This is a genomic window from Flavobacterium sp. 2755 (genome assembly GCF_031455715.1).
Lineage (GTDB): Bacteria > Bacteroidota > Bacteroidia > Flavobacteriales > Flavobacteriaceae > Flavobacterium.
Window position 1 is genome coordinate 519,044 of sequence record NZ_JAVDTG010000001.1, and the last position, 115,343, is coordinate 634,386.

A 115,343-nucleotide genomic window follows, 5' to 3' on the forward strand; every position below is an offset into this window, starting at 1 on the left:
TGTGATAATAAAAACAGATCCTAAAAGATATTTCCAAAAATGATTTTCAGGTTTAACTCCTTGCTCTAAAAACATATATTTAAAATTTTTGAAATGAGAATTCGATTTAAATAGGAAATCCTATTTTTGTTGTACTAAATAACGACTGTTTTTAACAGATCTTATTCTAGCAGACTTTAAATATAAGAAAATGATACAAATTTACCATAACCCGCGCTGTGGAAAATCGAGAAGCTGTTTGGCTTTTATTGAAGATACCAAACAAGAATATGAAATAATTCCTTATTTAACGGATACTCCCAGTTTTGAGGACCTAAAAAAACTTCTTAAAGAATTAAATATTCAGCCTAATGAATTGGTTAGAACCAAAGAAAAAATCTGGATCGAAAATTACAAAGGAAAAGATTTGAACGATGAGCAAACTATTCAGGCAATGGTAGATAATCCAATTTTAATAGAAAGACCAATTGTTGTAAAAGACGGAAAAGCTATTATTGGAAGGGATTTAGATAAAGTTGCTTCTTTTTTAGATTGATTATAAAATGATCAATTAACATTTTTTTGTGATCTTGCTTTTTAAACCAAAAGGTACATTTGCTGTCTAAGAAGAAAAGAAACCAAAAAAAAATGAAACAAATCAATTTTGTTGTAATGCTAGTGATGCTTTTTACAGGCTTTTACAACTATGCGCAACAAGGACCACCTGCAAGAAATAAGGTTAAAGTTACCGGAAAAGTTTTCGAAAAAGTAAGCAAGCAGCCGCTTGAATATGCTACTATTTCGATCATGGCCCCAAATGACACAAAAGTTATTGCCGGAGGAATTACCAACCCTAAAGGTGAATTTGAAGTAGCTGTAGCTCCGGGAACTTACGATATAAAAGTAGAATTCATTTCGTTTAAATCGACTGAAATTAAACAAAAAAATATTCAGGAAGATACCAATTTAGGGGTAGTAAATTTATCTGAAGATGCTGCACAATTAAACGAAGTTGTGGTTCGTGCCGAAAAATCATCAGTTGAAATTAAACTGGATAAAAAAGTTTACAATGTTGGTCAGGACATGATGGTAAAAGGCGGAACAGTAAGTGATGTTTTAGACAATGTACCATCTGTTTCTGTTGATACCGAAGGAAATGTAAGTTTAAGAGGAAGTGACAATATCCGAATTTTAATCGATGGAAGACCTTCAAACGCGATAAATGTTGCCGAAGCTTTGCGTCAGCTTCCGGCAGATGCCATTGATAAAGTAGAAGTTATTACCAATCCATCAGCACGTTATGACGCCGAAGGTGGATCAGGAATCATCAATATCATTCTAAAAAAAGGAAAAAATCAAGGTTTAAACGGAACTTTTATTGCTTCGACAGGACTTCCTGAAACGTACGGTTTAAGCGGAAATTTAAATTATAAAACAGAGAAATTAAACTATTTCACTACTCTTGGTTACAACCGCAGAACAAGCGAAGGTGCAGGTTTAACTAATACATCTTATTTAAATGCTGATGGAACTCCAAAAGGATATCTGGACGAAGATCGTGATACTAAAAGAACTTCTGACGGATTTAACGGAAGGGCTGGTATAGAATGGACCGTTGCTCCAAACACATTCTGGACAAATGCCATTAACTATCAAAAAAGTTCTGGTGACACAAGAGACTTCATCACCTACAGTAATTTTGATGCAGCACATGATTTTACAGGTAATTCATACCGATTAAATGATGGTGTTACCGGAAGTGAAAGCGTAGAATATACTTCAAACTTAATCAAAAACTTCAACGATAAAGGACATAAACTTACCGCCGATTTATCGATTTCAAGAAATACAGACGATAGTAATAGTTCCATTACAGCATCACCAAATTTCAATAATACATTGAACGATCAGGTTCAAAAACAAGTACAATTACAAGCAGATTACGTATTACCGTTAGGCAAAGGAAGCCAGTTTGAAGCCGGATATAAAGGAAGTTTTGGCGACTTGAACAACGAATATGTAATAACTGACATTGATGGTAACCCAGATCCAAAATTATCAAACACTTTAGAATACAAGGAAAACATAAACGCAATTTACACGCAATATGGTTTCAAAGCCAATAAGTTCTCTTATTTATTTGGATTGCGTTGGGAAGACACTAACATTCAGGTAAACCTATTAGACAGTAACGATTTCAACACTAAAAAATACAACAACCTGTTTCCAAGTGCTTTTATTAGTTACGAAATTTCAGATCAAAGCAACTTCACAGCAAGTTACAGTAAGCGTTTATCAAGACCTAGAGGACGTTTCATGAATCCTGCGACAAATTACTCTAGTAATGTTAATATTTTTAGAGGAAATCCGGACTTAGATCCATCTTTAACAGACAAATACGACATTGGATACATCAAACGCTGGGAAAAATTAACCTTTAATACTTCGGCATATTTCGAAAACACAAAAGACGTTTTCAGTTTTGTGAGAACTCCTACAGGTGACGTTGTAACTCCCGATGGTGATGTTGTAACTCCTACGCCGGATAATCCAGTTGATGGAATTCCGGTTATTTTAAGCCGTCCAATTAACTTAGGAAGAGAGCAAAAATTTGGTTTTGAGTTCACTCTTAATTATACACCATTCAAAGTATGGAGAATCAACAGTAACTTCAACTTTTACAATGTAAAAACTATTGGAGAAAATACTTATACAGATACAAAAGGAAATATAGTTGTACAAGATCTGGATAATCAAGCTAATACATGGTTTGCCAGAATCAACTCAAAATTAACTTTACCATACAAAATAGACTGGCAGTTAAGTGCTGTATACAATGGCGAACAAAAAACGGCTCAGGGTAAAAACTTAGGTCAGTTTGGTATGAATACAGCATTTAGTAAAGACATCTTAAAAGACAAAGCAACAATTGCATTCAATATTAGCGATATTTTCAACTCACGTATCATGAGATCCGACACCTATCTTCAAAATGATGTTACTCTTGAAAGTCAAAAATCGTACAGCGAAATGCAGTTCCGTAAACGTCAATTCAATTTATCATTTACGTATCGTTTCAACAAACCAAAAAGTGATAGAGACCGAAACGCACAGCCTAAAAATGATGGCGGCGGTGATGGCGGAGGAGACTTCCCTGGATAATATAAGTTAAATTCCAATACTAAAAAATCCCAAATTCCAATTGATTGACTCTCATTGGAATTTGGGATTTTATTTTTGAAATTTAATAAAAAAAAGGACTCGTTTTCACGGGTCCTTTTTTATGAAATCAATTAATATTTAACTGATTGTTCTTCTTGTCTTTTTTTAGCTCTCTTTTCTTTGAACATTTCCCAGCTAGCTCCCGTAACCCAATAAGATACGAAACCAACCAAGAAAAACATTAACCAAAACCCTATAGTTAGTATGGTTAAGAAAAGTAAAAAGCCTAAGTACTGTGAAAATTCAAACATGTTTTCCGGAATTTTTGAATGTTACCACAAATGTAGGCTATATATTTTTCCTCAGCAATAAAATCTAAATCAATTTTCGTGAAATAACATTTATCCGTATATTTATACTCATTTTAAATAAGCTTATTTTTTGATAAATTATTCAACTATCTAAATTAGAAGAACATGAGTATTTTCAGGAGCTTCAATTAGTTTTCAGTCACGGTTTTCAGTCACGGTTTTCAGTCTCAGTTAAAATCGTGTAACAAATAAATAAACAACAAACAATCCATATACAAAATGAAATACAGAATAGAAAAAGACACCATGGGCGAAGTTCAAGTCCCTGCCGATAAGTATTGGGGTGCACAAACAGAACGTTCCAGAAATAATTTCAAAATTGGAAACTCCGCTTCGATGCCACAGGAAATCATCGAAGGATTTGCTTATCTAAAAAAAGCGGCTGCTTATGCCAACTTCGACCTAGGAGTTTTACCAATAGAAAAAAGAGATGCAATCGCTGCCGTTTGTGACGAAATTCTGGAAGGAAAACTAGACGATCAATTTCCATTAGTGATTTGGCAGACAGGTTCAGGAACACAAAGTAACATGAACGTAAACGAAGTAATTGCCAACCGCGCGCAAGTTTTGAAAGGTTTTGAAATTGGCGAAGGCGAACAATTTATAAAAGCAAATGATGATGTAAATAAATCACAATCATCAAATGATACTTTCCCAACCGGAATGTACATCGCTGCTTACAAAATGGTGGTTGAAACCACAATTCCCGGAGTTGAAAAACTACACGCTACTTTGGTAAAAAAAGCAAATGAATTTAAAGATGTTGTAAAAATTGGCCGTACGCACTTAATGGACGCAACTCCTTTAACGCTTGGACAGGAAATTTCAGGGTATGCAGCGCAGCTAGCTTTTGGATTAAAAGCCCTTAAAAACACTTTAGCACATTTATCTGAAATCGCTTTAGGAGGAACCGCAGTTGGAACGGGATTGAATACTCCAAAAGGTTACGATGTAAAAGTAGCCGAATATATCGCTCAGTTTACCAAACATCCTTTTATTACTGCCGAAAACAAATTTGAAGCTTTGGCTGCACACGACGCTATTGTGGAAACGCACGGTGCTTTAAAACAATTGGCTGTTTCCTTAAACAAAATTGCGAATGACGTTAGAATGTTAGCTTCTGGCCCACGCTCAGGAATTGGAGAAATTCATATTCCGGAAAATGAACCAGGATCTTCTATTATGCCCGGAAAAGTAAATCCAACGCAATGCGAAGCCCTAACAATGGTTTGCGCTCAGGTTATCGGAAACGATATGGCAATCGCAGTTGGTGGAATGCAGGGAAATTATGAATTGAATGTTTTTAAACCGGTTATGGCTGCAAACTTTCTTCAATCGGCACGTTTACTTGGAGACGCTTGTGTTTCATTCGACGAACATTGCGCACAAGGAATTGAACCGAATCATAAACGTATTAAAGAATTAGTAGATAATTCTCTAATGCTTGTAACTGCTTTAAATACAAAAATTGGTTATTACAAAGCGGCAGAAATTGCTCAAACCGCTCACAAAAATGGAACGACGCTAAAAGAAGAAGCGGTTCGTTTAGGCTACGTTTCTCCCGAAGATTTTGATGCCTGGGTAAAACCCGAAGAAATGGTTTAGTTTAATGGTGAATTGTTAATGGTTAATTATAAATTATTTGACCATCATAATAAAAAAAGAGCTTTCTAAATTTAGAAAGCTCTTTTTAATTAATTAACAATTTATAATTAACAATTCACAATTATTTACCGTCTACATAATCTTGTAAATAGCTGAATCTTTCTGTAAGTTTTCCGTTTTCAGTGATTTTGGCGCGTTTTAAAATTCCGTCTTTGTCTCCATTGAAAAAAGCCGGAATTACATGTTCCATAAATTGTTCTCCAAATCCTTCGCTGGCATCTTTTGGGATTTCGCACGGAAGATTATCAACTGCCATAACCACAACTGCTGCCGGATGAAAAACATCTACTTCTTTATCTTCTAAAGGGAAATAACCATAAATAGGTTCTGCAATTGTCGAAGAACGAAGTGTACTTGCAATTGGCCCGTTTACATCGCATGAAATATCTGCCACCACTTTTAATTTGCAGTCACTTGCGTTTAACATTTCTCTGGTCAAAATCATTGGAGCATTACTTGCATAAAAATGACCTGCAAAATAGATATCAGAAACTTTCGTGAATTTTTCAAAATCTGAAGTATAAGCTTCCGGGTTTTCAACAAAATCATTAAAATCTAAAACCTGACCGTCAATACGTTTGTTATATTCTAAAACATCTAACTGAACATAAACTGCCTGCGCATATTTTTTAGTCAGATAATTATCTACCGTGATTTCTTTTATTTTAATAGCATCCAAAATTTCTTTAGCTCCGCTCCCAACCTTTCCAGTTCCAGTAATGACAAATTTTAAAGCCGGCATTGTAATGCGTTTTAAATGCATAATCAAGGCTTCTTTTCCGGAAAGAGTTTCTGCTTTTGGAAGTTTAAATAATTCAAATTTAATTCCGAAGGCACGGATTCCGTTATATACACCAACCATTCCGGCATATTTGCCAAAACCAATTAATCGACGATCCATCGAATCAACAATAGTTTCATGGTCGTATAAATCAATATTTTTTTCTAAAATCGCCTGAAGTAATTTCCTGTTATGCGGCTGTTTTTTTATCGTATGAGAAAAAAAGAAATATGCTTTGTTTGGAATTAAATTGTCAACAGGAACTTCTTTTACACCAAAAAGAACATCGCAATCCGAAACATCTTCTGTAACGGTTATTCCCATATTTTTATATTCTGCATCAGAAAAAACTCTAATATCTGAACTTTCTACTTCAACAGAAGCGTCATGATAAACTTGTTTTAGTTTTGTCAGCTCATTTGGAGAAAAAACAACTCTTCTGTCTGGTGGGTTTTTTCTTTCTTTTATGATTCCAAATTTCATTTAAATAAATTTAAAGCATTTAATAATATAACTTTTTACATCGTATTTGTTTCAAATATAACAAATATAGTTAAATTTTTGTTTCTAATTTACTATTTAGAATGTTTAAAAACCGTTAGTAGCTGAAAAACAAAGAAATAAAAAAAACAGTTCTTAAAATTATGTTAAAAAGACGTTTTTAAACCATCAAAAACTGAGAATACAACAAAATTGAATTCGATATATTTGTTTTTAAAGAACGATGCAAATGATTTTCCTTAAAAAAACAAAGATACCACAAATACTTTTCTCAGTATTAGTTTTAAGCTCTTGTGGTAATGACAATAAAACAAAAACAGCTACTACTCCTACAGTCGAAGATACATTACCTAAAATGAAGCCGTTAGGTCCTGAAAAGAAAATTTCTCAGGCCTATAAAAATTCGGTAATTGGCAGAATAAATCATTTTTATTATAAAAACTGGCCCAACAACAGCATGAACGGAAGCTTTTTAGTTGCCCGAAATGGTCAGATTATTTATGAAAAATACAATGGTTTTGCCAATAAAAATGAAGGAACTAAAATAACTGCCGAAACGCCTGTGCAAATTGCTTCTGTAAGCAAAGTATTAACGGCAACAGCCATTTTAAAATTGGTGAATGCAGGTAAAATAGATTTAGACCAAAAAGTAAATACAATTTTAAAAACGTTCCCATACGAAGACTGCACGATTAGAATGCTTTTAAGCCATCGCACCGGAATGCGTAATTATGCTTATTTTACAGATCACGATAAATCGGTTTGGGACAGACATAATCAATTGACAAATAAAGATATTTTAAATCTTTTAGCGACTAAAGATATTGGTTTAGAATCTAAAACCGGAACCCGTTTCAGCTATTGCAATACCAATTATGCAATGCTGGCACTTATCATTGAAAAAATTACCGGCTTGAAATATAAAGAAGCAATGTCTCAGATGATTTTCAAACCTTTAGGCATGACGCATACATATGTTTTTGATGATGACAAAGACAGAAAAACAATTGTTCCATCCTACAAAGGAAATGGTGTAGAAATTGGTTTTGATTATCTGGACAATGTTTACGGAGATAAAAATGTCTTTTCGACAGTAAGAGATCTTTTAAAATTTGACCGCGCCAGACAATCACCTGATTTCTTGAAACCTGAATTACTAAAACAAGTTTATACGGGTTACAGCAACGAGCGTAAAGGAACTAAAAATTACGGTCTAGGAATTAGAATGATTAATTGGGAAACGGGTCAAAACTATTATTTCCATAATGGCTGGTGGCATGGCAATACCTCATCTTACATTACTTTAATGAAAGAGAACGTTACCATAATTGCGTTGTCTAACAAAATGACAAGAAACACTTACGCTGTCCGCAAATTAGCTCCAATTTTTGGAGATTATCCTTTTAATTTTAAAGACGAAGAATAACAAAATTTTTCTGAAATTTTTAGTAGAAAGTAATTTCAAATACTCTAAATTTGCAGACTTAAATTTTGGGGTCGACTGGTTTTGACAGCAAGTCGAATTGAACAGTAAGCACGTCGAGCATTGAGACCTTGCTCGTAAATATAAGATCTCGAACTTTTACACGGCGAAAATAATTACGCTTTAGCTGCATAATCCGAATCATAGTAAGATTGCGCCACGTCTCTACAAGGTAGAGAAGCTGGATTCTCCTGGAAAGCCTTGGTTTGTGGCGTTCCGTCAAGGGGAACCGTAAAAATAAACCTAGAAATCCATGAGCTTCGGGTGGGTTTCGAAAATTAAGAAGATAAGTGTTCGGTGGCTGTTTCTGGCCTAGCTTAACATCGAAAATCTAATCAGGAAATAAGCGTGTAGAAAGCTCTTTAGTTGCTTGTTTGGACCCGGGTTCGATTCCCGGCGACTCCACTTAAGGAGACAACTAGTTAATAGTTGTCTCTTTTTTTATAGCCAAAAGTCCCCATTTATCTAGCTTTACAGCCAGATATTTTAGGTTCGATTTTTTCACGAGGAATCCTTAGTCTGTTTAAGATAAACAGTCTTGAAGCAATTTTATTAGAGATATAATCGGGGCTGAATAGTGGTTCGAAGTCCCGTTAAGGATTTAGTATTTTCTTCTCTTTGGGTTTATGGTAGTTTTTTGACACTAAATATAACAATTCCAATATAATTTTGGCTTCATCTTCGTTTATCTGAATGCCGCTCTTAGAAAGAATGGCAATTGCTTTTTCTACTGAAACATTCTTCTCAATAAAGTTCATCTTTTTTCAGTTTTTCGGTTATCTTTTTTTGATAGTATTTTTAAAAATGCTTGATTCAAATCTAAAGATAGATCTCCAGTTTTATAATCAACATTAGTCGGTGGAATAAGATTTACAAGATGTCTTTTATCTGAGACCTCAAATTCAGAAAATCTTTGAAAGATTGCGACTAACGCTTTCTCTTCTATTTGACTTTTCTTATCAATAGCTTTTAATTTAATTAAAATATCACGTACTTCCTTTTTAAGATTTTTCGTGTTGACTTGATTCTCTTTTTTTAATTCGTTGTAGTCATCGAGTTTTAATATTCCGGAAATAAATAATTTTCTGCCTTGAGAAAGTGTTAAACTCTCGTCAATTATTTTTCTCACTAATACTTTCTTCGCATATAAATAACTTGCTTTCTGTGTCTTTATATTCTGGTCTTCCAAAATATTTTTAAATAATTCAATTGTATTATTTGAGAGCATTAACTGTTGAAGCTTCTTTTGATAGCAATCATTAAGAAAAATTGCATTTATCCTTGTTCTGCAGCGATTGCGACAATGGTAGTATGGATATTTTTTTAATCTCCCCGCTGAAAAACTTCCGAGAAGTTTTCGATCACAAACTGGACAGATAATAAACCCCTTAAGAAAAAACATTGATTGCAAATCATAATTTTTAGAAGTGGTTTTTCTTTTTGGATTAATAACAGACTGGACCTGATTAAATAAAGCCTCAGATATCAATGGTTCATGTAATCCTTTTATCACTTGCTCTTCACCAGAGTCAAGCTTGACTGGTATAAGCCCGCAATAAACTGAATTATGCAAAATCCTGAAAAAGTGTGATCTTGAACATACCAATCCTTTATCTTTAGCTATTTTCATGATTTCAGATATTTTATGATCGTTTTTGGCAACCTGACAAAAAATCCATTTTATAATTTCGGCTTCAGGCTCTTTAGGAGCGATACCTTTTTTGCCGTCCATTGATGTCAAATTGATAAATCCTAAAGGTGCCTTACTAGGATATCTTCCCATCAGCTTTGCTCGACGAATACCGTTCGAAGTATTTTGCGCTCTCCTTGCATTTTCTGCTTCTGGAACAGCTAAATATACAGCCAGCATAACTGTGCTTTCCGGCACAGAGAAATCAATTGGCTGATCAATAGCTTTTGCAATTGTTTTATATTTCCGAAGTTTTCCAATCATTTCGTAAGCGTATTCAATATTACGGCTGAATCTATCCCATTTGATAAATAGAATATTTTTATCTTCTCCTGATGATTTCTTTTTAATTTCTGAAAATAATCGGTTCCATTCCGGTCTATTGAAATTCTTTGCAGAGTAATCTTCGCGATAAATTCCTTTGACTTCGATATCATAATGTTTACAATATTTTAATAGCCTGTCCTCCTGCTCTGGCAGGGAGTAACCTTTTCTCTTTTGCTCGTCCGTACTTACACGAACGTATAAATAGGCTGACTTCATATTACTTAATGTATTTGATTGATTTATTTACTACTGAATACTCTTAAGCACATGAAACACTTAATTGAAAAAATATTCCATGTGTTATCAAGTACAACGTAACAAAGAGTAAAAGATTTGAATATAATTGCCTTAAGTAAACATCAAATTCTTTCTTAACTTGTATCACTACTATTCTTCCAGAGTTCTTTAATAATTAACGACTTATCGTAATTCAAAATAAAAACTTCAACTTAGAGTAAACAGGTATTTTTACTCGATGTATAGTATAATTTAATCGATATTTTTGAAACAAGACTTTAAATTGTCATTATGGATTTCCGTAATGAAATAGTAAATTAAATACCAATATTTGATGCAATTATTACCAGTCTAATAAAATAATCTAAATTCAAAATGGCAAAAAGTAGAGGTTTCTCAATTTATCTATTAAAAGATACATTTACTCCAGAAAATGCGTTGAAAGATGGTCACAATCTACAGTTATTAGAGGAAGAGAATACAAATCTCCCTGATAATTCCATCATGTATTTATCTGATACTCCAGGAAGTCCTCCATGGTGGAAAAATTACTGGGGAATACATAAAAACTTATATCAAATGCAAAAAGGAAGTCTAATCTTTCTTCCTGTTGATAATAGTTGGATAGTACTGACATTTGGCATTACTTATCATCAACTAAAAGATAATAGTTATCATTATGATTTTGGATTAAAAACAACATTAAACGCACTGGATCCAGAAAAAATTAAATCTACTGATATATTACAACCCGAGAATGCAAAAAGGCAAAGAGTACAAAGTCCTACAGAATCGAGTCTAAACTTTTTTGATATTAGACATGATGAAAACATAATAAAAAAATTAACTGGTGCTGTAAAATCAGAATACATTGACTTATTTAGAAATGTTACTGGTGCAAGTAGCCTAAGAATTTCTTCAAATTTACCAGCAGATGAGATCACAAATTTATGTAGAGAGATAATTGAAATATATAACAAAACCGATTTTATTCAATCTTTTCCAGATATTCAAAATATAGTTCCAGTTAGAGATCCAGACAAAATCAGAGAACTTAACCAAAACTTATTATTAGCTTTTGAAAGTGCGCCGGTAGAGTTAGTACTATCAATTCCAGAAATCATGGATTATTCAACATCTTTTAAAATTAAATTCAATGGTGCAGGCAGAACAAATTTTGAATATTATGATGTATATATAGCCGACTATAGAGCATATTTGGAAGAAAGGAATATAACTCAAATTAATGATGTTAATGTCTTTTTTAATCATCACATGGCAATTATAGATGAAAATGGCAATCAAATAAAACAATTTAGTATATATAAATGTTTTTTATATGATTGTGAAATCAACGGCCTAACTTATCATTTAACTGAGGGAGAATGGTATTTAATTGATAAAGAATATATCACAAAATTAGAAAATGCACTTAATCCTCACTTTATAAATTCACACACATTCTTACATCCCTGCGATTCTCAAAGGGAAGATGAGTATAATGAATCCGTAAAAAGTACTAATGCAAATGTAATCTGTTTAGACAAAAAAAACATTTCGGTTAATGGACAAACCCAAATAGAACCATGCGATTTAATCACTATCCTTGAAAATAAAGTAAACCTAATTCACATAAAAATTTCAACACGTTCTGCAAGTCTCAGCCATTTGTTCAACCAAGGAGTAAATTCAATTGAATTGCTTAGAATGGAAGAAGAATCAAAAGAAAAATTAAAAACACTTGTTAACAATAACAGTTTTAATAATTTAATAGACAAAGGTGAATTCAGTGTGACTTATGGAATTATCACTAAGAAAGATGCCACAGGCAAATCAAGTAAGTTACCTATATTTTCAAGAATTAGTTTACTTAGAGCAGTAAATACATTAAGAATGTTAAACATTCCTTGTTCAATCTATTTTATTTATGACAATGTCGATCGCAAAAAAAATAATTTTTATTTATAATATTATATATTTTTCTTACATCGAATAATTTGAAATTATTTCACAAATGTTAGTTTCTATTTCAATCAAAATCAGGTGTAATTACTTGTCTTGTTGCTTAAAATAAAGACGATTTTTGCATTATTTAGGAAATACAAAAAAATAAGTTTTATTAGATTTCATCATAAATTAACAAAACGCATATTATAAATCAAACAGATAACCAATAATTAAGATTGTGAAATGTCTAAAGTTAATCCAAAAGAAGAAAATGAATATGCCAAAAACATCAAAGATGAAGTTGTTTATATTGGTGATGCAATAAGCGGAAGAAAAGGTTATTGGTGCTTAGGATGTAATGAAGAAATGGATGCCGTAAAGAAAAAAAACATCTATCATAAATCTTATTTTAGACACTCGGCCAAAGGAGTTGACAATGAAAGAAAATGTACTTTTAGCAACCAAGAATACAGACATAAACTTGCAATAGAAATACTTCAGTTTACAAAACGTATAAAAGTTCCTAATCTTTACTCCTATTCCCCTGACGGAAAGAAAGCTGTTCTTTTGGAAGAAGCACAATTTATTGAAGCTCATCACGTAAGAGCTGAACTGACCTTTTATGAAGATGATGAAGGCAAGATAGTTCACGGGAAAAATCCAGATATAGAAAATAAAAATCTTTTGATACGACCTGACTTAACTTTCTTTAATTCTAAGGATGAGCCTATCCTACTAGTTGAGATTGTAGTTTCTCATAAATTAGATGATGAAAAAAAGGTTAAACTGAAAAGACTAGGAATAGACACAATTCAAATTATTATTCCTAAAGATTCAGAAGAAAATATTGCTAAAAGCTTACTAACATCAATTAATACTAAATGGGTTTATAATTATGTCCAAGAACGCACTGACTACATTCAAGTTTCCAAAGGAGATAGAGAGGAATTATCATCAATTGATGAACTCCAAAGAAAGTTTTTTGGAGAATCTGTCGTCTGCAGAACAAACCAAATTAGCAATCTTATACGGTCAATTAAAAACAGTTTGGGAACTCAACTATACAGAAGAATTGAACAACAATTTGAATCTGAATTATCAAGAGTTAAGACAAACACAAAAAGAAATAGAGAAAGACTGGACGAGCTGGAAAGAGAATTTGAGAACGAAGTATATTCAAGCACTAGACACGAAGAAGACGAAGTTGAACAGGGATTCAGAGACCTTGAACAACAACAAATTGCATTTGAGGAAAACTACTCAGATTTGGAAAGAAGATATATTAAGCGCAGAGAAGAGATTACAGCAGAAGAAACAAACACTGAGCGGGAAATTAAGTTCAGATACCGAGTTGGAGAATCTGAAGAGGACATTAGAAAAGAATTTGGACTCGAAGAAACTAGAATTGACAACGAGCAAAGTAAAATTAGAAGAGAAGAAAGATACATTGAAGTCAATTTTCGAGAAGAATCAAGATTTGCGCTCTCTTTTGAAAGAGAAAACAGAAAGATTGAACGAGAATTTGAGGAACTTGAAAAAAGAGAACGAGAAGACTTTGAAAAACTTAGAAAAGGACTTCAATCAAAAGATGGAGAGTATAGAGAACTCAAAGCCGAAGTGGAGAATGGACTACGAAGCGAATTTGAAAGGGAATACGAACAAATTGTTGACAGAGTTAACCAAAGAGATATACAGTCAAACGACGAATTGTCCGAAAGAATTAAAAGCATACTTGAAATACGGGGATTACTTGACAATTACGAAAATGAAATATCTACCATCGGACAATATCAAAAATACCTTGAATTTGTTAAAACAGGAGCTTGGAAAGAATGGTAAATCCTTTGAATGGTTTTTAGAAAACTACAATTTAAACATCAAAGAATAGTTGTTGCGCTCTAAAAAGTGTTATTCTTTACGCTGTGCAATTATCTCTGGCTTTGTATTATTTAAAACAAGTATAATTGAAAAACAGAGACTTCATAAAGTCTCTGACTTTAAAAACTAGTCTTCTTAAAATATTGTAATGAATGTAAAGAAAGCGAGAGAATAAAAAGAACTAACCATCAAAATTCGAGAGACTTCTATCAGGTTAATAATTTCTAAGAAAAAAATGCAGGAAGTCAGAGATATTTAGATAGCTTTTCATGAGATCACTTCGTAAAACGTGGACATAATTCTCTTTACTGCCTTTATTGTTTCCTTATTATAAAAAACATAAGAAAAACTGATAGGAAAATCAATATTTGATTATAAAAAAAAATTGAAAATTAGAGGTTTAACTGATATTAACCCAGTTCAATTCTCAGCACACACTTTAGAAGATTTTAGACTGTAAATAAATTTAAAAAATAAAAAAATGAGACTACTAGCCATGTGGGTTGAAGATTTTCTGAAAATCAAAAATCAAAGCTTTAATTTTGGAGGACAATATACTTATTCTTTTGATTTTAATGAGGAGAGCAGAGAATTAACAATAAGCAACCAGCAAACGCCAGATTACTACAACCTATTGACAGGCTCCAATATAGTAAATATTTCAGGAATAATAGGTATTAACGGCTCTGGAAAAAGTTCATTGTTAAATTTAATAAACGTAATTTCTGCCGGTAAACCACTAATAAATAATGTCGTAGTTATAATCGAAAATGACGGCGTAATTGAAATTACCTGTTATGTAAGCACATTCCCATTATATGGAAAAAAAAACACAATAAAAATGGTGCTTCTTGAAGGTGGAAGTTTTACACACGGTATAGAAGTGAATACGTTCAAAAACAAAAATCCATTCAAGGAACTTGATCTGATTTTTTACTCAAATCTAACTTCTAATCGAAATGTAAATTACCTTGGGCTGGACAATCCTATGAACCGATCAGTTGATTATCAGCTAAGACAATCCCTTACTCCGGAAAAAGTTGTTGGTTATCTAGCTGATTACAATACTAAAAAAGAAGCCAATTCAGCCTATTTACTTCTGGAAGAAAGCTTTAATCTACAGTCTATTTATCAAAATGACCGAGAAGAAAGAATGATTAACTTTCTCTCGGACAACATAGAAAATAAATTTTCAATTATTGGTGATATTCGTTTTTCAGAGACAATATCAGTTTGGTTTAATGAAAATATTTTTTCACAGATTCAAAAAATGACTGAAGGAGAATCTTCATTATTTGAAACACTTGAGAAAATTTATAGCCATTGCTATAAATTATTAAACACAGAATCTAACACTAAAAATAAATTCAAATATACAATTATATATAAATATTTCTTTTTTGCCCTTTACAATGATTTCTTTAAACAGACAGGCATACTTGACTATGCGGTTCATTTAAAAAGTTACCTTAAATCACTTCCATTAGATCAAAATATTTTCAAATCACTTAGTGAGTATTTATCACGTTACAAAGCTTACAAGGAAGGAGTTGAATTAGATAAAATTAGTACTTTACTTAATAATTTAGATTCATTATTAGAAAATATTGAAATAGCAGAATCTGCTCAATTCTTTTCAAATGGTTATTTTGATTTATCAATAAATAAACATTTATGGGATTTTTTAAAAGAAATTCTTTCTATAACCGATTTTAATGCAGAGCCTTTAATGCAATACAACATAACGCCTTTCAGTTCAGGAGAAGAAGCAATTTTGTATCAGTTATCTGAATTTCACGAAGCTTTAAAAAATTCCACTAATGAATATGTAATTGTCAGCATTGATGAGGGAGAACTCTACTTACATCCTGAGTGGCAGCGAAAATATATTAATACACTTTATCAATTTTTCGAACACCACAGCAGGAGCTACAATAAGAAATTTCAAATCATTATTACATCCCACTCCCCATTTATTATCTCAGATATTCCCAAACAAAATTTAATATTCTTAAAAAAGGATAGTTTGGGCAACTGTAAAGTATCCCAATCAGAGGGTCATTTACCAACACTGGGCGGAAATATTTTCGAGCTGTTTAGCGACGGCTTTTTTCTGAAGGAGTTTATTAGTGAATATGCATTTGAAAAAATCAATCAAGCCATAAAATTTCTTAATGGGGAGCAATCCGAATTTAAAGAACTTGCTGAAGTTGAAAATTTTAACAAACTAGTTGGAGAAGCACTCATTCGTGATGAAATTCAGAAAATGATTGATTTCAGCAAAATGAAGAACTTTGATCAATATTTTGAGCAAATTAAACCTAAAGACTAAAATAAATTTTAAGAAAAATGATCAGTGTACACTATTCAAATTATAAATCATTTTCAGAAACCCACTGTGAATCAATTCTGGAATACTGCAATACAAGGGCTAGAGCCTACTCAAAGTCAAAAATAGATGCTAAAATTAAATTATATTTCGGACCACTCATAAAGGATTTTGAAGAATTACTCACTGCCCCCCCTCTTAAACTTGAAAAAATCAAATTATACTTCGACAGTCTTTCTGCTACAAAACGTGAAGATATTCAAAAAAATTTCAAACTTATCGGACTGTATAATCATTTTATTAAGCACGGTTTTGACAACGCTCAAAAACAAATCACATATGGCTCGGAATATCTGGCTGATAATCTTGACATTTTTTCATGCCCGTATTGTAATGAAAACTTCACATATTCATTTAGATATAAAGCAGGTGTAAATCCAGTACGAAGAACATTTGACTGGGATCATATTTATTCCAAAACTGATTATCCTTTCCTTTCAATTTCATTTTTTAATCTAACCCCTTGCTGTAAGGTCTGCAACTTTATTAAGTCAAGCCAGAATGTTAATTTTTTTAATCCTCACCTTAACGTTAATGTCAACGATTCATATTTCTTTCTGCTCAATCCGACCGGAGCAGGTTTTATTACAGACACAAGCCAACTGAACTTAAACCTGGTTTTGATTAAAGGTAAATATATACAAGAATTTAAAGATTCGATTACAACTATTGGTCTTCTTGACCGCTATCGATTACATAAAGAAGTTATTAAAGATATACTCAATAAGCAGAGAATGTATCCGCTGAGTTATCTCACAGCAGTCCAAAATCAGTTGTCTCCTGTTCTCACCCCCAAACATAGCCAGTTAAGAGCGGTTCTTTACGGAACAAATTTCAGCCATAACAGTTTCTACAAAAGACCTTTTTCAAAATTAACATTCGATATCCTAAACAATAGTAATTATTAATTTAAATTTTACAAATTCACTGGCTTTGAGAAAGCATCTTACAAATATTCATTTTGGAAGGCAGTATAATCCGTTTTACAATCTTTAATCCATTACAAATACTTAACAATATAACCTATTAATAAACAACAACTTAAACATATTTACACAACCCTTTTTTAATAAAAAAAATATAGGTGTTGCAAAGGCTCTTTCTCCGAAACTAATTCTAGTCAAAAATTAGATAGAAAAGAACTGTAGAGTTTATGACATGATTGTGGAAAATTTAAAAGGTAATCCACTATTATATAACCCATTGCTTACTACCAAAAATGTGTTTTAAAAAAAACTTACAACTATGCTGATTTTAAGGAGTCTTAATAATTATCGACGCAATTGTTCTTTAAATAAGATGTCAAAATCAATCAATCCTTCGGCACAAATTTTTTCTAAATTAAGAAAATAGCTTTCATATGAAGTACAATTAATATTTAATTCTCTAATATAATGAGGTAGAAAATTATCAAACATTTCAATGTCAAATTCTTTTGTTTCTTCATTTTTGTAATCAATATTTGCTGAGGCAAAAACTGGATTAAAATATTTTGCCGTCAAGTAGTGATATTTTTCAAGTTCATCTTGAGAAAGTTTAGAAAGCTGTTCTTTAAAAAATACCATAAAACCAACACTTACATAATCGTATAAAGGTTTTGTTGTCTTAGAAATGGCAATTAATTTTTTTCTGATCCATTCCGCTCTAAAGGTATTTTCAAATTCAGGCCAATTGACTAATTGAATATTACTGTTTTTAATTGCATCAAATGCCCCGCTTTGAAAGCCCATTTTTGAAATTATAAGTCCATAATTGGCTCCGTAATCAGCTATTATTGTACGAAAGGAGTGTACGACATTTTTTGGAACTTTTTTTTTCCAGAATTTACATTCACAGATTATTATGCTTCTAGATATATGGCTGTTCATTTCTGCATATACATCTACATTGATTTTTTCTCTTACAGTAATTATCTCTTTTTCTGTTTTACATGTATAACCGCATACTGTCAAAATCTCCGCAGATTTGTTTTGTAAGTCTTTCCATGTCTTAGGCTCATTTTCGTAAATAGTCATTTTAGGTTTTAAAATAGTAGTTTTTACAATGTAACAAATCTGAAATAATCAATACAAATTATTCTTCCCAAACGACACTTATTATAGTTCTTGCCTGTTTGTAAGGAATGCAGTATTCATAGAAATCGCTATCCTCTTCATCATCCTTCAGTTCGAACCATGTTGATTTATATATTGACTGGGCTTTATCTTTTCCTGAGTACAGGAACTCGTAATTACCATCAATGTATTCCTGAGCAACGGAATCTTCAGGCGGAGGCAATTTAGTTATTTCTTTGATCTTTAGCCAATAGCCATCTGATTTACTCCAATATCTAACCTGTCCATTATTAATAAAAACAACAAAGAGAGGATAAATATTTAGTGATAGTAATCTATAAATAATGGAGGTTAGACTGGTTTTAAATCTTACGGATAGTTCCTTTACCAAATCAGGTGAGAATTTTTTTCTAAATACTGCTTTCCTTATTACGGCTTCAGGCATTAAGAGTTCTGATGCAAAATCATTGGCTTCCCATTCTTGAATTCCTTTTTTCGCCTGGTTCTCAGCATCATTAAACCAATTCAGAGTGTTGGATGTTTCATTATGAACTTCCAAGTCTAATTTGTCATGAAGCAGATAATGTCCAATTTCATGAGCAGCTGTAAAACGCTTTCTTTCTTCAAATTCGATATCTGAGTTCACTTTAATCAATGTTTTAGAATTGCCTCTAATGATTTTACCGTCTGAGTTTGGTAATTTTTCTTCTATTAAAGTTGCTCCAAGACCGGCAGCAAAAATATCCATGGGAATATCAGTAATCTCATCGAAGCCAATTTCTTCCAGAAGAGCTTTAGCTCTATTGGAACCGCGTCTATTTCTGATCATTTTCCAATTGCTCCAGAAGTTCTAATAAATTCTGGTCTTTAATTATTTCTTTAATCTCATCAATTCCCAAACTGTCTAAATTTCTATATTGAACCTGAAACTGATTATTTGCAATTAAAGATTTTAAATAGCTAATAGGCTTATCAATATTTTTTGCAATTGCATTTTGCAGTAATGCAGAAGCTTTTTCCAATAAATCAGTATCTCTCTGTTTATTTATATGTGCTTTTAACAGAAATGAGTGCTTGCGAAAATTCTTCAGAGCATAAGTTTCGATCTCCTTTATGTCAAAACCTTCCTCTTTAAGGATTTCATCATAAGTACTAGAATCACCTTCAGTAATTTGGGAGATAATTGCCTTGTCTATCTTTTTGATGAAGTTATTTTTCATAATTCAACACTTTCAGTTTTTCTTTTATATACGGTAATTTGCGATCAAGCCGCTTTTTAATATTTGTCAGCTCTTCGTTACTTATCCCTAACAGTTCAGACAAATCATTTCTTTTCATGCCATTGATTATGTATGGTTCGAACAGTAGTAATTCATTATCTGTTGCTCCCATAGCGGATAATTCTTCATGGCATATCGATAATAATGATTGATAATCGGAATCGTCAAAAGACATCTCAATATCATTCTCTAAAATTTCAAATGTTTCGTTTGCTTTATCAAGCTCCGCATTTAATGTATTTGAAATAACACTATCTAAGGCACTTATTATCTGCATTCGGAAATCAGGAAATTTCTCTGGATACCAATTTCTGCCGCCTTCTTTAAAGAAAGCTTCAATAGTATCATTGATCATATCTTCAACCATAATGCCTCTAAATCCCTTGTCATGGTTGTACTTGATTCCAAAAACAGTTTTAAGTCTTACTATAGCGTGCTTGAAAAGAGCAGCATAAAATTCAGGAGTGTAAACCTCTTGAATTGCTTTGCATTTCTCATCAAATGATGCAACAATTCTATTATCTGACTTCATTTATATTGTAATGCTTAAAATTTTTTAAAAATTTCCATATCAATGGCAATTTATGAAATTTATGTAGCATTACAATGTATAAGAACGTTTTAACTAAAATATATATTATGAGTAAATCAGCAGATTATTTTATATCCGGTGTTTGGAAAGATTCGAATGATAATATCACACATGTAATGTTACATCCAGTAAATGATGGTGATAGATGGGATATGGGAGAAAAAACTTCGGAAACCCGTACAATAGAATTATTAAAAAAAGGAAACATTATTAAAACTGTAGTTTGGAATTATCCCGGTTGGACTATTGGATCAAGAGTCATATGCGTAAAAGGCATAGGAAAAGAATATTTAAGAAGTGAAGCAAATGCCACCCAAAAAGATAATTTAGATAATTTAATATCAATGAAAGCAATAAAATAAAAATATTATGGATAAGAGTTTACATTTAGATTCGGTAATTAAAACCCATCAAATTACCAAAGAAGAGCAGCTTTTAAAAAAGCATAAGGACAAAAATAAAGAAGTTAAGGAAGCCTTGGAGAAGAAATATGAAGAGAATATTTATTCCCCTTTTAATTCGGGTTCCTATGCAAAAAACACGGCAGTTAATATCAAGTTTGATTTTGATATGGTTTGTCCTTTCAAGAGAAATGCATTTGGTTCAAATGGCACATTAAAGCAGATGTACGAAGACGTCTTTGATTTTTTATATGATAAATATAAGGATGAAGCAAGTGTCAGAAAACAAAAAGTTTCCATTGGTATTGAGTTTTTTGCAGATGAAGACGGTGATGTTGTAAAGATTGATGTTGTTCCTGGACGTGAATTAAGCCAGGATAAATACAAAGAAGATGAAAATCTTAATCTGTATGTTTATTACAAATATGGAAATTTTGATCAGGGAAGTGAAAGGATTAAAACCAATGTGGAGGCTCAAATCAAAAATATTAAAGATAGAGCAACTAAAGAAAAAGATTCCATTAGGAAAATTATTCGTCTGTTAAAAGTTTGGAAAAATACCAAATATAATTATCCTACGAAGTCTTTCTTTTTAGAATTGATTACTATTAAAGCTTTTGATAATAAGGATGTATCTGGGAATTTGTGGAGTAAATTAGAAACGGTATTAGAATATATCCGTGACGAAGTTACTGGCGAAAGTTTTTCATTGAAGGATCCTGGAAACAGCTCTAATGATTTAATTGATACTCTGACTGTTTCTGAGAGACAGACTCTCTCTGATGATATGAAGAATATGCTTGAAAGAATTGAAGATAACGATGAAAATATCAAAACTTACTTTCCAGAAAATCCAAAATTTATTGAGGAAGAAGAAAGTGATAACAAATATGAAAACAAAGGAAACGGGTTTTATTCTACTCCTCCTAAAACTGAACGTTTTGGATGATTATGGAAAATAAGTTAAAGATAGTTCAGAGCATTATTAGCGGTCTCGACAAGGTTCTTATTGAAGAGCCTTTTGTTGTTGACCAGGATTTAAATGCTGTTGGAAAGGTCAAAGTTATTTACAATGAAATTGGAGATGCTTTGAACTTTGCTGTAAAAGTTCTTCCTGAATATCCTTTGAAAAGATTAGACGCAGAAGCGATTACTTTTTATAATGGAGAATTAGTAGAATATGGTCATGTTATGGGGGATGGTTCAATCTGCATCCACACCGCACATAGTTTTGATGTAAAAAAGAAACTCGAAATAGACTTTTCCTCACTGAAGAGATGGATTCAGCGGTATTTTGTGAATAAAGAGCATGATGACCATTATGAGCATGTAATTATGCAGCCCGTAAAATATAAAGATGAACATCACTCATTTATCTTTACTGATACAGAACATACATTCCAACATGGTGATTTTGGTTTTTTTGATTTTGCCCAAATTCATTCAGGATTATTTTACGATACAAAAATTAATAACCGTATAATCCTGAATTTTAAGGACAAGTACAGCAAAATAATAGCGCCTACAAAGTGGAGTTCGGCTTATACTAATTTACCTGGAGCTAATATTCAATTTGGGTTATATGTATTTATGGAAAAGCCTCCAGTAGTTCAAACGCGTTTCCTCATAAATAACTGGAAGGATCTGGAAGGTAAAGTTCCTGCAGATTTTTTTACATTTCTTTACGGATTGGAGCGAAATAACCAAAAGGCAGCTGGTGCGCCAATTCCATTAATTATAGGATATAAAATTTCTGAAACTGAAATACACTGGCAGGCAGCAATGCTGGAGTTTGGCAGATTCCCAATAGGGCATGAAAAAGTAAATCAGATGTGGGGAGGTTTTTTTATAGATCAGAAAATTGACTGGATGATGACCAGAAACAGCTCCTATGAATATTTTTTTGGAAGAGGGAAATTCACAGATGAAATAACAAATGCCAAAACATTGATAATTGGCACCGGAGCAATCGGCAGTATGGTCGCAACAACGCTGGTAAGGGGAGGATGCAAAAACATTCACCTAATTGATCATGACGTTAAAGAGCCTGAAAATGTATGCCGTTCGGAGTATGCTTTCTCCAATGGGATAACTAATAAAGTGAACGAACTGAACGAAATTCTCACTTCAATTTCTCCATTTGTAGAAGTACAGATTATGGATAATCAATTTTTTCATGTGCATACTAAGGTTTTTAACCGCCCACATCACTTAAAAGGTCTGGAGAAAGCCCTGGATAAATATGATTTAATTTTCGATTGTTCTACTGATAATGACCTAATGCATATACTAAGCCAGCTGAACCTTCGCCAATTGATAACGTTGTCAATTACAAATAATGCACAGGCATTAGTATGCGGTATTGAACCCAGCCACTATTCATGGGTAATGAATCAATATGAAAATGTTCTGCATAATGACATTGAGGATGTTTATAATCCAACGGGATGCTGGAGTCCAACATTTAAAGCTTCTTATAACGATATTGCGGTTTTAGTGCAGTATGCCTTAAAAAATATTAATGTAAAGAAGGGACAGGGAAAGGAGCTGAGGAATTTTGTTTTGCAAACTAAGGAAAACGACACGTTTTCAATAAAATTGGAAGAGTTTTGATGTATAGAATTAAAGAATTAGGTTTAACGCTGGATATTGATGACGATTTAATAAGCAATTTATTAGATATTGGGAAAAAACATTATCCAAATGAATTTGGAGGTTTTTTAATTGGTTATTATTCAGAAAGTCAAAATCATCTTAGAATAACAGATACAATTTTGCCAAATAAATATAAAGGCACTCCTTATATGTTTGAGAGAGAAACAATAGGCGTTGAGAGTAAATTGAAGCAATTCTATACTCAAAATCCAAAAAAATATTATGTCGGAGAGTGGCATACTCATCCAAATAATTTAGCAATTCCCAGTGCTGTAGATATAAAAGCTGTTAAGTCAATTGCGGATGATCCTGAAGTATCAATCAAAAATCCTGCATTGCTGATTATAGGTTACGCTAACAATAAAATAGAACTTGGTTTCTATGTTCACTTTAAAAATAAAATTTATAGATATGAATAATAAAATTAATATAGGAGATTTATTCAATGGGTTGCAAAAACAAATGGTTGCCCAGTTAAATACCAACAGAGAATTTATTTTACATCCAGGATCAAAAGGAGATTCATTAGAAAATGTTTGGATAGAGTGGCTTAGAAAATACCTCCCTAATAGATATTGTGTTGATAAAGCAATAGTAATTGACAGTACGGGAAGTTTAAGTCATCAATTAGATTTAGTTATTTATGATCAGCAGTACACTCCTTTTGTTTTTACCCAGAATGGAATTCATTATATTCCCGCAGAAGGAGTATACGCTGTTTTTGAAGTAAAGCCTGACTTACAGGGAAAAGTAGGGGATGATAATTTTTTTGAATATGCAGGTAAAAAAATTGAGAGTGTCAGAAGTTTAAAAAGAACATCTGTCAAAATTATTAATGCCGGAGTTGAAGTACCCGCTCGTCCATTAACAAAAATTGTTGGTGGAATACTGGCAAGCACAAATTCGTTTACTCATGCGAATAACAATACGATTGAAAATCATCTGAAAAATTTAGAAAAATTGCAAACAATTGAAATGGGCTGCGCCGTTGATTATGGCAGTTTTTATGTTAATTATACTGGCTCAGAAGATACAAGTAGTAAAGATTTTGATAAAAGGATAAATGATTACTATTTGACCAGAAAGTTTGAAAGTATTACATTTAGTGATAAAGAAAATTCATTAGTTACATTTTTCCTTCAGCTTACAAGGTACTTACAGCAATCAATTGGAACGGTTGCAGCGATCGACTTAAATACATATGCAAAAACTATCGGCTTCGAAGTAGATCAAAAAATTTAATAAAGTTAAACTACGGTTTCTTTCAAATTTGCCGCAAAAATTAAGGAAGTACTTTAACATTATGGGCAGATCCTTTAGTCATGTATAAAATTGAAAAATTAAATGTGTCTTTTTTGTTAAAGAATAGAATGTAAACATTGGCATGTGTCATTTACTGTTATAAAAATTATAATCTTACTTTAATGGTGCCCCGCTTAGAGAGCCATAAAACTTTTTAAAAAATGCTATATTTCAATACAGTCAAGGTGTGAGATGCTCCTGAAATTTTAATAACCTTTTAAAACAGATAATATCAAATTAACTATGTTTAGTATCCTACTAGTCCTAATCTTATCGCGTTGTTTTTTTGAGGACGAGTTTCTTCCAGACTCTAAAACTGACCAGAGTTTCTTTAAAACGTCAAGCTTTATTGGGACTACCCATTCGACAGGGCAATCCCAGCAAGAGATTTTCGGTCATTATCTATCCTATTTACGTTCTGGTTTGTCATAGATTACGAACCCAAATAACTTTCCAGTATTTCTGCCGCTTCTTGCAAAGCTTCTTGGGAGCTTACTGCCTGAAGACATTTAACCTGCTTTAGCCTGATGATAATGTAGCCATTTTTATCTGATATTTTCTGAAGGTATCCTGCTGAAATACCGTAATAACGTGCTGCTAATAGTTGGGCACCGCTTTGGGCACTGAGTTGTTCTTCGGTCGCTACCTGGGCAAGTACCTGATAGGAGGTAGCTAGTGCCGCCATGTCAGATTTATCAAGCTGTTCTTCTGGTTTGTCTTGAAGTTGAGCGATTACTTTTTTGGCCTCTGTGATCGCTATACGGAACTGCCCACTTTCTACATAAGTTAGTGCTAGTGATGAGCGGATTGCTGTGTTATTGGGTGACTTGATTAATAAGTATTCATAAAGGTCCTGACTAATTTTAGAGAGGATTTCTGGCTGGTCATTCTTGTAAAAGTTTACCAATGCGGTAGCCAGTTCATTGGGATGTTGGCGAAGTACGTTTCCCAGTTCTAGATGAGGCAAGATAGTGGCGAAAGATTGGGGTTTTTCCTTCCTTAGAAGTTTGATAAGATAATCTATCCGTCCTTTGGTCTCAATGTCTACAGTCAGTTTCAGCTGAGACCAGCCTAGATAAGGGTTTTTTCCTGCCTCATTAATGAATGCGGCTATTGCAAACTCTTTTTTTATTTCAAGTAGTTCTTCAGTTCCAGTGTTTAATTGGCTGTCGTCGAAAATAAATGTTCGCTGCAGTCCATTGCTACTTGTCAGCCTCGTTCCCGGAAGCGAAACTACTGTTGTAAATTTATCGGCACTCTGTTCATTGTCGTGCCGTTCTTTATATCTTTTACTGCCGATTCCCAGGAAACCACCTTTTTTCTTTTCTACTTCATAAGGCCTTAGGTTTACTGTTCCTGACAATTTGATTGTTACCACATCGCCAAGAGTTATACCAGGTTTAAAAGAACCCGTAAGCAATACGGGAGCTGGACTGGATGCCATATAATTTACGATACCCTCCTGTGTCTGGCAGAATGAGATTGTTGGTAGGGTGATGGCTAGTATAAGTAGCCTAATTGATGAGTACATCTTTAGTATGGTTAAGGTTAACTATCAGTTCAATTTTTCCTTTGGTTATTTTTTTTGTATCAATAGCCCTTTTCAGGCTCTCCATCATCGAGACATATTTCTCTTGGCTAAGATCCATGCGAAAATCCTGTTTTAGACCATTGTTATGTTCGATCTGTACGCGGTAGGAAGAAAGGGGATTTGTCTTGTCCCTAGGATCACGGTCGCGATACTGGTAGGATATTTGTAGAATGATGTTTTCAATATCTACTGCGGCTGGGTTTGGTTTTACCTTTATTTTCCACTTGCTGTTAAGGTCATAGCCTTCAAATGTCTTCGGTCTATAATTGGTTGGTTCCCATCGTTCGTGTAGACTTTTGGTAACTTCAGATATGATTATTGTCTGATCAGTTTTCAGTTCGAGCTTTATGGCGGTACTATTGCTTTTTCGCTCTTCTAAAACAACTATACTTCCGTCTTTTTTTACGGTTATTCCAGGATGGAATACCTCAAAATTTGGTACGGGAGAATTTACAAGCCCACTTTTGTTATTTATACCTGCGATGGCAACATCTATAACTTTCGGATCCATATCTGTTTTATCGTAATCTTTAACATTTTCCTGCATATAACTTTCCATGTCTAAATCAAACTCAAAATCCTTTGATTCGTTTTTGTCTTTTACTCGTTGCTGCCATAAAAGGAACTTATTCCAATTTGCAGTCAGTGGAGAGCTGTTTTTGTCTAATGTAAAACTATGGGAGAGGATTTCTAGGCTACCATATTTTATCTTTTCCTCAGTCTCTGGATCGGTTATTAAGGTGTACTGGGTATCCCAGTAACTCTCAATCTTATCCACGTCCTGTCTCATGCTGGAAATATCTGGTTGTCTGATCCATTTGTATAGGTTGATGGATTGGTCAAGTGCCAGACGGATGTTCGATTGATCTGCTTCTATGATATCTGCCAGTGTGTTTTTTTCTCCGTACCAAAATGTGCTTGCCCGGAACAGCCTGTTATAATAGTATCGAAGGCGTTCCGCGTAATAATAAAATATTGGAAGCTGATAGGCCAGTTTATTACGTTTTTCAATTTGTTTGTCGGCAATCATCTCGAATTGCATTTTGGAAAATTCTTCTTTTTGTCTTTTTGCCAGTTGAAGGTTTAGCTCTGCTATATCTTTTTCAAAGTAGGCAAGTTTTTGGTTGAAGCTGTTGGCTTTTAGTTTCTCCAGTTGCTCGAGGAGTTCTTGGTTGAGCACCTTCTGTTCATTATAGAGTTCTTTGAGCTGATCGATCAAGTCATAGCTATCTAGAATGTTACCGGCAATCTCTAATGCTTTGTTTGCTACTGTTCCGTATCCCGGGAAAGCCATATCGATAGCGCTCGCCGCCGCCGCCCTTGCAGCTGCCCCGCTGGCATCACTAGTATTTTCTGCACTGTAGAACTCTACAGGATCAAGCGGAGGTATATCTTTGTGGATTGTTTTATCTTCTTGGTAAGACTGGAATACATTGGCGCCGAGGTAAGCCTGGAATCCATCTTCTTTTATTGCGATTATCGTTGGCTTTGCCTTTCTACCTTCGAGATTTTTAAGGACACGATCATAAATGAGCTCCGGATTGGAAATATTCTTGGGACCAAGAAAGTTGTACCATTCTGCTGTGCCCAAGCTTTTAAAAATACCCTCTCTTAACGATTTCTCGCTCAAGAGGTTATTTAGGACCGTTAAATGATCAAAGCTTCGTGTCTGTAGACCGTTAAAAACAAAAACAAAAGTTTTATCACCTACCAGAATCGAATCTCTTCTGATACTGAAGAGCTCTACTGCTCCAGACCTGATACTCATAAATTTTTGCTCGGCATCTACTGTGATAGATGCCTGCTTGAGCTCTGCTATAAGAGCAGTATCATCACGGATATCGTGGAGCAGTTTGATATCTTCCTTGGCTTTTGGTGGAATAAAATTGAGGCAGATATCCGGCGTCTTTTTCAGGAGTGCATCCATTAGCTTTCTCCTGATTTCCATATCCTCTGAAACGGCAAGGCAGTTACTGATTGCTGTCATTAAAAACCGCTGGATCTTAAAGTCTTTGATCTCTGGCCAGAAATCCTTATTTAGCAGTACGTCTGCCAGAGATGAGGTAATGACCTTTAAGGAATCTTTTTCTATTTGCTCTATAATCGAGACAATAGGCTTCATCTTATCGTATTTCGTTTTCATGTTACTGATGTTAGCTTTGAATTCAGATGCGGCCTCAGATTTGAACAGAAGGCTTCCGCCCAGATCAAAAAATGATTCGTATTTTTTTCTTCTCAGATTCTCGCTGACCTGTGTATACAATCCGCTATACCTTCTTCCTTCGGGAAAATAGTCTGTGTTTGAAGCCCATTCCATGAACTGCGAGATGTTGTTCAAATTTGGTTTTTTTTCAAAATTTGCAAGTTGGATTAGTTTCTTGGCATCGTTTTCAAGGTTTTTGACCTGCGCTATATTGCCTTTCACCTTCTGATATTTATCCTGCAAATTTTTCCAGTCGCTTTGTGGAATGATTTCCAGATCAGCCATTGTATTACCAATAGAGAGCAAGTTGTCAGTAGAAAGGTCTCCTTTTACCGCATCTTGTACAGCCTTAATTGCCTGTTTGGACTTATTGTAATAGTCTATGGACACGTTTGTCAGATTTACAAGGTCGTTTTGGCTCCCCAAAAGAGAATTCCTCAGCTCGGGATTAGCGCTGATTAATGTAGTCCCTAGTACTTTTAGGTTGTTGCCAACACTATTACTGGGATCAATGGGAACCCCAGTTACAGATTGAGTAATCATTGAGGTTACTGCACTGGTTATTTTAGACTCATTGGCATCAAGTTCCTTATTTTTGCTCTTTACCTCATTTTCTATCTGTTTGTTCCGGAAGCTGATTGCTGACATCCTGCCGGTTATGGATTTTTCCTGATCCTGATAAAAATCTATTTTATAATTTTTCTCAAGTGCTTGTGTCGTGGCGATATCTGCCTCATAGGTCTTGGTAAGTTTTGAGATATTTTCCTTCATTTGCTGCTCATTCAGTCCGTATATCTTATCCAGAGATGTTTCTATACTGCTGTACGTCTTCTGAAAATTTTCAAATGTCTTTTTGAAGTCCCTAAGTTCATTGACAGGGAATAAAGGTTTGCTTGAAAAATCCTGCCCCCAGAAAGAGTATCCTTGTTGGATAAGCGACTGCCTGTACTGAATGTCCTTCTCTAAGAGTTTATAATAGGTTTCATATATTGGATTGATTTCTTGAAGATTTTCCAGAATGATTGTTTTCAATGGCTTCCCGTCGAACATTTCCCAGGCTTTTCCATAATTGATTTTAGCCTGCTCCAGGTTATTAGCGATAAAGTATTCATCCGCTAGTTTTTTATACGTATAAGCCAGTTCGTATTTGGCTATCTCTAAGTAATTGTCCGTAGTATAACTGGCCAGGCGTCGATAGTCAATTTCTTCTAGGATGCGATCATAGAATCTTAGGTCGTTGATGGAGATAGAAGAGCCTTTGGCAGCGCTCAAGTTTAAAAAAAGCTGTGGGATGCTTGGCAGGGCTTTAAGCAAAGTGGAAAAAGCATTTACATTCTTAAGTGCATCTTCTGAAAAGTTTGCATCTTTGAATGAAAACATCTTGATCTGGTAGTTTTTATCGACATAGCTCAATGGCAAGGAGAGCATATACCATCTACCGGTTTCTAAAGCTGCCAAGTTTGTTCTTTCTACCTTGGCAGAGTCAATTCGTTTTTCCATTATCAAGGACAGCTTTCCATTGGTTTCTGCTGTATGGATGGCGAGAGATTTATCTAATGAGAAATAACATTCTAGATTTCTGAATTTTTCATTTATTTCGGTCGAGTCTGGTTTGGTCTCATCAATCTTGAACCAGAACACGAGATTCCGTTTCTCCTGCTCTTCTGCAAAATCAAGCAGGTTGATAAATGATTGCGCTTCACTTCCGACTATCAGTCCCTTGTCACTGGGGTAGTTTAGATTTCCGCTTGAGAATATCGGTGGCTTTTTTTCATCCTGTGAAAAGACTATTCTTTTTAGCGTTACTGTGGGCGAGTTACTGTCGTCCATTGGAGAATAAAAAATCAATCCGTTTTCCAGTCTTCCGGTTTTGGCAATCTGTGCCATGAGCTGAGATGATAGCATTAAAAATGCGATCATAAGTTTTAAGTTCTTTATCATTGTCCTTTAAGTTTTTTGAAAAAACAATCATTTATTTTGCGATGTTAGGAACGCCAGAATGTGATTATGGGATTTTGACCTTTTCCAAAATTACCACTGTTGTCTTGCACTGCTGCTCGAAATATCCGATGGCAATCTTAAGATCGGGGCTTTCTGAAAGTGCCTTTAGTGATTTGAATAAGAGACTACAGTTGTTGTTAACGATGGCGCCGATCTGGCCCAGTGCAAATGCAGCAATTAAGATATTATACTCTTTTTCTGAGAGATATTGCTTGTCTTTCATGTCAACAAGATATCCTTTCATCATTTCAAGTCCAAGTTTTTTAAGGTTTGATACTGAAAGCGATCTGCATATTACAAAGACTGCTGGCTGTCCTGATACAGTTGTGATACAGAAGCTAGCGTTAAGGATGAGTCCTACTGCGTTTTCGGTCCCAAATTTTTTGACAGATCGCTGGCTTACATCTAAAAGGTTGTTTTTCTCGATGTGGAAGTAGTCAAACATTTTTGTGATTGTATTTCCTTGGATCGATGCTGCGGGATTTGTAACTTCTAGCACATAAGATTCTGTTGCAGGAGTTGCTGGTGGCAGGATACCTAAAAGATAACTTTTTGTAATGTTGTTCTTAAACTTAAAGTCCACCCGGCTAAAGCCCGGGGTTTGGCTGCTACCAAGATCAAGATTACCGGCACTTGCAGAATATGAGCTTTTTTTGATGTCGCTTTCTATCCCTAAAAGGTCACCAGTTACTAAGGCCTTAATGTTTTCGCCTGTTGAATATGCGCTTTTGTTGAAAGCCACGGTTTGACCAAAGGCAAATTGGCCCGATAGCACAAGAAGCGAGATGGAGAGGGAAATTTTCATGAGAGTCTGTTTAAATTAATCTAATGTTATTAATTAGTTTTTTTACACAACTTATGAGAAAATCTTTTTAATTTAATTCGTTTGAAATAAAAAAGATTTGTATTAAGCAATAAAATGTAAGGCTAATCAAAAGCCTGCATATGTTCTTATTAAGTTAACTTGCTTGAAAGCAATAAAGTAACGTTTTTAACAAAGACAAAAAAACAGTATAAACACCTGTTTTACAGATAAGTACAAAAAAAAATAACATTTAAGGAGATACACTAGTTGTGTAAGAGCTCGGAAATCAACCTCGCAAATTAAAAACACTTAACAGAGTTTAGAAAAGTTTCTAACCTATTAGGTGACCCTTGCTTAAATAATATATTGTAACAATTGTATTTAATAGGTAACATTTGAAAATTATTACTTTCTACCTTGTGTTCAACTGTCGAACACCTTGATCCGATCATTTGTGCATTTTTAAACAAAAAAAAAGTAAGTATTTTGAAAAAAAAGTAAAAACCGAAAAAGATAACTAAGACTTTTATAAAAGATCAAAATTACAAAAGCCTTTATTTAAAGGAATTCAAGGCTTTTTTTCAAGCTTATCTATGAACATTAATATAGGAATTAGGTGTTCGATTGTAATCCCATCAAGTCCACAAAAAAGCCTTTAAACTTTATTGTTTACAGGCTTTTTTAATCTTAAAACTTAATAAAACAAGTCATTTTCTAATCTTTGCTTTTCAAAAATTGATATAATACCAGAAACATTGGAGTAAATATAACTGGTACAATATCTGACAAAAAGGATCTTTTACGGGATATTTTTTTATCTTTGAAATTCAGGATTTTTAATACAAATGGCTTTATCTTTGGGTCTTTAGAAAAATTGATATTCGTTATGGAACAGAAAATACATCAGGGAAGAAACGTAAAACGTTTTAGAGAAATGCTTAACATAAAACAGGAAGCATTAGCTTATGATCTTGGAGAAGACTGGAACCAAAAGAAAATTTCTTTACTGGAACAAAAAGATGTAATTGAAGATAATCTGCTGAAACAAATCTCTGCTGTATTAAAAATTCCTGTTGAAGCTTTTCAGAATTTTGATGAAGAGCAGGCAATAAATATTATTTCTAATACATTTCATGACGGAGCAGTTGCGAACAATTCTGGATATATTAATTGTACTTTAAATCCGATTGATAAAATCGTGCAAATTCACGAAGAGAAAATTGTTTTATATGAGCGTATGTTGAAAGAGAAAGATGAAATGATGGCGAGGCTTGAAAAATTGATTAATAAATAATTATTTATAGAAGATATAATAAAACAAAAAAGAGACTTTTTAGTCTCTTTTTTTTAGCGGTGTTATAAATGTGAAATCAGGGGAGATTTGCAGAGGTTTTATAAGAATCCTTCGGAGAGCGAGGCATATTAACCAAAATATGTATCTTTAAGCAAATCAATATTTCAAATAATAATTTATTGATGATTGATAACTTAATTTCACAATGCAAGCAACATTACCATTTATGTAATAAGAAAATTACACTCAAGAATTAATAATTATTCGAACAGTTCTAATTTAAATAGTTCATCTTCGTCAAAATTTAAATCATATTCTTCTTCTACACCTTCAACTTCTGGTAAAGGTTGTTCTAATTTCAATTTTTCTTTTTCTATAATTTTTATTTCTTTATCATTAAAAAAATTATCGAACTCGGCTATAGAAATACTATAAAGTGAAAGATTTAAATTTGCCAATCTAACATCTCTAAAATGATGAAGATTGTTTTTTGAATCAATAATTTCAATTTCTCTCTTAACAGAATCATTTACCTTATTATTTATCAACTGCAAATTATTTGATAAAACATCTTCGAAAATTTTTTCATCTACCGCTTTTGAGAAGATCAAATTTTCAACGCTTTCAAAATGACTAATATTGGATATTAACTCATTAAGAACTTCTTTATAATCTAGTTTTAATTCTTTTTCGAACTCAAGATAAAATTCTAAATATTTTCGCTCGTCACGATAATTTAATCTTTTTAAGTTTATTAGTTTAAATTTTTCAAAAAGGAAATTACGAATTGTTTTATTAGTCCTAATATGTAAATAAAATTTAAGTCCATCGATTTTTTCAATATCATGTAAAGGCAATTCAAACTCTATGTTCGAAATTATTTTAGTTTGATTATGCAAATTATCAAAAACTGATAAAATTTTTAAATCGATTTTTTCTAAAACTTTTGCATCCGAATGTTGATTCTTTGCTAGATAACGAATGGTATATATCAGTTGTTTTAAATATATAGAATTTTCAATCAAAAAATCTACAATTACCTGATCATCACAAATAGAGGTTAGCATAAAATCTTTTATAGATGGATTAATAAAATCTATATAATGATTTTTTTCATCTGTAATTTGGATTTTTATAAAGCTATTTTCTAATTCTTTCAAATAATTCTGCATGTCAATAATACGACACGATAATCCCGTAGAATTTTTTTCAAGTGCTAATTTTATTGTTTTTTTAAAATCCTTTAGAGTAATTGGTCCTGATACTGACATCAACAAATATAAAAGCAATTTAGAACCTTCTGAAATTTGTGATGTAAAAGCTTTGTTCCAAATCCCTAATGGTTTGTCAAGGCTCTCAATAAATTCATCAACATATTTTTCAATTGGAACATCTGATAATTTAATAGTCAATTGCTCAATTATTCGAGGGCTATAATTTTTGTGATTTATAATAATAGAATATGATTTCGATTCAATTAGTTTTTGGATGTAAAGAAGCGATATTTTTGAATAGTATAGATGATTATATAAAATTAACGATTTTATTTTTTTACTATAGGAAGATAGATCCAGCGTATGTTTCGCTAAATCCAATTCAGGCGAATCTAGTTTTTCGTAGGCTTCTTTTGCTTGACTTAAAATATATTCTCTAGTAGTCATAATAAGTATTTTATTTTGACTATTTTTTATTCTATTTATAAATTGAATTAGGTCATTTGATCTACCTTCTATTACATCATACTTCAAAAAATTTTCACCTAAAAAATCATCATAATAAAACACCTGTTTATCCGTAGAGTCTTCCACAATAAATTGTTCTCCTTCTGTTACTTTACGAATTTCTAAAACTTCATACCCTTTTTGTAAATATTCCCATAAAAGTAATTTCGCTAAAGTACTTTTACCAATACCTGGTATTCCACTTATAATAATAAATTTATTTTTATTTAGAATTGCAATTGCTTTATTTAAACTTTCATTCCTTACATAAAATTTGTTATTACGTTTAATATCATCAATCAAAGATTTTGCACGTTCGTATAGTGGTTGATTAACTATTGAATTAAAAATGGTAGCGGAGTTTATCCATAATTTAAAATTCTTCCTGTGGATTTCAGAATGTTGATCTAATAAATCATTTAAACGAGTTTTCGTATAAATATAATTATCCTTTCCTTTCATCCATTTTTTGAACTTATCTTTTATATAATCAACTTTTGCAACGCTTAAATCATTTGAGCAAACAAAATAATACTCTTTTGGATTCAATTTTTTAACCTTTTCATACTCCTCATCAATCACGCTTGTAGATATAGATTTGACTCTTTTACATTGAACAATAACAGTTTTTTCTTCGTTTATAGAATATCTTAAATCTATACCTTCGTCTTTACCTTCGGCAAAAGAATTTAAATTTAGTTTTAAATCAACTGAAAGCAAATTCTTTACCAAATGTTCAAAGTCAATTGGTGAAAGAAGTGATTGAAAGTCGTAATTAGCCATTTAATTTTTTGTTTTTTTTACAATTGATAACAATTGTATATATAAAAACTAACCTTCGGTAATCTACTTAAATAAGGTATATATGTGAAGGCTTGTTTTGTTGATCCATTTCAAATATATTGCTTTTTTATTAATAATAGGAATAGGCACAGAAAGAATTTCCGAGCGATTGAGGTATATCACAAAATAATTATTAAATCAAGAAAAGTCTTAATATTCTTCACATAACTACTTATATTTCAAGTAAAACAAAAAAAATATTCATTAAATTTCTTAAACTGATTTTAGCTGTATTAGTAATATTTAATACTTTTGATTCAATTCTAAAAACTAAAGATATATGGCTAAAACTACTCCAGAACTTGTTGAAGAAATTTTAAGCAATTACAAAGAAAATATGTCATGGATATTATTAGCATTTGCTTTGTTATCCACATTAGTCTCAACGACATTACAATACTTTCAAAACTGGAAACTATCACAAAAAGTTGAAGCTTATAAAAATCAACTTGCCAAAAGTGAAATTAAATTCACTAGACATACCGAATTACAAATTGAAACTCTTAAACAGCTATATGATTTAGTTGTAAAAATTCATTTTAGTTTCACAGAACTAAAAACACCAATGGATAAAACACATGAAGCGTTACATAAGAACATGAAAACATTTCAAGCTGTTTGTTATGAGACCGCCATATATGTTCATAGAAACAAAATTCTTTTGACAGATGATATAATGGCTCAATTTAGAGTCTTTCACAATAAATATAGAGAGATTGAGAAGCTTTGTATTTTAGAATCCGAAGAATTAGTAAGAATTGAAGATATTAATGGCTCTTTTGACCCACAGATTTTATATGGAAGCCAAGAAAGGGAAAATGAGTATATAAATTCAAGACTTCAGATATTAAATGACAACTCCGATGTAAGTACTTTTGAAGATGATATATTGAAGTTAAGAGAACTGATTGAAAACTACTTTAAAAAATTAGTAGCATAATTTATAATCTCATTGCAAATTAATACAGATAATAATCTAAATCAATTTTGTAAATTGAATGCATGAGCGAGACGCGAGGTAAGTTAGAGACTTTTGAGAAGTTCTTTATTTAAAACAAGATAAAAAATGCGCAAGTCAAAAACATTTGCGCAACTTTACCCGATCACGCTGATTTCTAATCCGTGCCCGAAAAAATATATCTTAGCAGATTAAAAAAGAAAATCCAGTTTTTATTAATATAGGAACGGGCACGGAAAAAATTTCCGCGCTATCGTTGCGCATATCCGGGCGATCGGGCAACTTTTGCTACATCCAAGTATATCGCCATCTTATTACAACAACATCCTTTCAGTAATTGTTTTATTTGAGGAAGCATCAATTCCGGTAACTTCGGCATACTTTACATTTGGTAACCAAAAAGAACCTCCTTCAATACGCACAAATATTTTTTCAACCTGTATTTTTTTCTGATTTACATTTACAAAAACATGATATTTTTGATCTGAATCTAACTTTTTCAAGGTTAAGGGTAATTTTTTATACGATACAAATTGAAGCTCAAACTCCTCATTATTTACTGTTTTACTTTCTATTCCGTAGGCAAATTTGCGTTGTATATAACTAAAATCTTTTTTTTCTCCTTTCTCGGCATATCGAATCCAATACGCTTTTATAGGATTGCTTTTGTTTATTTTTCCATTTTCCTGATAGTTTATGGCATAAATAGCCGTGTTTATATTTGGGTCCCGCTGAATGTAAAATAGCATATTATCTACATTTTTAGGTGTAGGGAAATTTAATGGCGACGGATTTTTCGATTGCGCTAATAGATTTCCAGAAATTATATTTACTAAGATCGTTATAACGATTAGTGATTTTGTAAAATATTTAAATTGTAATTTATTCATAATAAAATGTTTATACAACCCGTTAGGGCGTAATTATTTTAACACACTTCGACTCCGCTCAGTGCAGGCTAGAGACATAGGTTTAGGACGCTAAAAAAGGCGTTTCACTTGTTTAAATAAATATAGCGAGCTATGTGTTAGAAACTAGTTTCTTTTTATATTCTTTTTACACATCTAAAAACTATGTTTCTATGTGTTAAAAGATTGTACGCAACGGATTAATTTAATTAGATTCGATTACGTTCTGTTTTTCGTTTGTTTTAAAAACCCAATATTTAATTAGTGGATAATTAAATCCATAAGAAACAAAACTATCCGTGATTAATCTCCCGATTCTATAATCGATTTGAAATGATTGTTGCAAAATAAGCGTGCCGAATGATTTTAAGGAAATGCTTCCCAATACAACTAAAGCAAATTTAAAAAGCTGACTATTGATGTGGCTGCTATAACCAGATTGATTTTTAAATACCCAAAATCTATTGATGCTGAAATTGATAATCGCGCCAACGGTTCCGGAGATTAGAATAGAAAAAGTAAAATGCAGTTTAAATACTTCTGTCAATAAAATCATTAAGCCATAATCGGTAATTCCGCCTACAAATGCCGCAACCTGTGCTTGCAGAAAAGTAAAAATGGATTTTTTCTTAAACATTTCAGCCTTGGGTTTTATCTTTTAAATCGCCCAGCTTTAAAAGTTTAAAGCTATCTATGGTATTGATTATAAATAACACAATAGTGATTAAGCCTGCCAAATAGGTAATTGATCCGGGAAATAAAACTTCTGTAATTAAAATTAAAGCAATAATAAATCGAAGCTCTGTTGGGCCAACAAAGCCAGAATCTATACTGTATTCATTTGTAATTTTGTAGCGCAACTGGCTGATGATGATTGACCAGCCATATAACGCGACAAAAGCAAAGGCTATTATTTGTGTGCCATTTTGGGCATAAATATAATAGCCAAAACCTATAAGTACAATACCAATCCAATCGGCAATTATATCGAGTGCAAAACCATACCAACGGCGCGGAATATTTCTGTAATAAGCCAGTCTTCCATCTAAAGAATCGCCTAACCAATTTATACCCAAACCGATAATACCCAAAAGCAGATACCAATTTGCTAAATAAGTTCCTAAAACAAAAGCTAAAAAAACCAATCCAGAACCAAGCGTACCAATTAAGGTGAGCAAGTTTGGCGAAATGAATTTAGGTACTTTTGGCAGCAAAAATACAATCGTTAACTGTTCTGCTTTTTTTAAAATATTAGTTCGCTTACGGTCTGAAAATGTTCTTTGTGCAATTGAACTATAATCTTCAATCTGTGTTTCTTTTCCCATTAATAGCGCAATATTTGTAAGCCAGATACTATGGCCAATTCCAGTTTTGCAATTTTAAATTTGATTCTTCTTTGCGTATTTTTAAAAAAATCTGTGGTACTTTTTAGCTTACCTGATCTAACCAGATAACTAAATGCAATAATAAACAGCATGATTATTTAACAATTCCAGCAAAACGTTGATAGAAAACCGTTGGGCTGTTCTCATTTTTAGGAGCATATTTTCCTGCTATAATTGGAATATAAATAACTCTTCTTCTGCTTTCTTCGCCACGGATAGATGATTCTGCAACTCTGTGCCACAAACGGCCATCGTGAATGGTTAAATCTCCAGCTTCCGGAGTGATAGAAACTTCCTGTGGATCGGGTTTATTATCTAAAAAGTATTTTTTACGGAAAAGCATTTGATAAATACTTTGCTTGTGCGTACCCGGAATGATTTTAAGACCACCGTTTTCAGGTTTTAAAGTGCTTAAATGGATACCCACATTTAGCATTGGGTTTAATTTTCCACCATAAAAAATATCTCTCAAACCATCTGTATGCCAGCCCATTTTAGTAAACTTACTTTCGGGTCCGTTGATATAATGATTAAAAACCATTCCGTCTTTTTCTTCTGTGCCTAATCTTGCGCCATCGCCTGCTAATGGTAATAAACCATTAAATCTTGGATCAAGTAAAAGACCGCTTAAGGTTTGATGATGTTGATTAATAAATGCAAAACGCTGCACAATAGCAGAGCCATCTAAATCTTTTCCATATTTAATTGGAACACCGTTTATTTTTTGAAGGTCATTTTCAATCCATTTTTGCTCCACTTGTTTGGAGGCATCAATGATGGATGAAACCGTTTCCGGGTTTATAAATTTTTTGAAATGGATAAAGCCATGTTCGTTAAAAAAGGCAATTTGCTCATTAGTTAATTGCTCAGTAAGGGTAAAGGTTTTATAAGAAGATCCCATGATAATATAGATTTAATAAATGAAATAATAATGTTTGTAATTTTATCTAAAAGATTGCAACAACAGCAACAACAATACATTAGCATGTTTTTGTGCATTCGACCTTTAGGAAAATTAAACATATTTTTTCTTTTATCTGACATACTCTATAGAATTAGTAGAATTTAATACAAACATAATATATATTTTCTCTTTTCCAAAGAATATTTTTATATTTTTTTCGAAAAAAAATTAAATTTTATAAATCCCGGCTGCCGTTTTTTCGATAAATCCCTTTGGTAGTATACGGTTGGCGTACACCGAAATAATATTTGTAAAACCTGGAATAACTTCTGATTTTTTGTTGAACATGGCTTTTACAGCAATTTTTGCCACTTCATCTGGCTGCATATTAAACTTTTCGGCCATTTTATTTAAAGCACTTAAACCAGCTCTCGCAGCAAAACCAGTATCAACCGGACCCGGACTAAAACAGGTTACTGAAATTGAAGTTTTGGCAAGTTCGAAACGTAAGGCACGCGTAAACGATAAAACAAAAGCCTTTGTAGCCGAATAAACAGCCAGCGTAGGAACGGCTTGGTAGGCAGCAGTACTCGATATATTTAAAATGTAAGCTTGTTTTTCTTGTGAAAGTATGGGTACTAATAAATGCGAAAGTTCTACAACTACATTCATGTTAAGCTGCATCATACCCAGCTGATCGGTTAGAGAAGACTGACTAAAATCGCCCCACACACCATAACCCGCATTGTTAACCAGAATCCCAACTGAATAATTATTCGTTTTTATCCAATCGGTTACTTTTTGCGATGCACCATTTATCGATAGATCAATTGATAAAATAAATGCATTAATGACGTATTTAACTTGAAGATCATCAGAGAGTACTTTTAATTCTTCATTACTTCTTGCAACAAGCAATAATGGATAACCCTGTTTAGCCAATTCATAAGCAATAGATTTTCCAATGCCTTTGCTGGCACCAGTTATTAAGGCATACGGTTTAGTTTTTTCGCTCATTTTATTAATTTAATTATCAAATATAGAGATTAATTGTAATCTCGTCAAGTCTACAAAAAAGCCTGTAAACTTTTGTTTACAGGCTTTTTTTATTTCTTCTCTGATTTGAATAAAACCTTACCATAGAATAATACACCAAAATATAATAAAATACATGAAAAGATCCATGTCCTAAATCCAATAGCACAAGCATCGCGAAAACCTTGTGCATATAGTAACGAAGGAAGATATATTATCCAGCAAATTCCAAATTTAAAAATTCGTTCGGTTGCCTTTATTTTTTGTGTATAATAAAATATGGTAAATGGAATAAAAAAACTTAAAAGGACACCTCCCAATCTACTATTAATATTAGACTCAGGAAACGCAGCCAAATAAACGATCGTAAGCATTATTGCAAGATTCAAAAGAATTAAAAAGATTCCGTTGACAATGAAAGCTACAATTCTATTGTTTTGCGGTACTTTATTTAAATCTTGTAAATCTGCTTTATCAATTTGGAGAACTTCACAAATTAGATCCAAAGTTTTTCCTCGTGGTTCATTGTTACTGTTTTCAATTCTTTGAATTGTTCTCAAATTAACTTTCGATAATTCTGCGAGTTCTTCTTGTGTAAAACCTTTTATCTTTCTTGTTTCACTGATTTTTTTGCCTATAAAATTCATATTTTGTATATTTTATTTTACTCCAAAATTATTTTAAAAAGTATCTGGTGATAACGGTTTTAACACGACATTTTTACGACATTTCATAAAGTCGCTAATATAAAATTATTTTATTGGGAGAGAAACAGTTTTATTAGTCATGTCTATAATAAATTATATTGATCAAATCTAACTACAACACTATATTATGCTGTGTCTCAACCAAAACAGGAAAATCCACCTCCCCTAATATTTGCCTCAAATCAATTTCGTTCATTTTATCAAACCTCTTTTAGTAAACCAAACGATAGCAAAAAACAAAATAAATGCATGATCATTACTCGCTTTCCTTGTATTTTGTTTTCTTTTCATTTAAAGGCTATTCAAAAATTGATTACGTGTAAATCAAGTTTTGAGTGCTATAAATGCACTTAAATATTTATTGCATCGAAAAAGTCTCAAACTCAAAATAAGTTTAATTTCCACACTTAAAAAAGTATCACAATATACCCTAAAAGTGAACTATTTTACTCCTTATGTTTCAGCATTTTTCTCTAACTTAGCGGTCTACATTTTAAAATGTAAGGTTAAAATAAACTTTGTTTTTCTGCAAAACATTGATTGAAAAAGAATTACCATACTTTCTCTTACTTTTTGCTGCAAAAACATTCTTCTAATAATTTAGTTAATTAAAAACTATGAGCAAATTTGATTTTGGAATTGTAGGACTCGGCGTAATGGGTCGTAACCTACTTTTAAATATTGCAAGCCATAAATTCGCGGCTGCAGGTTTAGACTTAGACACTGAAAAAGTCAACTCACTTCAACAAGAAGCCGATTCTGATCATACAATTGAAGCAACTACAGATGTGAAGCATTTTGTAGAGCTTATTCAACAGCCAAGAGCGATTATGCTATTGGTTCCTGCCGGAAAACCAGTTGACAGCGCAATCGCAAGTTTATTACCGCATTTAGATAAAGGAGATATTATTATCGATGGCGGAAATACTTTTTTTACGGATACGGACAGAAGATTTTTAGAATTATCTGAAAAAGGAATCCACTTCTTCGGAATGGGAATTTCTGGCGGAGAAAAAGGGGCTCGTTTCGGTCCTGCAATGATGCCGGGCGGTGACCAAAAAGCATACGAAAGACTTCGCCCTATTTTTGAAGCTATTGCAGCAAAAGTAGACGGTGAACCTTGTGTGGAATATCTAGGAAACGGTTCTGCGGGTAACTATGTAAAAATGGTGCATAACGGAATTGAATACGGAATTATGCAGTTGATCTCTGAGATTTATGACCTGATGAAAAGAGGTTATAATCTGGATGATGAAACGATTCAGAAAACTTTTGAAGAGTGGAACCAAACCGATGATCTTAGATCGTATTTGATCGAAATTACCGGAAAGATTTTAAAACAAAAAGATGAAGACGGAAGTCTTTTAATCAATAAAATTTCAGATTGGGCGAAATCTAAAGGAACAGGAAAATGGACTTCGCAAAACGCAATGGATTTACAAGTTCCGGTTCCAACTATCGACGCTGCGGTTAACATGCGCGATATGTCTAAAACCAAACCTGAAAGAATTGAAGCTGCTAAAAAATTAGTTTGGAACGCTGCTGAAAGTAATGTAAATACAAGCGAGGCAATTGCTGCATTAAAATCGGCATTATACCTTTCTATTGTTGTGACTTATGCGCAAGGATTGGCTCAGCTTCATACCGCTTCTAAAGAATATAATTACGGATTAAACTTAGAAACTGTTGCCAAAATATGGCGCGGCGGCTGTATTATTCGTGCTACTATTTTAGAAGATTTCAGAAAAGCATTTGTGACAAAATCAGATTTACCAAATATACTTTTGGATGCAGGAATTGCTTCTAAATTATCAGAAAACCAAGCAGGAATGAGAACTGCTGTCCAGTTTGCTGTTCAAAAAGGAATACCTGTAGCAGGATTAATGAATTCATTAGCTTATTTTGATGCTTACAGATCTGCAAATCTGCCAACAAATTTAATTCAGGCGCAGCGTGATTTCTTCGGGGCGCATACTTACGAACGTATCGACAAAGAAGGAGTTTTCCATACACAATGGTCTGAATAAGCAACTTAAAGCAACACAACTACACACAATGACTAAAAATAAACTTAAAAATCCAACAATCATCGTGATTTTTGGAGGAACCGGAGATTTAGCAAAGAGAAAGCTCTTTCCCGCTTTTCAAAATCTGTATCTTGACGGACGTATGTCTGAAAAGTTTCAGATTATTGCTCTTGGTAGAGCAGAAAAAACCAATGAAGATTTTCGCAGTTATGTATTAGAAAACCTAAATACTTTTTCAAGAAGAAAAGGAATTTCTGATCCTGAAACTGAAAAATTTCTTTCGCACATTACGTATCACAGTCTTGATATTGACAAAGAAGAATCTTATATCGGATTAAACGAAAAAATCAACAATTTTGATCTGGCTTTTGGCGAACGTGCCAATCGTCTTTTCTATCTTTCGATTACGCCTTCTTTCATTTCAACAATTTCAAGTAATATCAAAAAGATTGGACTTGCGGCAAATCCGAAACAAGATCGTATTATTATCGAAAAACCATTTGGTTACGATAAAGCTTCTGCGATTGAGTTGAACGAAATGCTTTCTGAGACTTTTAAAGAAGAACAGATTTACAGAATTGATCATTATTTAGGAAAAGAAACTGTTCAGAATATTTTGGCTTTCCGTTTTGGAAATTCAATGTTCGAACCTTTATGGAGCCGTAATTTTATTGATTTTGTCCAAATTACCGTTGCAGAAGAAGTAGGCGTTGAAGAACGAGGCGGATTCTACGAAGGTGTTGGTGCATTGAAAGATATGATTCAAAACCATTTGCTTCAAATTTTATGTATGACGGCTATGGAAGCACCTGCTTCACTAAATGCCGATGATATTCGTAATCGTAAAGCCGATGTTTTAAAATCAATTCGCCGAATCAAACCAGAAGAAGTCGATCATTATATTGTAAGAGGCCAATATGGTGCAGGTGAAATAAAAGGAGTTCCGGTTCCGGGTTATCGTGAGGATAAAGGAATTGCACCAGATTCTAATACAGAAACTTATGTGGCAATGAAAATTTATCTGGACAACTGGAGATGGCAGGGAATTCCGTTTTATCTGCGTTCTGGAAAAAGAATGGAAGAAAAACAATCTTCTATTATTATCCAGTTCAAACCAGTGCCGCACTCTGCCTTTTCTTATGGAAAAGAAGGAATGACACCAAACCGATTGATTATCAATATTCAGCCTGCAATGGATATTAAACTACAGTTTATGACCAAAAAACCAGGGCTTTCGCTTTCGTTACGACCAGCAGAAATGGTATTTGATTATTTCTCTTGTTCTACAATGTCACCGGAAGCTTATGAAACATTAATTGCTGATGCATTGTTAGGAGATCCTACCCTATTTATGCGTTGGGATCAGGTAGAAGAAGCTTGGGACGCAATTGATACGATTCAACAAGAATGGAAAACTATTGCACCAACCAATTTCCCTAATTACAAAGCAGGAAGCTGGGGTCCTGAAGAAGCTGACGAATTGTTAGCCCGCCAAGGACACAAATGGATTCCGAATACACAAACAAAAGAAGAAGTTTTAAATGATACAGATTTATAATACGACAGAAGAAATTAATACGAAAGCAGCAGACCTTTTTGTGGAATCAGCTCAGAAAGCTATTGCTGAAAAAGGCAAATTTACAGCTGTTCTTACCGGAGGTTCTTCTCCTGCAGGAATTTACAAGTTATTAGCTTCTGATGCATACAAAACAAAAATTGACTGGAGTAAAGTTTTTATTTTTTGGGGAGACGAACGCTGGGTTCCACTAAATGATGATTTGAGTAATGCAAAAATGTCTTATTCTACATTATTAAGCCACGTCCCTATTCCGACAGAAAACATTTTTGAAATGTACAAAGACGGTGTTACGCCAGAAGATTTTGCGGTTACTTATGAGCAGTCTGTTAGAACTGTTTTAGGTAATGAAGGAAAGTTTGACCTTATCTTATTAGGAATGGGAGACGACGGGCATACGGCTTCTCTTTTTCCAGGTGAAGCGGTATTAAACGAACAAACAAAATGGGTTGATGCTTATTATTTAGCTCCCCAAAAAATGTATCGTATTACGCTTACTGCGCCGTTAATCAATAAAGCGGAAAAGATCGTAGTAGTAGCTTTTGGAGAGAAAAAAATCAATGCTTTAAAAGAAGTTACAACTGGAGAGTATAATCCAACACTTTACCCAATGCAATTGATTAAACCAGTTTCTGGAGAATTATTGTTTCTTGTAGATAAAATTGCTGCGGGAACGAATTAGGAAATTTGTTTTATAACATATTAAAAAGCCTGTAAACATTACGTTTGTAGGCTTTTTTTATTCCATCATCTTTAAAATCATTAAAACAATATTTCCAAAATCCGTAAAAAGAATACAAATTGCCCGAATTAGTATTATTTGTAACCATACTTCTGTTTAGACCTTTACACCATTAATTTAATAGCTAAAAAAAATGGACAAAACAATTTTAATTACAGGAGCAAGCAGCGGAATTGGAAAAGAAACTGCAAAATTATTTCAGGCAAAAGGATGGAATGTTATCGCTACAATGCGTAATCCTGAAAACGAAACAGAATTAAAAGCATTACAGAATGTTTTTGTTACTAACCTTGATGTATTGGACTTAGAATCTATCGAAAATGCGGTAAAAGCCGGAATCTCTAAATTCGGAAAGATTGATGTAGTATTAAACAATGCCGGATATGGTGCTTATGGTACTTTAGAATCTTTTTCAAGAGAAAAAATTGTACGCCAGTTTGATACTAATGTCATTGGACTTCTTGATGTTACTAAAGCATTATTGCCTCACTTTCGCCAGAATAAAAATGGAATTATTATCAATATTTCTTCAATTGGAGGTAAAATGACTTTCCCGCTTGGAGCTTTATATCACGGAACCAAATTTGCTGTTGAAGGCATTTCTGAATCGTTAAGTTTTGAAGTGGAACAATTTGGCGGGAAAGTTAAAATTATAGAACCGGGCGCAATTGCAACTGATTTTGCCGGACGTTCGTTTGATTTTAGCAACGATGAAACTTTTACCGAATATCAAAGTATGGTTGGAAAAGTAATGGAAGCTTTACCTGCTTTATTTGATACTGCTTCGCCTGCAAGTTTGGTTGCTGAAGTAATTTATGAAGCAGCAACAGACGGTACAAATAAATTGAGATATCACGTGGGAGAAGATGCGAAAACAATTATTGAAAACCGTAAGCAATTAGACGATGAAACTTTTATAGGCGGAATGAAAGCGCAATTCGGACTATAATTTTTAAACTGATAAACCTATGAGAATCATTACAATGTCGTGATTCTCATAGGTCTTTTAAAAATTGGTATCTTTACAATAATCATTCTATTATGAGCGCATTTATACATTTACAAACGATTTCAGATTTGTTCCGTTTTTTTCATCTGGAAACTCCTATTCTGCATCCTCTTATTGCCGTGGTAGATTTTAGTCAGGTAAAAGAGCAGATTACCGAAGACACTAAAATTTCGCCTGATTTCTACGGATTGATATTCAAAAACTACAATAGAAATAATATCAAATACGGACGAAAAATCATTGATTTTCAAGATGGAAGTTTGATTTGTGTGGCTCCAAATCAAGTTCTCGAAATGGACGAGGATATTCAGGTTTCACCAACTATGATGGGCTGGGGATTATTTTTTCATCCAGACCTCATCAGGGCAACTTCTTTAAATAATAAATTAAAGGATTATAGTTTTTTTTCATACGATATGTCAGAAGCGCTTCATATGTCAGAGAAAGAAAAGCAGATTTTATACGATTGTGTACTTAAGATTGAAGGAGAATTAAAAGAAAACATCGATATACACAGTCAGGACATAATTGTTTCTACAATTGAATTACTTTTGAATTATTGTTCCCGTTTTTACGGAAGACAGTTTATCACCAGAAAAAGTTCTAATAATTCTGTAGTTACTGAAATTGAAAAAATACTAACTGGATATTTTAATGCAAAAAACAGTACCGAAAAAGGGCTCCCAACTGTAAAATTTCTGGCAGAACAAGTACATCTTTCGCCAAGTTATTTAAGCGATCTGCTTAAAAAAGAAACGGGCAAAAATGCTCAGGATCACATTCATTTCTATTTAATTGAAGAAGCCAAAAACGTTTTATTAAACAGTGATAAATCAGTCAGCGAAATTGCGTATTCATTAGGATTTGAATATCCGCAGTATTTCAATAAACTCTTCAAACAAAAAACCGGAAAAACACCAATAGAATTTAGAAACATGAATTAAAGAAGAAAATAAAATAAAACCTTTATCAATTTGATAAAGGGATTGCCTTTTTAAAGTATATAAAAATTAATTCTTAATGAATTTCTGTACGTAACTAGCTTTGTCAGTTACGATATTTATAATGTATAATCCTTTTACAAAAGAACTTACATTAATTTGTTTATCATTAACCTCAGCATTATCCTACACCATTTTTTCGGATTCTATCTTTGCGCCAGATTTTGGTGTAAAATAAGTTTATAAAAAAATAAACTGGTTTTTTCGGCAGGTAAACTAAATTTAATCAGCACCGCCGTCAACGCTGTCAAAAGTTTCTCTTTCTTTAGGTTTTATGCTGTATTTTACGGAAACCATTGGGCCGTAATACACATCAAATTGATTTCCGTTGGCACGCAGCTGCATCTGACCAATAATGCCTGCCAGAAAATGGATATTGGGTGTTATACCGGCAGTGTAATAAACTGATAATCTGAATAGATCGAAATGCTCTTCGGCATAATCTTTTGAAGCAAACTTTAGCATCAATTCTGTATAATAGCCAATGTTTGGTGCCAAAAATAAAGGCTTTTCTTTGGTTTGACGCAGAAAGTGATTCACACCAAATCTTGCTCTTAAACGCGGAATTGTCTGTGGAACTCCGTTTCTGTCATCAAAAAATTTGGTTTCAAAACGCACTGTTCAAAAATGGAACCTTTTGGCATATCTTGAGAAAAAGTTCCCATTACAATAAGCCTGTTTTCTAAGGTTTCATAATTTCCTGCTTCTTCAACAGCATATTTTTGATTGTGTGCATAACCCAGCCACAATTTTATATTTTTAAATCCGGAATAGATAAGCCACGGCCTAAATACAACACGCTGCGTATAAGCAAAAGGATTTCCATTTGTATAAGCACCTTGTGTAACCAATTGAAAATCTGCCTGCCCGCTCAAATGCCATTTTTCATAAATCGGGAAAGCAATATCTCCTTCTTCAATTGATGCAGGAATAAAACCAATGGAATACGGAGCTTCCTGCGCTTTTACAATTTGTAGAACAGCACAAAATAATAGAAGAAAACCTTTTTTAATCATACTCATAAATCTTAGTTTACTTATTTAAAAGAGAGTGAGTATAACAAAGATAAAGAGGCTGTGCGTTATGCTTAAAGGATTTAAGGTTGCAGATTATAATATGAAACCAATTTTTTCAGAAGGTTTTTATTTCTTTTTTGAAAAAGTGAGTTTTTCAATTTCTCTCAAAAACTCAGAATCAAATTCTGAATACGCACGTAAAGTATATTTTTCGTCCCGTTCGTGCATAACCAAACGAATTTTTTGAACCATTAACCAAATTGGTTCATAGCGTTTATGCCCTAATAAATATTGCAATTGTAAAATGGAGAATTTCTTTTTAGAAAGTGTCATTAATTCAATGCAGATCATCCAGTATCTAAAGGGTAAATTGGAGTTTTCCATCACGGTTCCGGATCGAAGACTTATTCTGTTTTTACATTTTTTACATTGAAATTTTAAATCGACTGTTCTAAAAGAATGAGAATTGTGCCCGCATTTTTTACAAACCAGACCATTTTCCAGTCGTTTGTTTTTAAATTCCTCAATGCAGGTTTCTTCATCATTGTATTTTTCAAAATATTGCCGTAATTCCATTATAAAAATCTCTTTTCAAAAACTAAATATAAAATAAATCTTTGCTTACAAAAAACGATTTTTAATAAAAAAGAGGAAATTCAAATTAGAAAATCCTCTTTTAAAATTATAAAAAAATGCAGTTACAGTTTGTGGGCTATTTCTTTTTTATACTTGTTCAAAATAGATTTTGTCATACCCAAATTTGCTTTGGTCGAATCTACGGCTAAATAAATAAAATACTCTCCGTTATCAGAAACGTCAATAATATGAATTTGAGAAGTAAGCGTAATCATAACGTTATCAACAACCTGACCTTGTAATTTTAAAGCTCTTATAGCATTCATTTCTGCTTTTACGACTTCAAGATTATAGGCAGATGCCAGTTCCGGATCAAAATCGCTAAAAGCTGATTGTGAATAATAAGACATTCCGCTTTTGATTTCTGCTACAGAAACTGCGATAAAACCAGGTACGTTCTTTTTAAGATCTTCTCCAAATTGTTTTAAAAAATCAGACATATGTTTTGGGTTTAATAGGATTCTAAAATGTTATTTCTTGTGGTACTTGACACAAATTTATAGATCTGATTTTATTTAATTATCCGCAATACATACCTTTTTTATTTTTTTTCTTACTTTTTCCCAAAAGAAAAATGACACAAAAAAAGGGGAAAGATATCGAATACCTTTCCCCTTTTTATAACTAACCTTTGTATTTAAAAAGTAACAAATTTTGCACCTAAACTGAACCATCTTGCCGGCAAAGGAAATGCTCCAACTTCATAATAAGTAGTATTGAAAATGTTTTGTGCATCAATAAAAATGGTAAACTTTTTTATAGACTGACTAACTCTTACGTCGTTAATCCAGTAAGAAGCTCCGGTAACTCTTTCGTTGAATCGAGTAGCCAATAAAACGGAGAAATCTTTATGCTGAAAATCTATCGTATTGGCTACCTGATGTTTTAAAGACGAAATCAAATATTTAGAATACGGTTCGTCGCGGGTATCTTTAAATTTAGAATCTAAGTAAGAATAGCCTAAAGTGAAATTTAATTTTGAAGCATCAGAAATATCAAATCTGTACGATCCGCGCATGTTGATTCCGTTTGTAATTAAATCACCGTAGTTTTGACTTTGCCACGGCACCGTTGTTACCATTCTTGTCCAGTCAATGTAATTGCTTATTTCTCTGTAAAAATAATTAGCGTTTAAGCTTAAAGATTTTCTGTTGAATTTAAAACCAAATTCACTCTGAAAAGCGTTTTCAGATTCCAAATCAGGATTTCCAATATTTCCCGGACGCTGATTCAAGTACAAGTCTGTAAACGAAGGAATCCTTTGACTAGTCCCCACATTAGCAATAACCTTAAACTCGTCTGTCAACTCGTAACTTGCATCAAGCCCTGGATAAATCTGCCATTTATAATCTGAATTATAATTTAAATAAGTTCCTAAATTCACGTTTAGTTTCTCAAACAAATACGTTTTGTATTCTGCATAAATGCCTACATTTTCACGATCGTGATCCCCAATATTTGAAGAATGAATATCTTCGTTTCTGAATTCGGCACCAAAACCAATTTCACCTTTTTCAGTTTTGATAGAAGAGTTTAATTCTGCTGCAATAGAATTGGTATAATGCTGGCTTCTTCCTGCATTTAGGTTATTATTCCCTAAATATCGATAATCGTCATAATTGTATCTGTATGTAACTCTTGGCATTATTTTCCAATTGTCTGTAATCGAATGTTTCGACTGAATATTAGCAAAAGTAGTCTGCACCACTTCCGTAGAATTTTTATCGCCCGGCGCAGCATAAAATCCGTTTGCTCCAAAACCGTTGTTTACATAACCAAACGAGCCTAAAATTTCGTTTGAATCATTAACTTGAACATTTCCCTGATACAAGATTTTATTGTTTTCAAAACCTGTATTATAGCGGTATCCGTTGCTTTTATCGTGTGATGCAAAAATAGAGTGCTGGTGTTTTTCTTTTCCTAAAATAGCTCCAACCTGAACTCCGGTTCCAAAAAATGTATCTCCCGTATCGTCAGAATCTTTCTCAAAATTAGAACCTGCATAGGTGCTTAGTAAAACTCCTGATTTTGTTGGCTTTTTAGTAATGATATTAATCGCTCCTGTTAAACTGTTGATTCCGAAGATTCTCGCAGCCGGACCACGCAAAATTTCGATTCTTTCAATTGCTTCGACCGGAAGCGGCAGATTAAGCATATTGTGAGCCGTTTGAGAGTCAATTATTTTCGCACCATTTAACAAAACAACAGTCTGCTCAAAACTTCCTCCGTCTACACTTATATCGGCCTGTCCTCCAAAAGGTCCTCTTTGTCTAATATCAACTCCGTTTGCATATTGCAAAACTTCCTGAAGTGTTCTTCCCGGTAATTTTTTAATCGTTTCGTTACTAATAACATAAACGTTTCTGTTATGTTTTGAAATTGGCGTGCTTAATCGGTTTTCATGAATAATTACTTCATCAATTTCTATAATCGAATCCTTTTTTGTCTGGGCATAAAAGTTGGTACATATTAATGCTGTAACAGCAAAATAGATTTTTTTCATTCTGGGTTTAATTTTTTTGCAAAAGTAGTACCTTGCCGTACTAATCAAGTATACCAGTTTTGTAATTATGAGTGGTCCGGTTCAAATTCCTTTTAAAAGCTTTATTCGGCTTAAGCCAGAAGAAAGCACGGCAATTTACCTGCAAATCGTTTTTGAATTTATAAAAGCGATCCAAACGGGATTTCTTCCAGAGGGAACAAAACTTCCGGGAACACGCATTTTATGTAAACTTTTAGCCGTAAACAGAAACACTTTAATAAAGGCTTTTCAGGATTTAGAATCGCAGGGCTGGATTGAAACGCTTCCTAATAAAGGAACTTTTATCCTTTCTCAGCACAAAGAAAAAAGTAACACCGAATTTATAGTTCCAAAGGAAAATAAAACGCAGGAAATCAATATTGGTTTTGAATTCAAACGTTCGACCATTCTTGAAAACCCTACCGAAACCAGCAATCTGCCGTATCAATTTAATGACGGAATGCCGGATTTAAGATTGGTTCAAAATGATATTTTGGCGAGACTTTATGTTTCAAAATTAAAAAGACAGAAAACATCCAAAACATACGAACAAATTCAAATTAGATCGCATTTGAATTTTAAAACGCATTTCTCTAATTACCTGAATCTTACGCGTGGTTTGCGAATTTCTACGGCAGATTTATTGACGACAAGCAGTCACGAAATTAGCTTGTATCTGGTTACAAAAGTGCTTATCTCGCCGGGCGATAAAGTGGTTGTGGCTTCTCCAGGATATTATATTTCAAACATGACTTTGACGAATACCGGAGCACAGATTATTACGATTCCCGTTGATCTGGACGGAATTGATACGAATCGTTTAAAAGAAATTTGCGAAGAAACCAAAATCAGGGTTTTATATCTGACTTCCAATTATAATTATCCAACGACAATTTCTTTAAGTGCCAAAAGAAGAAAGGAATTATTGGAACTTGCCAATCAATACGGATTTGTTATTATGGAAGACGATTACGATTTTGATTTTCATTACGATAATAATCCTATTTTGCCTTTAGCAGCTTTTGATTCCAATCAAAAAGTGGTTTATATTGGTTCATTTGGAAGATCGCTTCCGTCTGGATTTAGTTATGGTTTTGTGGCCGCTCCGCCCGAATTTATTTCTGAATTAGAAAAACACCAAAATATTCTGGAACCCGGAATTGACGTTTTAAAAGAACAGGTTTTAACCGAATGGATTAACGAAGGCGAAGTGCATCGTCTTTCGAAGAAAAATAAAAAAATCTACAAAGAACGTCGGGATTATTTTATTTCCTTATTAAATGAAAAGCTGAAAGGCAAAATTAAATTTAAAGTCCCTGCGCGGGGTTTGGCGGTTTGGATTGAATGGCTTGATAAATTCAATTTGATTACGCTTCAAAAAGAATGTGCTAAAAATGATTTGTTTCTGCCTAAAACTATTTTATACCAAACAAAAGATGTAACCGCCACAAGATTAGGTTTTGGACATTTAGAAAAAGAAGAAATGGAAAAAGCGGTTTCTATTTTATGCCTGTCAATTGAAGCGATTGGAACACAAAAGTCCTGAATTTGAACACTTTTTAAAGTTATTCTTTTTTGAATTTTGCTTTATAATTAAACACAAAAATTATGAGCAGTCAAAAAGTATGGTTTATAACCGGAGCTTCAAAAGGAATGGGACTTGAAGCTGTAAATGCAGTTTTAAAAAATGGCGATAAAGTAGCCGCAACTTCCCGAAATTTAAAAGAATTAATCGATCAAATTGGAAATCAAAACGAAAACTTTCTTCCGCTTCAGCTTGATATTACCAATGATGGAGAAGTAAAAAACGTGATTCAAACTACAATTGATACTTTCGGAAAAATTGATGTTGTCCTGAATAATGCAGGTTATTATTTAGTGGGAAGCATGGAAGAAATAAGCGACGAAGAATTCCGTAAAACGATCGATGTCAATTTATTTGGAACCGTAAATGTGATTCGAAATGTGATGCCCTTTCTGCGTCAGCAAAAATCGGGGCATATTTTGAATATTGCTTCGAATATGGGCTATATTGGTTACGCGAATACGGGAAGTTATAATGCTGCCAAATTTGCTATTATCGGACTTTCTGAAGCTTTGGCGCAAGAAACAAAACAATTCAATATAAAAGTTACTACAATTGCGCCGGGAATGTTTAGAACGAGTTTTATGAGCGACAGCACTTTGGCGCAGGCCGAAAATAAAATTGCGGTATACAATGTAGAACAGCACGTAAATATGCTGAAAAGTTTTGACGGAAACCAGCCCGGCGATCCAAAAAAACTGGCTAGAATATTAATTGATGTTACCAAATTACAAAATCCGCCCGTGCATCTTCCTTTAGGAAATGACAGTTATAATTCAATTATCGAGCATCGAAAAACCGAAGCCGAAGAAATGGAATCATGGAAACATCTTTCGTTCGCTACTAACTTCGATTAATTTGTAAATTTGTTTATATGAAAAAATCGGTGCCACATAAAATCAAAAGTATTTCAGAACTGCATCAGTTATTTGCGCTTCCTAAACCAGATCATCCTTTGGTCAGCGTGATTGATTTTGCTTTACTGAGTTATAAACACAGCGATATTTGGGAACATTTTTCGAATGATTTTTACTGCATTACTTTGAAAAAAGGAGTTAACGGGAAATTCAAATACGGCCAGCGTGATTATGATTTTGATGAAGGAATGATAACGCTCACAAAACCAGATCAGATATTTTCGGTTACGCAGACCAATGATAATCCTGTTATGGGTTTTATGTTGGTTTTTAAACCTGATTTAATTCGAAATTATCCTTTAGGAAAAACGATTAATAATTACGGATTTTTTTCTTATTCGATTGCAGAGGCATTACATCTTTCTGATAAGGAAGATGTAATTATTTCAGGGCTTTTAAAGCAAATGCAGGACGAACTGAAGAACAATATTGATCATTACAGCCAGGATTTGATTGTGGCGCATCTTGACTTGATTCTTAATTATATTAACCGATTTTACGGCAGACAGTTTATTACCCGAAAAACCGCTGCACACGATTTATTAAGCAGATTAGAGGAATTATTATTTGATTATTTTGAGAAAGAAAATCCTATTGAAAAAGGACTTCCTACGGTGCAGTATTTATCGCAGGAATTAAATATTTCTGCCAGTTATTTAACCGATTTACTTCGAAATATTACGGGTTTAAATACGCAGCAATACATTCAGAATCATATTATTGAAAAATCAAAACAACTGCTTTCGACAACGAGTTTAAGTGTAAACGAAATTGCCTTTTCATTAGGTTTCGAATATTCGCAGTCGTTTAGTAAACTCTTTAAAAAGAAAACCAATTTAACGCCGCTTCAATTCAAAAAATCTCTTAACTGATTTAAAAAAATCATTCAAAATTTTGAATCCAACTTATTTTTTATATAATTTTGTACCGATCATTACAAAATAAATCAGCGATGCGAGGAAGACCGACAATTTACGAAGATGCTAATATTATAAAGAAAGCTCAGGAAGTTTTTTGGCAAAAAGGATACAGCGCTACTTCGCTGAGCGACTTGCAAAAAGCAACCGGAGCCGGAGCCGGAAGTTTTTATAATACGTTTAAAGGCGGTAAAAAAGAGGTTTTTCAAAAAGCTATTGAAGAACGTCGGTTAGCTTTTGATGCTTTTAAAATTGAATTAAGCAAAAGTCATTCTCCTTTAGAATTAATTAAGGATTTTTTTAGAAGTATTGCTTCCGCAGATGAAAACGAGCATCTTAAAGGCTGTATTATTGCTAATACAGTTGTCGAAATGACTTTTATTGATGAAAAACTAGAAGCCAATGCCGTACAGATTTTAAAAGAAGTTGAAGAAATGTTCACTCAAACAATAAAGAATGAACAGGCAAACGGAACTTTAAAAACAAAAACGACTCCCGAAATATTGGGGAGATATTTGATCACTTTTTGGTGTGGATTGAATACGCTGCGCCGAATGTATCCCGACAAAAATGTCTTGAAAAATCAAATTGAAATGCAATTAGCTGTTCTCAGCTAATTTTTTTGACTATTTATGTATCAATCATTACAAAAATAAAATAATAAAAATGAATTTAAAATTAGAAGGAAAAAAAGCTTTTATAAGCGGTTCAACTCAGGGAATTGGTTATGCAATTGCACAGCAGTTATTAAATGAAAAAGCAGAAGTTATCATTAACGGAAGAAATGAAGAAAAAACGAATCTTGCGGTACAAAAACTAAAAGCTGAATTTCCCGAAGCAATTGTTTCGGGAATAAAAACTGATTTTAGCAATAAAGAAGAAGTGGCGAACTTATTAAGCAAATTAGACAATATCGATATCTTGATTAATAATGTCGGTGTTTTTGAATTAAAGGCTTTTGAAGATATTGAAGAGGAAGATTGGTACCGAATCTTTGATATTAATGTAATGAGTGGTGTTCTTCTTTCTCAAAAACTTTTACCGAAGATGCTGGAGAAGAATTCAGGGCGGATTATTTTTATCAGCAGTGAATCTGGAGTGAATATTCCCGGAAACATGATTCATTACGGAATGACAAAAGCGGCGATGATGGCTGTAAGTAATGGTTTGTCTAAATTAACAAAGGGAACAGAAGTTACGATAAATACGATTTTAGGCGGTCCGACATATTCTGACGGCGTTGCGGCTACCATTGAACATATTGCTTCATTACAAAATATTGAAGTCCAACAAATGAAAAATGCTATTATTCAACAGACAAATCCGAATTCTTTGTTACAGCGTTTTATTAATCCAGACGAAATTGCTTCTCTTGCGGCTTATCTTTCAAGTCCGCTTTCGATTGCAACAAACGGTTCTTGTTTACGCGCTGATGGCGGAGTTTTAAAAACTGTTTAACCCAAATATTCTAAAGCCTTGACTATTAAAATCAAGGCTTTAGTTTTTAATTTATTTAAGATGTTTTTCTGTAATTTAAAACGGCAGAAATATTCAAAACAATAGCAAAACCTATAATAATTAAAATGTGTTTTTGAACATCCTTAAAGCCGCTTCCTTTTATCACAACCATTCGCATTACATCAATAAAATAACTTATGGGGTTGAATTTTGAAACTGTTTTTGCCCAATCCGGCATACTGTCAATTGGTGTAAACAAACCGCCCATTAAAACAAAAATCATTACAAAAAAGAACATGATAAGCATAGCTTGCTGCTGTGTATCGCAAATTGTAGAAACTAATAATCCGAAACCTAAAATGGCGAGTAAATAAACGGCAATAAAAGCATATAAAACCAACAGATTCCCGACTGGAATTATTCCGTAAAAAATCCATCCAACTAATAATCCTAAAGTAAAAACTACATTCCCAAGAATCCAGAACGGAATTAATTTCCCTAAAATAAAATGGTATTTTTTGACCGGAGAAACATTAATTTGTTCGATTGTTCCGGCTTCTTTTTCTTTTACAATATTTAATGCCGAAAGAAAACCGCCAACAAGTGTTACCAAAATAGCCAGGATTCCCGGAACCATATACAATTGGTAATTTAAATGCGGATTGTACCAGTTTGATGATGTAATTTCGATTACAGGCATAGCATTAAAACTTGTGGGAACATTCATTTTTTTGCGTAAACCGTTATTGTATTCTCTAATAATATCGCTGATGTAACCTGCTCCTAATCCGGCTTTTGTTCCGTTAATGGCATTTACTCCAATAAAAAGCTGCTGTTTGTTTTCCTTTATAAGATCTTGTTCAAAACCGTGTGGAATTTCCAAAATTAAATCGGCATTGTCTTCTTCTAATTGTGTGAACGCTTGTTTATACGAATCGTTATACGTTCTCAGTTTGAAATAACCCGAAGCTACAACCTGATTAATTAAATCTCTCGAATAATCAGATCGGTCATTATCTACCACCGCCAGATTAATATTTTTGATTTCATAATTAGCAGCAAGCGGTAAAATAATAAGCTGCATAACGGGCATAACCATAATCACGGCTAAAATGGCGCGGTTACGAAATATTTGTTTGAACTCTTTAATGAGTAAAAATTTGATGATTCTCATGATAAACGTATTTTAAAGCTTTTAAGGCTTATGATCAATAAGAAAATAGTGATTCCGAAAAGGATTAAGGTTTCTTTCCAGACATAGGAGAATCCTAGTCCTTTTATCATGATTCCTTTTACAATAATATAATACCATTTTGAAGGCACAACATTTGAAAACCATTGCAAAGGCAAAGGCATATTTTCGATAGGAAACATGAATCCGCTGAAAAGTAAGGTTGGCAAAAGCATTCCCAATAATGAAATCAACATGGCGGTTTGCTGCGAATCGGTTTTAACCGAAATAAAAATTCCTAAAGTCAAACAGGTTATGATAAACAAAGTGCTTTCTGCAAAAAGTAAGAGTATGTTTCCTGCAATGGGCAAATCGAGCACAAATACGCTCAATAATAATATCGAAACTACATTTACCATTGAAAGTAAAAGGTACGGAACTGCTTTTGAAAGTATAACCATTAAAGGCTTGAACGGCGAAACCAAAAGAATTTCCATTGTTCCGGTTTCTTTTTCTTTTACAATAGCAATCGCCGTCATCATCACGCAGACTAGCATTAAAACCAAAGCCATAACGCCGGGAACAAAGTTTGGTGCGCCTTTTAACTGCGGATTATATAGCATTTTTACTTCGGGTTTTATCTGCAACGGCACTGCATTTTCCTGATTCAAATCTGCCTGATAATCGTTTATGATCGATGTTACATAATTGGTTAATGTTGTCGCATTATTAGGGTCTGATGCATCTGCCAAAACCTGAATCTGTGCTTTATTTTGATGCAAAAGCTGGTTATTAAATCCTTCCGGAAATATAATTGCCATTTTGATTTCTCCGGTTCTAAATGCAGCTTCGAGTTCTTTGCTTCCGGCAAGGGTTTTCCTGATTTCAAAATAACGGCTTGCTTCTATTTTGGTAATGATTTCTTGTGAGGCAATATCTTTGGCATAATCAACGACAACTATTTGGGAATTTTTTACTTCATTGGTTAAAGCAAAACCAAAAATAAGAATCTGCACTACCGGCATCCCGAAGAGAATCAGCAGTGTTTTCTTGTCACGCAGTACGTGCAAAAATTCTTTTTTTACGAATGTTAGAAATTGTTTCATAGTATAAATTATTCTCCGCGTTTGGCTTCTCTGGCAAGATGATAAAATACCTCATCCATTGTGGTTACGCTAAATTGTTTTTTTAGGTTGGTTGGCGTATCGAGCGCTTCTACTTTTCCGTCGACCATTATCGAAACTCTATTACAATATTCAGCTTCATCCATATAATGTGTGGTTACAAAAATGGTAATTCCGTTTCCGGATGCTTCGTAAATCAAATCCCAAAATTGTCTGCGTGTTACAGGATCTACGCCGCCCGTTGGCTCATCCAGAAAAACAATTTCAGGTTTATGAATAATCGCGGTTGAAAAAGCCAGTTTTTGTTTCCATCCTAACGGAAGTGAACTTACTCTTTTGTCTGCCTGATCTTCCATTCCTAATTGTTTCAAAAGAGCCGCGCTGTTTTCTTTGATGGCTTTATCACTTAAACCATAAATTCCGGCAAAAAAGGTAATGTTTTCCTGAACCGTCAAATCGTCGTACAACGAGAATTTCTGACTCATATATCCTATACTTTTCTTTATTTTTTCGGTTTCTTTATAAATATCAAAACCTGCAATTTTTGCTTCGCCGGATGTTGGGTTCGATAATCCGCAAAGCATTCTCATCGCCGTTGTTTTACCTGCGCCGTTTGCACCGAGAAATCCAAAAATCTCTCCTTTTTCCACTTCAAAAGTGATGGCATCTACGGCGGTAAAATCTCCAAATCGTTTGGTTAATGCTTTGCACGAAATTACTTTCTCGTTCATATTTTTTTCTGTTACGTAATTTTTTAAACACATAGGAACATAGATTTTAAAATTGAAAAAAGAGTTTAAAAAAAACTAGTTTTTCACACATAGCTATGTTTGTTTAAACAAATGAAATGCCTTTTAACTCAAGCAAAATCTATGTTCCTATGTGTTAAAAAAACCATATTAACTTAAGAGCTTAATAAAACTGTCTTCAATCGTTACGGCAGCTTCTTTTATCTCTATATTTTTAATTCCTTTTGTTTCCAAAAACTGTAATAAATCTGCTTTGTCTGGGCTTTCTTTGAAAGAAAAATGAGCAAATTCTCCAAAAGCATAACTCATTAACCGATTTGGATATATTGCCAAAGCTTTCAAAAGTGAATACATATTATCTGATTTTACAGCAAAAAGTGCATCAGGATAATTCTGGATTATATTTTTCGGACTATCGATCGAAAGAATTTTTCCGTCCTGAATCAATGCAATGCGATCGCAAAGATTGGCTTCATCCATATATGGTGTCGAAACAATAATCGTAATATCCTGTTTTTTCAGTTTTTGGAGCATTTCCCAAAATTCCTTTCTCGATACAGGATCAACTCCGGTTGTAGGTTCGTCCAGAAACAAAACATTTGGTTTATGAATTAAGGCACAGCATAAAGCCAGTTTTTGTTTCATTCCGCCTGATAATTTTCCTGCTCTTCGGGTTTTAAAAGGTTCAATCTGAACATAAATATCTTTGATCAAATTGTAATTTTCCTCAATGGTAGTTCCGAATAATGTGGCGAAAAAATTCAGGTTTTCTTCGACCGTTAAATCCTGATATAAAGAGAATTTTCCCGGCATATACCCAATTGTATTTCTAATGGATTTAAACTCTTTTACCACATCCAGTCCGTCAATCGAAGCCGAACCGCTATCTGCTAATAAAACCGTAGTCAGGATTCTGAAAATACTGGTTTTCCCTGCACCATCTGGGCCGATTAATCCGAAAAGTTCGCCTTTATTTACCGAAAATGAAACATCATTTACAGCGACCTTTTTTTCCTTTCCGTAGGTTTTGATAATATTTTTTACAACAACCGATTTCATTATTTTGAAAGTTTGAGTTTAATTTCGCCATACATTCCAATTTTCAAATAACCATCATTTTTAACTCTCACTTTAACAGCATAAACCAAATTGGCGCGTTCGTCTTTTGTTTGAATTGTTTTTGGCGTAAACTCTGCTTTGTCGCTAATCCATTCTACAACACCACTGTATTCTTTGTAAGTTTTGTTAGTATCGTCTACAAAAACTTTTACATTGTCGTTTAATTTTACGCCCGGTAATTGATCTCCCGTAATATAAACTCTTAAGTTTATTGTTGATAAATCGGCGATTTTATAAAGTGGTTTACCAATGGTCGCCATCTCTCCTACTTCGGCATATTTTGTCAAAACTGTTCCGTTCGTTTTATTGACAATTTTCGATTTAGCCAGCTGATCCTGAATTTGATTTATCTGAACTTTTAAGGTTTGGGTTTCATCGTCGATTCCGATTGTGCTGATATTAAGTTGTGTTTGTAAGGCGGTAATTTGTTTTAGAATTACCGAAACTTTTGTTGTTGCATCATCTAGTTGTTTTCTCGTTGCGGCATCGGCTTTTACCAGATTCTGCATACGCTGCTGATCTAATTTTGCTTGTTTCAGTTCTTCTCTGTAAACATCTAACTGCGAATTGATATCGGGTTTTTTACTCTGCGTAGCTTTAATTTGTGCCAAAAGCTGATCTTTTTTCAGCGAAAGCTGTATGGTGTCAATATAACCTACGACTTGGTTTTCTTTTAAAATATTCCCTTCTTCAACTTTTAATTCTTTGATTATACCGCCCGCTTCTGCCGGAATAATGGTTTCTACTGCTTCAAAAGTTCCTGTTGCATCAAATTCGTTCTTATTATCAGAACATGATATTGCTGTTGCTGCTATTATTATAAATGCTATTTTTTTCATTTTATGCTTAATTACCGGTTATTAATTTTTGTCTGTATTTTGCCAAAAGCAAATCTGTTTCATGAATAATTTTGTTTTGCGTTGCTGCGTTTTCTTCGTTTACTTCTCGCAGATAATCGCTGGAATCAATTACGCCATTGTCTAATTGTGCCAATGCGGCTTTTTTGACATTGTTTCTCAGTGTTATAATTTCATTGTCAGAAACCAGATATTCTTCGAGTTTTGTTATTTCTGCGCTTTGCTGTTTTATCGATTGATTGGTATTGAAAAGAAAAACTTCTTTGTCGACTTCGAGCTGCTGCTTATTAATGTCGATAATCTGTTTTTGTTTTTTATCTGTATAAAGTCCCGTTAAAGACCAGTTTAGCCGTACTCCGCCAATGTAATAGGATTTCCAGCCCACTTCCAGCATATTCAATCCCGGATTTCCGTAACCGCCCTGCACGAAGAAATTGAACTTGGGTAGATTAGCAATATCAACTGCTTTTTTACCTAATTCCAGACTTTCGTTTCTGTATTTAAAAAGCTGTAATTCAGGGCGATTAATTTCAATTGAATTTACGATATTTTCAGGTGTTTCTAATTTTGTGTCTGGAGATAATTCTGAATTGATGAAAAGCCCCAGCATATCTAAATAGGCTTTTTTGTAATTGCGAATTCCAATTGCAGTTTGATCGGCTTTTAGAAATTCTGCTTTAAGCAAATCTAAACTGCTTCTGTATGCGGTTCCATTATTCAATTGTGCCTGAACGGTTTTGATTCCGATATTGATATCGTTTTTTAGTAAATCATTTTGATGCAGCTGTTCATCAAAAACCAATATTCCAAAATAAAGTTCGGTTACTTTTTGTTTTACAGCGTACAAATCAACCTGAAGCTGCTGTTCTGAAACTTTTGTTTGTTTCTCTACAACTTCTTTCTGCTGTTTTAAATTTCCTCCGTCATAAAGCAGCTGATTGACTTCTGCGTAAGCGCGATACTGATCTTTGTTTAAAATGGGAACCTCAACGCCGGGAAGACTAATTGGCATTTTGGTAACATCAGACTGATACGTTGCCTGACCAAAAATGTCGAATTTGGGATAATATCCTTTGGCAATATTATCAATTGTAAATTCGCTGCTTTTGGCAATTAAATCTCGTTTTTTAGATAACGGATAATTTTCTTCTGCTAATGCATAACAATCCTGCAGTCGTAATAACTTGTCATTTTGCTGTGCATAAAAATGAAATACGGGCATAAAAACCAGTATAACTACTAATAACCTTTTCATATTCAACTTTTTAATTTTTAATATTTCGTTTTAATCATTTGATTAAATTTAGTCCAAAAAAATAGCTAGGAGTTCATCATAGCTTTAAACCATTGTACAATCAATGTTTTTCTTTCTTCTGCAAAATCATTCATTTGACTTGGTGTCATAACTCCGGCTGATTCTAAAACCGGTTTTGCTATAAAAGGAAAAATACACATTGATAATAGATTGATCATAAAATGCAGCGGATTAATATCCGGTTTTCTTTCTTTCAATTGTTTTACAAAAATGGATTCGGTCAATAATTTTCCTGCTTGTACTTTGTTCCCAAAATGTTCGGGATTATTTCTTATTTCGCTTAAAACAAATAAAGGCAAACCAGGATTTTCAATCAGCATCGAGATATAATTATCTGCTATCAACGTTACTTTTTCTTCTATAGAAGTTGTATCGCCATTTACTATGGGTGCAATTACACCAAATAATTTTGCCACTTTCTCTGACATTACCAATTCAAAAAGTTTTTCTTTACTTCTGAAATAATAATTTAAAAGTGCCAGATTAATTCCTGCTTCCTCGGCAATATCACGAGTACGCGTAGCAGAATATCCCTTTTGGGTAAATACTATTCTTGCTGCTTCTTTTATCTTTTCTTCTGTACTTGCGTCTTTGCTTTTTGGGCCCATAATTTTGTAAATGTTCGGCAAAGATATAAATGATTTTTAATTAAACAAGAGATTTAATCAAATGATTAAAAAATATTTTTAAATCAACAATAAGATTTTGAACCATTTATACAAAAAATGCCTGTAAATTCGGAATTTACAGGCATTTTAGATAACTAACAAATATTAACAATAAAAACTAAATGCTTACTAAAAGTATTATAGTTTATTTCGAAAATTCAACTGTATTTAGTTTTTTCCAGCTTCCGCGGGTAAAATCCGGGATTTCTACCGGAGCTGAATTATTGTCTAAAGAGATTTCCGTTAATGGGCTTAAACAAGACCATTCGGCCAAATCATAAACATCCATATCAAGCGGAAGTCCTTTTTGAAGGCAGTAAAACATTCTGTAATCCATAATAAAATCCATTCCGCCGTGACCGCCGACTTTTTTAGCCAGTTCTTCGATATCTTTTACGATTGGGTTTTTATATTTTTCCATTAAAATCTTTTTCACATCTTCCGAAACATATTCTTCTGCATTAAGATTTTGATAGTTTTTAGAAATTTCTGCTCCAACTTCTTTGGCATCAATTGCATAACCTTCTACCGGATATTTATTAGCAAAACCTTTTGTTCCAGATAATTGATACATTCTGCTGTAAGGTCTTGGGCTTGTAACATCATGCTGAATCTGGATTGTTTTTCCCATTTCGGTACGAATCATCGTCATCGTGTGATCTCCGTTTCTAAAATCGGTAACCACTTCACCTGTTTTTTCTTTTATGAAAGCTGGATTTCCAACTGCTTTTGTATCCATCGAAACCAGAAAATTCATTTTATCTCCTCTATGAATATTTAGCGCTAAACATGCCGGGCCCATTCCGTGTGTTGGGTAAATATCACCTCTGTGTTTGCGGTTGTAATCCATTCTCCAGTTGTTCCAGTAATTTCCCCAATATGGCTGTAATCCATGAATATAAGAACCTTCTGCGTGAAGAATTTCTCCGAATACGCCTTGTTGTGCCATGTTTAGTGTTGTTAATTCGAAGAAATCATACACACAGTTTTCGAGCATCATACAATGTTTACGTGTTTTTTCTGAAGTATCAATTATATCCCAGATTTCATTCATGGTTAAAGCTCCCGGAACTTCTACGGCAACGTGTTTTCCGTCTTTCATGGCTTGCACTGCAATATTAGCGTGGTGTTTCCAATCTGTTACAATATAAATAAGATCAACGTTGTCTAGTTTTGTTACTTTTTTCCAGGCATCTTCTCCAAAAAATTCCTGTGCTTTTGGTGCTCCAAGTTTGGCTAAAGTATCGTTTGCTGCTTTTGTTCTTTCTTCGAGCACATCGCATAAGGCTACAATTTCTACTCCGGGAACATGCGGAATGCGTCCTACGGCGCCCGTACCGCGCATTCCAAGACCAATAACTGCTACACGAACGTGCGGAATTGCGGGCGTGGCTAAACGCAAAACATCTGTTTGTCCTTTGTCTCTTTTTGGTGCTTTTGTTTTAATAAGCTGCGCTGATGTGTCGCAGACTTTGAATAGCAAAAGTGCTATTAGTAAAAATCTTAAACTTTTCATTTTTTTTATTTTAGTGATATTTTTTGTTTGAACGTTTTATTTGTAACAATTTGTTTTATTACACTTTTATATAGGTTTTGTTTTTGTGCATGTACCAAAGTATGAAATAAAGAATTCCGAATCCGGCTAAGTCGCAAAAGGCGTCATAATAAGCTCCTGTAAATTGCTCAAAACCAAAGAAAATTTGCTTGGCGATTAAAGAGAAATTAAAAACATGTGAACCAACATAAGCTGCAATTGCATTTAAACCAATTACTCTAAACGGATAAGCCCATTTTGTATAACCCTGAACGTCGACAAGCCAATAGAATAAAGCTAATAAAACAAAGCTGATTCCTGATGAAAAAATTACAAATGAACTTGTCCATATTTTTTTAATAATAGGATGCCAGATGCCAATTATTAATGAAAGAATAATTGCTGTTACTCCGATTAATAAAAGATACTGTGCTATTTTTTTTCTTGAAAGAGAAGATAAAAGCAATTCTCCTGCAAACAATCCTGATAATGTTGTGGCTGTAAATCCTAAACCTGTTAAAAGCCAGGAATACTGTGTTTGATCGTAAAACGGCCCAAAAACCTGTTGATCGATAAATATGGGAAGATTTTTTTCTGGTAATAATTCGAAATTGTGACCAAAATAACTCGGAATTGATAATAATACGGCATACAAAACAAGGCAAACTACAAAGAAGATGTATCTTCCTTTTCTTGACAAATTTAAATAGGCAATACAGGAAAATAAATATCCAACTGCAATGGCCTGAAGTGTATTACTAAAGATGTGAAACTTTGAAATATTAAGTTCAAGAAGATTTCCCTGTACGATCCAGCCTAATATAAACAGCACTATAAATCGTTTTAAAATGTGCCTGTATAATTTAAAATCTGAATATGTTTCTTTGCTTCTTTTTCCTAATGAAAACGGAATTACAACACCTACAACAAATAAAAATAAGGGCATTATGACATCATACAAATGAAAACCAATCCATTCCGGATGTTCGAACTGGTCGGCCAGCGTTTTTGTTAAACTGGTATTTGCCGCTGTATTCAAATTATAGAAAAATCGATCTGCCACTATAATCATCAAAAGATCAAATCCTCGCAGTACGTCTACAGACATTAATCGGTTATTGGAAATTGTTTTAGTCATATTATTTTCTATTTCTTTTTAAAAATAATCCCAGTTTTATATTTAATCAACTAGGATTATTCTAATTATCTAAACTCGATAGCTTATGCCATTTGGCTCAAAAAATTAATCTCCAAAAAACTCTTCGCCAAATGGCACATTTTGACCGGCTATCGATGACAAACTACAATTGTAATGTAGAGAACTTAGGCGCTTCCGGGAAGTTGGCAACTAATCCCCATCCTCCATTCATTTCTGTAATGGCAATACCAATTGAACTTCCTAATGTTCCTAACTGTGTTTTTGGAATACTGAATTCTATCGCATTTGTGGTGTCGTTTAAACTCACAATTGGTGACGCTTTTAAATTTGCTCCAGAACCTGCAATTCCAGCCCAGCCCCAGCCTCCGTTTGGATCGGTGTGGTTGTAGAATTGTCCCCAGCCGTTAGTTACTACCGGACCTTCGAATAAAAATTCGGCTCCAGAACCTTCTGCCCAATTGCTGTGTAGGAATCCTGTTTGCGTATTTCCATCTGTATTGATGTACATATCAACCAATTCCATCAGCATTTTTTTGTTTCCTTCTAAATACACATTTACATTTGGACCTCCAGCCCAAATTTTAATTTTTTGGATTGAACCATTTCCAGATGTATTTTGATCTGTTACGGCAACATCATCCCAATCTGTAAATTTTCCGTCAATTTTAATATCAATAATTATGATTCTTGGGGCAGTTATGGTTTTAGTGATAAAAGCTTCTTCTCCTTTATCGTTGGTTACGGTCAAAGAAACTCTGATTTCGCCTCCAATTTTATAGGTGTAAACCGGATCTTTGTCTCCAGATGTATAATATAAATCTCCAAAATCCCATCTGTATTTTGAACCGTTTGTAGAAAGATTGGTAAAGGTAAACGTGCTTCCGTCATTTGTAAATGAGAAATCTGCGGTTGGTTTTGTAGCCGAATCGTCTGATGATGCACCATCGCTCGAACAAGCCGTAAGCAATAACATAGCAACAAGCAATGTTATGTATTTGGTTAGTTTTATTTTTTTCATGGTTTTTAATTTAAATGTTTTAATAACTATTTAATGATAACCGTTTGTGATAATTTATTGAATCCAGTTGCGGCTTCCCAAACTCCTGTATTAGCAAAACGAATACAATAATCTGGTCTGTCAACTAGTTTTGTTGAACTGTCTTCGATTTTTAATAACAATTCATAAGTTCCTGCCGGAATTCCGGATAAGCTCACCGATTCTTTTAAATCGTACGTTACTCTTGGTACTACTTTTCTAACATCGAAGTTTAATTTTTTCTTATAAACCGTTCCGCCAGAAGTCGCTCTTAATATTAAATAAGCATTTTTAGGATTGTAAACCGGAGCAAAACCACCATTATTCAGCAATGCTTCAAACTCTAAAGTTCCATTTACTGCTGCTTCTTTTTTTAGACTTGAAGATGCTAATGAAAGTCTGTAACCTAGTTTTCTTTCAAAATCTGTAAAGCAGTTGTTGTTTCTCCATTCCTGTAAAACCGGACCATAATAATCTAGGTTTAAATACGTCCATTTTAAAAGTGACATTTCTTTTTCAGCAGTAGTACAACTTGCCAGCGGAACATCTGTTGGCGGACAAGTTTCTCCTCCTGTTGGGACATAAAGGGCTTCGTTGCTTATGTATGTTTTTTCAGAAGTGATATCTATGTATGTTCCGTAATCGTCTACACTTGCCATGAAACAGTCATTATGAAAACCTAAACGAGCTGTATTTGAAGTTCCGTAACCAACGTTCGCGTCCATTGCAATTGTAGTTGCAACATAGTCTTGTTTGATTTTTGGAGTTCTTAACTGAATTTTTACTTCTTTTGGAAAAGATGCTAAAAGTTTGTCTATAATCAGTTTTTTGTTTGCCGGCGTTGTAAGCTGGTTTGTAGTGTAATACCATTCTCCCCAAGCTCCAACAAAACCTGCCTGAACAAAAGCAATGACATCTTTGTTTTCTTCCAAGATTGGTTTCAACTGATCTAAATGTCCTGAGATAACGGCTACAGAAGCATCTGAACCATCTTGTGCATCTGTATACGCAAAACGCAAAACACATTTTAAACCTGATTCTCTTAAACGTGTAAAATCGGTTTTGATAAGATCTAATTGTGTCTGGCTTAAAGCCGAAGTTTTAAATTTCTCCAAATAATACAAACGGAGAATAAGGCTTACATTTTCCTTTTTCAGATTATTTAAAGAAGCTGCTGTCATTGCTGCTCCTTCAGAATTTACCTGCCACGTATGCATAAATCCACGCTCGGGATTTGTGAACACTTCGTTTGAAGCGGTGTAAGTTACTTTTTCAACTCCGTTTACTTGTTCGCCTCCTTCATTTTTGTCGCCGCCATCGCTTTGACAGCTTGATGCGACATTAAGAAAAAGGCAGATTAACATTAGTAAATTTTTCATTTTTTGTATAATTAAATTATCTGATTTATTTTATTCCTTCACCAATTGTGATAGCCGTCTTCTAATTAATTATATCCAGGATTCTGAATAAATTTACCTTTTCCTTCACTAATTCTGTCTAAAGAAAATGGGAACAAAGCTTTGTATGGAGCACTTTGACTTGCTGCACCGTTTAAGTCAAGGGCATGTTCTGTGTATTTTCCGTGTCTAATTAAGTCTGAACGATATTGTCCGTTTTCGCACCAGTATTCATGTGATCTTTCTAAAAGAATCATTTCATTAAATTTAGCAAGTGTATTATAATTTGCTAATACTATTTCGCTGATTTTAGCTCTCTTTCTCACGATGTTTACTAAATCAATTGCTTCTTGTGTTGGTGTTCCTGTTTTGTTTACAATTGCTTCTGCTCTTGATAATAAAACATCTGCATAACGATATACGATAATATCTACAGTAGTTAAAGCGGTTGTTCTGGCAACATCGGGATCAATTTTTAACGGAATTGGCCCTAACTGCATATAGTTTGCAGGATTTGATCTGTTATACGTTACTCCATCAGTCCCTGTAAATTCTGCAATAAGTGCACCTTTACGAATATCAGTTGCTTCAAAAGAATCATAAAATTTCCATGAACTTTGAATTGTTCCGTAACCTCCGCGGCCTGGGAAATTATTTGGCAATGCCATTAACTGCCATTGGTTTTCACTTGTTCCTGCATAATCTGCCGGAACTGCCCAAATTACTTCTTTGCTTTCAACAGGTGCTTTAATGTCCCATAATCCAACATAATTTTCTTCTAAACCATAATAGTTCATTGCCATAATTGCTGCTGCCTGCTCTTCTACTTCTGCCCATCTTTTTTCATGCAGATATAATCTGATTAAAACCATTCTGGCCATTCCGTTGCTGAATCTTCCGTAAGGAGTTTCTCCCGGCGCTTTTAAATCTGCAGCTGCGGCTTTAAGATCATTTTCAATAAAACTTACCATTTCTGCATTTGAAAGTCTTGCCAAAGGTTCTTCTTTCAACGGATTTTTAAGCACATCCAGAGGCGCAACAACAAGCGGTCCGTATAAATCAAAAAGTTCGTAGGCTAATAATCCTCTTGCGCATTTAATTTCGGCAACGGCTTGTTTTTTAATTAGCTCATTTACGTTTGATGACTGGATTCTGTCGATACTCAAAGTCATTCCGCTTATTTTATTGTAAAATACATCGTAGAAACGGGTAAATGCAGTTGAAGTCGCTTTGTAACTATGTAAAGAAGCTTCTTGCTGTACGCCGTAAGGTCCCTGAAGAATTTCTGTTGTAGCATCAAGCATAAACATTAATCCGTTTTCTGAAGTAGAATGAATTCCGTTTCCATAAGAACCTCTCAACGGATAATAAGCAGAAGCTACTATAGCCTGAATATCAGCCTCCGAGCTTGGAAAAATACTCGGATTAATCTCGTCGTAATTGATAGATTCTAAATCTTCGCTGCATCCAGAAAATGCAAGCATCAATAATACAACTATATAATTTTTTAAATTTTTCATATCTCTTTTTGATTAAAACTTAAGATCAATTCCTACTGTGTATGTTTTTACATTTGGATAAGCTGCTGCATAACCATCTGTTTCAGGATCAATACCATCATATTTTGTAATGGTGAAAAGGTTTTGGCCGTCTAATCTAATCGCCGCCCCTTGTATGTATTTACCAAACCATCTTTGTGGAAAATTGTAACTAAGCGATACATTTTGCAAACGAACAAACGAAGCATCCTGCATGAAGAAATCTCCCGAACCGTATTGTGTATATCCAAAGTGTGAACCCGGACGTGTATTTGTTGGATTATCCGGTGTCCATCTGTTGTATACATTTCTTAATGCATTTCTACCGTTTTGTGCTACTCCAACTGCAGTTACACCGTAAGCAAAATCTGTTTGGTCCACAATTTTTCTACCGAACATTCCATTAAATTGAAAACTCAACATGAAATTTTTCCAGATAATTGTATTGTTTAAACCTGCTGCAAAGTCAGGATCTGCAGAACCTAATAACACAGTATCAGCTTCATCAATTTTTCCATCTGGTGCTCCGGTTCTTAAAAATACTCCTTTTTCATCCGTTACCGGATTTCCTGCTGCATCTCTCACAAAACCGTTAAGGTCTTTTATTTTAATTTGTCCAGGATATAAATCTGGCTGTGCCGGAACTACTTCTCCAATCTGCATAACACCATCAGCAATTTGGCTGTATTGTGCACGTACAGGATCATCATAATTCATATAAACTGAAGGTTTCCAGTCTGGTGCGCGCTCTTTCCAATTTGTTTTATATTGCGAATAAGTAAAAGTCGTGTTCCATTTTAAATCTGGAGTATCAATATTTTTTGTAGTTAAGGTAACCTCAACCCCTTTACTTTGTGTGCTTCCAATGTTTGCCCAAACGGTATTGATTTCCTGATAACTGTTGATTGGTTTCAGCGTTAATAAATCTGAAACTACTCTGTCATAAATCTCAAATGATCCTGAAACTCTTTTATTAAAAATCTCGAAATCAACACCTAAATTTTTCTCTGTTGTCGTTTCCCATTTTAAATCAGGATTTTCAAGTCTTGAAGGAAATACACCAATCAATATTGATTCGTCTGGATTTAAGTAAGCCGGCTGTGCATAGAAAGCTCCAAAAGCACTTCCTCCAATTGATGCATTACCTGTTTGCCCGTATCCAAATCTAATTTTAAACTGCGATACATAATTGTCGATTGATCTCATGAATGATTCCTGAGAAACATCCCAACCTACTGCAATTGAAGGGAACAATCCGTATTTATTATTTTTTGCAAATACACTCGCACCGTCACGACGAATTGTCGAAGTCAGCATGTATTTATCTTTGTATGAATAATTAAATCTGGTAAAATAAGAAATGAAGTTATTTTCACCTTTTGAAGATGCCGTTACTTTTGTTCCTGCACCGGCATTTATATTATTCCATAAAAAGGCATCTGTAATAAAGTTGCTGTTTCCTAATGTTGCAGCTTCTGTTTTGTACGTTTGTCGGGAATAACCCACCATTAAGCCGAACGTATTGTCTTCCATTATTTTTGTTGTATAATTTAATGTGAAGTCAAATAAATCATCATTTTTTTCCAAAGAATTAATTGTGGCTTTTCCATTTTCTAAAGCTCCATATAAAGTCGTTCTTGGTAAATAGGTGCTTCTTTTTGCATTACCCTGATCAAATCCTGCCTGAAATCTTGCTGTAAGTCCTTTTAATGGTTTTATTTCAGCATAAAAGTTGGTCAACGATCTGTCTATAACTCCTTCATCAGAAATAGTTAACAATGAATATGGATTTGGCTCTAAAGCATTATCCGGGTTTATTGGATAATTTCCAAATTCATCAATTGCTAAAATATTTGGTCCTTGCTGTATTGCAGAACGTATAATTCCTGAATTTTCAAATTGATCTCCTCCTAATTGTGAGTTTTGATTTTTGATTCGGCTTTTAGTCATGTTCATACCAAAATTGATATAATCTGTCAATTTTTGGTCAATGCTAAAATGAAACGTGGTTCTTTTTAATCCTGAATTTTGAATAACTCCTTCCTGATTGAATAAGTTTCCTGATAAAAAGTATTTGGTAGATTTTGTTCCTCCGCGTAATGAAAGGTTATTTTGCTCAATCATCCCGTCTCTTGTAACAAGTCCAAGCCAGTCTGTTCCTTTTCCGGCATTGCGAATCTGCTCATCAGAATAAACTCTTTTATATGGAATTCCGTTTACCGGTGCAGCATTTGCTTCTTCCAGAGTTTTTGGAGAATACGGATATACTTTATTGATAAACTCCCAGTTTTCTTTTGCAGCATCATTACGTAACTGCATCCATTCTTTCAAATCAAGAACTTCATAGCTGTCATTGTATTTTTGATACGAATAAGAACCTGAATAATCTACTCTTACATCACCTTCTTTTCCTTTTTTAGTGGTAATTAAGATTACGCCATTTGCAGCTCTTGCACCATAAATTGCTGTAGAACTCGCATCTTTTAAAACCTCAATAGATTCAATATCATTTGGGTTAAAGGAATTTAAGATACTTTGTGTACCTCCGTCATAACGGTTTCCTGTTCCGGGCTGCTGTAAATTTGTAACCGGAAATCCATCAATAACAACTAAAGGATCATTGCTCGCATTAATAGAACCTGCGCCACGAATCTGGATATTAAATCCTCCTCCTGGCTGTGCACTGTTTTGTACTATTTGTAAACCAGCCACTTTTCCCTGAAGCGCAGTTAAAACAGAAGGTGCAGAAGATAATACCAATGCATCTGATTTTACAGAAGAAATGGCTCCTAATACATTTTTCTTTTTCTGCGTTCCGTAACCTACAATAACGACCTCATTTAAACTTTTTGACGATGGTACTAATGAAACTTTAATTGTGGTTTGTCCGGCTATTGCTACTTCTTTTGTATCATATCCTACATAAGAAAACAAAAGAGCTTCTGTAGTAGAAGGGACTACGATTGTATAACTTCCGTCAAAATCAGTTGTTGCTCCTCTTGATGATCCTTTCGGCATGATGGTAACACCAATCATAGGTTGGCCTAATTCATCTAAGACAGTACCTTTAATTGTTATATCTGCTTCTGACTCTTTATTTATAATTTCTGATTTCTTCCCATCTTTTGTAGAAGAAACCGCGCTTACTTTAAAAACAGAAACTATCAGAAATAAGACCGTGAGTAATGTCTTTAAATTAAATTTTATTTCCTGATAGTTACTGTATAGTAACTTGTTACTTTTTTTCATATTATTCTGGTTAGTTTAATGGTTAATGTGAAAAGCAAACTTTGCGTGAGTAAAAATTGGTTAAGGCTTTTTCAAACACAAAGCGAAATGGGTCGGTTATGTTTTTTTTGAATTCATAATTTTTGTCTGTTTTTTGTTTTTGTTTTCGTTTGGTTATTTTTCTTAATTGATATTCTTATTTTATTTTTTTCTTTTAATAATCAGCTGCTTATTTATTTTTTAGGAAGTCCTTTTTTGAGTTTTAAAATTGATTTTTAAGCTTAAAAAAATGGATGAAAAAAAGCTGTTTTTTGACTTAACTATGGCTAAACTAAATAATATTTTTTAATAAACAATGGCAAAATCGAAAAAATGTGTTCGTGCACATAAAAAAAGTGTTTTCGAGCACATTTTTTAGAAAAAGTATTATTAAATTCTTATCATTTTCAAATATTTATCTTGTAAGAATTTAAAAATTTGTCTAAAAAATTTTATTATCAATCGAAAACCAAATCATTTATTTTGATATCCATTTAATTTAAAATCGCAGTCAAATGAATATTTTATTATTTTAAAATCAGCACTTTATTCGATCTCTAATAAAATTTATATTAAAGCTGAGATCGTTTTTTGAACGATTATTTTACAGTAAATTTTTTAATGATCGAGATGAATTTTTCTGCCAGCTCATCTGCATTTTTCTGTGACTTGCTTTCGGTATAAATTCTAATGATTGGTTCAGTATTTGATTTTCTCAAATGCACCCATTCTTCCTCAAAATCTATTTTGACTCCATCGATACAATTCGGGTTTTCATTTTTGAATTTTTGAGTGATTTTTTCCAAAATTTCATCCACATTAATTTCCGGTGTTAACTCAATTTTACTTTTGCTCATATAATAATCCGGATAACTTTCGCGAAGCGTTTTACATGAAACTTTTTCATTTGCCAAATGCGATAAAAACAAAGCAGTTCCAACTAAAGAATCTCTCCCGTAATGTGATACCGGATAAATGATTCCGCCGTTGCCTTCTCCTCCAATTATGGCATTTGTACTTTTCATTAATTCCACAACATTTACTTCGCCAACTGCACTTGCCTGATATTTTCCGCCATGTTTTAAAGTAATATCACGTAATGCTCTTGAAGAGGATAAATTAGAAACCGTATCGCCTTTTGTTTTTCCTAAAACATAATCGGCGCAGGCGACCAAAGTGTATTCCTCGCCAAACATTGAACCGTCTTCGCAAATAATCGCCAGGCGATCTACATCCGGATCAACCACAATTCCGAAATCGGCTTTTTCTGTTACGACCAATTCTGAAATATCTGTCAAATGTTCTTTTAAAGGTTCCGGATTATGTGGAAAATGGCCGTTTGGTTCACAATACAATTTGATACATTCAACTCCTAATTTTTCCAATAAACTCGGAATCGCAATTCCGCCCGTAGAATTAACAGCATCGACAACTACTTTGAAGTTGGCTTTTTTAATGGCTTCAACATCAACTAAAGCTAATTTTAAAACTTCGTCAATGTGTTTTTCGATGTAACCTTCCTTCTTTTCGTAGTTTCCTAAATTGTCTACTTCTGCAAAAAGAAAATTTTCATCTTCTGCTATTTTCAGGATTTTTTCGCCTGCTTCTCCATTTAAAAATTCTCCTTTATTGTTTAATAATTTTAAAGCGTTCCATTGTTTTGGATTATGACTTGCCGTGATGATGATTCCTCCATCCACTTTATCTAATGTTACGGCTACCTCAACAGTTGGCGTTGTCGACAAACCAATATCAACGACATTAATTCCTAAGCCCGTAAGCGTATTCGAAACCAGATTACTAATCATTTCTCCCGAAATCCTAGCGTCTCTCCCTATAATTACGGTTAATGATTGATTTGAGTTTTCACTTTTAAGCCACATTCCGTAAGCTGCGGCAAATTTGACAGCATTTACCGGAGTTAAATTTTCATTGACAACCCCGCCAATTGTGCCTCGTATTCCTGAAATTGATTTTATTAATGCCATTTTTTATTTATTATTTTAGTTTTTAGCCACTGATTAAAAGGATTAAAATGATTTTTTTGCCACGAATTGCTCGAATTATCACGAATTTAATTTGTGGAAATTTGTATAATTCGTGGCAAACTCTAATTTTATTAAACTTAGAATCTTAGCATCTCAGAACCTTAGCAACTTAATAGTGCCATCTCACGAAAGCTTCCATCGCTGCGTAGCTTGAAAGTCCCATTTGTTGGTAGACTTGTGCGGTTTCTCTGTTTCGGTCTTCGGCTCTCTGCCAAAATTCTCTGGCGTCACTTCCTTGGAAAACAACTCCATCTTTTTGAGATTGATGCTTGAAGATTCCGTGGCGTTTTGCTAAAACTTGGTCAGGGCTCATTGGTACTGCCATTTCTACTTCGTCAATTCCCCATTCCTGCCAAGCGCCTCTGTATAACCATAACCAGCAGTCGTTCATAAATGGTTTTGGTTTCAATGCTTTTACAGCTTCAAAAATCGCGTCCAGACAAACTTTATGCGTTCCGTGTGGGTCAGCTAAATCTCCTGCTGCGTAGATTTGATGCGGTTTGATTTTTTCAATTAAATCCATTGTTAACTGGATATCTTCTTGTCCGATTGGTTTCTTTTCAATAGTTCCAGTTTCGTAAAAAGGAAGTTCCATAAAATGAATTTGATCATCGGTTAATCCAACAAAATGGCTTGTTGCTCTCGCCTCTCCTTTTCTGATTAATCCTTTGATATATCTTACTTCGGGAATATCAATTTCACTGTTCTTTTTATTCTCTAAAAACGTTTGTGCTTTTTTGTAGATGTTGTCTGCTTCCTCGCTTTTAATGTTGAATTTTTCGTTGTAATCAATCACGAATCTTGCGAAACGTAACGCTTCATCATCCGCAACAGCGATATTTCCAGAAGTCTGGTAAGCAACATGTACCTCATGTCCCTGCTCCTGCAGACGCATGAATGTTCCTCCCATACTAATGATATCATCATCAGGATGCGGACTGAAAATCAAAACACGTTTTTTAGCCGGTTCTGCCCTTTCAGGACGGTTAGTATCTTCCGCATTTGGTTTTCCACCAGGCCAGCCCGTAATGGTATTTTGAAGTTTATTGAATATTTTGATATTGATGTCGTATGCCGGACCAGAATCTGCCAGTAAATCGCTCATTCCGTTTTCGATATAATCAGCATCGGTAAGCATTAAAATTGGTTTTTTAAGATCAAGTGCTAATCCTAAAACTGCTTTTCTGGTCAATTTATCTGTCCAGACGATTTTCTCTACCAGCCACGGTTTATTGATTCTCGTTAATTTTGAAGATGCTTCCTTATCTAAAATAAAAACAGCATCATCATGTTCCTGTAAAAAAGAAGCCGGAACTCGGTTTGTAACTTCATCTTCAACAGATCTTTTCACAATATTGGCTTTTCCTTCTCCCCAAGCTAAAAGAATTACTCTTTTGGCTTCCATAATTTTTTTAACTCCAAGTGTGATTGCAGTTCTTGGTGTATTATTTAATCCGAAGAAATCTTTGCTTGCGGCAACTCTTGTGATATGATCGAGCGCTACTAATCTTGTTTTAGAGTTTTGAAGCGAACCAGATTCGTTAAAACCAATATGTCCGTTTCCTCCAATTCCCAGAATTTGAAGATCGATTCCGCCTAAAGCTTCAATTTTTGCTTCATATTCATGACAATAATCTGCGATTTGTTCTTTTGTTAAAAGTCCGTCTGGAACATGCGCGTTTTCAGGTAAAATGTCAACGTGGTCAAACAAAAGTTCTTTCATAAAACGAACGTAACTGTTGATTGAATTTGGTTCCATCGGATAATATTCATCCAAGTTAAAACTAATTACGTTTTTAAAACTCAAGCCTTCTTCTTTGTGAAGTCTTACCAGTTCTGCGTAAAGTCCTTTTGGAGAAGAACCTGTTGCAAGTCCCAGAATACAAGGTTTATTTTCTTTTTGTTTTGACTGGATTAAAGCTGCAATTTCCTGTGCAACGGCTTTTGAAGCTTCACCTGAGTTTTCAAAAACAACGGTGTTGATGTTTTCGAAGCGCTTTTCAAAACCGGTTGCTTTGTCTATTTTACTTTTTAACATTGTGGATATTTTTAATATGTTTTTGATTTAATTTTTTTGAATGTCTTTTGGGTTAAAAAAGACATGAGTTGAGCTGGAGCACTTCAAATGTGATATTTGAGTACTTGAATTTTATTTTGAATGAAATGTTTGTGTTCTATAAGGTTACTCCCAATCTTGTCATCTCGACGAAGGAGAGATCGCACTAGAAACTCCGCAAACTAAGTCGTCAATCTTTGTCGAGTTACGCGTGCGATTCCTCGTTCCTCGGAATGACAAACTTTGAGGTGAAACTTTGTCGAAGTTCTACTTGCTCATCTTTGTCGAGTTTTTTAGTGCGGTTGCTTCGTTCCTCGCAATGACCATACTTTGGGTTAATTACCATTTCCTGTATTTATGCCCTTTGAAAGCAAAAAACACAATCATTAAATAGGCTGGTAATAATATCAAATACGCTAATTGATTTCCGCTTTTTGCTGTTTCGGTAATTCCTTCGGATGCATTTGAAGTGTTGATTGTATCGGCAAGTAAACCGTAAAATAACGGGAAAACAGCTCCGCCAATAATTCCCATAATTAGAATTGCACCGCCAATTTTTGTATATCCTCCTAAATCCTGAAGTGCCATTGGCCAAATTGCCGGCCAGCAAAGTGCGTTTGCTAAACCTAATAAAGCAACTAAAATAATTATCAACGGTAATTGTGGAATTCCCGGTAACTGAATCATGATTTTTGGAGAAAGTATTACGATTAATGCAACCAAAATAAGTCCTAAAAATCCGGATACTTTTAAGGCAGAAACCTGCGAAACGTATTTTGGAATCAATGTAATTCCCAGAATATAGCCGATAACCATAAAAGTCATCGTGAAGGAAGTCAGCTTTAAATAAAACGAACCGCTTTCTCCATAAACTCCCAATTGTTTTCCAAATCCGCCAATGGAATCTCCCGCTAAAACTTCTGCGGCGATGTAAACCATTAAAGTAATTACACCAAAAACCAATTGCGGGTGTTTGAAGGCTTGTTTTATTTGTTTGAAAATGCTTAAATGTTCTACTTGTCCTTCATCGTCTAAATTAATTTCAGGAAGTGGAGAAAATTTTACCAAAACAGCCAAAACCACCATAATCACTGCCATGTAAATATACGGAGTCTGCAATTGCAAAGCCAACGCATCTAAAGCACTTTCTTTTTGAACGGAAGTCATAACGGCAATTTTATCGGCAGAATAATCTCCAATATTAGATAAAACCAAAGAAGTCAATAATAACGGAGCCAGAAAACCTGCCAGTTTATTGGCAATTCCTAAAACGCTGATTCTTGCCGCGGCACTTTCACGCGGACCAATCACAACGACATACGGATTTGCTGCTGTCTGCAAAACGGCTAAACCGGTTCCCATTACGAATAATGCGATTAGGAAAAATCCAAAAGTTCTTGATGCTGCGGCGGGATAAAATAAAAGTGCCCCAACAGCAATTACGCCTAAACCTAATGAAATTCCATTTTTGTAACCCACTTTTTCAATTAAAAATGAAGACGGAATCGCCATTACAAAATAGGCAATATAAAAGGCAAACGTCACAAAATACGATTGTGATTCGGTTAGTTCACACGCTAATTTAAAAAATGGAATCAGCGGCCCGTTTAACCAGGTTACGAATCCAAAAATAAAAAACAAAGAGGTTAAAATAACCATTGGAATCAAAGTGCTGTTTTGCTCTTTTTTTAAGGTAAGATCGATTTGTGACATATTTTTGGTTTTTGTTTGGTTTGTTCTTTGTTAGTAATTTTTAACACATAGAAACATAGATTTGGGCGGTTTAAAAAAGACACTCACTTATTCAAATAAACATAGCTATGTGTGGAACTTGTTTCTTTGGTATTCTTTTTTATACACATTTAAACCTATGTTTCTATGTGTTAAAATATTGCATTGCTATTGGTTAATTATATTTCGGTCTAAAAATTATTTGCTTACTAATTCCTGATGGTAAAAAAGAATAGTTTCTTCTAATGCCTGATCAATTGTGTATTCTGGTTTAAAACCTAACTGATTGAATTTTTCAGGATTGGCTTTTGAATGTTTGATATCGCCGGGTCTTTCGTCTAAAAATTTGATCTGCGATTTAGAATTGGTGATTTTTATAATTTTTTCGGCCAGTTCTAAAACCGATGTGCTGTGTCCTAAAGCAACATTATAAGTTTCGCTTCCTTTTTGCGAAGCGAGAATATTAGCTTTTACAACATCTTTTACATAAATAAAATCTCTGGTCTGCGATCCGTCTCCGTAAATGATTATCGGTTCGTTTTGAAGTGCTTTATTGATAAAAATTGGCACTGCCGCCGCATAAGCCGATTCTGGATTTTGACGCGGACCAAAAACGTTGAAATATCTTAAAGAAGCCGTTGGAACTTTATATTGATCCAAATACATTTTTAAGTAATATTCGCCATCTAATTTTGTGATTGCGTACGGTGTCATTGGTTCCGGAAACATGGTTTCTACTTTTGGTAAAACGGGATTGTTTCCATAATTGGCTGCGGATGTTGACAATACAACTTTGCAATCTGCATTATTTTTTGCTGCTTCAAGAATATTAATTGTTCCAATGGTATTAATTTCGATACATTCTTTGATTTTCAAAAGAGATTCTGGAACGCTTACTAAAGCTGCTAAATGAAAAACACCGCTTGCTCCGCTTATTACTTCATTGACTAAATTTTCGTCGCGAATGTCGCCTTTTATAAATTCAACATTCAATCCGTTTAGGTTGTGTTCGAATCCCGTTCTAAGACTATCAAATATCAAAACCTGATGTCCTTGATTGGATAAATGTTCGGCAATATGGCTTCCTATAAAACCGGCACCTCCGGTAATTACATATTTTTTCATCTTTTTTATTTTAATGATCCAATGAAATTCAAATTATAATCTTCCATTTCCCTGAATTGTTCGGTAAGGCTTTCAATCAATTTGAATTGGTTTCTTGAACGATCTAAATTATGTTCCGGATATTCAGTTTTATAATACACATCGTCATTTAGGAAATCCGTTAAAAAACGCAAAGCCATTATAAAAGTCATTGTTTTGGCACCAAGCGGAAGATATTTGATTTCCAATGTTGAAAGTGAAGAATTTGTTTTCTCCAAAAATCCTTTTACATACGCTTTATAAAACTCTAAATTGAAATTTACCAAATCCAGATTTTGTTCGTCTTCGGCTGCTGTGTTGCAGATTGTTCTTATTGCGTCTCCAAAATCATAATGAATAATTCCCGGCATAACTGTATCAGTATCAATCACACAAAGTCCTTTTTTGTTTTGGTCAAAAAGTGCGTTGGAGATTTTTGTATCGTTGTGCGTAACTCTAAGTTTTATTTTTTTAGCGTCTTTTAGATTTTGAAGAATATGCATTTCTTCTTTTAAATCCTGAACATTTTGAATTAAGATTTTTGCCTGCTCAATTCTTTGTTCCGAAGCTTCTTTTAAAGCGGTATCAAACTGTGAATAACGAAATGCCATATTATGGAAATTCGGAATTACTTCTGTTAGTTTTCTGGCGTCAAAATCGCTCGTAAGATTTAAAAATTCTCCGAAAAGTTTTCCGCCTTCATAAGCAATTTCTTCATTGTTTACAGTTTCAAAAGTTAAACTTCCTTCTATATAAACCATTACATTCCAGAAATTTCCATCTTTGTCCTGATAATAAAAAATGCCTTTTTTTGTTCCGATAAAAGTTAAAACCCTGCGCTTTAATTCGGCTTCAGATAAATTTTTTAATTTTTTCTGTAAATGTTTACTAACGCTTACTTTATTGGCAATTAATCCCGGAACATCTTTAAAAACGCCTTCGTTAATACGCTGTAAAATAAATTGTTTACCACTTTGAGTCGTTAGTAAATACGTGTCATTAATATGACCGGAAGACAGTTCTTCGAAGGTTTTAAAAACCTCGATATGGTCAAACTGTTCGAATATAAATTTTAGTTGTTCGGCTGTCATATTACCAAAGATTTGTTGGATAAACTTTTTGCGCTCTTAACTTTTCAATTTCTTTTTTTACTATTTCTTTATCCTCTTTATACGTTACTCCAAACCATTTTGCATTGGACTGAAGTACTTCGACAGACGCATTATCTGATTTTAAAATCTCATTTACGACAGATGTAATAAAAAATTCGGCTTTTAAATCGTGTTCGTTTTCTTTTAGGAACTGCTCAAAAAGTGCGCCTCCAAACTCAAAACATTTTGGTGTAAATCCCCAAAAATTCATAGAAACGATTGTATTTTCATCAATTGGAATAAATTCTCCGTTATCGTCTTTACGCATCAGTTTTTCATCTATTTTTTCGATGTGCGTGCGTTCGGTAACATCGGTTAAATAATTGTTTTCATCCACCTGACATTCTCCTCTGGAAACAAAACCATGATCTGAAACGGTATTTTTAAGCAGATACGCCATCATATTAAAGTTGTATGATTCTTTATCCATTTCTGTCAAAGCTTTTGCCATAATTTCAAAAGCTTCTTTACCGTAAAAATCATCGGCGTTTATAATGGCGAAGTTTTCAGTTACTTCATCTTTTGCCATTAAAAGTGCATGTCCGGTTCCCCACGGTTTTTTTCTTTCGGGATTTAAGTATTGTGGCGGTACATTTTCAATTTCCTGAAAAACATATCCTACCTCAGCTTTTCCTTCTAGTTTTTTATTGAATATCTCTTTACACTCTTCTTCAATGTTTTTACTTATAATAAATACAAATTTTCCAAAACCTGCCTGCAATGCATCATATATCGAAAAATCCATAATGGTATCTCCTTCGGGCGTAAATGTATCTAACTGTTTTAATCCTCCATATCGACTTCCAATACCTGCCGCCAGGATCACGAGAGTAGGTTTACTTTTGCTCATTTAAATAGTATTATTAGTTGGTTATTATTTTTAAGGTTTTTGGTCGTTTTTCGGCTTTTAAAAATGATTCTGTAAAAGCGATTATTTTGCAATTTTTAGATATTGAAAATTTCTCCTATAAATTGAAAAATAAATATTAATCTGACAATTATATCGTTAATATGATGCGTAATGTGATTAATATTCGGCTAAAGTATATATTAATATTTTATAAAAAAAGAAAATAATGTTAAAATGTGCTCGAACACAATAAAAATGTTTTCGAACACATATAATTTAATATTTTCTCATATTTGATTTTTATATATATTTGTTTCTATATGGATAAGATTTATACAATTAAGGATATTGCAGAACTTGCGGGAGTTTCAAAAGGGACTGTTGACCGTGTTTTGCATAAAAGAGGAAAAGTGTCTGAAGATGCTTTAAAAAAGGTGAATGAAGTTCTGGACAGAATTGATTATCAGCCTAATTTAATGGCACGAAGTTTAAAGAAAACTCAGATTTATTCTATTTGTGTCCTGATTCCTGATTCTGCAAACGATCCCTATTGGCAGCCTTGTATTGATGGTATAAACGAAGCTAAAAAAGAGTTTAAATCTTTTAATGTAAAAGTGGAGATTTTCTTGTTTGATCCTACGAGCACGGCTTCTTTTGTAGAAACGAATCAAAACGTATTAAATTCTTCTCCAGATGCGGTTCTGCTTGTACCGTTATTTCATAAAGAAGCTCTTGATGCTATCGAAACTTATAATTCTAAAGGTATTATTTCGAGTATTTTTAATAATCAGCTTAAATCGAGTGCGATAAAAAGTTTTGTTGGACAGGATTTGTTCCAAAGCGGAAGGATTGCTGCACGTTTATTAGATTTACTGATTAAGAAAGGTACAATCGCAATTGTTCATATTGATGAAGATTATGAAAATGCCATTCACATGCAGGAAAAAGAGAAAGGTTTCAGAGATTATTTTGAAAATCTGGAAAGCGGAAAATTCGAAATTAAAACCTTTAAAGTAAAACATCCACAATTTAAAACTACCCTAAAAGAATATCTGGAATCAAATCCAGCTATTGAAGGTCTTTTTGTAACGACTTCTAAAGCGTATCAGGTTGCTAAAATTATTGCGAAGAATCCTGAAAAGAAAATCGCGCTTGTGGGTTATGATTTATTAGAGAATAATCTGGAATATCTAAACAATAAAACCATTGACTTTTTGATTCATCAAAACCCGAAACGTCAGGCGTATTTGGGAACTACAAGTTTGATTGAACATTTTATTTTTGAGAAAGAGATTAGTCCTGAAAAATTACTTCCTATTGATATTGTAAATACGGAGAACGCTAAGGATTATTTTTTATAGACTTTGCGCATATTTTTTTTAACACATAGAGACATAGGTTTTGTTGCGCTTAAAAAAGGCGTTTCACTTGCATTAACAAACATAGCTTTTCTACGCAATTGTCATTCCGAGGAAGTACTTTTGGTCTTTATCTTTAAGCTCGCTACATAAAACATAGCCAGTGGTTTCAACCACTGGAACGCAATAAGAGAACGCAATAAATTATCATAATTCGTTTCCCACGGTTGAAACCGCGGGCTATATTTGCCAATATTTGATGGATTTAAACACATAGAAACATAGGTTCAAATGTGTATAAAAGAATATTAAAGAAACTAGTTTCCACACATAGCTATGTGCATTAATGCAAGTGAAACGCCTTTTTTAAGCGCACAGAAAAGCTATGTCCCTATGTGTTTAAACAAAATTCTAACCTAAAGTTAGTTTTCCAAAAGAACTGGCAATATGAAAATTAGGAGTTTCCGTATTTGGATTTACCCACGTAATCCACGTTGGTTCAAATAATTTATTTTCCTGTTTGATGTATTTTGCCCTAAAAATTCCGGCTTCAATAATGTTATCTTTTATTAAATGAAAGTTTTTCAGCGATTGAATGCTGATGGCGAATTCTACAATAAAATGATCGCTTTTTATACTTGATTTTACCGACAGATTATTTTCCGGCCAATTCCAGTCAAAGTCGAATTTCTTTTTCGGAGAAGCTATGAAATCCATGATTCTTGGTGTAGGATCAATTTCCAGACAATAATACGGATTTAGGTTTTCATCTGTTCTAAAGAAAATCTCAACTCTGTCAGATTCTCCAATACTGTCAATAGAATCGTCTTGTCTGTCAATGTGAATGTTATCATCGTAAACCTTATAGCAGAAATAAATATTCTCCGTATCCCATAACGATCTGAATTCGATTTTTTCAGGTTCTAAATCACTCCAGGGCGAAGTAAAATCGGTTAATGTTTCTGCTTTATCCCAAAAAGGATTATCTCCCAAACCATTTATTTGTAAAATGTTTTTCTCGATTCGGTTTACATTGTAATTTTTCATTCTAAAAAGGTACGGAATTTTGAAAAAAATAGAAAGGAGCAAAAGAAAAAATTCTTCTGCTCCTCAATGGCATTATTTTAAGTAAATTTTATTGTGTGTTATTTCGTTATCGGCATTAATTTGAAGAATTACTAATTGCGAATTGATCTTCAAACTTGAAATATTAATTCTTGCTGATTCAACCGAACTAAAATCTTGTTTTAAAAGTTCTCTTCCGTTTAAATCTAATAAAATTATATGGGCTGAATTGACACTTTTTCCGAAATTAATATTGATTTCATCTGAAGCCGGATTTGGGAAAACAGAAAAGCTTGGGGCAATTTGTTCTTCAGCAATTACTGCAGTTGCTGCTTTTTTAGAGGTCGATCCCGTCTGTAATTCAGAACATCCAATATCGATTCTTCCGTTTCTTTTACGAATATCATCATCAAAATCTAAAGTTCCCGAATTAGTCGAACTATAAGTTGGATCACCTTTATCTGTCGCAAAAGCTCCCGAAGCCAGCGTAAAATTAAAAGCTGCAGCGTTTGTAAATCCTGGTAAACCAACTACAGAATTTACATCTTGTCCGGTTGCTGTGGCAAACTGCGACGCATTATACGATCCGGTTGTAGAACTTCCGTTAAAGCTTGTCCCTGTTAAATCGATGATGAAATCGGTATTTGTTTCTCTGTAATATAAATTATAGTTCGAAACAAAACTTGAAATTGTATATCCGTAAGAAGCTAAAAATGCTTTTTTACCCGTTGTCGCATACATAATATTGTTTTTGTATGTAATTCCCGAACTGTTTTGAAAATGCACTTCACCTCCGTAAATATCGGCTAATGTAGAAACTGCAGTTCCCTGAATTGTGGTAACTCCATTAATGGTTGCTCCGGTTCTGTTTTTGTAAAAAGTATTATTGAATATTTTGGTATTTCCCACACTTGTAGTATAACCAGAACCATTAACGCCTCCAAAAATTGCTCCCGTTATAACATTATTATAAACCGAATTATTGTTTACAATATGTCCTGTAGAAAGACCTCCGTTTCCGGTTGAAGTATTTTGTTCTGCACCTACAGAAAGCCCTACTCCACATCGATAAACTTCATTTCTTTGTACGGTACAATTTAAAGCGCCGTCAACATAAATACCTGCGCTATTGGCAACAGCACTCATACAATTAAAAACTTCGTTGGAAGCAATGATACCGTTTCTTGCCTGATTATTGCTTGCTGCTCCGGTTGATAAATAGTTTCCAGCGGCCACGATTCCAATATTGGCAATGTCATAAACTGTGTTCCCTGAAACCGAAAATCCGTTTACATTTCCAGTTACGGTTACAGCTTCTCCCCAGCCTGTTGCGCAATTTGCAACTTCATTAGTTTCGATTTTTACGTTTGTAATGGCATACGTTCCGTTTCCTCCATCAACTTTTATGGCATTGGTAACAATACCGCTGTTTGCAGGGATCGCCGAAAGATTATTGCTGATCCAGCCGATATTCTTAACAATACAATTTTTGATTGTAATGTTATTCAAATTGGCCGTTGCACCAGAATTGGCTAAAATCCAGATTCCTTTACTTCCGTTTCCAATTTTGTTCGAAATCGTCAAACCATCAATGGTAACATTGCTTGTGTTCACAATTCCTAAAACATACGTATCAGTACTTGTCCATCCAGACGCGTTTACTACTACAGCGCCAGATCCGCTTTTTTGAATCGTTAAAGGTTTTCCAACGAATATTGGCCCCGTAACGGCATACGTTCCGGAAAGTACTAAAACGGTTCCTCCAGATGGCGCGGCCTGAACTCCTTTTACAATGGTTTTATACGGCAAAGCAGCAGTTCCCGTACCGGTTGTATCGTTTCCTGTTGTTGAAACATAGGTTTGTGAAAAACCTTGTACAAAACACATTAAAATAAAAAATGTAATTTTCTTGACTTTCATAATTTTGATATTTTGGGTTAACAACTAAAAAAAATTATAGATAGAATATTGCAATATTTTCTATTTCAAATACGCCTTTTCTGCATTTCAATTTTAGAACTAAAAACATCGTTTTTAATGTTCTATTTTGTTCTTTTTGAATCACATAAAAAAGCTTATTTCTGACTAAAGTAAATATTGTATTGTAATTTGCAAGAAAATAATTAGAAAAAATGTGTTCGAACACAGAATTTTAATATTTTGAAAGTTTTTTAGTACATTATTTTGACTTGTTTTGATAAAATATTAAATGTGTTTGAGCACAAATAAATATTATACTACAAATAATATTAAGTTTAAATTTTAAAAGCAAAAAAAATGCCTTTAAAATCTCCATTTTAAAGGCATCATTTTATAGTAATTTTGAAGATTAGTTTTTCAATCTGTATTTATTGAAAATGATAAAAACTATACCTACAATGGCAAGCAAAGAGATGTTTGCTAATCCTAATAAAAACTGACTTTTTACAGCGTATATATTCACAAAACTATAGCTAAAAAGAGCACTTACCATATAAGCTCCACCGCCGGTTAATCCGCTGGCAACTCCTGCATTTTTGGAGAATCGGCTTAAACAATATCCCAGAACAATATTGTATATAAATCCCCCACAGATATTCAGTCCCATTGTAAAAGCGACTAAAGTGTAAATATTACTTTCGAAAGAAGAAGTAAAAATCATCAGCAAAGCTAAAATTAGCTGAATGGTTATGGCGGTTCCCACTTTTTTTGCCAACGGTTTTTTGATCATCGATTTTGCCGTAATTCCGCCAATCATAACAGACAATCCAGATAATAAAGCGCTGTAACCCGTTGTTATTGCCGAATATCCAAAAATGCGTTCTATTATAAACGGACTGGTTAAATTGAACATAATAACGATCGCAAAAGTGATTCCCAGTATTACGAATCCTAAAGTAAAATCAACTGATTTTAACATGTTTGAATACGTATTGGTAATTGCTTTAAATTTAAACGGATGCAGTTCTTTGATACTTTCTCCGCTATATCTAAGTTCTAAAAGTAAAATAAGCAAGGATAATCCACCAAGGAAATAAAAATTAGATTTCCAGCCGAAGCTATGTTCCAAGTATCCACCTAAAAATGGAGCCATAATGGGTGCACATGCCCAAATGATTGAGAACAAACTAATATAGCTTTTTAATTTATCGCCTTTAAATAAATCGACAAAGTAGGCACGTTTTGCAATTACGATAAAAGCAATCGCGATTCCCTGAATAATACGCATGGCATATATTACAAAAATATCCGGAACGAGCGCTATAACAAAACTGGTTATTGAAAATACGGCAAGCGATGCAATACTTATTTTAAAACGCCCGAAACTGTCTAATATACTGCCAATAAAAATTTGGCTTATGCCGAGGCTGAACATAAAAAATACTAATGTAAGCTGAATGGCCGATGCCGAAACATTTAAATCTTTTGCCATTGCCGGAAGTGAAGGCAGATAAATATCTGTTGCAAATCCTGATAACGGAATTAAGGCCAAAGCCAATATGGTACTGAATCCTTTGTGATCCTCTTTTAAATTTCTCATTCTAATTATTAATTTATTTATTACAAAATAGACCAATCGGTCTAAAATATTTTAAAAAAAATATGTTAGATAACATATCTTTCAAATTCATTTTTTAAGATTTCTAAAACAACTTCCATTTGTTCGTTGTTATCAAAAACTTTTCGGCACAAAATAGCGCCTTCTATCATCGAAAATGCCATTATAGCAAATTTTTCAGCGTTGATTTCTGCCAAAAGTTCTTTGTTTTCAACTCCCAATTCAATTATATCCGTATATCTTTTATGCGCTGAGAGAATAGCTTTTTTTACCTGTTCTTTTATAGCTGGGTTTGTATCATCTGCTTCAATTCCAAAATTTAAAATTGGACAGCCGTCCATCATGTTATCTTTATTTTCATAAACTGCTAACAATTTATAAAGCTTTTCTCTTGCTGTTTTTCCCTGCGAAACCGCATTATCTAATTTGGCCGCTAACTGCGATCTTAAATACAAAAACGATTCTTTACAAATTTCTTCTTTGCTTTCAAAGTTTCCGTAAATACCGCCTTTTGCCAGTTTTGTCGCTTCCATAATATCGCTTAAAGAAGTTCCGGCCATTCCTTTTTTATTGATAATCGCAGCCGATTTTTCAATAATAAACTGTTTTGTACGTTCTGCTTTACTCATAATCTTTTTCATTTTGACACTGCAAATTTAGACCGATCGGTCTAAATTTGCAAGCTTTTTTTAATTTATTTTTCATAAATCATTAAAATTCAAGCAAAATCAAGGGTTTATATTTTTATTTTAAAAGAGAAAACGAAGCAATTATTAAAGAAAATAATCCAATTTTAATTTTTCAAAAGCAATTTTATCGGTAGGAAGAACGAGCGGGCAAGCTTCTGAATTCATATCAAACCATTCTAATTTTTCGATAGTTGAAATTTGAACATCCAATTCTTCCATATTGAGAATCTTAACCAGATAATAAATAGTAAAAATCTGCCTGTTATCTTTCATTCTGGAAACTATAAAATTTTCTTGTGTATAAATGTGTTTTATAACTTCAATTTTTAAGTTTAGTTCTTCCTGAAATTCTCTGTGCAGACAATCAATTGTTCCTTCGCCAAATTCAAGTCCGCCGCCCGGCAGTTTGCAAATGTTTGATCCGGCATAGCTTTCGTGCAGCGCTAAAACTTTGTTATCATTTATACAAAACGCATATACTCTGACGTTAAATCCAATTAATTCGCTCATAAAGTTTTAATTAATAATTTGCCGTTCTACAAAAATAAGCAATTGATCGCCCGCTATTGAATAATATCTATTTAAAAAATAAATAGTAACTTTTCATGCTTTTTATTAAAACCTCAGCTTCCATTATGACAACCGATATTATAGAATTACACGATTGTATTGTTTTAGTAGAGCAATCTAATACGACTAAAACAATAGTTCAGAAATGTGAAATTGACGGAGATGCCGTGGGTTTTGCCTTTTATGGTTCGGGCAATGTTGAACTGGAAATCAAGCATAATAATCAGACGAAATATTTAATGAATACAACGGGCTTGGCCATTTGTTTCTTCGGAAATCAAAAAGTCGAATTCTCACATAAAATTGAGCATGATAAACCTTTGCAGTCCATTAGTATTTTTACAAAACTCAAAAACCTGAATTCGCTTCCGCAGGCCGAAAGAGAGATTTTCGAAAATTATTTACCGCAGTTATTAAACCCAAAAGAACATTTTGTAAAAGGCCCGTCTTTTTATATGACGCTTGAAATGCAATTGGCGGTTCAAAAAATCTTTAATACATCGTATACCGGAAATACGCGTTTCCTGTTTTTAAAAAGTCAGATCAATGAACTTTTGGCGCATTTCTACGGACTTTTAGCTTCTGATAAAAAATCGGAATTATCAGAGATTGATAAAAACAAACTTTTTCAGGCTAAGGAAATTGTAACAACGCATTATTCTACACCGCCTTCGATTACGCAATTATCGCAAATGGTGGGTTTAAACAGTAATAAATTAAAGAAGAATTTTAAAGAACTTTTCGGGATTCCGGTTTTTAAATTTGTTCAGGAAGAACGGCTGAACAAAGCGTATGAATTACTCCGCGAAAGCGAAAAAACAGTTCAGGAATCGGCTTGGGAAGTTGGTTATGAAAGTCTGAGTTCGTTTTCGAATGCCTTTCATAAAAAATTCGGAATGCGACCGAATGATGTAAAACAGCAATTCTTTTCAAACAAATCATAATTCTTTTACGACAAATGATTCTTTTTTAATCTCGGCAACTTTGTATCAGTAATCATTTAAAACGATATTGATATGAAAACCAAAATTTTAGTTCTGGGTTCTACCGGAAAAACAGGAAGCAGAGTTGCAGCAAGATTAGAAAACAATGCTGAAGTTGAACTTCGTTTAGGTTCACGAAATGAGAAAATTCCATTTGATTGGGAAAAACCGGAAACCTGGGAAAATGTTGTAAAAGATATTGACACGGTTTACATTACTTTTCAACCGGATTTAGCCGTTCCTTTTGCTGCAGATGCAATAGAAAATTTCACTCAGCTTGCCACAAAATCTGGCGTGCAGAAAATAGTTTTACTTTCTGGAAGAGGCGAACAAGAAGCGCAGGTTTGCGAAGAAATCGTGAAGAAAAATGCCAAAAACTGGACGATTATCCGTGCGAGCTGGTTCAACCAAAACTTTAGCGAAAGCTTTTTTTTAGATCCAATTTTGTACGGAATTGTCGCTTTACCAAGAGCCGAAGCACTTGAACCTTTTACAGATGCCGATGATATTGCCGATGTTGTGACAGCTGCACTTTTAGACGAAAGTCATAACGGAAAAACATACGAATTAACCGGTCCAAGATTATTAACTTTTAAAGATGCGGTAAACGAAATTGCCCATGCAAGCGGCAGAAACATTTCTTTTCAAGGTTTGAGTTTAGAAGAATATACGCAAATGCTTAAAGAATATCAAATTCCTGACGACCACATTTGGCTGGTAAATTATCTTTTTGAACAGGTTTTAGACGGAAGAAATTCGAGTGTAACTTTTGATATTGAAAAAGTTTTGGGCAGAAAAGCGAAAGATTTTAGCGCTTACGCGAAAGAAACTGCCAAAACCGGAATTTGGAATCCTGAAAATTAAAAAGATGAAATATATCAGAGCATTATTTTCGGGGATTTTGGTTTGGTTTGCCGTTAGTATTTCCTTTTATATTTTAGAACAAATTCCCGTTGTAAAAGATTCTTTTTTGGGGCAGTCGTTTATTGTAGGGATTTCTATTGTATTTTTTGCCATTGGCGCGGCGAAGTTTTATTATCTGAAAAATTATAAAATGAGCGGTCTGCAGCTCGGAATTATAATGTCACTTACCGCTTTGTTTCTCGATGTGATTATTACGGTTCCTTTTGTAGAAATTCCAAACGGACGAAGTTATGAAAGCTTTTTTACAAGTCCTGTTTTATGGATTCTGGCTTTTGTAAATGCGGTTTCTGTTTTTCTTTGGCGAAAGCAAAACAATAAAAAAACTCCTGTTTAGTGGTACAGGAGTTTTTCGGATTAATATATAATAGTAGTCAGTGGAATTTATTATCCTCGTGTCAGCCATCCTTTTTTACGCACTGTAATGATTGAGTATGGCGCAATCCAGAACAATGAAAAGGTATAGAAAACACTATATGAATAGGCCCAGAATGCTTCGCCTAATGAATATCTTTTTGCATAGAATAAAACTGAAAAACTTGATACCAGCAATATTCCTAAAAGTGCAGAACTAAGAAACAATAAAGGGTGTGTTGCAATAAAATAGAACATAAAAATAAAGAACGGATAGGTCATTAATATTCTTATAAACTGTTCTGTATACAAAAGTCTTGCTCCTACTTTAGATTCTTTTCTAAAATCTTTCCAAACATATTTTGCCATCATAATGTTTTCACGAACATTACTTCTTCCCCATCTAATGAACATTTTGTACAATCCAGTATAATCTTCAGGAACGTTTGTTAAAACATAAGCATTACGCTGAAATAATACATGATGTCCTTGTTTTAAAATCATGTTGGTCATTGCACGGTCTTCACCAATGTCTGACGGCTGTCCCATAAAAGTCTGGTCAATCCATTCCGGAAGGCAGGCAAAAACGGCTGTTCTTTTGTAAGCTGCTAAAGCTCCTGGTGTACAAAGTACAGAACCCAATGAACTTTCGGCAGAACGCATGAACTCGAAACTCATTACAAAACTTACGTTTAGCATTTTTGGTAAAATTGCTTTTTCGTTGTTTAAAACCTGAACGTTTCCTGCAACGGCTCCACATTTTTCATCTACTACAAACGGACTTACTAAGTTTCTTAAAGTATCTTTTTTTACGATTGAATCAGAGTCAACAGTAACAAAGATTTCTCCTTTTCCTAAATTAAATCCACGGTATAAGGCGTGACGTTTTCCTTTATTTTGCGGCTGCTGAAAAATAGAAACACGATCTCCTAATTTTAATTTTGCCTGTTGAATCCAGTACCAAGTATCGTCTTTACTTCCATCATCAATTGCCAAAAGCTCTAATTTATGTGCCGGAAAATCACTTTCGGCCAAACTCATTAAAGTTTCATATACTAATTTTCCTTCGTTGTAAGCCGGAACAATTACGGTACAAGTTGGCAGTAATTCATCTGAAACTGATTCGATTGGTTTGTATTTAAGATAGAGAATTACGTTGTAAAGAAACATTCCGCCTTTAAAAAGAAATAATGCTGCTGAAACAATCAGCAAAATCATTCCCCAAGTTGAGTTTAATCTTTCTAAATGCAGCTGATCAAAATCGGGTTGAAATTGAAAAACTAAAAGAGATCCCGCAATTAATAGCAAAAATGTTGCGGCAAGAACCATGAAACCAAAAAGGCTTTTTGGTCTTTCTATATGTGTTTTGGTTGAGTTGTTGTTTATTTTAAAAATAGATGGGCTGATTACTTCGCTGCTGATATCGCCTCCTGTATAAAATTGTTTTGAGATAATTGTTTCGCTTTCCATGTCCTGTTTATTTGTATTAATTCTCTAAAATGGCTTTTATCAAATGGTCTTTCTTTGCATTTTTCTTAAGTAAACACCAAAAAAATTAAAGAGTGACATGTTCCCAATTTGCAAGCGTTGTGCCATTTAGGTTTTAAACTGAATTTAAGCGGTTTACGAATTATTACATAAAATGAGGTGTGTAATATTTTTACACTTTGTAGAATGTTTATACAGTTTTTAGTGTGTAAACAGCCGTAAAATAAGGGATTTTTGAAGCCGCGAAGAAGGGTGGCAGAATATAAAAACGCACCATTAATTCAAAAATTGTATTTGGTTTTGATAGTTTTCAAAATTTGAAACCTATTTTCTTAAAATGAAAACTTTTACTTACAAAAATATTTTAGCACGAATTATTAAGACAGAATCTTTTCAGATTTTAATTTAAATGAGTTAATTTTATGTGTATTTAAGTAATTTTCCTGCGAAAATTAACTTTATCTTAGCGGAAAACAATTCATTTTTTGATGCTATTATTTATTCTTTAAAAACATTTTATATTGCATGAACCAACAGATTTACAACATTTTACTTGCCGATGACGATGATGATGACTGCTCTTTCTTTGAAGAAGCTCTTGATGAACTGTCGCTTGCAACAACTCTTGTAACTGTAAACGACGGAGTTCAGTTAATGAATTTTTTAGGTGAGAAATCCGGAGAGCCTCTTCCTGATGTTCTTTTTCTGGATTTGAACATGCCTAAAAAAAATGGATCTGAATGCCTGACAGAAATCAGACAGATTGAAAGATTAAAAGATTTCCCTATTATTATATTTTCAACTTCTCTTGATACCAAAATTGTAGATGTTACCTACGATATGGGCGCTACATTTTATATTCGAAAACCCGGCGATTTTTCAAAACTAAAAACCGTTATTGAAAATGCACTTATCGCAGCTTCTAAAAATAATTTTAAACAGCCCGAAAGAGCGCATTATATAATTCAACCCTAATTTATTTTGAATGAGCCAAGAACATAAGGGACATTATTTTCTAGCCGATGGCGGAGAAATGGGAGAACTAATTCGGTCTAAAGACTGGAGCAAAACTCCTTTAGGTGATCCTGAAAACTGGCCTCAAAGCCTGCGAACCGTAACTTCTGTTATGCTCAATAATCCTTTTGGGATGTACATTGCCTGGGGAAAAGATTTTACGCAGTTGTATAATGATGCTTTTTTAAAAATTATCAGTTCAGAGAAACATCCGCAAGCTTTAGGAAATTCTCCCAAAGATACATTCTCAGAAATCTGGAATATTACTGAGCCAATGTTTGAAGAAGCCATGCTGGGAAAATCAGTTTCTTTTCCTGATTTTGTTGTTCCTTTAAACAAAAACGGAACTATAGAAACTTGTTATTTTGATTTTTCTTATTCTCCAATACGAATTGAAAATGGCGAAGTTGGAGGTGTTTTAGTAACCGTTGTTGAGACTACTGCAAAGAAAAAAGAAGTTATAGATCAGGTTCAAGCCCGTGTACAGCTTCAGGAAAGTGAACAAAAAATAAGACAGCTGGTAGAAAATGCCCCTTTTCCTATTGCGGTTTATGTGGGAGAAGAAATGCGCATTGAACTTGCTAATGATTCTATCATAAAAGTTTGGGGAAAAGGCGACGATGTAATTGGAAAATCCTATCGCGAAATTCTGCCGGAACTTAATAATCAATCTGTTTTTGAACAGGTTCTGGGTGTTTTAAAAACTGGAAAATCTTTTCATAATAAAAACGCCCAAATTGATTTAACAATCAATAATAAACTCGAAACTTTTTATTTCAATTATAGTTTTACACCACTTTTTGATACAAATGGAAATGTGTATGGTGTTATGAACACAGCTGCGGATGTTACTGATTTGCATCTTGCCTCTAAAAAAATTGAAATCGCAGACAAGCGTTTCCGTGATACGGTAAAACAGGCTCCGCTTGGAATTACTATTTTGCGCGGCCCGGATTATATTGTCGAATCTGCAAATGAATCTTATCTTAAACTTGTTGCCAGAGAAGAAGGAAATTTTGTAGGCAGGCCATTATTTGAGTCTCTGCCCGAAGTTAAAGATACGGTTGATTCCTTATTAAAAAATGTTTTAACAACCGGTATTCCTTATCATGGCAATGAAGTTCCGGTTCCTTTAAACCGATATGGAAAATTAGGAACTTGGTATTTTGATTTTCTTTATCATCCTTTAAGAGAAGAAAATGGTGAAATTACGGGTATAATTGTCACTGTAACAGAAGTCAGCGAAAAAGTTGAAGCCCGTAAAAAAATAGAACAAAACGAGGAACGTTTAAATATCATTGTTGAAGCCAGCGAATTAGGAACCTGGGAACTGAATGTAAAAACACGGGAACCTCGTTATTCTCAAAGATATCTTGAAATCATTGGCGGTTATAAGGAAGAAATTATGTTGTCGCACGAACAATTGCTGCAACATTTACATCCTGATGATATGCATATTAGAAATAAGGCATTTAAAGATGCCCTTAGATCTGGAGTTCTTCATTATGAAGCAAGAACAATCTGGCCGGATAAAACCATTCACTGGGTAGAAGGAAAAGGAAAAGTTTTTTATGACGATAATAATAATCCGGACAAATTAATTGGAACTGCACGTGATATAACCGCAGAAAAAAACCATCAGCAAAAACTGGAACAAAGCGAAAAAAGATTCCGCAATCTGGTAATGCAGTCCCCTGTTCCAAAAACTATTTTGAAAGGCAGGGAAATGGTTGTTGAAATCGCCAATTTAGCTTTATTAACTACTATTTGGAACAAAAAAGAAAGTGATGTTCAGGGTAAAAAATTATTTGAAATTTTCCCTGAACTTCTCACTCAAAAATACAGTCAATTATTAAACGAAGTTTTTGCCACCGGAAAAACACATTCTGAAATTGAATCGCCAATACTTATTAACGGAGACAAAGGCGAAAAGTTGTTTTATATCGATTTTGAATATGCCCCTATTTATGAAACAAACAATACTGTTTCTGGAATCAGGGCGACGATAATTGATGTAACGGAAAAAGTTGAAACCCGAAAAAAAATTGAAGAAAGTGAAAAACGTTTCCGCTCTTTAACAGAAAGTATTCCGCAGTTAATCTGGGAAACCGATGAAAAAGGAAATGCATTATTTACTTCCGGAAAATGGGAAGAATATACCGGAATAAGGCCTGCCGGAGAAGCGGAATGGAAAGCGATGATTCATCCTGATGATTATGAGGAAAATATTAAAATTTGGACGCATAGTTTAGAAACCGGACAAGTTTACAGAACTGATGTAAGGGTTTTAAGAAAAGACGGAAGCTACAGGTGGCACGCCGTAATTGGTGAACCTGTTCTGGATGAAGATAATAAGATCATTAAATGGGTTGGTGCTTTTACCGATATTCATACCGAAAAAGCTTTTACACACGAACTTGAACAACAGGTTACGGCGCGAACCAGAGAGTTAAGCCAAATGTATGATTCGCTTAAAAAAAGTGAAGGACGTTATCATTTAATGGTCGAAGAAGTTCAGGATTATGCGATCTTGTATTTAAATCATAACGGAATTGTCGAAAACTGGAATGTGGGAGCCGAAAAAATTAAAGGCTACAAAGCACAAGAAATAACCGGAAAACATTTTGCCATTTTCTATACTCCCGAAGATCAGAAAAATAATCTGCCCAGTACCTTACTTGAATTGGCCAGAGAGAAAGGCCGTGCGGTACAGCAAGGCTGGCGCGTGCGCAAAAACGGAAGTTTATTTTGGGCCAGTGTTGTCATTACAGCGATTCATAATAAGAATAATGAAGTAATTGGTTTTTCGAAAGTTACACACGACTTAACCGAGAAAAAGCGAGCCGACGATAAAATTAATCTGAATGCTTTAGAACTGGAACAAAAAAATGCAGAACTGGAACACATGAACAAAGAGCTTCAGTCATTTGCTTATATTTCAAGTCATGATTTGCAAGAACCGCTTCGCAAAATTCAAACTTTTGCATCGCAGATTCTGGATAAGGAATTTCAAAATTTATCAGATTCCGGAAAAGATAAATTCAAAAGAATGCAAAACGCCGCACAGCGCATGCAGACTTTAATTAATGATTTGCTTTCGTATTCGAGAACGAATATTCAGGAAAGAATATTTGAAAAAGCGAATCTTTCTAAAATCATTGATGAAGTAAGAGAAGATCTTAAAGAAGAACTGGAACAAAAAAATGCCGTAATTGAAAATAATGATGTTGGCGAAATAAATATTATTCCGTTTCAGTTTAGACAGCTGCTTTATAATTTAATCAGCAACTCGCTTAAGTTTTCAAAACCGGATATTCCGGCTGTAATAAAAATTAACAGCGAAATTGCAAAAGGTTCTCATTTTCAGGAAAAAGCTTTGACAAAAGAAACCCGCTATTGTCATATCAATATTCTGGATAACGGAATTGGTTTTGAATCGCAATACAGTAAAAAAATCTTTGATGTTTTTCAGCGTTTACATGGAAGAGATCAGTACACCGGAACCGGAATTGGTTTGGCAATCGTAAAAAAAATAGTTGAAAACCATAACGGAATTATTACGGCAAAAGGCGAACAAAATAAAGGCGCTTCTTTTGATATTTATATTCCGCTGGAATAATTCTTCAACTAAAATTTATAAAAAAACGGAAATAACTTTACTAAGTCATTTCCGTTTTTATTCCTGATTCTTCGAATTAGGAATTTACCTTAAAACCAATTTCTTATCTGGTATAAACTGTAATTATACCTGTAGTTTTGTCTTTAATTTTCAGCTCTTTATTAGTAAGGTTCATAATGTCGCTTGTTGAGCTTACGTTACCAACAGTTATTGTTAAATCATTATGAGATCTTACATAAGTTCCTGTAGTTTCTACCAAAGCACAATTCTCACCGCTATAATCACCAATCACTGCTGCGTTACTTACCCTTAGGTCTAAATAATCTCTACTGCATCCACTTTGGTTTTGTGGAGCATCCACTAATACTTCATTTCCATTTTCAATCGTTCCGGTTTTACTTAGATTATATTTTCCTGCTAACGGTACAATTGTTTCTCCTTCATTATCATCGTTGCTGCAAGACGTAGCAAACATTCCCAAGCTTAAGGCTAATACGAATAATATGTTTTTACTTTTCATGTCGATTTGTTTTTTATTGATTTAATTTAATAATGCTAAATTAAAAGTATAATCTTACAGAAATTTCCATGATTTTAAGTTTATTTTACATAAATCGCATTTATTGACAAGGCTTGCCTTTTAAATATTTATTGAACATATAATGTGTAACAGGTCGTAATGTCGCTTTCGTTTCCGGATGTTTCCCATTTCCGTTATCATTAAAAAAATCAACTCCTTCTGATGTCTTTCCATACCAAACAAAGGCTTCCCCATTTTTCATAAAACATGTGGTTGTATCGCAGGCTTTTAATTTTCTAAAATCTAAAAGACTTTCATCAAGCGGAATTACTACGTTAAAATTCCCGTTATCTTTTGTAGAACAATCTACCACTTCATAATGATCATCAGACCACTGCATGCAATGATTTTTAAAGAAGGCAAAATAAATTACTGCGCCTACTAGACCGAAAACTAGTATTATAACGCCAGCCGTTTTCTTTAATCTATTCTTAAAATTGTAAATAATCTTTTCTTTAGCATTTACGAATAGATTAATACGTGGAGGACTTACTTCATTTGATGGAAATAACTTTTGTGCCTCATCTACTCTATTTACTCCTTCTTCATTAAATTCTAAATTTGATGGTTTCCTGTCAATTGTAATAAATGGTTCAGGAATATCAGGCAATCTATTTTCATTTAATTCAATAATTAATTTCTTCTCATTATATGTAATAAATGGCTGTGGAACTGTAGAAGTACCAGAACCTGGCTGTGTTTCATATAACGGTACACCTTTTTCTCTAAATTTTCTAAATGGTCGCGGCTGAAAATCTACAAGAATTGCAGCAAGTTCAACGGGTTCAGTATTTAGAGGATCCGTTTCTTCTTTTAAAAAAGTTCCAATAGGTCTAAATCTATCTGTCTGTTCCCTAAACTGGGTTCTTTTTATGGGATCAAATTGAAATCCAAAAAAAGATTTAAAGACGATTAAGTCACTTGAATTTGGATTCTCAATTCTTTTAAATATTTCCCAGCATAAATTTCTAAGATTTGCCTGCGATGGATTGGGAAAATTATCTGCTTCAGTCTCTTTTTTATATTTCTCCTGAATTGCTTTTTTATAATCTTCAATAGTAAAGTTAGGCATAGGCAAGTTATTTTTTTAGGAATTTTTAGGAATTCCTGTGAATAGTTAAACATTTTAGGAATTCCCGGAATTCCTTGTAAATGCAGGCTTAAAACGGTCGTTACTTTGCCTCAACAAAATTAGTTAGCGCTTTGATCTGCAGGTCAAACAAATGTACAAAACTAGTTTATTCAAAAAGTGCGGAAAACCGTAAGACGGAGTTTATTCCGGGAAGTATAGATGAAAATCTTACTGTTCTACGCACTTCACTTCCCAACCAAAATTTGGTATTGCCTTAAACAAAATGATCTGGAAAAATTCCGGACAGCAATACCCATGTTTAATTTTTTAAAACCTAAAATTATGAAAACATTATATTTAATGGGAGCGTGCGTACTTTTGAGTACTACATTATTTTCTTGCACTGCTGACGAATTTGAAACAACGAGTAAAAAAACTGAAATACAAAAAGATGTAGTTCGAGACAGCATACAAGCAGATGCACCACCAACTGGTCCCGGTGATGCGCCAATAATTGTTCCACCACCAAAATAATCTGAATAAGATTACATAATATATAATTAATTAGTATTTTCGGGGAAAGTAAGTGTTATGCTGCGTTCCCCGTTTTTTTATTCTCTTTTTTTTGTTTTTTTTCTTTCCTGCCAAAAAGAAAAAGACATTACTATTCAGCAAAATAATCCCGGGAAAAAAGAAGCTACGATTATACGGGATAAAGCCATTTTGAATTTTCAGAATAAAAATTATAATAGCGCATTTTATAATTTTAATAAATCTAAAATAAAATTTGAGAACATAAAAGACAGTTCCAACATTATTTATAATCTTATACAAATGGCCTCTATTCAGCAAATAAATGGAGACTATTATGGCAGCAATGAAACGCTTACAGAAGCTTTACCTTATATTAAAAAAAAGGATATTTACAGCGCTGCAATTAATAACCTCTTTGGTATAGCTTACAAAGAACTTGCTATTTATGATGAAGCATTCTATTACTATAATGAAGCTTTAAAAGACTGCACTGATTCTGTATCAAGACAATCTCCTTTAAACAATATTGCGGTTGTTTATATTCAACAAAAAAAATATAATGAGTCTATAAAAATTCTTGAATCCATTTTAAGTGAAAAAATACTCGAAGAAAAAGTTTTCATTCCTAACAAAGCTCGTTTTATGGATAATTTAGGTTATGCCTATTTTAAAAAAGAAAACTACGATAAAGCTCTGATGTTAATGACAGAAAGTCTCAAACTTAGGGAAGAAAATAATGACTCTTACGGAAGTATTGAAAGCTATCTTCATCTGGCAGAATTTTACGCAAAAAAAGACATTCAAAAATCAAATGAAAATGCTAAAAAAGCATACCAAATTTCTACTATCCAAAATAGTGTTGACGAACGTTTAAAAGCATTATCATTTTTAATTTCTAATGGTTCCGGTACAAAATATGCCCAGCAGTATATTTCAATAAATGACAGCATAACTAAAATCCGCAATAATTTTAAAAACAAGTTTGCCAAAATCAAATACGATTCTAAAAAAGAAAAAGATGAAAATCAAAAACTTAAATTAGAAAAAATAGAAAATTTACTAGCTATTAAAGAAGCAGAAAAAGACAAAGTCATTTTATTTGCTACGATAATTGCAACTTTAATTGCTTTTACATCTTTAGGCGTTTATTTAAGAAAACGTTACAAACATAAAACCCGTTTGGTAGAAATTACAACGGCATATAATACCGAAACCCGAATTGCAAAAGATATACATGACGAACTCGCTAATGATGTTTTTCATGCTATCACCTTCACACAAACACAATCTTTAACAACTGAAAACAATAAAGATACTTTACTGCAAAAACTAAATCACATTTATTCACGTGTGAGAGGTATTTCAAGAGAGAATAGTAATGTAGATACAGGAGCTAATTATTCTGCCAGCCTGAAAGACATGCTTTCAACTTATAATACTTCTGATATTCACGTAATTATCACCAATATTGAAAAGATTGAATGGAATGATCTTGAAAATGAAAAAAAGGTTATTATACACAGAGTACTTCAGGAATTAATGGTCAATATGAAAAAGCACAGCCAAGCTCAATTAGTTGTTTTAAAGTTTGAAAATGCTCAAAATACTTTATTGATCGATTATAAAGACAACGGAAAAGGCTGCGAAAAATCTAAAATTATAAAAAATGGTTTGCAAAATATGGAAAACCGTATTCTCGCCATAAAAGGAACTATTACTTTTGAAACTGAACCAGATAAAGGTTTTAAAGTAAATATAACAATGCCTAAATAAAAGCCTATGTTTAAAAAAGTAATTATAGCCGAAGATCTTGATGCAATGAACTTAGGAATTCAACAAGTTTTAAAAGATTTAAATATTGTAGATTTTCAGCATTCTAAATTTTGTGACGAAGCGTTTTTAAAAATACGCGCTGCCATTCAGCAAAATGAACCTTATGATTTGTTAATCAGTGATCTTTCGTTTAAAACAGATCATCGTAAATCGGATATTGCTAATGGAGATGAGCTGGTTCAAAAAGTTCGAGAGCTGCAGCCTAATATTAAAATTATTGCTTATTCTGTCGAAGATAAAAGTTACCGCATTAAATCTCTTTTTGACAATGCCGAAATTGATGGTTTTGTCCTGAAAGGTTTAAATAGCATCGAAGAGTTAAAAAAAGCAATTAATATTATTTCGACTTCAGATCAAATATTTATTTCTCCGGAAGTTGCTTCTGCATTACAAGAAAAAAACAATTATGAAATTGACGATGTCGATATTAAAATCCTGAAATTTTTATCTGCCGGAACTTCGCAAGATGAAATAATAGAAATTTTTAAAAGCACCGATATCAAGCCCAATAGTAAAAGTGCTGTAGAAAAAAGATTGTCTAAACTCAAAGACTTTTTTAAAGCAAATAATACCATTCATTTGGTTTCTATTACAAAAGATATGGGGATTATTTAATTTCTTACGATATACTTTTTTCAAGCTCCTTCGGGGGCTTTTTTTATTTCTTCAAGATAAATTTTCCGATTATGGATTTCCGTAAAATACTGGTTTTTATTGGTTTTACTTTTGAAGAAAATAAACAACCAATGAAAGCCAAACAATTATATATCGGTCACATTTTCACATTGTTGTGCGGAAGTTTAATATATATTTTATTCAGAACCTCAAATTTAAAAATGTTTGTTTGGTTTGATAAATTACAAATCTTAGACATTATAAATAACCTAAGAAGTTTTACTGTCAGCTATTCAAATAATCTTCCAAACATTATTCTTTATTCATTACCAGACGGATTATGGATGTTTTCATATGTCAGTCTCCTTTTGTTTTTATGGAAAAACGAAATTAAAAATGAAAATCTATTTTGGCTTTTCATAATTCCAATAATCTCTATTATTTCTGAATTAGGACAACTCATAAAAATTGTTCCCGGCACTTTCGATTCTTCAGATCTTCTCATGTATTTCTTAGGAACAACTTTACCATTTATAATTTACAAAAAATCAATAACCATAAATTTAATATACTAATGAAAAGAAAAGTACAACACTTATTTTCTGCACTTACACTTGCAGGATTTATCTTCATCGCATTTGGAAGTGGAGATGATGAAGTAAAACCAGAAACTACAACTGAATCATTTTCTTCTGCATCATCAACTGAAGAAAAAACAAAAGACATCCCTAATCAAATTGCTCAACTTAAAAGAGAAATAGTTTCAATAGAAGAAGGAGTTAATTTTTCAACTTATAGAAATACTGTTGAAGCTACACAAATGGAATTAGTGCTATTCGCGGCATGGGCTAAAAACATTAATGAAGCATTATCATCAGAAAACGATGAAGTTAAAACTTTAGGTAAAGAGTTGGAGAAAAAAGTAAAAAACATTCAGATTAAAGAATTTCCTGTTCTGCGTAAGGCCTATGCAAAAGCTGTTTATCATAAGTTATGGGAACAAAACATCGAAACCCAAGTTTTAGGTAATAAAAATAAAACAATTCAATTTACTGGAGGATATTTTGCAAATAATGGTAACAAAGCCCAAACGCAACAAACATTACAGGAAGCATTAAAAATGTTTCGCTTTTCGAAAGTTAATTACAAATGGTATAAATATGATGATGAATATACTTATTATGAAATTGACTCTCCAAACGACTCAGAATTAATGAGTTTCTAATAAAATCAGGTAGAACTACGCATTTTAAACAATGTAAATCTAGTTAGATTTATCACAACCTAAAAATAAAACAAAAACTATTCTATAACCTAAAACCAAAAACTATGAACAATCAAATTATCGAAGCAATTGAGAATCAAAATGTAATCGAGTTTAATTATGAAGGCGAATTACGAATTGTAGAACCTCATTGTTATGGAATAACAACTGCTGGAAATGAAGCGATACGTGCTTACCAAATTGATGGATATTCTTCTTCAGGAAGAATGGGATGGAAACTGTATGATCTTGGTAAAGCTGATGATGTTGAAGTTTCTGAAGATACATTTAGTACACGTAGTGATTATAAACCTGGAGATAAAGGAATGTCTGAAATCTTTGCTGAGATATAATTATGGAAAGATATGCAAATCGAAGTGGTGGATCTGGAATTCATTCGTATGAAATAGGCTATGATTACATTAAAGTAAAATTTAACGGAACTGCAAAAATTTATCAATGGAGCTATTTAGGGAGAGCTGGCCAAAGACATGTTGACAGTATGAAATTACTTGCAAAAAAAGGCTCGGGATTAAACAGTTATATAAACTTACATGTTAAATTTAAATATGATCGATGATTATGGAAAAGCATTATGAAACTTTATTAGAAGGAATACATAATAAAAAAATACTTATTCTTTATTTCATGTCAAAAGAAAAAGGTCTTATAACAAGACGTTGTATTCCTTTTGATTTTGGAATAAGTAGACGATATAAAGATGATTTGGATAGGTTTCATTTTTACGATTTAGATAGTCCTGATGGAAATCACAATTTATCTATACTGCCAGAGCAGATAAACTCTTTAACAATAACAAATGAAAATTTTACCCCTAAAGATTATGTAAGTTGGAAACCAAATTGGATCATAAAGAGAGATTGGGGAATTTTTTCTTAAATACACAAATTATGAAATTTGATAAAAATAAAGACGAAATAAAAAATTTTAAAATTCTTATCAAAGAAATTAAAAGTAAAGCAAGTCCATATTCAAAAATCTTATTAGAAGCCCTTGAGAGCACAAATACTTCAGATGAATTTAGAAATGCTTTAAAGCAAAAGATTAATGAATACATTGAACATAAAATTATGAAATAATGGTTAAATATTATATAAAATCAATTTCTATAGAAGGTTTTAGGGGGATTAATAATCAAGGAAATCCATTGCTAATCAATTTTCAGTCCGACGGGGTAACTTCTTTATTTGGAGAAAATGGAAAAGGAAAGAGTTCAATTTTTGAAGCAATCATTTTTTCAATTCTCGGAAGAATTGTTCGTTTTGATAATTACCATGGTGACATAAAAGATAAGAAAACAATAAAGAATTTGTTCCATTCTGGAAACGGAAATATCAAAATCATTTTTTTAGGTAGTGATAATAGTCAGGTAAAAATTGATTTAAGTATTGATAATAATGGAAATAGAATATTTAATCCCTGTTCTATTCCTAATCCAGAAGAGTTTTTAGAATCTTTATCCAGCGCTTTGAATTTTCTAGATTATAATTCATTTGAAAAAATTATGCTACAAAGTTCAGAAGACACTGGAAAACTTTTTTCTAATCTTGTTGGGTTCGGAAATTTTATTAATATAAAAGAAAAGTTTGATAAAATTTCTAGAACACAAAATATCAATTCTGATTTCGGAAAATCAATAAAAGAAAATAATATTAGAGATAATATTAAAAAAATAAACGAAATTAAGTCTGAAATTATTAAAAGAATAAATGAAATTGGAATTATCACTACTAACTACGATAAAAAAGAATTATTACTAGAAATAAAAAAATTTACTAAAAAACAATATTCTCTAAATACAAAAAAAATTGAAGATATTGACTTTGACAAATTAATTCAAACAAAAATTGGTAGTAAATATGAAGTCAATTTAGAAAAGTTAAATCATCTACAAGAATCATTATCACAGCATTTACAATTACAAAAAGAAATAAAAAAACTCACATCTAAACAATTATCATCTTTAAAAAGTAAGCTAAATAAAGCATATGGATTCATTACTACAAAAAATGATTTAGTATTAGGAAAAATGTATGACGATGCTATATTGAGTTATGATACAATAGAAAAATTTGATAAAAACACCTGCATCCTTTGTGACTCTGAAAATCTAGGAGATCAAAAAAACACATTTTATGATCAAATTAATTTAAAAGTAAAAAATTATAAACATTTTAAAGACAATTACTCAATTTTTTCAAATGCTTTTTTGGAACTATTAACTTCATGCAGAGTTTTAGACTTCGAAAATAAAATTTTACTTGAAAATGAAAAGTTTTTTTCTCAGGTACAGAAAAAAAATGATTATCTAGATCAAAATTTTTTTGAAAAAAATCTTATTCAAGATATTTTAAGTGATTATAAAATTAATCTTGCGAAAGAAATAATTAAAATTAAAACTTTAATAAAAGATTTAAAAAGTCAAATTCCTCCAAAGGTTTCAGAATTAATCGAAAAAAATAATATTTATAAATTCATTACTCTTTCCATTTTAGAAATCGAGAAATTACTAATTGAAAATAATTTTAATGAAAAATATCTTGCTGAATTAGAAAATTGGATTAGATTCACTAATGATTTAAAAGAAGATTACGAGAGTTCTTATAACATTTTAATGGATGAAATAGCTTTAATGATTGATTCAGACACCAAATTATTTTTTAAGGAAATAATGGGTAATGTTGAAATAACTCCTAAGTTAAAAAAAGAAAGAAAGGGGCAAAAAGTTACTATCTTATTAGAAAAATTTTATAGCAATGTCGATGAAAATAAAGCCGCAACATTGCTATCTGAATCTTATAGAAATGCCTTAAGTCTTTCAATTTATTTTGCAGCCGCATTAAAAAGCAAAAATTCTGGAAATTTTATTATAGTTGATGATATAACATCAAGTTTCGATAGTGGTCATCAAATTTTTTTATTAGAATTAATTAAAACAAAAATTGGACTTAACACAACTAATAAAAAGGGGAAACAAATAATATTATTAACACATGATGGTACCTTAAAAAAAGTTTTAAATCAAAATGGTGGTCAAAAAAACTGGACAAATTATAACTTAAATTCAAATAAAGATATTGTTTCATTAAAACCTTTAATGTCTGAAGATTTAAAACTGATAATAAATGAAAAAATTTCTTCTGGAAATTATATTGGGTCAGATTTCAGAATGTATTATGAATTTGTCCTATTAGAAATTATTGAAAAATTAAATCTAGAAATTCCATTTTCTTTAATCAGTAATAATGATGAAAAAATGGTAGGTAAATTATCAACTGCTATTTTTGAAATTGTTGAATTAAAGAAAACTGCTAGAAAGGTTGAAAAAATAAGTTTATTACCAAATAAACAAGACTTTAAACTTAGCACACAAAACCTATCTAATAATTTATCGCATTGGGCAGGAAGCAGCACAATAAGTTTATCAACAAGTGTACTAAATAAAATTGTTGATGACATTGATAACTTCAAAAAAATCTTTCAATATAACTGCACTTGCTCTACAATGAATGCTGGATGGGTCTATTATAAATCTCTATCTTCATTTAAAATTAACAAATGTACTTGCCGAATTTAACATGTCAACAATCAAACTAAATCAACAACTCAAACGCTTAGAAATCAAAGAATTTGAAATAGAAAATCAAATCGTTTTCAATTACTTTGACAATCTTTCCGCAAATGAAAGAGATGAAAAGCTATTACGTGCTATTTATATTGGTGTCTTAGCTTTAATGGAAGATCGCATTTCTTCATTTTTAGCCAAAACCAATAATGAACTTGGAACAGAATTAGAAAGTTTGAAAATAATTTTCGAAATGAAAAAAGAACTTTTTTACAAGTCAACAATCAAAGGTTCTTTAGCAGAAGATGACATTGCAGAATTTCTAAACAATTACTTTTTAGAAAAAAAATTAAAGGACAAGGCATTCCTTACCGGAAATACTGCTGGAAATATCCCTAAAAATAAAACTGGAGATATTATTTGTGAAGTTAATGGAAGCTCAGATTTAAAAATTGCTATCGAATGTAAGTTTGACAAAAGTATTCGTTTTGGAGAAATTGAAAACAAAGAAATTTTTACTCGAAAAACAGATACAGCTTGGAGTCAATTAATTGAGACACAAGCCAACAGAGATTCAAAAGTAAGTTTAATTGTCTTCGATATTTCATTGATAGACAATTCTATTCTCAAAAATTTTGATAATGTTGGTTATATTCCTGGAGTTGGTTTTATAGCAATTATAAATTCTCAAAAAGGAGATTATTCAAATTTAGCTATCGCTTATATGCTTGCGCGAGATATTGCTTTAAACTCTAAAGAAATTGAACTGGATAAAGATGTTTTAGCAATGATTGTAAATCGAATTATCAAAGATATTAACGAAGTGCTTTCCATAAAATCATTAGTCATAAATAATATTGAAAACAACAAGGCTATTCTAAAGCAACTCGAAAAATCCATCTTATTAATGGAATTTAATCAGGATTATTTAAAACGTTTTTTAAATATTGGAACCTTGACAAAAAAAGATTTGTTAGACTTTTATATGGCTGATGACATTAAGGATAAATATAAATTAATTGAAAAAGATATTAATGACATTTAAATTTTAAGTAAGTCTGGTTTTTAAACTTTCTAGAATTATTATTTCATTATGGATTTCCATAAAAGCCATATTTCATTTGGTTTTACATTTGAATAATACAAATCCTAATCACAAAAGCCTATGTCAAAAAACTACTTGATCATACTTTTATTATTTACATTTTATTCCTGCGAAAAAGCCTCTGCACCGCCTCCACCGCAAATCAATACCTTTTATAAACCGGTAATTACAGCAGATGATCGGAAAACGATTACGCCCGAAGAAGCAAAAACGTATCATGTAAATAAAACGCGTCAATACGAATACCGAACCGGAAATTCTGGAAACTATGAATACAATTACGATGTAAAAGGGATAAATGCAACAGGCGATTCGGTTTTTGGGAATATTAACGTGCAGGGAAAATACGGCGCCGGAATTTTAAACGATACAGTTGCCGAAATCGAAATTAATACCGAATGGATTGCATACGGAAAGTTAAAAGCAACTGATAAACAAGGAAACGAATACAATTTAATTGTCAAATAAAAACTAGCTAATGAAATATACTTTACTCTTATTTTTTGTTTTTTTGACTTCCTTTTCTCCTCCAGATACCAGCGTTTATATCTGCGGATCAAGCGGGTCGAAAAAATATCATTATAAAGAACATTGCCGGGGCTTATCGTCATGCAGGCAGGAAGTGGTCAAAACTTCACTCAAACAAGCTCAGGGCCTTGGTTTAACTCTTTGTGGATGGGAAGATTGATTTATCTTCCCATTTTTTATTTAATTATTTGATAATAATGGCTTTACAATAAATTCACATTAGTTTTCGTAATTTGAATAAAACTAATCGTTATGAAATTCTTTAACCTAAATTTCCTGGTATCATTCAAAGAATGGCTTTTTTTAAGAGCTATGCAATCTTCTTTCCTTCATTAATAAGCAGTTTAAAAATAAAGGAAAGTACTATTGAATGAATAAAATTGAAAACTCATTTTTGAACAAAAACCAATTTGGTGAAGATTTCTTGTGGGGTGTTTCTACCGCCGCTTTCCAAATTGAGGGAGCACATGATTCTGACGGAAAAGGTTCTTCTATTTGGGACGTTTTTACTTCTCAAAAAGGGAAAATAAAAAACGGACATCATGCCCTAACCGCTTGTGACTTTTATAATTCTTATCAAGGTGATATTGACTTAATTCGGGAGTTGAACATTCCTAATTTTAGGTTCTCTATCAGCTGGCCGCGAATTATGCCAAAAGGAACTCATCCTGTAAATCAAGCCGGAATAGATTATTACAATAAAATTATCGACTCCTTACTTGCCGCAGGAATTGAACCCTGGATCACACTTTACCATTGGGATTTACCGCATGAACTCGAATTAAAAGGAGGCTGGACAAACCGCGAATCGGTTTCCTGGTTTTCAGAATATGTTGAAGTTTGTACCCAGTATTTTGGCGATCGTGTAAAAAACTGGATGGTAATTAATGAACCTTCGGTATTTACAGGAGCGGGCTATTTTTTAGGTATTCATGCACCTGGAAAAAAGGGAATTACCAATTATCTAAAAGCGATGCATCACGTAACGCTGGCAACAGCTGCGGGCGCTAAGATATTGCGAAACAAAGTTTCGAATGCTAATATCGGGACTACCTTTTCATGTACACATATTGAACCGGCAACAGATAGTCAAAAAGATGTTGAAGCCGCAAAACGTGTCGATACTTTATTAAACCGAACTTTTATTGAGCCAATTTTAGGATTGGGATACCCGCAAAAAGATCTTCCGGTGCTTAAAAAACTGAATAATTATATTTTAGAAGATGATTTAAACAATCTCGATTTTGATTTTGATTTCATCGGATTACAATGTTATACACGTGAAGTTGTAAAATCGGCGATGCTGATTCCGTATATTGGTGCCGAATTGATTAGTGCCGAAAAACGAAACGTAATTTCAACCGAAATGGGCTGGGAAGTTTATCCGCCTGCATTGTATCACGTTCTAAAAAAATTCAACGAATACAAAGGCATCAAAAAAATTATTATTACCGAAAATGGTGCTGCTTTTCCAGATACTGTTACAAACGGAAAAGTATTCGATATAAAACGTACGCATTATATTCAGGATCATTTAGAACAAATCTTAAAAGCTAAAGAAGAAGGTTTAAATGTTGAAGGTTATTTTGTATGGAGTTTAACCGATAACTTCGAATGGGCTGAAGGTTATAATGCCCGCTTCGGATTAATCCACGTTGATTTCGAAACACAAAAAAGAACCATCAAAAACTCAGGATTATGGTTTAAGGATTTTTTGTCTTAAACCCTCCTTGATAATTTAACCGCAATCCCGATAGCTATCGGGAGCAAAGCATTTTATTTAAGTATTAAAAAAAAACGCAAAGTTCGCAAAGCTTTATGTTAATAGCTTTGCGAACTTTGCATAAATCTTAGCGCCCTTTGCGGTTAAATCACATAAAACTAAAAGCCTTTCAGAATTTCACTTCCGAAAGGCTTTTTGAATTAAATATCATTATATCAATTAATGAAATCTATATTTATATGCTTGTTTTAAAATTCCGATATGGATTTTGCCATTCGTTTTTAAATGAGCAGTTACCATAATATATCTTTCTTCGGGATACTTTATTTCATAATTAAATACCGTGTCCTTTACTTTTATCTGAAGCTGGTGTTTTCCTTCGTCAGATACCGGCAGTTCAGCCGTTTCATAAGAAGGTAATCCCTTTGCAGTTTTTAAGTTAATTTCCTGAATTTTCTCTTTATCCAGAAGCACTTCAAGCTTTAAATTATCTAATTTAATATCTGTAGGTTGCTCAAACGAAACAACAAATTTTTTGCATCCGAAAAGGCAAAAAATGACTAATAACAGTAGAACTTTTTTCATGAAAATAATCTTTATTATTTGATAAATATAAATATTTTTATTGATCTGACTGCTATTTTTCATCATAACCATTAAAGCTATTTAAATATAAAAAGCCTTTCAGAATTTCTTCTAAAAGGCTTTTCTCTTCAAAAAACAATAAAATTATAACCTTAATAAGCTTATAATGTTTCCTTTAAAACCGCTACGGCTTCTTTCCAGTTATTTACTCTTATATGATGATTTTGATTCACATTATGAAATGCAGTGAACATAATAGGTTTTCCCATACAATGGTCTAAATTTTTGCAATGATCATCAATCATATAATCGGTATTGATAATTCTTTTGCTGCCGCATAAAATAATATTATCCCATTTAATAAAAGGAAAATGCTCCGCAAGCCAGGCCATTTTTTCTGAAAGTGAAATAGGAAATTCTGTTGCGGCAGACACAATAAAGATTTCAAAATCTTTATCCAATTCAAGTAAACTTTCAACAGCATCGGGCATTACAGGCAATGTTCTAAAGAAGTTTTCTGAATGCAAAAGTTTATGAATAAAATCTCTTTCTTTAAAAGCAACATCAGAAGTTAATCCTTTAATACTTTCCTTTGATAAAGTAGTTCCGTGAGCTTTATTGTAATGGTCAATTAATTGTGCGTCAATGTCGGCAAGTACACCATCCATATCTATTGCAATTGTTTTCTTTCTCATTGTAAATTTATTTTGCGGTAAAATTATGCAAAAATTGCAATATATTGCAATTTTTAACTTATTTTTGCAACATAAAACCGCAAGTAAAATGAAAAAGGAAGAGCGTCAACAGGTTATATTAGAATATTTATCTAAAGAACATCGGGTAACATCTATAGAATTAAGTGAATATTTAAGCGTTTCAGAAGATACTATTCGACGTGATTTAAAAGAACTTTCAGATCAGGGACTTTTAAAAGCCGTTCGCGGCGGCGCGGTTGCTCCTTCTCCAATTCCGCTAAATTATAGAAAAAGAGAAAAACACGATGTTGAAAATAAAAAGATTATTGCCGAAAAAGCGATTTCCTATTTAAAAGATGGACAAGTTGTTTTTATTGATGGCGGAACAACTTCTGTAGCTTTGGTTTCGAGTTTTCCTTACGATTTAAAATTAACCGTTGTTACAAACAGTTTTCCTGTTGCTTTATTGGTTGAAGATTTACCAAATATCGAATTAATTTTTGCGGGAGGATTAATGAGCAAAACGTCTTTTACGACTTCTGGAATTGATACGATAGATTTTTTACGAAATTTTAGAGCAGATGTTTGTATCCTGGGAATTTGCAGTATTCATCACGAACGTGGTATTACGGGTGTTTTATATGATGATTCTCAAATTAAAAAGAGTATGATTCAGAATTCTAATCTTGTTATTGCGCTGAGTTCTATTGAAAAAGTAGGAACAGCAGAGGCTTATTATATTTCTCCAATTACAGATATTGACGTTTTGGTTACCAATATTTCTCCTGAAGATGAAATTTTAAAAACATACAAAGAAATAGGTTTAACCATTCTTTAAATATTAATTTGAAGCTTCATTTAAGGTATTCATCAATGGCCTAAGATCATAAAACATTTGTCTTGTATCTTCTCCATTGTCATTTTCAGAAAGAAACTTAAATCCAAGTTTTTCATAAAAACCTAGTGATTTTTCATATGCATCTACAGTAAGTAATTGACACGCACATTTACTATTTTGTTCTAATGCTAAGTCAATAACAAAATTCACTAAAGCCTTGCCTATTCCTTTTCTTTCTTTTTTTGTAGTCTCGCAAACTGCTAATCTGCCTATTTTTATAGCTGGAAATTGTCTCAAATGTCGTTTACGATGACTAAGGATTTCTTTTATCCATCTCTTAAACGCAGTTTTAGATGCAAACTGATTTTCCTGAACTGCTAAAGCATCATTATATATGCTTAAGTATGCGATGGTTTTATTTTTACTTTCAAGAATATAAGTAGTAGCTAATAAATCTTTTTTATATGAAATTGCTTTGTCGTTTAGAAAACCATTCAAATCAGTATCACCACATTCAAAAGGTTTAATATGTGTTGTAGAGCGTAATTCAAAAAATGAAAATCCGGTAAAAGGCATTAATTAACTTTTAAAATTTCTTTTAACATGTTAGCATCATTTCGAATAGCTTTTAAAGAATCAATGCTGACTTTTTTATCTTTATTTAAATCAATAGTTTTATAAAAGTCAACTGCTTCTTTTCCTTTTAAAACAGGTGTATTTTTAATTGGTTTTGCCATTGTTTGCCTTTATTTATAAAGAGATATTTTTATTTATCCAAAAGTACAAACAAAAAACACATCTGCAACAATTTTTAGTTAAAAGTGAAAATATTCCTATAAAATATTTATAGGTTTACAAATAAAAAAAGCCTTTCAAGATTACTCTTAAAAGGCTTTTTTCTCTACAAATTAACAGGCAATATTATTTCCATCCGCCGCCCAAGTCTCTATAAACATGAACTGCAGCATTTAATTGTTCTTTTTTAGTATCTATTAATTCTAATTTAGCTTCTAATGCATCTCTTTGCGTCATCAAAACCTCAAAATAATCTACTCTTGCCGATTTAAACAAATCGTTAGATACATCAATTGATTTATTTAAAGCGTCAACTTGCTGTGATTTTAAATCGTAACCTTTTTGAAGATTATCAATTTTAGAAAGCTGAGTTGAAACTTCTAAATACGCATTCAAGATCGTACGATCGTAATTGTACAACGCCTGAAGCTGTCTTGCATTAGCACTAGAAAATTCTGCTTTAATCGCATTTCTGTTAATTAATGGCGCAGCAATATCTCCGGCTAATGAATATAAAATCGATTCTGGAAATGTAAACAAATAAGATGGTTTAAAGGCCTGAACTCCAAAAGCTGCCGAAATATCCAATGAAGGATAAAATTCTGCACGAGCTACTTTTACATCTAATTTTGCAGCAACCAATTCTAATTCTGCCTGTTTAACATCTGGACGATTCGTTAACAATTGAGAAGGAATTCCAGAGTTTACAGCTGCCGGAAGCAAATCTGTAAAATTGGTTTTGTCTCTTTTAATATCCTGCGGATAACGTCCTAACAAAAAGTTGATTTTGTTTTCGTTCTCCTTTATTTTCTGTAAAATATCAAACTCCAAACTTTTTGAAGTTAAAACCTCAGCCTGAAATTTCTGAACACCAAGTTCAGTTGCTCTTGCAGCCTGCTTTTGAATTTTTACAATTTCTAAAGCGTTTGTCTGTAAAGTAATCGTTTGTTTTACAATTTCTAATTGGCTATCTAAAGCTAATAACTCGTAATAAGAATCAGCAATTTCAGCAATAAGATTTGTTACAACAAAGTTTTTACCTTCAACAGTTGCTAAATAACGGTTTACAGCTGCTTTTTTAGAATTACGCAGTTTTTTCCAGATATCTACTTCCCAGTTTGCATAAGCTGCAATTGTGTAATCCGGTAACGGATCTGGAGTTTCGATTCCCGGTTTAATTTCAGTTGTAGCATCACCCGCACCCTGGCTTGTGTAACGTCCAACTTTTTCGATTCCTGCACCGGCACGAACGCCAACAGTTGGCAACAAAGCACCTTTACGAACTCTGATATCATTCTTTGCAATTTCAATTTCCTGCAAAGTCATATTTAGTTCCTGATTGTTTTTTAAAGCAACATCAATCAACTCTACAAGGTTTTGATCTTTAAAGAAATCTTTCCATTTTAAAGTCGATGTATTTGTGGTGTCCTGCGATTTTACGTTTCCAAATGCTTCCGGAACCGGAGCGCTTGTACTTGCTGTTTCAGCTGCAGGGGCTTTACATCCTGCCACGGCAAGACATAAACCCAATGCAATACTGTATTGATATAATTTAACTTTATACATGATTGTTATCAATTTCTTCTGTTAATGGATTTTCTTCTTCATGTTTTACCAGTTTGTG

100 protein-coding genes, 1 other RNA gene and 2 pseudogenes (2 of these 103 running past the window's edge) are annotated in these 115,343 nt (G+C 33.2%); 46 read left to right on the forward strand and 57 right to left on the reverse strand.

What is annotated here, in order from left to right:
* A protein-coding gene (locus J2Y38_RS02140; protein WP_309839146.1) for a CPBP family intramembrane glutamic endopeptidase crosses the window boundary here: on the reverse strand, positions 1-75 show its beginning. The gene continues 879 nt to the left of window position 1, outside the view; the window shows 75 of its 954 coding nt (coding positions 1-75); it begins with the start codon at positions 73-75; the stop codon falls past the left edge of the window.
* A 115-nt stretch (positions 76-190) separates the two neighbouring features.
* On the opposite strand from J2Y38_RS02140, the gene arsC reads away from it, so the two are divergent.
* Both arsC and J2Y38_RS02150 read left to right on the forward strand, forming a co-directional pair.
* Positions 191-535 (forward strand): arsenate reductase (glutaredoxin), encoded by a 345-nt coding sequence (gene arsC, locus J2Y38_RS02145; protein ID WP_309839149.1) that lies wholly within the window; start codon positions 191-193, stop codon positions 533-535.
* Positions 536-627: 92 nt separating this feature from the next.
* Positions 628-3,141: a TonB-dependent receptor domain-containing protein gene (locus tag J2Y38_RS02150; protein WP_309839151.1), complete on the forward strand. Its 2,514-nt coding sequence runs from the start codon at positions 628-630 to the stop codon at positions 3,139-3,141.
* A 131-nt stretch (positions 3,142-3,272) separates the two neighbouring features.
* Here the strand turns inward: J2Y38_RS02150 and J2Y38_RS02155 are convergent, their stop codons facing one another.
* Positions 3,273-3,452: a hypothetical protein gene (locus J2Y38_RS02155; RefSeq protein WP_056202312.1), complete on the reverse strand. Its 180-nt coding sequence runs from the start codon at positions 3,450-3,452 to the stop codon at positions 3,273-3,275.
* Between the two features lie 279 nt (positions 3,453-3,731).
* Between J2Y38_RS02155 and fumC the strand changes: the two genes are divergently transcribed.
* Complete coding sequence (gene fumC / locus J2Y38_RS02160; RefSeq protein WP_309839154.1) at positions 3,732-5,117, forward strand: class II fumarate hydratase; 1,386 nt, start codon at positions 3,732-3,734, stop codon at positions 5,115-5,117.
* Between the two features lie 121 nt (positions 5,118-5,238).
* Here the strand turns inward: fumC and J2Y38_RS02165 are convergent, their stop codons facing one another.
* Positions 5,239-6,441, reverse strand: a complete 1,203-nt coding sequence (locus tag J2Y38_RS02165; protein ID WP_309839156.1) for an NAD(P)-dependent oxidoreductase — start codon at positions 6,439-6,441, stop codon at positions 5,239-5,241.
* Between the two features lie 241 nt (positions 6,442-6,682).
* Between J2Y38_RS02165 and J2Y38_RS02170 the strand changes: the two genes are divergently transcribed.
* Together J2Y38_RS02170 and ssrA are read left to right on the forward strand one after the other, a co-directional pair.
* Positions 6,683-7,885 (forward strand): serine hydrolase, encoded by a 1,203-nt coding sequence (locus J2Y38_RS02170; RefSeq protein ID WP_053471814.1) that lies wholly within the window; start codon positions 6,683-6,685, stop codon positions 7,883-7,885.
* Positions 7,886-7,952: 67 nt separating this feature from the next.
* Positions 7,953-8,350: a transfer-messenger RNA gene (gene ssrA / locus J2Y38_RS02175) on the forward strand.
* A gap of 346 nt (positions 8,351-8,696) precedes the next feature.
* Here ssrA and J2Y38_RS02180 read toward each other — a convergent pair.
* The gene (locus J2Y38_RS02180; RefSeq protein WP_309839159.1) at positions 8,697-10,175 is read right to left on the reverse strand and encodes a recombinase family protein; all 1,479 of its coding nucleotides are present in this window, start codon (positions 10,173-10,175) and stop codon (positions 8,697-8,699) included.
* 396 nt (positions 10,176-10,571) lie between these two features.
* Here J2Y38_RS02180 and J2Y38_RS02185 point away from each other — a divergent pair, with 396 nt between their 5' ends.
* The 4 genes from J2Y38_RS02185 to J2Y38_RS02200 all read left to right on the forward strand — a co-directional run bounded on the left by J2Y38_RS02185 (position 10,572) and on the right by J2Y38_RS02200 (position 17,318).
* Positions 10,572-12,164: a DUF6119 family protein gene (locus tag J2Y38_RS02185; protein ID WP_177734021.1), complete on the forward strand. Its 1,593-nt coding sequence runs from the start codon at positions 10,572-10,574 to the stop codon at positions 12,162-12,164.
* Positions 12,165-12,386: 222 nt separating this feature from the next.
* A complete protein-coding gene (locus J2Y38_RS02190) occupies positions 12,387-13,982 on the forward strand; it encodes a hypothetical protein (RefSeq protein ID WP_309839161.1) in 1,596 nt (531 codons plus the stop codon).
* A 520-nt stretch (positions 13,983-14,502) separates the two neighbouring features.
* Positions 14,503-16,353 (forward strand): AAA family ATPase, encoded by a 1,851-nt coding sequence (locus J2Y38_RS02195; RefSeq protein ID WP_309839163.1) that lies wholly within the window; start codon positions 14,503-14,505, stop codon positions 16,351-16,353.
* A gap of 17 nt (positions 16,354-16,370) precedes the next feature.
* Positions 16,371-17,318: a hypothetical protein gene (locus J2Y38_RS02200; RefSeq protein ID WP_177734015.1), complete on the forward strand. Its 948-nt coding sequence runs from the start codon at positions 16,371-16,373 to the stop codon at positions 17,316-17,318.
* Between the two features lie 363 nt (positions 17,319-17,681).
* On the opposite strand, the gene J2Y38_RS02205 is transcribed toward J2Y38_RS02200, so the two are convergent.
* The 4 genes from J2Y38_RS02205 to J2Y38_RS02220 are packed head-to-tail and all read right to left on the reverse strand — an operon-like array spanning position 17,682 to position 20,276.
* Positions 17,682-18,425, reverse strand: coding sequence for a restriction endonuclease (locus J2Y38_RS02205; protein ID WP_309839166.1), 744 nt, complete (start codon positions 18,423-18,425; stop codon positions 17,682-17,684).
* A gap of 58 nt (positions 18,426-18,483) precedes the next feature.
* Positions 18,484-19,293, reverse strand: coding sequence for an ImmA/IrrE family metallo-endopeptidase (locus J2Y38_RS02210; RefSeq protein WP_309839168.1), 810 nt, complete (start codon positions 19,291-19,293; stop codon positions 18,484-18,486).
* Complete coding sequence (locus J2Y38_RS02215; RefSeq protein WP_309839170.1) at positions 19,280-19,684, reverse strand: hypothetical protein; 405 nt, start codon at positions 19,682-19,684, stop codon at positions 19,280-19,282. The genes J2Y38_RS02210 and J2Y38_RS02215 overlap by 14 nt, the downstream gene beginning before the upstream one ends.
* Positions 19,674-20,276, reverse strand: a complete 603-nt coding sequence (locus J2Y38_RS02220; protein WP_144214988.1) for a hypothetical protein — start codon at positions 20,274-20,276, stop codon at positions 19,674-19,676. Before J2Y38_RS02220 ends, J2Y38_RS02215 begins: the two co-directional genes overlap by 11 nt.
* Positions 20,277-20,383: 107 nt before the next feature.
* On the opposite strand from J2Y38_RS02220, the gene J2Y38_RS02225 reads away from it, so the two are divergent.
* From J2Y38_RS02225 to J2Y38_RS02245, 5 genes are read left to right on the forward strand one after another with little or no spacing between them, the layout of a single operon-like run.
* A complete protein-coding gene (locus J2Y38_RS02225; RefSeq protein ID WP_309839173.1) occupies positions 20,384-20,698 on the forward strand; it encodes a DUF3892 domain-containing protein in 315 nt (104 codons plus the stop codon).
* A 7-nt stretch (positions 20,699-20,705) separates the two neighbouring features.
* A complete protein-coding gene (locus J2Y38_RS02230) occupies positions 20,706-21,686 on the forward strand; it encodes a nucleotidyltransferase (RefSeq protein ID WP_309839176.1) in 981 nt (326 codons plus the stop codon).
* A gap of 2 nt (positions 21,687-21,688) precedes the next feature.
* Positions 21,689-23,350 (forward strand): ThiF family adenylyltransferase, encoded by a 1,662-nt coding sequence (locus J2Y38_RS02235; protein WP_309839178.1) that lies wholly within the window; start codon positions 21,689-21,691, stop codon positions 23,348-23,350.
* Complete coding sequence (locus J2Y38_RS02240) at positions 23,350-23,811, forward strand: Mov34/MPN/PAD-1 family protein (RefSeq protein WP_309839718.1); 462 nt, start codon at positions 23,350-23,352, stop codon at positions 23,809-23,811. The genes J2Y38_RS02235 and J2Y38_RS02240 overlap by 1 nt, the downstream gene beginning before the upstream one ends.
* Complete coding sequence (locus J2Y38_RS02245) at positions 23,804-24,634, forward strand: DUF6602 domain-containing protein (protein ID WP_309839180.1); 831 nt, start codon at positions 23,804-23,806, stop codon at positions 24,632-24,634. Before J2Y38_RS02240 ends, J2Y38_RS02245 begins: the two co-directional genes overlap by 8 nt.
* Before the next feature lie 493 nt (positions 24,635-25,127).
* On the opposite strand, the gene J2Y38_RS02250 is transcribed toward J2Y38_RS02245, so the two are convergent.
* The 3 genes from J2Y38_RS02250 to J2Y38_RS02260 all read right to left on the reverse strand — a co-directional run bounded on the left by J2Y38_RS02250 (position 25,128) and on the right by J2Y38_RS02260 (position 31,294).
* Entirely contained in the window at positions 25,128-26,138 is a 1,011-nt protein-coding gene (locus tag J2Y38_RS02250; protein WP_309839182.1) for a hypothetical protein, read from the reverse strand.
* 70 nt (positions 26,139-26,208) lie between these two features.
* Positions 26,209-30,408: a hypothetical protein gene (locus tag J2Y38_RS02255; RefSeq protein ID WP_309839184.1), complete on the reverse strand. Its 4,200-nt coding sequence runs from the start codon at positions 30,406-30,408 to the stop codon at positions 26,209-26,211.
* Positions 30,409-30,493: 85 nt separating this feature from the next.
* On the reverse strand, positions 30,494-31,294 hold the full coding sequence (locus tag J2Y38_RS02260; protein WP_309839186.1) for a hypothetical protein: 801 nt from the start codon (positions 31,292-31,294) through the stop codon (positions 30,494-30,496).
* Between the two features lie 886 nt (positions 31,295-32,180).
* Between J2Y38_RS02260 and J2Y38_RS02265 the strand changes: the two genes are divergently transcribed.
* Entirely contained in the window at positions 32,181-32,588 is a 408-nt protein-coding gene (locus tag J2Y38_RS02265) for an XRE family transcriptional regulator (protein WP_309839188.1), read from the forward strand.
* Between the two features lie 260 nt (positions 32,589-32,848).
* Here J2Y38_RS02265 and J2Y38_RS02270 read toward each other — a convergent pair whose 3' ends face one another.
* The gene (locus J2Y38_RS02270) at positions 32,849-35,092 is read right to left on the reverse strand and encodes a restriction endonuclease (RefSeq protein ID WP_309839189.1); all 2,244 of its coding nucleotides are present in this window, start codon (positions 35,090-35,092) and stop codon (positions 32,849-32,851) included.
* A 340-nt stretch (positions 35,093-35,432) separates the two neighbouring features.
* Here J2Y38_RS02270 and J2Y38_RS02275 point away from each other — a divergent pair, with 340 nt between their 5' ends.
* Entirely contained in the window at positions 35,433-36,092 is a 660-nt protein-coding gene (locus J2Y38_RS02275) for a hypothetical protein (RefSeq protein ID WP_309839191.1), read from the forward strand.
* A gap of 332 nt (positions 36,093-36,424) precedes the next feature.
* Here J2Y38_RS02275 and J2Y38_RS02280 read toward each other — a convergent pair whose 3' ends face one another.
* From J2Y38_RS02280 to J2Y38_RS02305, 6 genes are all read right to left on the reverse strand, one after another.
* Positions 36,425-37,000, reverse strand: coding sequence for a DUF4833 domain-containing protein (locus J2Y38_RS02280; RefSeq protein WP_309839193.1), 576 nt, complete (start codon positions 36,998-37,000; stop codon positions 36,425-36,427).
* 223 nt (positions 37,001-37,223) lie between these two features.
* The gene (locus tag J2Y38_RS02285) at positions 37,224-37,655 is read right to left on the reverse strand and encodes a GtrA family protein (RefSeq protein WP_309839195.1); all 432 of its coding nucleotides are present in this window, start codon (positions 37,653-37,655) and stop codon (positions 37,224-37,226) included.
* A 1-nt stretch (position 37,656) separates the two neighbouring features.
* Positions 37,657-38,343 carry a CDP-alcohol phosphatidyltransferase family protein gene (locus J2Y38_RS02290; protein ID WP_309839197.1) on the reverse strand — a complete coding sequence of 229 codons (687 nt, stop codon included), beginning with the start codon at positions 38,341-38,343 and terminating at the stop codon, positions 37,657-37,659.
* A gap of 154 nt (positions 38,344-38,497) precedes the next feature.
* Positions 38,498-39,304: a phytanoyl-CoA dioxygenase family protein gene (locus J2Y38_RS02295; RefSeq protein ID WP_053474248.1), complete on the reverse strand. Its 807-nt coding sequence runs from the start codon at positions 39,302-39,304 to the stop codon at positions 38,498-38,500.
* 231 nt (positions 39,305-39,535) lie between these two features.
* Positions 39,536-40,324, reverse strand: coding sequence for an SDR family oxidoreductase (locus tag J2Y38_RS02300; protein WP_309839201.1), 789 nt, complete (start codon positions 40,322-40,324; stop codon positions 39,536-39,538).
* A gap of 89 nt (positions 40,325-40,413) precedes the next feature.
* Entirely contained in the window at positions 40,414-40,989 is a 576-nt protein-coding gene (locus J2Y38_RS02305; RefSeq protein ID WP_309839203.1) for a helix-turn-helix transcriptional regulator, read from the reverse strand.
* A 677-nt stretch (positions 40,990-41,666) separates the two neighbouring features.
* Between J2Y38_RS02305 and gndA the strand changes: the two genes are divergently transcribed.
* The 5 genes from gndA (at position 41,667) to J2Y38_RS02330 (ending at position 47,347) form a co-directional block, all read left to right on the forward strand.
* Complete coding sequence (gene gndA / locus J2Y38_RS02310; protein ID WP_309839204.1) at positions 41,667-43,076, forward strand: NADP-dependent phosphogluconate dehydrogenase; 1,410 nt, start codon at positions 41,667-41,669, stop codon at positions 43,074-43,076.
* A 28-nt stretch (positions 43,077-43,104) separates the two neighbouring features.
* Positions 43,105-44,634: a glucose-6-phosphate dehydrogenase gene (zwf, locus tag J2Y38_RS02315; RefSeq protein WP_309839206.1), complete on the forward strand. Its 1,530-nt coding sequence runs from the start codon at positions 43,105-43,107 to the stop codon at positions 44,632-44,634.
* The gene (gene pgl, locus J2Y38_RS02320; RefSeq protein WP_309839208.1) at positions 44,618-45,334 is read left to right on the forward strand and encodes a 6-phosphogluconolactonase; all 717 of its coding nucleotides are present in this window, start codon (positions 44,618-44,620) and stop codon (positions 45,332-45,334) included. Before zwf ends, pgl begins: the two co-directional genes overlap by 17 nt.
* 193 nt (positions 45,335-45,527) lie before the next feature.
* Positions 45,528-46,343: an SDR family oxidoreductase gene (locus tag J2Y38_RS02325; RefSeq protein WP_309839210.1), complete on the forward strand. Its 816-nt coding sequence runs from the start codon at positions 45,528-45,530 to the stop codon at positions 46,341-46,343.
* A 92-nt stretch (positions 46,344-46,435) separates the two neighbouring features.
* On the forward strand, positions 46,436-47,347 hold the full coding sequence (locus J2Y38_RS02330) for a helix-turn-helix transcriptional regulator (protein WP_309839213.1): 912 nt from the start codon (positions 46,436-46,438) through the stop codon (positions 47,345-47,347).
* Between the two features lie 66 nt (positions 47,348-47,413).
* On the opposite strand, the pseudogene J2Y38_RS24575 reads toward J2Y38_RS02330, so the two are convergent.
* The 6 genes and pseudogenes from J2Y38_RS24575 to J2Y38_RS02355 form a co-directional block, all read right to left on the reverse strand.
* A pseudogene (locus J2Y38_RS24575) lies at positions 47,414-47,509 on the reverse strand (T9SS type A sorting domain-containing protein); the annotation flags it as partial.
* Positions 47,510-47,626: 117 nt separating this feature from the next.
* Positions 47,627-48,022 (reverse strand): hypothetical protein, encoded by a 396-nt coding sequence (locus J2Y38_RS02335; RefSeq protein ID WP_309839215.1) that lies wholly within the window; start codon positions 48,020-48,022, stop codon positions 47,627-47,629.
* Positions 47,959-48,426, reverse strand: coding sequence for a hypothetical protein (locus tag J2Y38_RS02340; RefSeq protein ID WP_309839217.1), 468 nt, complete (start codon positions 48,424-48,426; stop codon positions 47,959-47,961). The genes J2Y38_RS02335 and J2Y38_RS02340 overlap by 64 nt, the downstream gene beginning before the upstream one ends.
* Before the next feature lie 123 nt (positions 48,427-48,549).
* A pseudogene (locus J2Y38_RS02345) lies at positions 48,550-49,005 on the reverse strand (transposase); the annotation flags it as partial.
* Between the two features lie 113 nt (positions 49,006-49,118).
* Positions 49,119-49,496, reverse strand: a complete 378-nt coding sequence (locus J2Y38_RS02350; protein ID WP_053474230.1) for a hypothetical protein — start codon at positions 49,494-49,496, stop codon at positions 49,119-49,121.
* A gap of 197 nt (positions 49,497-49,693) precedes the next feature.
* Positions 49,694-51,559 (reverse strand): TonB-dependent receptor domain-containing protein, encoded by a 1,866-nt coding sequence (locus J2Y38_RS02355; RefSeq protein ID WP_309839220.1) that lies wholly within the window; start codon positions 51,557-51,559, stop codon positions 49,694-49,696.
* A 67-nt stretch (positions 51,560-51,626) separates the two neighbouring features.
* Between J2Y38_RS02355 and J2Y38_RS02360 the strand changes: the two genes are divergently transcribed.
* From J2Y38_RS02360 to J2Y38_RS02380, 5 genes are all read left to right on the forward strand, one after another.
* Positions 51,627-53,123 carry a PLP-dependent aminotransferase family protein gene (locus J2Y38_RS02360; protein ID WP_309839221.1) on the forward strand — a complete coding sequence of 499 codons (1,497 nt, stop codon included), beginning with the start codon at positions 51,627-51,629 and terminating at the stop codon, positions 53,121-53,123.
* 62 nt (positions 53,124-53,185) lie between these two features.
* A complete protein-coding gene (locus J2Y38_RS02365) occupies positions 53,186-54,019 on the forward strand; it encodes an SDR family NAD(P)-dependent oxidoreductase (RefSeq protein WP_309839223.1) in 834 nt (277 codons plus the stop codon).
* Between the two features lie 17 nt (positions 54,020-54,036).
* Positions 54,037-54,951, forward strand: coding sequence for a helix-turn-helix transcriptional regulator (locus J2Y38_RS02370; RefSeq protein ID WP_309839224.1), 915 nt, complete (start codon positions 54,037-54,039; stop codon positions 54,949-54,951).
* An 80-nt stretch (positions 54,952-55,031) separates the two neighbouring features.
* Positions 55,032-55,613, forward strand: a complete 582-nt coding sequence (locus J2Y38_RS02375) for a TetR/AcrR family transcriptional regulator (RefSeq protein WP_309839225.1) — start codon at positions 55,032-55,034, stop codon at positions 55,611-55,613.
* Between the two features lie 49 nt (positions 55,614-55,662).
* Positions 55,663-56,454, forward strand: a complete 792-nt coding sequence (locus J2Y38_RS02380; RefSeq protein WP_309839226.1) for an SDR family oxidoreductase — start codon at positions 55,663-55,665, stop codon at positions 56,452-56,454.
* A 55-nt stretch (positions 56,455-56,509) separates the two neighbouring features.
* On the opposite strand, the gene J2Y38_RS02385 is transcribed toward J2Y38_RS02380, so the two are convergent.
* From J2Y38_RS02385 to J2Y38_RS02475, 19 genes are all read right to left on the reverse strand, one after another.
* The gene (locus tag J2Y38_RS02385) at positions 56,510-57,628 is read right to left on the reverse strand and encodes an ABC transporter permease (RefSeq protein WP_309839229.1); all 1,119 of its coding nucleotides are present in this window, start codon (positions 57,626-57,628) and stop codon (positions 56,510-56,512) included.
* Entirely contained in the window at positions 57,625-58,731 is a 1,107-nt protein-coding gene (locus J2Y38_RS02390; RefSeq protein WP_309839231.1) for an ABC transporter permease, read from the reverse strand. The genes J2Y38_RS02385 and J2Y38_RS02390 overlap by 4 nt, the downstream gene beginning before the upstream one ends.
* 8 nt (positions 58,732-58,739) lie before the next feature.
* The gene (locus J2Y38_RS02395) at positions 58,740-59,480 is read right to left on the reverse strand and encodes an ABC transporter ATP-binding protein (RefSeq protein WP_180858153.1); all 741 of its coding nucleotides are present in this window, start codon (positions 59,478-59,480) and stop codon (positions 58,740-58,742) included.
* Positions 59,481-59,648: 168 nt separating this feature from the next.
* The gene (locus tag J2Y38_RS02400) at positions 59,649-60,557 is read right to left on the reverse strand and encodes an ABC transporter ATP-binding protein (RefSeq protein WP_309839234.1); all 909 of its coding nucleotides are present in this window, start codon (positions 60,555-60,557) and stop codon (positions 59,649-59,651) included.
* Entirely contained in the window at positions 60,557-61,456 is a 900-nt protein-coding gene (locus J2Y38_RS02405; RefSeq protein ID WP_309839236.1) for an HlyD family efflux transporter periplasmic adaptor subunit, read from the reverse strand. The genes J2Y38_RS02400 and J2Y38_RS02405 overlap by 1 nt, the downstream gene beginning before the upstream one ends.
* 7 nt (positions 61,457-61,463) lie before the next feature.
* Positions 61,464-62,729, reverse strand: coding sequence for a TolC family protein (locus J2Y38_RS02410; RefSeq protein ID WP_309839238.1), 1,266 nt, complete (start codon positions 62,727-62,729; stop codon positions 61,464-61,466).
* A 65-nt stretch (positions 62,730-62,794) separates the two neighbouring features.
* Positions 62,795-63,397 (reverse strand): TetR/AcrR family transcriptional regulator, encoded by a 603-nt coding sequence (locus tag J2Y38_RS02415; RefSeq protein WP_309839240.1) that lies wholly within the window; start codon positions 63,395-63,397, stop codon positions 62,795-62,797.
* 205 nt (positions 63,398-63,602) lie between these two features.
* On the reverse strand, positions 63,603-64,973 hold the full coding sequence (locus J2Y38_RS02420) for a Gfo/Idh/MocA family oxidoreductase (RefSeq protein WP_309839242.1): 1,371 nt from the start codon (positions 64,971-64,973) through the stop codon (positions 63,603-63,605).
* Positions 64,974-65,031: 58 nt separating this feature from the next.
* Positions 65,032-66,129, reverse strand: coding sequence for a DUF5009 domain-containing protein (locus J2Y38_RS02425; protein WP_309839243.1), 1,098 nt, complete (start codon positions 66,127-66,129; stop codon positions 65,032-65,034).
* A gap of 163 nt (positions 66,130-66,292) precedes the next feature.
* Positions 66,293-67,168, reverse strand: a complete 876-nt coding sequence (locus tag J2Y38_RS02430) for a PKD domain-containing protein (protein ID WP_309839244.1) — start codon at positions 67,166-67,168, stop codon at positions 66,293-66,295.
* A 26-nt stretch (positions 67,169-67,194) separates the two neighbouring features.
* Positions 67,195-68,565: a DUF4832 domain-containing protein gene (locus J2Y38_RS02435; RefSeq protein ID WP_309839246.1), complete on the reverse strand. Its 1,371-nt coding sequence runs from the start codon at positions 68,563-68,565 to the stop codon at positions 67,195-67,197.
* A gap of 65 nt (positions 68,566-68,630) precedes the next feature.
* Entirely contained in the window at positions 68,631-70,103 is a 1,473-nt protein-coding gene (locus J2Y38_RS02440) for a RagB/SusD family nutrient uptake outer membrane protein (RefSeq protein ID WP_309839248.1), read from the reverse strand.
* Between the two features lie 12 nt (positions 70,104-70,115).
* Positions 70,116-73,370, reverse strand: a complete 3,255-nt coding sequence (locus tag J2Y38_RS02445) for a TonB-dependent receptor (RefSeq protein ID WP_309839250.1) — start codon at positions 73,368-73,370, stop codon at positions 70,116-70,118.
* Positions 73,371-73,987: 617 nt separating this feature from the next.
* Complete coding sequence (gene glmM, locus J2Y38_RS02450) at positions 73,988-75,376, reverse strand: phosphoglucosamine mutase (protein ID WP_309839252.1); 1,389 nt, start codon at positions 75,374-75,376, stop codon at positions 73,988-73,990.
* A gap of 169 nt (positions 75,377-75,545) precedes the next feature.
* A complete protein-coding gene (gene nagB / locus J2Y38_RS02455) occupies positions 75,546-77,474 on the reverse strand; it encodes a glucosamine-6-phosphate deaminase (RefSeq protein WP_309839254.1) in 1,929 nt (642 codons plus the stop codon).
* A gap of 357 nt (positions 77,475-77,831) precedes the next feature.
* Complete coding sequence (locus tag J2Y38_RS02460) at positions 77,832-79,205, reverse strand: sugar MFS transporter (RefSeq protein ID WP_309839256.1); 1,374 nt, start codon at positions 79,203-79,205, stop codon at positions 77,832-77,834.
* A 216-nt stretch (positions 79,206-79,421) separates the two neighbouring features.
* Positions 79,422-80,348, reverse strand: coding sequence for an NAD-dependent epimerase/dehydratase family protein (locus tag J2Y38_RS02465; RefSeq protein WP_309839258.1), 927 nt, complete (start codon positions 80,346-80,348; stop codon positions 79,422-79,424).
* A gap of 5 nt (positions 80,349-80,353) precedes the next feature.
* Positions 80,354-81,457, reverse strand: a complete 1,104-nt coding sequence (locus J2Y38_RS02470; RefSeq protein ID WP_053473963.1) for a phosphotransferase enzyme family protein — start codon at positions 81,455-81,457, stop codon at positions 80,354-80,356.
* Position 81,458: 1 nt separating this feature from the next.
* Positions 81,459-82,367, reverse strand: coding sequence for a sugar phosphate nucleotidyltransferase (locus J2Y38_RS02475; protein ID WP_309839261.1), 909 nt, complete (start codon positions 82,365-82,367; stop codon positions 81,459-81,461).
* 320 nt (positions 82,368-82,687) lie between these two features.
* On the opposite strand from J2Y38_RS02475, the gene J2Y38_RS02480 reads away from it, so the two are divergent.
* Positions 82,688-83,728: a substrate-binding domain-containing protein gene (locus J2Y38_RS02480; RefSeq protein WP_309839263.1), complete on the forward strand. Its 1,041-nt coding sequence runs from the start codon at positions 82,688-82,690 to the stop codon at positions 83,726-83,728.
* Positions 83,729-84,136: 408 nt separating this feature from the next.
* Here J2Y38_RS02480 and J2Y38_RS02485 read toward each other — a convergent pair whose 3' ends face one another.
* From J2Y38_RS02485 to J2Y38_RS02505, 5 genes are all read right to left on the reverse strand, one after another.
* Positions 84,137-84,772, reverse strand: coding sequence for a carbohydrate-binding family 9-like protein (locus J2Y38_RS02485; RefSeq protein WP_309839265.1), 636 nt, complete (start codon positions 84,770-84,772; stop codon positions 84,137-84,139).
* A gap of 72 nt (positions 84,773-84,844) precedes the next feature.
* A complete protein-coding gene (locus tag J2Y38_RS02490; protein WP_309839267.1) occupies positions 84,845-86,710 on the reverse strand; it encodes a T9SS type A sorting domain-containing protein in 1,866 nt (621 codons plus the stop codon).
* Positions 86,711-87,119: 409 nt separating this feature from the next.
* Entirely contained in the window at positions 87,120-88,310 is a 1,191-nt protein-coding gene (locus J2Y38_RS02495) for an MFS transporter (protein WP_309839269.1), read from the reverse strand.
* Between the two features lie 65 nt (positions 88,311-88,375).
* Positions 88,376-88,957 (reverse strand): TetR/AcrR family transcriptional regulator, encoded by a 582-nt coding sequence (locus J2Y38_RS02500; protein WP_309839271.1) that lies wholly within the window; start codon positions 88,955-88,957, stop codon positions 88,376-88,378.
* 144 nt (positions 88,958-89,101) lie between these two features.
* Positions 89,102-89,527, reverse strand: coding sequence for an NUDIX hydrolase (locus tag J2Y38_RS02505; RefSeq protein WP_309839273.1), 426 nt, complete (start codon positions 89,525-89,527; stop codon positions 89,102-89,104).
* Positions 89,528-89,652: 125 nt separating this feature from the next.
* Between J2Y38_RS02505 and J2Y38_RS02510 the strand changes: the two genes are divergently transcribed.
* The 3 genes from J2Y38_RS02510 (at position 89,653) to J2Y38_RS02520 (ending at position 91,828) form a co-directional block, all read left to right on the forward strand.
* A complete protein-coding gene (locus J2Y38_RS02510) occupies positions 89,653-90,531 on the forward strand; it encodes an AraC family transcriptional regulator (protein WP_309839275.1) in 879 nt (292 codons plus the stop codon).
* A 72-nt stretch (positions 90,532-90,603) separates the two neighbouring features.
* On the forward strand, positions 90,604-91,434 hold the full coding sequence (locus J2Y38_RS02515; protein ID WP_309839277.1) for an NmrA family transcriptional regulator: 831 nt from the start codon (positions 90,604-90,606) through the stop codon (positions 91,432-91,434).
* 4 nt (positions 91,435-91,438) lie between these two features.
* The gene (locus J2Y38_RS02520) at positions 91,439-91,828 is read left to right on the forward strand and encodes a DUF5367 family protein (RefSeq protein ID WP_309839279.1); all 390 of its coding nucleotides are present in this window, start codon (positions 91,439-91,441) and stop codon (positions 91,826-91,828) included.
* A gap of 50 nt (positions 91,829-91,878) precedes the next feature.
* On the opposite strand, the gene J2Y38_RS02525 is transcribed toward J2Y38_RS02520, so the two are convergent.
* Positions 91,879-93,315 (reverse strand): glycosyltransferase, encoded by a 1,437-nt coding sequence (locus tag J2Y38_RS02525; protein WP_309839281.1) that lies wholly within the window; start codon positions 93,313-93,315, stop codon positions 91,879-91,881.
* 543 nt (positions 93,316-93,858) lie between these two features.
* On the opposite strand from J2Y38_RS02525, the gene J2Y38_RS02530 reads away from it, so the two are divergent.
* Both J2Y38_RS02530 and J2Y38_RS02535 read left to right on the forward strand, forming a co-directional pair.
* A complete protein-coding gene (locus J2Y38_RS02530) occupies positions 93,859-94,308 on the forward strand; it encodes a response regulator (RefSeq protein ID WP_309839283.1) in 450 nt (149 codons plus the stop codon).
* Between the two features lie 10 nt (positions 94,309-94,318).
* Complete coding sequence (locus J2Y38_RS02535) at positions 94,319-97,966, forward strand: PAS domain S-box protein (protein ID WP_309839285.1); 3,648 nt, start codon at positions 94,319-94,321, stop codon at positions 97,964-97,966.
* Between the two features lie 103 nt (positions 97,967-98,069).
* Here the strand turns inward: J2Y38_RS02535 and J2Y38_RS02540 are convergent, their stop codons facing one another.
* Positions 98,070-98,486, reverse strand: coding sequence for a lipocalin family protein (locus J2Y38_RS02540; RefSeq protein WP_309839287.1), 417 nt, complete (start codon positions 98,484-98,486; stop codon positions 98,070-98,072).
* A gap of 100 nt (positions 98,487-98,586) precedes the next feature.
* Positions 98,587-99,618: a hypothetical protein gene (locus J2Y38_RS02545; RefSeq protein ID WP_309839289.1), complete on the reverse strand. Its 1,032-nt coding sequence runs from the start codon at positions 99,616-99,618 to the stop codon at positions 98,587-98,589.
* A gap of 342 nt (positions 99,619-99,960) precedes the next feature.
* Here J2Y38_RS02545 and J2Y38_RS02550 point away from each other — a divergent pair, with 342 nt between their 5' ends.
* From J2Y38_RS02550 to J2Y38_RS02610, 13 genes are all read left to right on the forward strand, one after another.
* Positions 99,961-100,152 carry a hypothetical protein gene (locus J2Y38_RS02550; RefSeq protein WP_309839290.1) on the forward strand — a complete coding sequence of 64 codons (192 nt, stop codon included), beginning with the start codon at positions 99,961-99,963 and terminating at the stop codon, positions 100,150-100,152.
* A gap of 300 nt (positions 100,153-100,452) precedes the next feature.
* The gene (locus J2Y38_RS02555; RefSeq protein ID WP_309839292.1) at positions 100,453-101,925 is read left to right on the forward strand and encodes a tetratricopeptide repeat protein; all 1,473 of its coding nucleotides are present in this window, start codon (positions 100,453-100,455) and stop codon (positions 101,923-101,925) included.
* 6 nt (positions 101,926-101,931) lie between these two features.
* Positions 101,932-102,600, forward strand: a complete 669-nt coding sequence (locus J2Y38_RS02560; protein WP_309839294.1) for a response regulator — start codon at positions 101,932-101,934, stop codon at positions 102,598-102,600.
* A gap of 71 nt (positions 102,601-102,671) precedes the next feature.
* On the forward strand, positions 102,672-103,175 hold the full coding sequence (locus tag J2Y38_RS02565) for a hypothetical protein (protein ID WP_309839296.1): 504 nt from the start codon (positions 102,672-102,674) through the stop codon (positions 103,173-103,175).
* Positions 103,175-103,825: a hypothetical protein gene (locus J2Y38_RS02570; RefSeq protein WP_309839297.1), complete on the forward strand. Its 651-nt coding sequence runs from the start codon at positions 103,175-103,177 to the stop codon at positions 103,823-103,825. The genes J2Y38_RS02565 and J2Y38_RS02570 overlap by 1 nt, the downstream gene beginning before the upstream one ends.
* A 104-nt stretch (positions 103,826-103,929) precedes the next feature.
* On the forward strand, positions 103,930-104,217 hold the full coding sequence (locus tag J2Y38_RS02575) for a hypothetical protein (RefSeq protein ID WP_309839299.1): 288 nt from the start codon (positions 103,930-103,932) through the stop codon (positions 104,215-104,217).
* A 2-nt stretch (positions 104,218-104,219) separates the two neighbouring features.
* Positions 104,220-104,444 (forward strand): hypothetical protein, encoded by a 225-nt coding sequence (locus J2Y38_RS02580; protein WP_309839301.1) that lies wholly within the window; start codon positions 104,220-104,222, stop codon positions 104,442-104,444.
* A 2-nt stretch (positions 104,445-104,446) separates the two neighbouring features.
* A complete protein-coding gene (locus J2Y38_RS02585) occupies positions 104,447-104,764 on the forward strand; it encodes a hypothetical protein (protein WP_309839303.1) in 318 nt (105 codons plus the stop codon).
* A gap of 11 nt (positions 104,765-104,775) precedes the next feature.
* Positions 104,776-104,964, forward strand: a complete 189-nt coding sequence (locus J2Y38_RS02590; RefSeq protein WP_309839305.1) for a hypothetical protein — start codon at positions 104,776-104,778, stop codon at positions 104,962-104,964.
* Positions 104,964-107,462, forward strand: a complete 2,499-nt coding sequence (locus tag J2Y38_RS02595; protein ID WP_309839307.1) for an AAA family ATPase — start codon at positions 104,964-104,966, stop codon at positions 107,460-107,462. The genes J2Y38_RS02590 and J2Y38_RS02595 overlap by 1 nt, the downstream gene beginning before the upstream one ends.
* Position 107,463: 1 nt before the next feature.
* The gene (locus J2Y38_RS02600; RefSeq protein ID WP_309839309.1) at positions 107,464-108,495 is read left to right on the forward strand and encodes a hypothetical protein; all 1,032 of its coding nucleotides are present in this window, start codon (positions 107,464-107,466) and stop codon (positions 108,493-108,495) included.
* Positions 108,496-108,615: 120 nt separating this feature from the next.
* The gene (locus J2Y38_RS02605; protein WP_309839311.1) at positions 108,616-109,023 is read left to right on the forward strand and encodes a hypothetical protein; all 408 of its coding nucleotides are present in this window, start codon (positions 108,616-108,618) and stop codon (positions 109,021-109,023) included.
* Positions 109,024-109,453: 430 nt separating this feature from the next.
* Entirely contained in the window at positions 109,454-110,806 is a 1,353-nt protein-coding gene (locus tag J2Y38_RS02610; protein ID WP_309839313.1) for a GH1 family beta-glucosidase, read from the forward strand.
* Between the two features lie 219 nt (positions 110,807-111,025).
* Here the strand turns inward: J2Y38_RS02610 and J2Y38_RS02615 are convergent, their stop codons facing one another.
* Both J2Y38_RS02615 and J2Y38_RS02620 read right to left on the reverse strand, forming a co-directional pair.
* The gene (locus tag J2Y38_RS02615; RefSeq protein ID WP_309839315.1) at positions 111,026-111,391 is read right to left on the reverse strand and encodes a hypothetical protein; all 366 of its coding nucleotides are present in this window, start codon (positions 111,389-111,391) and stop codon (positions 111,026-111,028) included.
* Between the two features lie 161 nt (positions 111,392-111,552).
* Complete coding sequence (locus tag J2Y38_RS02620) at positions 111,553-112,086, reverse strand: 5' nucleotidase, NT5C type (RefSeq protein WP_309839318.1); 534 nt, start codon at positions 112,084-112,086, stop codon at positions 111,553-111,555.
* 88 nt (positions 112,087-112,174) lie between these two features.
* Here J2Y38_RS02620 and J2Y38_RS02625 point away from each other — a divergent pair, with 88 nt between their 5' ends.
* A complete protein-coding gene (locus J2Y38_RS02625) occupies positions 112,175-112,924 on the forward strand; it encodes a DeoR/GlpR family DNA-binding transcription regulator (RefSeq protein WP_309839319.1) in 750 nt (249 codons plus the stop codon).
* Between the two features lie 3 nt (positions 112,925-112,927).
* Here J2Y38_RS02625 and J2Y38_RS02630 read toward each other — a convergent pair whose 3' ends face one another.
* From J2Y38_RS02630 to J2Y38_RS02645, 4 genes are all read right to left on the reverse strand, one after another.
* Positions 112,928-113,500 (reverse strand): GNAT family N-acetyltransferase, encoded by a 573-nt coding sequence (locus J2Y38_RS02630; RefSeq protein WP_309839321.1) that lies wholly within the window; start codon positions 113,498-113,500, stop codon positions 112,928-112,930.
* Positions 113,500-113,661 (reverse strand): hypothetical protein, encoded by a 162-nt coding sequence (locus J2Y38_RS02635; RefSeq protein ID WP_309839322.1) that lies wholly within the window; start codon positions 113,659-113,661, stop codon positions 113,500-113,502. The genes J2Y38_RS02630 and J2Y38_RS02635 overlap by 1 nt, the downstream gene beginning before the upstream one ends.
* A gap of 184 nt (positions 113,662-113,845) precedes the next feature.
* Positions 113,846-115,285, reverse strand: coding sequence for a TolC family protein (locus tag J2Y38_RS02640; RefSeq protein ID WP_309839324.1), 1,440 nt, complete (start codon positions 115,283-115,285; stop codon positions 113,846-113,848).
* Positions 115,278-115,343, reverse strand: the 3' portion of a protein-coding gene (locus J2Y38_RS02645; RefSeq protein WP_180858071.1) for an efflux RND transporter permease subunit. It continues 3,102 nt past the right edge of the window; only the last 66 of its 3,168 coding nucleotides appear in the window; the start codon falls outside the window, past its right edge; it ends in the stop codon at positions 115,278-115,280. The genes J2Y38_RS02640 and J2Y38_RS02645 overlap by 8 nt, the downstream gene beginning before the upstream one ends.

What these genes read in the sequence shown, in the direction of transcription:
- J2Y38_RS02525 (WP_309839281.1), bottom strand. Translation starts at nt 93,315, where the DNA reads ATGGAAAGCGAAACAATTATCTCAAAACAATTTTATACAGGAGGCGAT.
- J2Y38_RS02405 (WP_309839236.1), bottom strand. Translation starts at nt 61,456, where the DNA reads ATGAAAAAAATAGCATTTATAATAATAGCAGCAACAGCAATATCATGT.
- J2Y38_RS02535 (WP_309839285.1), top strand. Translation starts at nt 94,319, where the DNA reads ATGAGCCAAGAACATAAGGGACATTATTTTCTAGCCGATGGCGGAGAA.
- J2Y38_RS02285 (WP_309839195.1), bottom strand. Translation starts at nt 37,655, where the DNA reads ATGTTTAAGAAAAAATCCATTTTTACTTTTCTGCAAGCACAGGTTGCG.
- J2Y38_RS02220 (WP_144214988.1), bottom strand. Translation starts at nt 20,276, where the DNA reads ATGAAGTCAGATAATAGAATTGTTGCATCATTTGATGAGAAATGCAAA.
- J2Y38_RS02235 (WP_309839178.1), top strand. Translation starts at nt 21,689, where the DNA reads ATGGAAAATAAGTTAAAGATAGTTCAGAGCATTATTAGCGGTCTCGAC.
- J2Y38_RS02185 (WP_177734021.1), top strand. Translation starts at nt 10,572, where the DNA reads ATGGCAAAAAGTAGAGGTTTCTCAATTTATCTATTAAAAGATACATTT.
- J2Y38_RS02200 (WP_177734015.1), top strand. Translation starts at nt 16,371, where the DNA reads ATGATCAGTGTACACTATTCAAATTATAAATCATTTTCAGAAACCCAC.
- J2Y38_RS02230 (WP_309839176.1), top strand. Translation starts at nt 20,706, where the DNA reads ATGGATAAGAGTTTACATTTAGATTCGGTAATTAAAACCCATCAAATT.
- J2Y38_RS02410 (WP_309839238.1), bottom strand. Translation starts at nt 62,729, where the DNA reads ATGAAAAGGTTATTAGTAGTTATACTGGTTTTTATGCCCGTATTTCAT.
- J2Y38_RS02615 (WP_309839315.1), bottom strand. Translation starts at nt 111,391, where the DNA reads ATGAAAAAAGTTCTACTGTTATTAGTCATTTTTTGCCTTTTCGGATGC.
- J2Y38_RS02630 (WP_309839321.1), bottom strand. Translation starts at nt 113,500, where the DNA reads ATGCCTTTTACCGGATTTTCATTTTTTGAATTACGCTCTACAACACAT.
- J2Y38_RS02210 (WP_309839168.1), bottom strand. Translation starts at nt 19,293, where the DNA reads ATGATCAGAAATAGACGCGGTTCCAATAGAGCTAAAGCTCTTCTGGAA.
- J2Y38_RS02545 (WP_309839289.1), bottom strand. Translation starts at nt 99,618, where the DNA reads ATGCCTAACTTTACTATTGAAGATTATAAAAAAGCAATTCAGGAGAAA.
- J2Y38_RS02365 (WP_309839223.1), top strand. Translation starts at nt 53,186, where the DNA reads ATGAGCAGTCAAAAAGTATGGTTTATAACCGGAGCTTCAAAAGGAATG.
- J2Y38_RS02620 (WP_309839318.1), bottom strand. Translation starts at nt 112,086, where the DNA reads ATGAGAAAGAAAACAATTGCAATAGATATGGATGGTGTACTTGCCGAC.
- J2Y38_RS02400 (WP_309839234.1), bottom strand. Translation starts at nt 60,557, where the DNA reads ATGAAATCGGTTGTTGTAAAAAATATTATCAAAACCTACGGAAAGGAA.
- J2Y38_RS02380 (WP_309839226.1), top strand. Translation starts at nt 55,663, where the DNA reads ATGAATTTAAAATTAGAAGGAAAAAAAGCTTTTATAAGCGGTTCAACT.
- J2Y38_RS02580 (WP_309839301.1), top strand. Translation starts at nt 104,220, where the DNA reads ATGGAAAGATATGCAAATCGAAGTGGTGGATCTGGAATTCATTCGTAT.
- J2Y38_RS02445 (WP_309839250.1), bottom strand. Translation starts at nt 73,370, where the DNA reads ATGAAAAAAAGTAACAAGTTACTATACAGTAACTATCAGGAAATAAAA.
- J2Y38_RS02275 (WP_309839191.1), top strand. Translation starts at nt 35,433, where the DNA reads ATGGCTAAAACTACTCCAGAACTTGTTGAAGAAATTTTAAGCAATTAC.
- J2Y38_RS02390 (WP_309839231.1), bottom strand. Translation starts at nt 58,731, where the DNA reads ATGAAACAATTTCTAACATTCGTAAAAAAAGAATTTTTGCACGTACTG.
- J2Y38_RS02150 (WP_309839151.1), top strand. Translation starts at nt 628, where the DNA reads ATGAAACAAATCAATTTTGTTGTAATGCTAGTGATGCTTTTTACAGGC.
- J2Y38_RS02205 (WP_309839166.1), bottom strand. Translation starts at nt 18,425, where the DNA reads ATGACTATTTACGAAAATGAGCCTAAGACATGGAAAGACTTACAAAAC.
- J2Y38_RS02430 (WP_309839244.1), bottom strand. Translation starts at nt 67,168, where the DNA reads ATGAAAAAAATAAAACTAACCAAATACATAACATTGCTTGTTGCTATG.
- J2Y38_RS02485 (WP_309839265.1), bottom strand. Translation starts at nt 84,772, where the DNA reads ATGAAAAATTACAATGTAAACCGAATCGAGAAAAACATTTTACAAATA.
- J2Y38_RS02425 (WP_309839243.1), bottom strand. Translation starts at nt 66,129, where the DNA reads ATGACTAAAACAATTTCCAATAACCGATTAATGTCTGTAGACGTACTG.
- arsC (WP_309839149.1), top strand. Translation starts at nt 191, where the DNA reads ATGATACAAATTTACCATAACCCGCGCTGTGGAAAATCGAGAAGCTGT.
- J2Y38_RS02250 (WP_309839182.1), bottom strand. Translation starts at nt 26,138, where the DNA reads ATGGCATCCAGTCCAGCTCCCGTATTGCTTACGGGTTCTTTTAAACCT.
- J2Y38_RS02480 (WP_309839263.1), top strand. Translation starts at nt 82,688, where the DNA reads ATGGATAAGATTTATACAATTAAGGATATTGCAGAACTTGCGGGAGTT.
- J2Y38_RS02575 (WP_309839299.1), top strand. Translation starts at nt 103,930, where the DNA reads ATGAACAATCAAATTATCGAAGCAATTGAGAATCAAAATGTAATCGAG.
- J2Y38_RS02640 (WP_309839324.1), bottom strand. Translation starts at nt 115,285, where the DNA reads ATGTATAAAGTTAAATTATATCAATACAGTATTGCATTGGGTTTATGT.
- J2Y38_RS02420 (WP_309839242.1), bottom strand. Translation starts at nt 64,973, where the DNA reads ATGAAAAGTTTAAGATTTTTACTAATAGCACTTTTGCTATTCAAAGTC.
- nagB (WP_309839254.1), bottom strand. Translation starts at nt 77,474, where the DNA reads ATGTTAAAAAGTAAAATAGACAAAGCAACCGGTTTTGAAAAGCGCTTC.
- J2Y38_RS02180 (WP_309839159.1), bottom strand. Translation starts at nt 10,175, where the DNA reads ATGAAGTCAGCCTATTTATACGTTCGTGTAAGTACGGACGAGCAAAAG.
- J2Y38_RS02460 (WP_309839256.1), bottom strand. Translation starts at nt 79,205, where the DNA reads ATGTCACAAATCGATCTTACCTTAAAAAAAGAGCAAAACAGCACTTTG.
- J2Y38_RS02325 (WP_309839210.1), top strand. Translation starts at nt 45,528, where the DNA reads ATGGACAAAACAATTTTAATTACAGGAGCAAGCAGCGGAATTGGAAAA.
- J2Y38_RS02555 (WP_309839292.1), top strand. Translation starts at nt 100,453, where the DNA reads ATGGCCTCTATTCAGCAAATAAATGGAGACTATTATGGCAGCAATGAA.
- J2Y38_RS02500 (WP_309839271.1), bottom strand. Translation starts at nt 88,957, where the DNA reads ATGAGTAAAGCAGAACGTACAAAACAGTTTATTATTGAAAAATCGGCT.
- J2Y38_RS02590 (WP_309839305.1), top strand. Translation starts at nt 104,776, where the DNA reads ATGAAATTTGATAAAAATAAAGACGAAATAAAAAATTTTAAAATTCTT.
- J2Y38_RS02215 (WP_309839170.1), bottom strand. Translation starts at nt 19,684, where the DNA reads ATGAAAAATAACTTCATCAAAAAGATAGACAAGGCAATTATCTCCCAA.
- J2Y38_RS02280 (WP_309839193.1), bottom strand. Translation starts at nt 37,000, where the DNA reads ATGAATAAATTACAATTTAAATATTTTACAAAATCACTAATCGTTATA.
- J2Y38_RS02255 (WP_309839184.1), bottom strand. Translation starts at nt 30,408, where the DNA reads ATGATCGCATTTTTAATGCTATCATCTCAGCTCATGGCACAGATTGCC.
- J2Y38_RS02240 (WP_309839718.1), top strand. Translation starts at nt 23,350, where the DNA reads ATGTATAGAATTAAAGAATTAGGTTTAACGCTGGATATTGATGACGAT.
- J2Y38_RS02470 (WP_053473963.1), bottom strand. Translation starts at nt 81,457, where the DNA reads ATGACAGCCGAACAACTAAAATTTATATTCGAACAGTTTGACCATATC.
- J2Y38_RS02550 (WP_309839290.1), top strand. Translation starts at nt 99,961, where the DNA reads ATGAAAACATTATATTTAATGGGAGCGTGCGTACTTTTGAGTACTACA.
- J2Y38_RS02300 (WP_309839201.1), bottom strand. Translation starts at nt 40,324, where the DNA reads ATGAGCGAAAAAACTAAACCGTATGCCTTAATAACTGGTGCCAGCAAA.
- J2Y38_RS02465 (WP_309839258.1), bottom strand. Translation starts at nt 80,348, where the DNA reads ATGAAAAAATATGTAATTACCGGAGGTGCCGGTTTTATAGGAAGCCAT.
- fumC (WP_309839154.1), top strand. Translation starts at nt 3,732, where the DNA reads ATGAAATACAGAATAGAAAAAGACACCATGGGCGAAGTTCAAGTCCCT.
- J2Y38_RS02520 (WP_309839279.1), top strand. Translation starts at nt 91,439, where the DNA reads ATGAAATATATCAGAGCATTATTTTCGGGGATTTTGGTTTGGTTTGCC.
- J2Y38_RS02570 (WP_309839297.1), top strand. Translation starts at nt 103,175, where the DNA reads ATGAAAAGAAAAGTACAACACTTATTTTCTGCACTTACACTTGCAGGA.
- J2Y38_RS02490 (WP_309839267.1), bottom strand. Translation starts at nt 86,710, where the DNA reads ATGAAAGTCAAGAAAATTACATTTTTTATTTTAATGTGTTTTGTACAA.
- J2Y38_RS02330 (WP_309839213.1), top strand. Translation starts at nt 46,436, where the DNA reads ATGAGCGCATTTATACATTTACAAACGATTTCAGATTTGTTCCGTTTT.
- J2Y38_RS02625 (WP_309839319.1), top strand. Translation starts at nt 112,175, where the DNA reads ATGAAAAAGGAAGAGCGTCAACAGGTTATATTAGAATATTTATCTAAA.
- J2Y38_RS02245 (WP_309839180.1), top strand. Translation starts at nt 23,804, where the DNA reads ATGAATAATAAAATTAATATAGGAGATTTATTCAATGGGTTGCAAAAA.
- J2Y38_RS02225 (WP_309839173.1), top strand. Translation starts at nt 20,384, where the DNA reads ATGAGTAAATCAGCAGATTATTTTATATCCGGTGTTTGGAAAGATTCG.
- J2Y38_RS02505 (WP_309839273.1), bottom strand. Translation starts at nt 89,527, where the DNA reads ATGAGCGAATTAATTGGATTTAACGTCAGAGTATATGCGTTTTGTATA.
- J2Y38_RS02565 (WP_309839296.1), top strand. Translation starts at nt 102,672, where the DNA reads ATGGATTTCCGTAAAATACTGGTTTTTATTGGTTTTACTTTTGAAGAA.
- J2Y38_RS02155 (WP_056202312.1), bottom strand. Translation starts at nt 3,452, where the DNA reads ATGTTTGAATTTTCACAGTACTTAGGCTTTTTACTTTTCTTAACCATA.
- J2Y38_RS02305 (WP_309839203.1), bottom strand. Translation starts at nt 40,989, where the DNA reads ATGAATTTTATAGGCAAAAAAATCAGTGAAACAAGAAAGATAAAAGGT.
- J2Y38_RS02170 (WP_053471814.1), top strand. Translation starts at nt 6,683, where the DNA reads ATGCAAATGATTTTCCTTAAAAAAACAAAGATACCACAAATACTTTTC.
- J2Y38_RS02165 (WP_309839156.1), bottom strand. Translation starts at nt 6,441, where the DNA reads ATGAAATTTGGAATCATAAAAGAAAGAAAAAACCCACCAGACAGAAGA.
- J2Y38_RS02610 (WP_309839313.1), top strand. Translation starts at nt 109,454, where the DNA reads ATGAATAAAATTGAAAACTCATTTTTGAACAAAAACCAATTTGGTGAA.
- J2Y38_RS02260 (WP_309839186.1), bottom strand. Translation starts at nt 31,294, where the DNA reads ATGAAAATTTCCCTCTCCATCTCGCTTCTTGTGCTATCGGGCCAATTT.
- J2Y38_RS02355 (WP_309839220.1), bottom strand. Translation starts at nt 51,559, where the DNA reads ATGAAAAAAATCTATTTTGCTGTTACAGCATTAATATGTACCAACTTT.
- pgl (WP_309839208.1), top strand. Translation starts at nt 44,618, where the DNA reads ATGATACAGATTTATAATACGACAGAAGAAATTAATACGAAAGCAGCA.
- J2Y38_RS02195 (WP_309839163.1), top strand. Translation starts at nt 14,503, where the DNA reads ATGAGACTACTAGCCATGTGGGTTGAAGATTTTCTGAAAATCAAAAAT.
- J2Y38_RS02510 (WP_309839275.1), top strand. Translation starts at nt 89,653, where the DNA reads ATGACAACCGATATTATAGAATTACACGATTGTATTGTTTTAGTAGAG.
- J2Y38_RS02435 (WP_309839246.1), bottom strand. Translation starts at nt 68,565, where the DNA reads ATGAAAAATTTACTAATGTTAATCTGCCTTTTTCTTAATGTCGCATCA.
- J2Y38_RS02530 (WP_309839283.1), top strand. Translation starts at nt 93,859, where the DNA reads ATGAACCAACAGATTTACAACATTTTACTTGCCGATGACGATGATGAT.
- J2Y38_RS02475 (WP_309839261.1), bottom strand. Translation starts at nt 82,367, where the DNA reads ATGAGCAAAAGTAAACCTACTCTCGTGATCCTGGCGGCAGGTATTGGA.
- J2Y38_RS02585 (WP_309839303.1), top strand. Translation starts at nt 104,447, where the DNA reads ATGGAAAAGCATTATGAAACTTTATTAGAAGGAATACATAATAAAAAA.
- zwf (WP_309839206.1), top strand. Translation starts at nt 43,105, where the DNA reads ATGACTAAAAATAAACTTAAAAATCCAACAATCATCGTGATTTTTGGA.
- gndA (WP_309839204.1), top strand. Translation starts at nt 41,667, where the DNA reads ATGAGCAAATTTGATTTTGGAATTGTAGGACTCGGCGTAATGGGTCGT.
- J2Y38_RS02600 (WP_309839309.1), top strand. Translation starts at nt 107,464, where the DNA reads ATGTCAACAATCAAACTAAATCAACAACTCAAACGCTTAGAAATCAAA.
- J2Y38_RS02190 (WP_309839161.1), top strand. Translation starts at nt 12,387, where the DNA reads ATGTCTAAAGTTAATCCAAAAGAAGAAAATGAATATGCCAAAAACATC.
- glmM (WP_309839252.1), bottom strand. Translation starts at nt 75,376, where the DNA reads ATGGCATTAATAAAATCAATTTCAGGAATACGAGGCACAATTGGCGGG.
- J2Y38_RS02595 (WP_309839307.1), top strand. Translation starts at nt 104,964, where the DNA reads ATGGTTAAATATTATATAAAATCAATTTCTATAGAAGGTTTTAGGGGG.
- J2Y38_RS02265 (WP_309839188.1), top strand. Translation starts at nt 32,181, where the DNA reads ATGGAACAGAAAATACATCAGGGAAGAAACGTAAAACGTTTTAGAGAA.
- J2Y38_RS02290 (WP_309839197.1), bottom strand. Translation starts at nt 38,343, where the DNA reads ATGGGAAAAGAAACACAGATTGAAGATTATAGTTCAATTGCACAAAGA.
- J2Y38_RS02370 (WP_309839224.1), top strand. Translation starts at nt 54,037, where the DNA reads ATGAAAAAATCGGTGCCACATAAAATCAAAAGTATTTCAGAACTGCAT.
- J2Y38_RS02415 (WP_309839240.1), bottom strand. Translation starts at nt 63,397, where the DNA reads ATGGGCCCAAAAAGCAAAGACGCAAGTACAGAAGAAAAGATAAAAGAA.
- J2Y38_RS02385 (WP_309839229.1), bottom strand. Translation starts at nt 57,628, where the DNA reads ATGAGAATCATCAAATTTTTACTCATTAAAGAGTTCAAACAAATATTT.
- J2Y38_RS02635 (WP_309839322.1), bottom strand. Translation starts at nt 113,661, where the DNA reads ATGGCAAAACCAATTAAAAATACACCTGTTTTAAAAGGAAAAGAAGCA.
- J2Y38_RS02540 (WP_309839287.1), bottom strand. Translation starts at nt 98,486, where the DNA reads ATGAAAAGTAAAAACATATTATTCGTATTAGCCTTAAGCTTGGGAATG.
- J2Y38_RS02340 (WP_309839217.1), bottom strand. Translation starts at nt 48,426, where the DNA reads ATGAGTATGATTAAAAAAGGTTTTCTTCTATTATTTTGTGCTGTTCTA.
- J2Y38_RS02515 (WP_309839277.1), top strand. Translation starts at nt 90,604, where the DNA reads ATGAAAACCAAAATTTTAGTTCTGGGTTCTACCGGAAAAACAGGAAGC.
- J2Y38_RS02495 (WP_309839269.1), bottom strand. Translation starts at nt 88,310, where the DNA reads ATGAGAAATTTAAAAGAGGATCACAAAGGATTCAGTACCATATTGGCT.
- J2Y38_RS02440 (WP_309839248.1), bottom strand. Translation starts at nt 70,103, where the DNA reads ATGAAAAATTTAAAAAATTATATAGTTGTATTATTGATGCTTGCATTT.
- J2Y38_RS02395 (WP_180858153.1), bottom strand. Translation starts at nt 59,480, where the DNA reads ATGAACGAGAAAGTAATTTCGTGCAAAGCATTAACCAAACGATTTGGA.
- J2Y38_RS02605 (WP_309839311.1), top strand. Translation starts at nt 108,616, where the DNA reads ATGTCAAAAAACTACTTGATCATACTTTTATTATTTACATTTTATTCC.
- J2Y38_RS02360 (WP_309839221.1), top strand. Translation starts at nt 51,627, where the DNA reads ATGAGTGGTCCGGTTCAAATTCCTTTTAAAAGCTTTATTCGGCTTAAG.
- J2Y38_RS02375 (WP_309839225.1), top strand. Translation starts at nt 55,032, where the DNA reads ATGCGAGGAAGACCGACAATTTACGAAGATGCTAATATTATAAAGAAA.
- J2Y38_RS02295 (WP_053474248.1), bottom strand. Translation starts at nt 39,304, where the DNA reads ATGGGATCTTCTTATAAAACCTTTACCCTTACTGAGCAATTAACTAAT.
- J2Y38_RS02560 (WP_309839294.1), top strand. Translation starts at nt 101,932, where the DNA reads ATGTTTAAAAAAGTAATTATAGCCGAAGATCTTGATGCAATGAACTTA.
- J2Y38_RS02350 (WP_053474230.1), bottom strand. Translation starts at nt 49,496, where the DNA reads ATGTCTGATTTTTTAAAACAATTTGGAGAAGATCTTAAAAAGAACGTA.
- J2Y38_RS02270 (WP_309839189.1), bottom strand. Translation starts at nt 35,092, where the DNA reads ATGGCTAATTACGACTTTCAATCACTTCTTTCACCAATTGACTTTGAA.